The sequence below is a fragment of the Mucilaginibacter sp. cycad4 genome, assembly GCF_034263275.1.
In the GTDB taxonomy this organism is placed as follows: Bacteria; Bacteroidota; Bacteroidia; order Sphingobacteriales; family Sphingobacteriaceae; genus Mucilaginibacter.
Genome location: NZ_CP139559.1, coordinates 5,016,250 through 5,131,592, shown reverse-complemented (window position 1 = coordinate 5,131,592; position 115,343 = coordinate 5,016,250). Strand labels below are relative to the sequence as shown.

Below are 115,343 nucleotides of genomic sequence, written 5' to 3'. Positions count from 1 at the left end.
GTAGGGAAATACCTGATCTCCTCCTCGTTGCGCCTGAAGTGGAACAGTACCGATGCCGCTTCGGTGGCCAGCTGAAGCTTCCGCTCGCCGGGATAGCCCTCCTTGCTCATCTGGTATACCTGTTTACCACAAAGTAATGACAGTGCTTCGGCTATGCGTTTCTCCAGCTTCGGGCGGATCATATCAAACATCTGCTCGTTGAAGATCTTGGAGAAAAACTCGAACGGACGGATCGGCTTTTTATAGTATCTTTTGATCACATTTCCCTGCTCCATTTCCTCCAGCAATTTAACCAGTTTGATATCGGTATCATCCAGAAACTCGCAGAACTCTTTGGCTGTATTGGAAAATAAGCGCTGGTGAGTTAAGGAAAATTCACCGTTAGGGTTGAGTTGAACAATGTGAGGCTCAATAACATACGACAGGTAGTCATGCTTTGCAATGGCATAAATAATTTGGCATGGTTTGGAACTGTCGACGCGTAACATGTGCTTCAGGTAAAAAATTATTTGAAGCTACATCAAGAAAAAATTCAAACGTAAATAGAATTTACTGTAATTGAAAGTGTTTTATATTAAAAAATTGTTAACGTGCTGAAATTGACACGGTTTTGATAACATAAAATGTTTTTTGTCGGATAATTGGGGGGATAAACGGAAAAGGTAAAGAATAAACCGTCATTGCGAGGTACGAAGCAATCCCCGACTTTACAGAGAGGATTTGCATAGCCGCTCTGCTTCTTGGGGATTGCTTCGTACCTTATAATGACGTGATTGTAAGTCATTGACTATCAATAGTAATTTTTCAACACGTCATCACATTTTTTTCAGGGTTTCCCTGATAGTTACTCGCAATGACGATCTGTTTATTCGTTTTTAAACGTATTCGCTTACTTCGGTTTGCTCAGCAAGTTAATAAACAACCTGTAAGCCCCCGGGACGCCGGCAGGCAGCTCCCTGAAAAATGCCAGCGAAGTATAGACAAACCTGCCCTTGCCATAATCGCCAACTATGAGCGATCCGTTAAGAGGCTCTTCGCCTTTGTCATGCATTTGAAAGATGGGTTTGTATTGCGGATCGATATTGGTTACAAAATACAGCCCGCGTTCCTGGATCCAGCCGCTGAAATCATCGTTAGTTATTTTATTGGGATAGTTTAACACGGGGTTTTGGGGATCTAAAACTGTTACTTCGGCGTTTTCATCAGTAACCCTCCTGTTCACTACGGTAAACGGATACGGGCCTATTTGTTTTACTACGATGCCGTTGTTGTTATTGTATTGTACAACCAGGTTGCCGCCGTTTTTTACATATGCCATTAATTTGGATTGCTGATAAGCAAGGCGATCATTCACATTGTAGGCGCGTACCCCTGTTACTATTGCGTCATAACCTGAAAGATCCCCGTTGGTAACCCCATTTTCACTTAGCATGTGCACCTCATAGCCTACCTGACGCAGGGCTTCGGGCATCTGGTCGCCGGCACCGGCAATGTAACCAATTCTTTTGCCATTGTTTTTCAGGTCGAGGTAAACGAGTTTTGTTTGTGCGGGAGGGAATAAGGTAATAGCCGGCACGTGGTCGTACCTGATACGGAGCAGGCTCAGAGAAAACGGTTTGCCATTGGCGTTAACTACTACTTCCAGATCGCTCGCCTTGGTTTTGGTATCGGTTGGGCTAACTGTAAATGCTACCGACCATTCATCGTTTTTGTCCTTATCTGTAAAGTCAATTTTTTCGGGACTTATTTTCCAGCCTGCAATGGGTTTAAGGCTGATGGTACCGCTGGCTTTTGTAAAGCTTTTCAGTTTTACCAGTACCGTTTGTGCTTGCTGCGTACTAAAAATATAATCCTTGTTTTCAATGTTGGCTGTTACCGGCGGCGTTATTTCAATGGGCTGATAAACCTCGCCCCTAACCGGATCAACATATTTATATACAATGCGGCGATCAATATTTATGGGTTTACCCTCAATAATAAACTGGAAAGTAACTTTGGGCAGATCGGGATTTTCGGGGTTGCCGGCCAGCGTATTATCGGCCAAGGTGTAAACACCTGTTGGATGCGGTGCTGCCAACCAGTACGGCTGAGTTAATGCGGATGCTGCGGCCGTGGTTTCAAAAGTTTGCAGCTGGTTAAAAGGTATTTCTTTGCTTTGAAGGGCCAGCGCGCTATCATTAGCATCAATGCTGTTTATTTTAACACGATAATTAAAGCGGTTAATTACCTGTGCACGCAGGCTCATTTTATCGCCCAAAGCATAGGTAGGTTCTGTTGCATAAGCTTCAAACCATAAACCTGCACACGCGGCAATCAGGTTGTTTAACTCTTTGATTTTTTGTTCACGCCAATAGGTATCTGATACTTTCTCTACCTTCATCAGTAATTGTACTAAGGCAGGCAGCGATTTTTCAGGAGCTTCACTGATGAAATTTCGCCTGATCACGCCTGTAAGGGCAGCAATAGCGTCTCCGTCTTTAACCCGTTTCCATGAAGTATTAACGCCATCCATCAGGTCATTCTGGGGAGCATCGCCTAAAATGGTTTTAAAAAATTCGTATGATTCGCCGCGTTGTTTGGCCGAACCAAAGCCCTGGGTTTTGTGGTTGCTGCGGCTTTCGGCAGCTATTTCACCATAGCTTTTGCCCAGGATGGTGTTATAAACGCCTACATCAATCTTAAACTGATCGGCCGCGGTAGTGTTGACGCTGCCAAAGCTAAAAGTGTTCCACAAGAGGCGTTTGGCCTGCCATGGCTTTACGTATTTTAACTGCTCGGGGTAGCGGTTGGGATCGGCAGCAGCTGTAAAAGCCTCCTGCGCTAATATGGCCGAGGAGGTGTGATGGCCGTGACCGCCCTCGCCGGTTGTGGGGAAACGGCAAATAATTACATCCGGCCTGAACTTGCGGATCACCCAGACTACATCGCCTAATACTTTTTCCTTATCCCAGATCTTCAGCGTTTCCTCCGGCCCTTTTGAGAAGCCGAAATCATTGGCACGGGTAAAAAACTGCTCGGCGCCATCAACCCTTCGGGCTGCCAGCAGTTCCTGCGTGCGGATCAAACCTAAAAGTTCGCTTTGCTCATTGCCAATCAGGTTTTGCCCGCCATCGCCGCGCGTGAGCGACAAATAGCCTGTACGATAATGTTTTTCCTGGGCCAGGTAGGCAAGCAGGCGGGTATTTTCATCATCGGGATGGGCTGCTACGTATAATACGCTACCCAGCACATCAAGCTTTTTCAGGTTTTGCTGAATAGTGCCAAGATCGGTAGGCGGATTGGTTTGAGCTTTTGAAAATGCGGTTGTAAGCAGGAATACTACAATGAGGTGGATACGCTTCATAGCAACAAATATATTGAAAGATAGATATTCTGTATTTCCTGTATCAACAATATAACAAAACGATTACTGTGGCCATCAATCTGTTAAGATTTTTGACGGTTAATATTAAATGTTTCAACAAATAGTTTTAATTTTTACAATTTTCTTAAGTGCTGTCAAACAAATCTGTCATTCGATGGTAATCTTAATCAACCGATTAACTTTTTCTGCTTCAATCCGATGCGCTTAATCAATCGTTTGATTAATTTTGTGCCGTTAAAACAATGGAAAAAGATAAAATAGATAAAAAAGACCACATCCTCGACGTAGCCGAAAAGGTGTTCGCGGATCTGGGCTATGACGGTGCCTCCACCCGTACTATATCGGGCGAAGCCGGTGTAAACATGGCTATGCTCAATTACTATTTTGGATCAAAAGAGGGACTTTTCCTGGCAGTATTTGAACGCAAGATCAATTCGTTCCGCACGTTGCTGCAAAACATTGGCAGCGATGGCACCATGACGGCCTGGGATAAACTGGACAAATGTATCGACAATTACGTTGAGCGTATTATTGCCAACAACTGTTTTCAAAAGCTTATTAACAGGGAAGTATCCATGAACAAGCGTGGTGACCTTACCGATAAGATCATCGAGATACTGATGGTAAATGTGTACGAGGTAAAAAGAATTATGGAAGAGGGCGTAAACAACGGCCTGTTTCATGCTGATGCTGATATACCACTGGTAATAGCCACCCTCTTTGGTACAAAAAATTATATAGTTAACATGCCTCAGCTATCATCATTAATACTGGGACATGATATTCGTGATGAAAAGTTTATGGAAGCTGAACTGAAACCACGGGTAAAAACATACATGAAAAGACTTTTAAAAGCTTATTTAGTTAAATGAACATGACAACTCCAAATAACAAAACCGACCACCTTAAACTATTAAAACAGGTGTTACGGCCCGTTTTACGCGGCAGTATCGCCCTCATAGTTTTAGGCCTGCCTTTTGCCGTAAACGCACAAGACAGGACTATCACGCTTGATGAAGCCATTAAACTCGGCCTCGACAACAGCAAAACTTTAAAACTATCAAACTCGAAAGTTGAGCAGGCTGTTTCTCAATACAACCAGGCAAAAGATGAAGCATTGCCAACAGGTAAAGTAAGCTACGGTTACAATCGCGCCCAGATCCCTGCCAACAGGCTGGCCCTTGGTTCTGAAAGCTTTAACCTGCCATCGCATGCCGATGCGTATTTAGGGATCCTGAGCTTAAATCAAACCATATTTGGCGGTAATAAATTGAAATACGCCCGTCAATCTACCGAAATGCTTACCCAGGTAGCCCGGTTGGATGTGGAAAACGATAAAGACGAGGTAGTTTATGACATCGTTAGCTCGTACTATAACCTTTACAAGGTACTGCAAAGCAAAAAGGTAGTGACTCAAAACTTAACTACTGTTGATGCGCAAATTAAACAGGCACAGCGCTTTTTTGATCAGGGCCTGGTAACCAAGAACGACGTGCTGCGCTTTCAGTTGCAGCGTTCAAACATCGAGGTTAATGGTGTTGACCTGGAAACTAACCGCCGGATCATCAATTACAACCTTAACGTGTTGTTAGGTTTGCCAGAAGGTACGCAGCTAAACATCGATCAGATTACCGAGGCCGACAGGCAGGTTAACCCATTAACGGCTTACCTTGATACTGCTATGGCCAGCCGCCCTGAATTTAAACAGTTTGCTTTGCGCAGCCGTGTGGCCGAAACCAACACCAAAAGCATTAAAGCAAATGAACTGCCAACCGTAGGCGCATCGGCTGCTGCTTATTATGTTGATGTAAGCGCCAACCCGATACCTAAAAGCGGTAATTTTATTACCCCTATATCGGTGGGGTTAACCGTGTCATGGAACTTTAGCTCACTTTGGACCAACAAAAATAAAGTTACCGAGGCTAAGATCCAGGAGCAGCAGGTTGAGATCAACAAAGGCATCACTGCCGATAGAATAAAGGACGAGGTAAATCAAAGCTACCAAAGCTATACCCAGGCGCTTGAAAAAGTGAAACTTTTACAAACTTCTATCGACCAGGCTGGCGAAAACAACAAGATCCTCGAATCAAAATACAAAAGTAATATAGCGTCTGCAACAGACAGGGCCGATGCAGAAACATTGCTTTACCAGGCACAGATCAACTTAGAATTGGCTAAAGCCGATGCTGGTCTGGCTTACTATACGCTATTAAAATCAACTGGAAAAATCAACAAATAATAATACCAAACCTTTTAAATAAAATGGCAAAGGAACAAGAAACACCGGAACAACCGAAAAAGAAAAACAAAGTTATCCCCATCATATTAGGCATTGTACTTATTGGCGGCGTAATTTTCGGTATAAAAGAATACATCTACTTTAGTAAACACATTGATACTGACGACGCCCAGATCGACGGCGATATCAGCCCTGTAGTTGCCCGCGTTGGCGGATATGTTGACTCAATTTATTTTGAAGAAAACACCCACGTAAATGTTGGCCAGCCGCTGGTTAAAATAGACGACGCCGATTATAAAGTAAAATTAGAGCAGGCTCAGGCTGCACAGGTAGGTGCAAGCGCAGGTATTGGTGTAAACCAATCACAGATCTTTGCTAACCAGGCAAACTCTGCAAGTGCCAGGGCAACGGTAACATCAAACCTGGCCCGTTTAGAGAAAGTTCAGAAAGATTATGACCGCTATGCCAACCTGGTAAAAGACGGATCAGTAACACAACAACAATTTGACCAGGCTAAAGCTGATCTTGATGTTGCAAAAGCTAATTACAAAGCATCTCAAGACCAATACAAAGCTGCTGTTGAGCAGGTTGGTACTACCCGCAGCCAGTTGGCCGTTACCCATACAGGTGTATCACAAAGGCAGGTTGATATTGATTATGCAAAGCTGCAGTTAAGTTATACCGTTGTTAAATCGCCGGCAAGTGGTTTGGCTTCTAAAAAGAATGTACAGTTAGGTCAGCTGGTTCAGGCTGGTCAAACTTTATTCTCAATTGTTAATGACAACAGCCTTTACATTACCGCCAACTACAAAGAAACCCAGCTTACCAATATTAAAAATGGTTTAAAAGTAGAGATTGAAGTTGACGCTTATCCTGATATGAAACTGGAAGGCCAGGTTTACAATTTTTCGCCTGCTACAGGTGCTAAATTCTCCCTGCTTCCTCCGGATAATGCTACCGGTAACTTCGTGAAAGTTGTACAGCGTGTGCCCGTAAAAATTAAAATTAACGGCACCAAAGAAGAGCTTGCAAAACTACGCCCGGGTATGAGCGTAAACGTATCAGTAATTAAAGAATAATATTATGGCTGAAACTGGCTTTAAAAAGTGGATCATCACTATTACAGTGATTACAGCTTCATTACTGGAGCTGATTGATACCACTATCGTTAACGTAGCGTTGCCTCACATACAGGGTAACCTTGGCGCAACCCTTGAGGATGTGGCCTGGGTAGTAACCGGCTATGCGGTAGCAAACGTGATCATATTGCCCATGTCGGGATGGCTGGGCGGCCGTTTTGGTCGTAAAAACTATTTCATGGCGTCTATCATTGTATTTACCATCGTATCGTTTTTATGTGGTAACGCACACAGTATGGATGAACTGGTATTGTTCAGGATATTACAGGGTATTGCCGGAGGTGGTTTGATCTCAACCGCGCAGGCTATCCTGCTTGAAACCTGGCCACGCGAACAAATTGGTACTGCTACAGCCTTGTTTGGTTTGGGCGCGGTTGTTGGCCCAACTGTTGGCCCTACCATTGGCGGCTGGATAGTTGAAAATTACTCATGGCCATGGATCTTTTATGTAAACATCCCGGTAGGAGCGCTGGCGGCATTTTGTACCTATACCTTTGTGCGCGAAACGCCCAAGGATGCCAAAGGTAAACCGGTTGACTGGTGGGGTATTATCCTGCTGGCTATTGCCGTTGGCAGCTTACAAACTGTACTTGAAAAAGGCGAAAGCGAAGACTGGTTCGCTAAACCGTATATTTTGATATTAACCATATCGGCTGTATTAGGTACTATATTGTTCATCTGGCGCGAAATGAGCACGGAGCACCCGATCGTAAATTTCAGCATTCTACGGCATCGAAGTTTTGCTGTTGGGATGTTCACATCCTTTATACTTGGGTTTGGTTTGTATGGCTCGGTGTTCGTGTTCCCGGTATTTTGTCAAAACCTGCTTGGTTTTAATGCCCAGCAAACAGGAGAGCTGTTGTTTCCTGGTGGTTTATGTACCATTGTGATGATGCCGTTTATAGGTAAGATGCTAAATAAAGGTATACCAGCTCAATTTATGGCTACAGCGGGTATGTTCCTGTTTTATGTATTTACACATATGCTGAGCAATTCAACGCTGGCTACGGGCGAGAAGGACGTGTTAGTGCCGTTATTGATCCGCGGTGTAGGTATGGCGTTATTATTCGTACCGCTTACCACGCTGGCTATGGCCGATTTGAAAGGTCCTGAACTGGGCCAGGGATCAGGGTTGAACAACATGATGCGCCAGTTGGGCGGTTCGTTCGGGATTGCAACGCTAACCACACTCATCCACATACGGCAGGGGGTGCACCGCAATAACCTGCTGGTAAACATCAACCCATACAATAACCCGTTCAATGATCGTTTGCACATGCTTACGCAAGGCTTCATGGCTAAAGGTAAGTCGATGATTGATGCTACGCATATGGCTTACCAGGCCATTGAGGGCATGGTTGCCAGGCAAACATTGCTGCTAACTTATGACGATGCCTACTGGATTTCGGGATTGGTGATGTTATTTTCGATACCGCTGCTTTATTTGCAGCCGTTCAAAAAACTCAAAGCCGTTGCTGATTCGCATTAAAAATGATAAAAGCCGTTCCACTATTACCGGAACGGCTTTCCCCAAAAAAAATTAACAATTAAAATTTAAGTTACTCCCCCTGCATAAACAACATATTTAAATATCGCGACCAGGGTTTGTTTAATCTTAAGGTATAAATTTACTGGATTTTAATTAATAAACGCAAATTTTATTGGGCAATAAAATACTATTTATGAAAAAGGCATGAAATTTTATGGTTTCATGCCTTTTTCATTGTTAAAGTTAGGAGAACATGTATAAACGTTAAAGGGGCATCCCTTCCGGACATTCTTTCTGCTTGTTTTTTAGCAAAGATTGCCAGCCCTGATGCTCGGGGAATGATCTGTTATTGCTTGTTGAAAGTAGCAGTTGCCCCCGATGAAGTTAACTTTAAAATTTTCTTTGATTGATCTATAGTTCCGGAATAGTTCTTTACACTATGATCATCCTCAAAAACAAGATCAAAAGTAACCAGATACTTGTCAATTTTACTATTGGTGACCGCACCGCTTCTACCCCCAACAGTTCCTGTTCCGCCAAGCTGGCCACCCTGTCCATCAAATGTAAATGAATCGTTACCGCTCTGCCAGAAACCTATAAGGTCGCCTAAAAGAACAATAACGCCGCCACCACCGCCACCATCACTACTTTTACCACAGTTTGTGGTACAAAAAGTTGTAATAACGATCAAAATAACATACAGGGGAGAAATTAACTTTTTCATGATAAAATGCTTTAGTATTAGTTATTAATGACTATTAATTTTTTAACAGACTTAGAAATTGTTTCACACGTTGTTCCATAGCGATAAGCTGATCAGTAATGGGTGGAACCTGCGCTTCTATTTGTGATTGGATTTCCTTTTTCAGCTTATCTTTATCCTTATCAGGGATCTGATTCTGAAAATATTGATTGATCTGGTTTTTAAGATCATTTAAAGGGACTATTTTATTTTTGCCGATACCATAGATCAGTGTATCTGCAATACCCTCAAATGTTTTGGAAAGTGACGGGTCGTCCCAGTAATCGGCCATTTTTTTTGAGTAGGTGGGATAGTTGACATATAATTTTTCAAATGCCTGGTTGAACCCGTTTTGGGTTTGCGCATATTGGGTAAGCGCATTAACATTTACAAAGGCATATACACCTATAAATTTAAAGGCGATCATTAAAGTTTGTGCCTGCAGTATATAGTTTTGCAGGGCTCCGCTGATCTCGGGATAAAACAGATCAATACCATCCTGTTTTTCCCGGGCAATTCTCAGATCATCATTAGAATAACCTAATTTTTTAAGGTTGGCAGCAATAGAATCAATTTTGGCCTGTAATGCCTTTGTTTCGGATTGGCCTCTCTTGGCTGCGTCTTTTAATTGCGACAATGATGCCATATAGCTCTTGATCTGCCCGCTCGATTGAAAACTTTCCAGTACTATCTGCGTTAGCAGCGATGGGTTTTTAGGTATCAGCACCCTCCCCCCAATTGGGTATAAGATGATATAACTTTTGTCGGAAGTTTTAATTTCTACCTGGGTGGTGCTGCTGCTGATGGCCGCGGTAAATACGCCGGATTCGTTTGTTGTTGCCGGGTTTCCGTCGATAATTATCGTATAATTTTTAACTAAGGAATTGTTGCTTAATAACTCACCTTTAAAAACGATAGTTTGCCCATAACCAATAAGCCATGTCATGCATATAATTATTATGCAAATGGCCGCTTTCATAATTTATTCAGCTGAAGGGTAAGCGGTACTTTAGACGAAAGAATCTGAGTACTGTTAAAACGCAGCTTTTTTCCCCTGTAAATCCTCACCGGAAGTTCAGTTCCATCTTTTATTGGTAATATTAAGCTGAAATTGCCTAATTCATCAGCATTGGTTTTATAAAGCCCATTGGCCAGTACAATCAATACACCGGGGACAGGCTGGCCCTGCATATCCACAACCAAGCCGTTTACGATTAAGGAATCAGCTTGTTTTTTAAGATGCAACTCGATAGACGTACGCCCATCAACGGGGATAGTTACCTGCTGGCTTTGCCGGTAGTAGCCGGGCACGGCAGGAGTAACAGTAATACTTTTGCCTAATAAATTGGCGGGCAACTCGTTAAAAGTTACAATGCCGTTTTCGATCCTTGCCGAGTCGGGTTTGTTGAACAATATCTTAAGTAATCCGCCATTTACCAGCTCATTTTTGCTTTCGTCACCAAACACAATGAATTTGATATCAAATGAATCAGCTACGGGCGAAAGTTTCAAGCCGAAATAGATGATGAGGCAAAAGATCACGGCAGGCCCGCCAAGTGCTAAGGTGCCATTATACAATTTGCCGCTATATTTTGCATGTGCTTTTAATGCCCCAAATAAAAACCCCGATGCAATTAAGGCAACAAAAACTAACAGAAAAAAATAAACCTGCGGACTTAAATTTGCAGCTTTATTGCTAAAGATCATGAGTATTACAGCCGCCGCTACAAACAATACAAAACCTAATCCGGTTATAATAACCCAACTTAAAGGCGAAACAGCTTTATTGGCTTCTGCTGACATGGCGGTAACTGGCTGTGTATTATAAAGTTAATACAATTTAATTTATAATACACAAGTTTTTAACTTTTAAGAATTATGGCCAGATAAAGTCAAAAAGCAACGAAAATCAAAACCTTTCTGATATCCAAAAGCACTGGTTCAATGGTACCTGATATACTTTAGCAAAACGGGCGCAAGATTAAACGTTCGCGACTGGCTCTCCAGCCATCGGCAAGAAGCTATTAACCAACTGCGTCTTTTCCGGAGCGTTATAGACTTATTTTGTTACCCACCACATTAGTCCGAAAAGGACCCCATTAGCACATCCTGGAAAACAAAAAAGCCGGCAAATTATATATTTACAGGCTTTTTATTGTTTTTTAAGCTTATTAGAATATGACTTTACCTGTAGCGGTAATTAGTGATGCTATACGTACCGCATCAAAAATTCGCTCTTCGGTAGTGCCTAATTTTATAAGCGAATCCTCATGTGCATTTACACACATTTCACATCCGTTAATTGCTGATACGGCTAAACTGGCCAGTTCAAAAAACTCTTTACCGGTAACAGGTTTCATCATGAGCTGCATCCGGATACGCGCAGGGATTTGGGTATACTTTTCCTTTTGGGTAAAATGCCTGAAACGGTAAAATATGTTATTTGATGCCAGTAATGAAGCACAGCCAACAGCTTCACCAATTTCGGCATCGGTGGCCTCGTTTTCTTTAGCGTATTTGGTAAAGTAGTTGGTTAGCGGGACGTTATTGTTGTTAGCCGCAGTAGCTAAACCCAACAAGGCGCATTCTTTGTTGGTTAAATGTGCTGAAGTAAGGGTGCTGGTAAAGTTCAGCTTCAGATCGCGCAGGTAACGTGATTCGCCTGTTTCTAAAAGGGTAAGGCTCACGGTGCGGTAGCTTTTATCTAATCCGATACTTTCAAGTATTTCCTGGATCACTTCGGTACTTTCGTTCATTTTTTTCGGGATTGTTTTTTATTTTCCTGTAGAGACGCATAATTGCGTCGCCCGCATGCAAGTTACGGAGACGAATATCGCAAGCGGCTTGTCCTACGAGAAACGCAATTATGCGTCTCTACATAATAAAACACTTAAAAAAGGGTGTAAAAAATCCCCGCACCGAAATACAGTACGGGGACAATTATCTGTTGTATAATTATACAGTTAAAGTTTCCTGACCTTTTTCCCAGTTGCAAGGGCAAAGTTCATCAGTTTGTAAACCGTCAAGTACACGTAATACTTCTTTCACGTTACGGCCAACGCTCAGGTCGTTAACTGATACCCAACGGATGATCCCTTGTGGGTCAACGATGAAAGTAGCACGGTAAGCAATTTTTTCAGTTGGTTCTAAAATACCCAGGTCTTCAGCTAATGATTTTGAAGTATCAGCAAGCATAGGGAATTTCAAATCGCGCAGATCGTCATGATCTCTTCTCCAGGCAGCGTGAACAAATTCAGAGTCGGTAGAAGCACCGATTAAACGGGTTTCGCGGTCACGGAATTCGCCAAAGTTTTTGTTAAACTCAGCAATTTCAGTAGGGCAAACAAAAGTGAAGTCTTTTGGCCACCAGAACATTACAGTCCAAACGTTATCATCGTTGGTTAAATACTCAGAAGTAAGGGTTTCAAACTCTTTACCTTTTTCAAGGCTTACTACTGCTGTTTTAGAAAATTCGGGGAATTTTTGTCCTATGGTTAACATATTTTGATATTTCTTTTAATGTTTATGCAAATATAGAAATTTTAAACCACCTCCAGAATACTTATAATTGATATGTTATAGATTTTAACTATAGTAGCTTATGTATAATATAGGATGTGTTTATCCGGATTTTAGGCTGCTTTTGTCATTTCAATGGCGTAGATATGTGATTGCGTGTGGATGGAGTTACTTGCAATAAAGGCACAAGTAGCCTTTACACACAGTTCCTTCCCTTCATACTTGCGCCAGTAAAGAGCGGTTACCCTGCGTTTTTATATCTGGCTATTTACAGTTTTAGGTAATGGCGTAAATTTTCATAATAACTACCTCATTATCGCTTTTTTAAGCTGGGCGCCTAATTTGATTTTGGCCGAGGTTATAAACAGGTATGGGAAGAGGCCGGTTGTGGTTGGGTGAGAACGCATCTACCTTTTATTATTGTCATCCTGAGCGATAGCGAAGGATTTTCTTCGCATGCTTAGCGGACGGGCAAGGCGACAATACAGGGCGAAGAAGATGCTTCACTACGTTCAGCATGACAAAAAGGCTATAACATTAAACCGTCATTGCGAGGTACGAAGCAATCCCCGATAGGCAGAGCGGCTTTGTAGATTCGCCCTGTATAGTTTGGGATTGCTTCGTACCTCGCAATGACGGTTATCTATAATCTTGCAAGCCTCTTAGCTCACACTTGTTACCGTCTTCTTAAGCTCTGTTTCCAGGTTTTGAAGTTCGATGTTAAGCGTACGGCGATTGGCAGTACCTTCGTCATGAATGCGTTTTACTTCGGTAAGGGTTTCAATGAGCGATGATGTGGTCTTTTTCAGTGTGTCTAACGATACTACCGTTTTCTCATTTTCGCGGGCTACGTCAATGCTGTTTTGTTTTAGCATTTCGGCATTCTTTTGTAAAATGGTGTTAGTAGTGTCCGAGATCTTTTTCTGCATCTCCACGTTCTCTTTTTGGCGGTTAAGCGCTACAGCTATGGTAAGCTGGTTTTTCCAAACCGGGATAGTGGTTGATACGATAGATTGCGCTTTTTCGGCAATGGTAGTATTGTTATTCTGTACCACGCGGATCTGCGCCAGCGATTGCATCATGATAAAACGCACCACTTTTAAATCGGCCAGGCGTTTATCGAGTCGGTTCACAAAATCGCGCAGGTCGGCAATTTCATAGTCCTGGTAGGCCGTTGGGTTTCCATCCATTACAGCCAGCTTTTCGTTAAGCTCATTGTACTTAAGCTGACCGGCAATGATCAGGTCTTCCATTTGTTTAATGTAGGTAACATTACTGTCAAACATGGTTTGCAGCGAGCTGTTATCCTTCAATGAGTTAACACGGCCAGCCTTGATCTTATTGGTGATCTTATCAATATTGTTAACCACAGTATCATATTTCTGAAAAAGCTTTTTGGTATCAACTACCAGCTTTTTCATAAACGGGATATGTGATATGAACGAGGTAAACGCATTTTGGTTCAGCTCATCAACATCAATATAGTTAAGTTCGGTAAGCAGGTCGTTGATCAGCACGCCAACCTCGCCCGAGTTGTAGGTACGCACCGAAGTAAGGAAGTTGTTGCTGTATTTCTCCATGGAGTTTTGTACCTCAACACCATAGTTCAGTATCGAGTTAACATCACCCGGATTGAGGTCCTTTCCCATCTCGCCGTATTTTTTTACATCCTCAGCCGGAATAACATCAAGATTTACGTTGCCCTGCTTATCCAGCCTCATAGGCACAGCACTGCTTTGCTGCCCGGTCGCCGGAATATCCAGATTGGTTGGAGTAATCAGCGGTGGTATATTTAGTTCATCATTATTATTTGGTGCACTTTCCATAATCTTATTTTTAATTATTTAGTGGTCAGGGCTGCTAAGTTTAATTAGCTTCTGTTTAAGTATCTATGAGCAATTTACGTTAAAAGTCACCCCGACTTAATACTTTACAACTTTAAATTTTTATAAATAAGTTGCAGTAACGGTTTTCACGGTTTCTTCCAGCTTACGGTCGCGGGTTGGTTCACCGATGGCGTTAAATTTCCACTCACCGTTCTTTTTGTAAAACACGCCCATTACCATGGATACATGGCCCGCAAAATCTTTGCTGTGCGCAATATCATAAGTAGCAAAAATTTCATTAACACGGGTTGGCGTGCCTTCGTAAATGCGGATGGATGCAAATGGAATGGTACCAAAATCCTGGCCGCGGAAGCTGTTCAATACAAAGGCCACGTAGTTAACGGTTGGGCTCAGTGTGCCAAAATCAACGGTGATCACTTCGTTATCCAGCCCGTCGTTACCTGCCATATCACCGGTAAGGTCATCACCACTGTGTTTAACCGAGTGATCTTTTGAACGAAGGTTGCCAAAATAGATCACATCAACCAGGCGTTTGCTTTCGTCATATAAAATACAACTGGCATCAAGGTCTACTGCCTCTTTAGTGGTACCCAGGCCAAACAGGCCTTTCTTTTCAATGGCCCCCCAGTTTATCCCAACGCATACATTTTGCAATTTGCTGCCGTTACTTTTTTCAAGGCTGATCCGCTGCCCTTTTTGAAGATTGATAGCCATATTTTTAGTTGTATTTGTTTAAATAATCCTGCAAACCGCCTTTCATGCCGGCACCCACAGCTTCAAATTTCCAGTTGTTATCTTTTTTGTAGATGCGGCCAAACTCAACGGCAGTCTCAATTGAAAAATCCTCTTCCAGCTCGTATTTCAAAATATCGGTATTGGTAGCCGAATCAAAAATGCGAACGAAAGAGTTGCGTACCTGTCCGAAATTCTGGCGGCGGCTTTCGGCCTCATGAATGGTTACTACTATGCAGATCTCGGTAGCACGCGGATCGATTTTTGACAGGTCGACAATGATCTGCTCGTCATCGCCATCACCGGCGCCGGTAAGGTTATCGCCGGTATGTTCAACCGCGCCATCAGGCGATTTTGGATTGTTGTAGAAAACGAAAAACTCGTCGCTCAATATTTTCTTATTATCGCTCATAATGAACACCGAAGCGTCAAGGTCAAAGGCCGAGCCTGTTGATGAGCTGTTTGTATCCCAACCAAGGCCTACTGTAAATTTGGGGGCACCAATAGTTTCCCGCTGACCTTTTTGCAAGTTAATTGCCATGCTGAATTAGTTTATTATTGTTTATTAATAGGTTTTGTTTAATAAAGTTTAAGTTAGGTGCATAGGCTTCAATGGTGTGATATCCATTACCCAAAGCCATATCATACAGCAAGTTTATGAAATTGCTGCCTTGATCTTGTATAAAGATGCAAAAACTTTCGTGATCGTAATTTAAAATATATTTTACTATGCGGGTGTTGATACAAAAGTCGTTGCCTTTAACGATATCATTTAAATGATAGATGTTTTTAACATGATGATAATTGAGGTAGTTTTCAATATTGGGGTGGATATTTTTGTTCACCAGTTCGGCAAAGTACAGCATATAAATGTCATTCTGTAAGCCATATTCATCTACCATTTTCATGATCATACGCTCATGACTGCCTGTGATCTTGATATCGTCCAGAAATAATAATGTTTTGCCCACAAGGAAATCCTTATCAATATGAAACGAATCGTTACCTATTAAATTGATCCTTTGCTCGGCATCCAGCTCGCCGTAATCTTCCTTATAAGTTATGGTGCGATGAACCTTTGTTTCCTGCACAACCGGATAGCCATTTTCGGCCAGCCAGCGGTTAAGCCGGCATACAAAATGGTTCTTCATGGCAAAGGTAGCTGTTGGGATAAACGAGTAGGGGCTCGATATCACTACTATTTGCTTTTTTATGGGCCGCCTGCTTAAATGTTCCGCAATGAAACCATCTGCCAGATCGGTACCGAAATAGCGGGATACTTCGCCATCGCCAAATTTAAAGCGACTGTAATCATCGGCATCGAAACCAAAATGTGTTGCGCTGTTGATATGGTGTAATGAGTAGGTAGCTTTCATAAACTTAATAAGGTTAAAATGGATAAGTTGTTTGAATTGATGAGCAGGCTATTGAGGCCTGCATCATTAGCCCCTGCTATATCTGCTGCCGGGTTATCGCCTATATGTATAATACCCGATGGGGCTATTTGCTTTGGTTCATTACATTCTTTAACTTTTTGCACCATTAGCTTAAATAAATCCCCGTTTGGTTTCGACATCCCCTCCTCGTCCGAATAGATCTGAAAGTTAAAAAAAGTATCCAACCCTAATTTAACCACCACCTTGCGGAGCGTTTGTCCTTTTATAAAGCCTGTATTACTTAAAATACTCAATGAGCAATCACCTTTTTGCTTTAGATGCTGCAGCACCTCAATTGTTACAGGCGAGTAAACCACCGGCAGGTAATAGAACAGTAACTTTTCCATATCGGCATAAAGCCTATCGATATCAATATCGGCAAGCGGATACTGGTTATCATTGATCATACCGATCACCATCAGGTACATTTCGTCGGCATCAATGTTTTTACCGGTACGCTCGTTCACGGCATTACACATCAGGTCAACCTGCCGGAAAGCCCTTGCCACCTCATCAATACTTTTAGCTGTCGGATTAAAATCCCGGTGAAAGATCTTGGTACGTTCTATCTTAAAGTACGGGTTTGACTTGATCAGCGTAAGCCAAAGATCAAATGAATAGTGCTGGTAGATTTGCATTTAAATAGGAGATGTATTTTCGAAGCAGTATTAAAAAGCGTCATTGCGAGGAACGAAGCAATCCCAAACTATACAGAGCAGACTTGCTAATCGGGGATTGCTTCGTTCCTCGCAATGACGTGGTTTATTTTTCTTCTTAATAGCCTTTTAGCATTTCCGAAAGGCTATCAGTTGTACCCGGATCGCCGATGGCGCGGAATTTCCAGGTACCGTCTTTGCGGTATACTTCGGCAAAGGTCATGGAACACATACCGTTATAGGTTGAATCACCGGAGAGGCTGAATTTAGCGATCTCTTTTCCATGACTATCAACTGCGCGGATGAAAGCGTTCTCAACCATGCCAAAGTGCTGGTTGTTTTTGCGGCCCTGGTATATGGCCACAAGGAAAAGGATGCGGTCATATTTTGGGTCGAGCGAATCAAGTTTTACGATGATCTGCTCGTCATCGCCCTCGCCTGCCCCGGTACGGTTATCGCCGGTAAGCCAGATGTGTCCGGATGGATGATGCATAGAGTTAAAGTAGATCACATCGCCCTCAAACATATTGATGGTACGGCCATTGGCGGTTTGTTTGGCGTAACCGCGATTAGCAACCTTACCGTTCTTATCCAGCAAAAACGCTATCGCATCCAAATCATATTCGGCCTCTTCGGCGCCTCCAAACAGCTTGCCTAAAAAGCCGCCGCCATGTGTTTTCCTAACATCCCAGCCTAAACCAATAGTTACTGACGACAGGTCGAAACTTTCGCCTTTATCATTTTTGCGCAGGTCAATTGTTTGACCTTTTACCAAATTTATAGCCATTGCCTTATTTGATTATTTGCCCTTTGAAATATTTACTTAAAAAGAAAGCCAGGTCTTCTTTATAACCTACGCCCGATGCTTCAAACTTCCATGCCCCGTTGCGTTTATAAAGCCTGCCAAACTCGATAGCTGTTTCGATAGAAAAATCCTCGCCCAGCTCGTATTTGCAAACTTCGGCGCCTGTTTGATTATCCAGTATGCGGATGTACGAATCGCGCACCTGCCCAAAATTCTGGCGGCGGGCCTGTGCTTCGTGAATAGTTACCACAAACAAAATTTCCTGGATGCGGGCATCCACTTTAGTTAAATCGACAGTGATAGATTCATCATCGCCGCCATCGCTGTTACCACCTGTTGGGTCGTCACCAGTGTGGTGGACCGATTGCTCGGGCGAATCGACATTATTATAGAATACAAAAAATTCATCCTGAGGTACCAGTCGGTTAGCATCGATCATGATGGCCGATACGTCGAGATCGAAATCATAACCTGTACCTTCATTCGGGTTCCAGCCCAAACCAACTGTCATTCTTGAAAGGCCGATATCTATTTTCTGCCCTTTTTGTAAGTTAATAGCCATTTTAGTATATGTTATTTTTGGTAAAAACCTGTATTGCCTATTGGGTTTTGCGCGGCATTGCAGGTATTGGCCGGTGACAACCGACAATTAAACATTTAATCTAAGGTAGATGTTTTATTGAGGTGGTATTGTAAAATTGTCTACACAAAAATAAGACGATAACAGGGGAGGGTTGTTACAGTAAGAGAGATGATATTTTATTGATTAGGGACTAATTTGCTTTTTTGTTTAATAGCACCTCGGATAACCCCGTCTTTCACTAAAGAATGTTTGCATCGATAGCCTTACCTAATATTAAACGGAATTAGATATTTGGCTGCGCTTTTGTTTTCCATGCCCATATTGCAAATTGGCATTAGGGCGCACTATACCCATCGACTTATGTGTTTTGCGCTTGATGAGGAAAAGGATTTTATAAAAATCCTAAAGGTTGCCCCAGGCATATGATTTGGGGTTGATTTATTTGAGTAATAACATTTAGGTGCTTAATACATAATTATTTAGCAAGAGCTGTTGCATCCGTTTTAGCCCATTCGTAATAGTACATACGGTACTGCAGTTGTTTTTTATGTAACACGATTAATACACTTGCTTTGGCTTATTAGAAGGGTGGCGTTTGGTAATTAATTGAAAGTCATGTAAATTTCATTTTTATAAAAACCTAAATGGTAAAAAAATCACTCCTGGCCTTAGTTATCACATGGGGCATAATTGCAAATAGTCATGTTTCTGCACAAACGGGCATTGATAGCACAGGTTTAGGCCTCGTAATTGCTAATTATCATACTGCCATAGATCAACAATCACACCTGTATAACGGGCCCGAATATGAATTTTATGATCCCCTGATAAAAGGCAACGCATATGTTTTTGACAATAAGATTTTTACACCGGGGGCGGTAAAATACGGAGCAGCGGTTTATCGCGACGTCCCGATGTTATATGATCTGAATAAAGATTTGGTAGTTATACTGCTTTATAATCACTTTACAAAAATTTCATTACTAAGCGAGCGCGTATCGGAATTTTGGTTGCTTAACCATCATTTTATACGCATTACTACCGATTCGACTGGCAAGGCCGGCCTTGCTACCGGTTTTTATGATCAATTATACCAGGGTAAAAGGATCGGCATCATTGTAAAAAGGGCCAAGAGCATCCAAACCAGTACCGGGAACAATACCATTGAATCTTTTTTTAGCGAGACAAAAAACTATTACCTGAAACAGGGAAATAGCTATTCCAATTTTAGCGGGAAAGGAGCACTGTTAGCTATACTTAAGGATAAAAAGAAAGAGCTTAGGCAATATATAAAAGCGAACAATATTGATTTTCGCGAAAATCTGGAACAGGCTATAGTGGATGTAGCTACTTATTATGATCATTTAACTAACTAATGTATTGTGCCTTATTGTTTAACGGGGCAAAGTAATATTGCATTGACTATATCGGCAGGAAAATAAAATAACCGGATGAAAAAAATTTACTTTCTAAGTTTCTGTTTTTTGATTTTAATTAAAGTATGCTATGCTCAGCGGGGGGCGGTAAAATCAATCAGCGTAAACTTTCAGCAAGCTACCATTGAGCAGTTTGTAACAGAACTGGAAGCAAAATCAGGTTATAGTTTCTTTTACGACCCAATGCAGTTTGACAGTTTGAAGGTAACCCTGCAGGTAACCAATAAACCTGTTGAAACCATATTGAGCCAGGCTTTTAAAAACACCGGTTTTAGTTTCGCCATTACCAAACAGCAACAGGTATTTTTAACTAAAGGGCGCGAAATACAGACGGGATTAGCTGTCGGGTATTTTGGCATCACAGCTGCCAATGCTACTGCAGCCAATATGAGTGTTTCACCGGTTAATGCTGATCTTGACAAAGATAAAAAGATACCCGAAGCGACAACAGAAAACAAGCTGTATGAAATAGGGGTCAAAACCAACACGATTGAGGCGGGTACGGCAACACTTTCCGGCTATGTGAAAGAAGCCAAATCGGGCGAATCGGTAACCGGGGCCAGTATTTATGTTACCAATACCAAAACAGGAGTGGCTACCGATCAGTTTGGCTATTTTACTATCAAATTACCCAAAGGCAGGCAGGTTTTAAGTGTTAGGGGCATTGGTATGCGCGACACCCGCAGGCAAATCATCCTTTACTCGGATGGGAAGATCATTATTGAAATGCAGGAGCAGGTAACCAGTCTTAAAGAAGTAAAAATATCTGCCGAAAAAGTAGCTAACGTACGCAATGTTCAGTTAGGGGTAAACCGGCTCGATATTAAAAGTATAAAACAAGTACCTACTGTATTTGGCGAGGCCGATATATTAAGGGTGGTGCTTACCCTGCCCGGCGTTCAATCGGTAGGAGAGGCCACAACAGGTTTTAACGTACGCGGAGGCTCGGCCGATCAGAACCTGATATTGATGAATGATGCCACCATTTATAACCCTTCGCATTTCTTCGGCTTCTTTTCGTCGTTTAACCCCGATATAGTTAAGGATATCGAATTATACAAAAGCAGTATCCCCGAAAGGTTTGGCGGGCGTTTGTCTTCGGTATTAGATGTAACCAATCGAGAAGGTAATAAAAAGAAGTTTACCGGTTCGGCAGGCATTGGTTTAATCACCAGCAGGCTTAATGTTGAGGGACCTATTATTAAGGATAAAACCTCGTTTTCATTCGGTGGCCGCACCACTTATTCCGACTGGCTCCTTAAGCTCCTCCCGGATGCCTATAAGCATAGTTCGGCCTCATTTTATGATCTCAACCTCGATATAAGCCATCAGATAGATGATAAAAATAACCTGTATTTAACCAGTTATATAAGCAGGGACAAATTTAGGCTCAACAGTGATACGGCTTACAGTTACAGCAACAGGAACATCAACCTGAAATGGAAGCATAATTTTAACAACAAACTGTTTAGTGTTATTACAGCCGGGATAGACAAGTACCAATATGATGTTTTAAGTGCCGACAACCCGGTAAACGCCTACAAGCTAAACTTTGATATTAACCAAAGTAATTTCAAAACAGATTTCACTTATTATCTTAACCGTAAAAACACTGTCGACTTCGGGCTAAGCTCTATTTATTATAAACTCCATCCCGGAAGCTTTCAGCCCCTTGGCGCGCAATCATTAGCAGCCCCCGATGTTGTCGCCGCACAACAGGCCCTGGAAAGCGCCTTATACCTGGGCGATAAGTTTGACGTTACCGACGACTTGTCGATAAGTGGTGGTGTAAGGTATTCGATCTATAATTTCCTTGGGCCGCAAACGGTGTATAACTATGCGCCAAACCTGCCTAAAACAAGTGCCAACCTGCTGGATAGTACCAATTACGCAAGCGGTAAGTTTATTAAAACGTATTCGGGGCCCGAAATCAGGGTTTCGGCCAGGTACCAGCTGGGCGATAACCTATCCATAAAAGGCGGCTATAATACGCTTAGGCAATATATTCACCTGTTATCAAACACAACAGCCATATCCCCAACTGATGTTTGGCAACTAAGCGATCCTAATATCAAACCTCAATATGGCGATCAGGTATCGTTAGGTCTTTATCATAATTTAAAATCAAATACTATTGAAACATCAGTTGAGGTTTATTACAAACGGTTAAGAGATTACCTTGACTACAAAAGCGGGGCCAACCTGGTATTAAACCATCATATTGAAACAGATGTGGTAGGTACACAGGGTAAAGCATATGGAATTGAGTTTTTAGTAAAAAAAGCCACCGGGAAAGCCAACGGATGGATCAGCTATACTTATTCACGCACATTTTTAAGGCAAAATGACCCTAATGCCGGTGATTTGATCAATGGAGGGGCTTATTATCCTGCAAATTTTGATAAACCACATGCTTTTAATTTTATTGGCAACTACAGGTTTTCACACAGGTTTAGCGTGTCTTTAAATCTTACTTACAGTACAGGCAGACCTATCACACTGCCTATTGCCAAGTACGAGTATGGTGGTTCGGAACGGGTGTTTTATTCAGACAGGAACCAATACCGAATTCCGGACTATTTCAGGTCGGATTTTTCAATGAACATTGAAGGCAATCATAAAGTGCACCAGTTAACTCATAACTCATTTACAATAGGGGTGTATAACTTAACCGGCAGGCAAAACGCGTATTCAACATTCTTTACCGAACAGGGCGGGGTTATTAACGGGTATAAGCTATCCATATTTGCCAAACCCATTCCATTTATTAATTATAATATCAGGTTTTAATTGAAAGTGATGAAAGGAAAACGATACATATTGATTTTATTGTTGCTGGGAGGTATATATAATGCCTGTAAAAAGCCTTATAACCCTAAAATTGTTGACTCTCCCAATCATTACCTCGTTGTTGAAGGGGTGATAAACAATGGCAGCGATTCAACAATAATAAAACTAAGCAGAACGGTTAATATTTCGGGTAGCGTAAGTACAAGCGGGGTTGATAACTGCGCTGTATCCGTTGAGGCTGAAGGGGGAACAGTATATTCACTTACACCACAGGGAAATGGAGCCTACATTACAGCCGGGCTTAACCTGGATGCGTCAAAAAAATACCGGTTGCACATTATTACTAATGATAGCAAGGAATATGCATCTGATTATGTAGAGGTGAAAAAAACGCAGCCCATTGACAGTATTGGGTTTTATATTAAAAACAACAATGTACAGATCTATGTAAATACGCATGATGCTGCAAATAACACCCGATATTACCGTTGGAGTTATGATGAAACCTGGCGGTTCCACTCCAAATACCAATCGGCATATATGGTTGATCCTGTGGCTAAAGCAGTTGTTTTTCGGCCACCCAGCGAAAGCAGTTATTATTGTTTTACGGGAGACAGATCAAGTACCATAGTGATAGGGTCATCAGCTAAACTATCGCAGGATGTGATATTTCAGCAACCTGTAACAACCATAGCTTCAACATCTGAAAAAATTGAAATGCGTTATTCCATTTTTCTGAAACAGTATGCTTTAACAAAAGAAGCTTACCAGTTTTGGGAAAACATGAAAAAAAACACGGAACAATTAGGCAGTATATTCGATGCACAGCCATCACAGCTAACAGGCAATATCCACAACCTTAAAGATCCGGCCGAGCCCGTTATTGGTTATATAAGTGTAACCAATATTCAATCCAAAAGGGTATTTATTGATAATGCCGATCTCCCCCGCGAATGGGTGACAGCATATCCGTATGATTGCGGCCCGCCTGATACTGCACTTATTTTTAACCCTAAAACCAAACAAAATGATGTACTGGGCATAATAATCAATGGTGGAGCCATACCAGTTCTTGATATAACCGAGAAAATGGCTGTAATAGGGTATACTTATTCATCGATTGAATGTACTGATTGCAGGATCAGGGGGTGGGTGCAAACGCCCTCATTTTGGAAAGAGAGATAGAAAATAAAAAATATAAATAATGCCATGAAAACAAATCAATAAGATTTTGGCTATGAAAGAAATTAAAAAACTTGCTATCGTTCCATTGCTTTCAGGTATGCTGCTGTTATCATTAAGCGGGGTGGCGCAAACAATAGGTCAGATTTCCGATAGCTTTAATAAGTACGGCCAAACTATTGTGCAGGAAAAGATATTTGTGCATACTGATAAAAGCGCATATATCACCGGCGAAATTTTGTGGTTTAAAGTATATAACGTTGATGCTACTTATCACAAGCCGCTTGGCCTTAGTAAAGTTGTATATGTTGATGTATTGGACAGCAAGCAAAATGCCATAATACAAACTAAAATAGAAATGAAAAACGGCCTTGGAAATGGGTCTGTTTATATACCGGTATCGGCAAGTAATGGCAATTATAAGTTAAGGGCCTATACCAACTGGATGAAAAATTTTAGCCCTGATTATTATTTTGAAAAGGCTATAACCATTGTCAACCCGTTAAAATCTCCCGAAACACAGGTTAAGGCGTTGCCATCAGACTATGACGTTCAGTTTTTCCCGGAAGGAGGGAACCTCGTTGCGGGTATTAACAGTAAAGTTGCCTTTAAAGTTACAGCACCGGATGGTAGAGGATTAAGTGAATACAGAGGCTTTATTATTGATCAGAAACACGATACGGTGGCGCGCTTCCGGCCGCTGAAATTTGGTATCGGCAGCTTTTTATTTACCCCGACGGGCGGGAATATTTATACAGCTGTTATTAAATCGAGCGGTACCCCGCCTGTTACCAAAGATTTGCCCGCAGTTAATAGCCGGGGTTATGTAATGGCGGTAAAAGATTTAGGTAGCACACAGGTAGAGATCACAGTAAAGGGGGCCGGTTTTGAAGCCGGCGAATTATACCTGTTTGCTCATACAAAGCAATCAGTTAAATTGGCTATGACGGCATCTTTTAATAGCGGCACAGCCAGCTTTATACTTGATAAAGCTAAATTGGGCGAAGGAATATCGCACTTAACAATTTTCAATAGCGCCAGGCAACCTGTATGCGAAAGGCTTTATTTTAAACGGCCCAAACAAAACCTCATTATCGAGGCCACTGCTGATCAGGCTTCATATGCACACCGTAGAAAAGTAAGTGTAGATATTGTTGCTAAAGATTTTTTGGGGCAGGTGAAATCGGCCAACCTGTCGATGTCTGTTTATAAGATTGATTCATTACAAAATATTGATGCCGGCGAAATATTCAGTTATCTGTGGCTCAAGTCAGATTTGCGGGGAAATATAGAATCTCCTGGTTACTATTTAAAAGATGCCGATGCTGAAGCCGACACTGCCCTTGATAACCTCATGCTTACACAAGGCTGGCGAAGGTTTCAGTGGGATAATGTGCTTAGTAGTAAGACGGCGGCATTCAGCTTTTTTCCAGAGTATGACGGGCACCTGGTTACCGGTAAAATAACTAATACGCGAACCGGCGGTGTTGCCAAAGATATAGTTGCCTATTTAAGTGTTCCGGGAAAACGCGTACAGCTTTATGCCGCAAAAAGCGATTCGGCAGGCAGGTTAGTTTTTAATACAAGGCAACTTTATGGCCCCGGCGAAATAGTGGTTCAAACCAATTCAGAACGGGATACGGCCTATCATATTGATATTTTAAGCCCCTTTTCTGAACAATACTCGAAATACCCTGTGTCCGAATTTAACCTTACCGGGGGCATGCAAAATGCCATTGAGGAAGGAAGCCTGGGCATGCAAGTTCAAAATATTTATTTAAGCAATAAGATCAAGCACTTTTATGAGCCGCAGGTTGATAGCTCGGGCTTTTATGTAAGCCCCTATAAAACCTACCTTTTAGATAACTATACCCGTTTTACTACAATGGAAGAAGTGCTGAGGGAGTATGTAAGAGAGGTTTGGGTTAACAGATCACAAAAACGCTATCACATTAAGGTACTTAATGATAATGGGTTTTTAGATGGCGACCCGTTAGTAATGCTTGACGACGTCCCCGTTTTTAATATAGACAAGGTTATGGCTATTGACCCGTTGAAAGTCCGTAAGCTCGAAGATGTTCCGTACCGGTATTATTGGGGCCCGTCGGTATACGAGGGTATATTAAGCTTTACAACCTATAAGGGCGATCTTGGTGGTGTTGAAATAGACCCAAGGGCAGTGGTGCTCGATTATGAAGGCCTGCAATTGCAACGTGAGTTTTATTCGCCGGTATATGACACGGAACAGACTGCTAAAAGCAGGGTCCCCGATTTCAGGAACCTGCTTTTTTGGGCACCCGATATCAATACTTCGGCCCCGGGCAAAAAACAGTTGTCGTTCTATACGTCTGATCAAACAGGTAAATACATAGGAATTGTACAGGGAATTACGGCACAAGGCGACGCCGCAAGCCAATATTTTAACTTTAAAGTGCGATAGAATATTTTTTTCAAAAAAAAATTGCGGAGCAACCTGCTTTGATATTTTGCTATTTAAATCTGAAAACCAATGGTTTACTATCTGTGCAAAAGAGTCTGCCAATCAAAAAATACTGCTGAATTTGGATTAAACCAACTTTTTTGAAAAAACAATTTGTGTAAATTAAAATGGTTTGTATATTTGCACACCCAAACGGAGGAGTGGTAGTTCAGCTGGTTAGAATACATGCCTGTCACGCATGGGGTCGCGGGTTCGAGTCCCGTCCATTCCGCTAAAAGAGCCGCAAGGCACATCAAAAGCGCTTAGATTACTGGTCTAAGCGCTTTTTTTATACCCAAAAAACCGCAAAATATCTCAGCATTTATGACCCATCCAGCGGCCTATTCGGTGACTGGTTCAGAACACCTAATTTAGTCACCAAATCAATGATTAACTGATTGTAAATCAATTATTTGTATTCATAATTTCAGGGCGTAAAACACCTCAAATTATCGCAAATTTTAGGACTTATAATTGGCCCGGATTAAGACTTGGATCAGGTCATTTAAAATGAGCTCGGTCCCGTTTGGACCGAGGGTTCGGGTCCCACCAAAAATGATGCAAATCTTCGTTTTGGTGACTATAGCGGTGACCTGTTTTATCTACCTGAAAAAGGTCACCGAATAGTGGGTTAATTGATTGATTTTGAAGCACTTGAATAAGTGGAAATTGGTCATGAAAAGCGAGTTTTCGTGACCTGATTAATTATCAGGTATTTAAAATTTTATTCAAATGAAAAATGCACAAAAGTTTTCAGTCCTGATCTGGGCTGACAAAAGGAAAACAGATGCACAAGGTATGGTGCCGTTGTACGCGCGGATCACTTACCTAAGCAAACGCGCAGAGATCTCACTCGGCCGAAAAGTCGATCCCCCAAAATGGGATGCAGAAACCGGTTATGTAAGAGGGAATGGTTCGGAGGTAAGAGACATCAATACCCAGATCATAGAGGCGATCAACGAGATACGGCGCGCTTTTGACGACCTTAAACGTACGGAAGATTTCATCACTGCTGAAAAGATCAAGCAGAAATACACCGGGGAGGGTGCGAATCATCGCATGTTGCTGGAAGTTTTCGATGAGCATAATAACCAACTGGAGAAATTGCTCGACAAAGATTTTGTCCGGGCTACGCTCACTAAGTACAAGACGGTCCGCAAAAAAACTGCAGCATATATTCAATGGCGCTACAAAAAGCCGGACATCTACCTCGAATCAATCGACTACGGATTTGTGACCGGGTTAGAAATGTACCTTAAAACGGAGGATAAGATCGAGCATAACACGGCCATGCGTTATATCAAGAACCTCAAAAAGATCATCAACCTTGCGGTAAACAATCAATGGATGAGTCACAATCCATTCAACCTTTTTAAATGTACTTATAATAAGGTCAATCGTCTTGAATTAGAATGGGAGGAGATCAATGCCCTGGCCGCCTACAATTTCAAAGTGAAGCGTCTGGCAGAAGTAAGGGACACCTTCCTGTTCTGCTGCTATACCGGTTATGCTTTTGTCGACGTAGATAAGTTAACCCCTCAGCATGTGATCACCGGCGCGGATGGTGTCACCGGGGTTAAAACTACACGTACCAAAACCGCCATTGAATCCAACGTTCCATTGATCCCGCAAGCCATTGAGATCATCGAGCGGTATGCTGAACATGATGCCAGAATCATCGAGAATCGCTTGTTACCGGTTAAGAGCAATCAAAAAATGAATGCCTATTTAAAGGAAATAGGCGATCTGGCGGGTATTGAAAAGGTATTAACCACGCATATTGCGCGGCACACTTTCGCGACTACGGTGACCCTGGAGAATGATGTGCCGTTGGAAACTGTCAGCAAGATGCTTGGTCATGCCAAATTTGCCACGACTCAAATTTATGCAAAGATGAAGGATAAGAAGGTCAACCGGGATATGCAGGCCTTAAAGGAGCGCCTTGAAGCAAATCGAGCAGGACAAAAATTGAAGGAGGAATTGGTATGAAATCAGATGCGATCATCATCGACGAGATAAAAAGCATAATTAACAATGCTCAGACAGCTGCCATTCGGGCCGTCGACCATCAAAGGGTACTGATGTACTGGAGCATTGGAAAAAGAATTTTTGAAGAGGAACAACATAGTCGAGAGCGAGCGGTATACGGAGAGCGGTTAATAGGGTATCTCGCCGACCAGTTAAAACCTCAGTTTGGCGAAGGGTTTGCGGTAAGGAACCTTAACCGTATCCGACAGTTCTATAGGAAATTTCCAATTGTGTCCACACTGTGGACACAATTGAGTTGGTCTCATTTCAGGTTCATACTTACGATTAACAACGACGAAAAAATTCAATTTTATTTGCAGGAATCAGTGAAGAACAATTGGACAGCCAGACAATTGGATCGACAAATCAGCAGTCAGCTTTACGAAAGGCTTTTACTAAGCACAGATAAAGAAAAAGTCTTGTCAGTAGCGAGAAATGAAAAGCAGCCGGCAGATGCGAAGGAGATCATCAAGGACCCCATGGTGCTTGAATTTTTAGGGCTTAAGCCAGAAGCGGCCTATTATGAAAAGGATTTAGAAAATGCCCTTATTACCCATCTCCAGGAATTCATGCTGGAGTTGGGCAACGGCTTTTCCTTTGTAGCCCGGCAAAAGCGTATACACCTCGATGGTGACGACTTTTTTGTTGATCTAGTATTCTATAATCGCTTACTTCAATGCTTTGTTATTATTGAATTGAAAACGCATAAGATCACGCATCAGGATTTAGGGCAATTGCAGATGTATGTCAATTATTATGACCGAATAGAAAAGCTGGCACATGAAACTCCGACTATCGGGATTTTGCTCTGTCTTGAGAAAAACGACACGGTAGTCAAATTTACCTTGCCGGAAAAGAGCAATGTTTTCGCTTCTAAATACCAGCTTTACTTACCGACAGCAGAACAGCTTTCTGAGGAAATTCAGAACGAGGTCATTAAACAACAACAGAAAGAAATAGAATAGCCGGAAAGCATTTATTTAAATTGTGCAGGCAGTGTCTGCACAATTTGATATCACAATTTGTGATGTCAAATTATTAATCAAAACAAGAACCAAACTATAGTTATGAAAAAGACAAGATTCCCACGGGTAGCTTTGGAAAATTTCCGTTCCATGGCCCCAGGTAAGTTAAAGGCGGAGATCGAGAGTTCAAAGGCAAGGTTAGCGATTTTGACGCCCCGCAACCATAAAGAAGAATTGCTGATTGCCGGTAACTGGAAGCGGATTGGGGTTTTACAAGTAATCCTTGAACATCAACAAGATCCTGAACTTGAAAAACTGCTGGGACCAATCGCAGTACTGGTTGATTAATTTTCCATATCGCAAAAGGCTAATTAGCGCCATACACTATACCGACCGCCTATACAATTTTATATAAATGCTAGTTGAGCATTTTTTACGTGGACGAATTGTGCCTGCACTGCGGGCACAATTCATTTTCAATGTTCAACTCAATTTTAATGTATAAACGGACCGCATTCGTAAATCGCCCAATGCACCACCTTTAGCCAAACTGAATTATGCACGCACTGCGTGCATAATTCAGTTTGTTTCTTTACAAGTTTTTGATGCTGAAGTTGAATTGCGTCCGCACTGTGGACGCAATTGATACGATAACATCTCCTTCTTAAAAAACCTGCTGTCCGACTCGGACAAGCTCGGATTAAATCGGGGCACTTTTCAGCCAAATTTGCTGTAAGTTTCGGTATTTGCCACAGCGAAGCCGGAAGATGTATGAATTTAAACGCATATTTTATGGCAGCAGAAATTATCACTAAAGAAGACTTGCAGGAGTTCGGCAACATCTTACTGAACCAGATCAAAAGCCTTTTGGGGCACGCGGTAGAAGAGCCTAAGAAATGGCTGAAAAGCTACCAGGTTAAAAATTTGCTCAAGATCTCGGACAATACATTGCAAACCCTTCGCGACAATGGCACGATCCCGTTCACTAAAATAGGCGGCATATTGTATTACAGCATTGATGATATTAACCGGGTATTGTCCGGCGAGGTAAAGAGCAAGCGAATTCGGATAGGTAAAGGAGCGAACGCGGCCTGATTAAACAGGAAAGCCCGACAATCGCTGCCGGTACTTTTCAAACCTTAACCTTATTGCAATTCGCCAAAAAGTTTTGACGACGTTATGCGCCAGTCATTAGACGATCAGGGCAAGGTTCGTGAAATAAGGTTGCTCCACTACTATCTCATTGCCATCAGGCATTTTTAAGGCAAACTTAGGTATTACGAATTTCCGACCCAGCAAATGTTGCAGGTTATGGAGAGTAAGTGTAGGAAATTTAGCATCGTACATATACAAGGTCGGCGCGTTAATCAGGAAGATTCCGTTGACAATATAGTCTGCTTTATCCTCAATGGTCACCTCGTTCACCACTTCCAAATGAACCAATACCCGTTCTGTTTCAGCTTTAGCAAACGTAATCTTGTTATTAAGCTGGGTTTCATACTTGCTCTTGAAGGTGGTGTAGTCCCGCTTCCAGTTAAAATAATCGAAGCGGGATTTATTGTGTTTGCATTCTACAATGTAAAGTATCTTTTGCGTTGTGTCGGCAAATATAAGATCGATCTCACCAATGCCTTTAATATTACCGATAGGAAAGTTATTGCCTTTATGCTGCCGCAGGCTCTTAACACTTTTATCAAAGGGAATTTGCGCCGCCTTTAATAACACTACAGCTGCATCTTCCAAGATATCATCATGAGTGCTTTCCAAATGCCGAACAAAATCTTTGATTGGCTTATGTTGCCTCCATTCATCGGCAACATGGCCCCAGGGCAAAGCATTTGTCGTTAAAGTACTTAAACATTCCAGCCAACGGTTAAATCCGGCTATCAAATAGACCTCGTTGTCAATGGTCACCTCGACTAACGGGCGGTACATGATGCGGTTAATATCCTGGCTTCGCAATATACAATCCTCAAAGCTTAAAACATTCCTGCGGCTAACAGTTAGCCCATCATAAAAACTGATGGCCGCATTCCTATTGGCAGGAAACGCTTGCCTCACCTCTTCATACAATTTTTCTTTTGGTAATACGGCAAACCTGAAATTGGGATTTTCGATCTGTTGAGCAAGAAAGCCGGTCATCTCGCCATATTCTACTCCCAGGTTTTTCCAAACTTCAATGAGGTCTGTAATTGTATGATATAAGGTGATGCTGTGGTCATGCTTGGGAATATCTCTTTCCAGATAATCAAGGATCGGCTTATAAGCAGGTTCGGTGCCGACCCCTAATAGCCCCTGCTCGTCTATATCAAAATTAACTGATCGCGGGAATAACTGGCTCTGGGCAATCTGCTGACTGATGATAAAGGCCTGGTAACCGAGGTAAAGCAATTTATCAAGTGTCTGAATATAACTCTGGCGGTTTTGCGCAATTTCCCGCATAAAATTACGGTTGCCTTTGAGATCAATGGTAGAAGCTTGTTCCAGCACGATCCGAAGTGTTCGCCTGATATTGGCGAAGTCACTTTTATTCACCGGAAACTCTGCTCCACCCAACATTTCTTTGAAAACATCTATCGTATTCTCTAAAAGGTGTTGGATATACAGGTAAAAAGAGGCTCTCGTTTCACTGGCAAGAACTGCCATAAATAAATCACTGCATTTAACAAATGCCAGCTTAAGGGCATCCTGAACAGTGTCCGCATTTTTTATTTCGCCTGGGCCGTATTTTTCATTGACCGGGGCACTGATCTGCGTCCAGTATTCATCACTAAGATCAAAATTAAGCGTTGGTATTTCTAAGTGCTTTATATTCTGGATCGGCATATATTGGGGTTTTGAATTATCGTAAAGTTCTAAAATTTTTAATTCAATGGGTAATGAGAACAATCCTAAATCTAATAGGTTTCCACAAATGGTATAAATAAATATCATAATTGACTTTTATTTAACGACATTATGACGTATTATTGTCTCCATAAACGGATTGACTTATGGACATAACCGAAGATTTAGGATGTTTTACCGCTCAGTTCGAGGAACTTGGACTAACACCTCTTGAGCTTGCCAGCCGTTTAAAGACCTGGGGAGATCACCGTACGCATGATGCGATCATCCGTAGTATTCAGCGAATGCTCTCAGGCGATACAGGGGTATCAGGTGAAATGAAAGTGCTTGTTAATATGCTGACCTATTTGCAGCATTTGGAAGATGAGCAAAATACAGGGCTACAATGGATGAAAATGCCATCAGGAGGCTATATCGGAAAGGCGGGCGATTTTATGCTCAATCTATCACCGCAGTCCAAAGGCCGCTGGCATATCAGTATTGTTCATCAGCCGAGTGGTTATAGTCACCCATGGCCTTCCTGGCAAAATGATTTGGAATCCGCGAAGCGTAAAGCTTTGTTCTGCCTGGGGGATGCACGCAGGCATATCTTTGAATGGCAACGTGATGAAAGACTGAACTCAGCTTTGTAACAGTCAAAAAAATGCAGCGCCCCGTGGTTTCACCGATCCTCCAAAATCAATGCGAAAGCACGGGGCGAAATCGGGGCGGGCATACGCCCGCCCGCCGAGATTCCGGCAGGTGGCCTAATGATTATTTAAGCTACTTTCAGCGGTTGTGTCCTGAAATCAGCCAGGTTAAGGAAAAACCCACGATTAAATAGGATGCCCTCACGGAACATCTGCCAAAGCAAGGAAGCCCCGCAGTTGGCCAATGCCGAATTGATGAATAAATCCTGCTTGGTCAGGGCTTCGGCCAATGAACAGCTTGGCGTGTTGTCGCCCTGTTCCGAGGCCGCCAGTAGTTCCTTAAATTCATCCGTTACCATCGGCAGGCTTTCCACGGGGCGGTACAGTTCCGAAGCGGGCTGTTTGATTTTATCAAGGGTGGATAATATGACCTGACCGCTTGAACGGCTGTTGCCGAAATCGAGCCAGTACTTTACCCGGTTGCGGCCGCCGTAATTGTCGGTCAGGTGGGCTAATATTTCGGCAATCTCGTAACGTGCGGCTACCGTATCCACGCAGGAAACCGTAATCGTGGCACTTCCTACTTCTTTGTTTTTCAGCGACTGCTTATCATAGCGGATGGTTTCGGCTTTCCAGCTCGTTCCAAAAAAACGGTTGATGCGGTTAATCAGGGCAACGGATTTGTAATGCCCTAATTCGGCGGTGGTAAATAACTGCCTGCCCAAATTGGCCGTGTCCACCTTATCATCATCAAAAACCCGGACAAATACGCCGGCATGTCCCAAAGCGGTGAGCGCATGGTTCATTCTTGCAAGTGCGGTCAATACCTGACTGCCGGTACCGCCTGCACCAATCAAATTAACGGTTACGGGGTTATAGGGCTGTAACAGCTCCTTTTGGACGATATGTACAGCGGGTTTATTGATTTTTTGCTTTTTCATCGGATGAGTTGTTTAAGGGTCAAATGATTAGTTAATAGCTCCTCCTGGGGGAACGGTTCGGTTGAGCCTGTGAGGGAACGCCACAAATCGGTGGTATTGGTTTTGGTGCTGTTGTTCCCGCTAATGGAATGGCTGAAATTGCTGTTAAAGAAATAGCGTTCCCATGTGGCCATAAAATCCTCCAAACAGGTGGATTTGCCGATATTGATCTGCACCGTACCCATGCAGACCTGACCGCTCCCGTAGATGTTGAGGTAGGGGGCATGGCAGAGCTTGGTATTTTCATGGGGTTTGGTTTTTCCTTTGACCGCATAGACACACAAGGTGTCGGCGTTGGCTTTCCAAAGCATGGCGGGAATAGGAAATTTACCCGATGGGATATGCAGGCCATCCACAAAAAATAAGGTCACTTCCTGCGGCGGGGTGTACCAAACCGCAAAGCCGTTGGCCTGCTGATTGACATATAATACCTTGTTCGGCAGCAGTCCTTTACTTTTCAGGCAGGTGTCCTGTAGTTCCGGCGAGGTTTGCAGTAAAGCATGCAAGGCCGTCATTTCCTTTAAGGTCAACGGATGGGCATTGATGGGGCGGCCATCCTTACCAATATCATAGCTTTCGACGTATATCTGCGTTTCCTCCTCATTTCGCTGAAACTGGTTGATTTCCGCTTCCTTTTCATGCTTGTAAATCAGCAAGGCTTTGAACGGTTCAAAGCCCGTGTTAAACTGTTGGGTGATGTTCTTCATGGTCGTATTGGTCTAATAAATCCCTTAATCTTTCCATCAAACCGAACAGGCGGTTCTCAAAATCAAAATCCACCTTCTGCGGGTCGGGGAGCGTATCGAAAAAATGAACGGCGGTGGGTTCGTCCATGACGGGCATTTCCTGAAAACTGCAATTGATCATGTTCATTAATTCGTCCTGAAAACAATCCCGGTCGCTCCAATAGAAACCGGTATACTGGTCAACCCGGATACGTTCTTCCTCGTCGGGGTAAACCAAACCGGGATGGATGCAATCGGGCAGGGAACGTTTGGGGTACTGGCGGTAAAGCTGTAAAAATTCGATAGCCAGTAGTTCCCATTCCAGTTCGTGCGCATCACGGTGACGGTAGTTCCATACGACTTTCTCCATGCGCTTTAACCAAACGGGATTTTTGATGACGGGCATGATATGGCCGCCTGCCCGGCGCATTTCATATAAGGTATCTTCCTGATGCTGACGCCAAGCCTTTTCTTCTTCGTCCGTGTTACCCTCGTCCTCCGCTTCGTTTATCCATTGTTCCAAGGTATCGTATTGATAATCGAGGAAACTGCCGTTTTCGGCGTAGAATGGTATTTCAACGACCTGATGGAGGTAGGCGAAAATGACCGTGACGAGTTCGGTGATGCGCTCCTGTCCGGCGGTCTGCGACCAAATCCAGTAAGCCCTGACCGGGATATAGAACAGGCAGTTGCTCAGATCAAAGGTTTTCACTACCGACAAAACGGCCTTTTTTCCTTTATCCTGCAAAATCTGGCAATGAAAATTGGGGTCGATGGCGCTAACCTGTTTGGCCGCTTCCTGCCAGGTGCTGTAAATATCCTGCGGGAACGGCAGGGTTGTTTGCGGCACAGGAATTTGGTAGTAAGCGCAGAGATTGGCAAGGGAGTGAAAATACTCCCTTGCTATCCTTTCCCTGTTCCCGCTGAATGACCAAAAGGGTAGAAAGCGGTGGTTCAGAAAACCATTTCCGTTAGTCCTGCGGGTGCGCTCCTTAAGGGGTTGCGCCTTACTTCGTCGGCATCGGGCAGGCGGTCTAACCGCCCTGCGAGTTCCCCGAACAATTGCTGTATTTTCCATTGGTCGCCTTTGGTATTGATTTTTATAACCCGGTTAACTGTGCTCTTTTTCATGGCTATCCTTTCGTTCCCATCGTGCTTTCAAAGCGGTACTGCGCTTCGTCGTCTTTGATCTCCGGGCCGATGATCTTCGCATTGGTCAGCACGGGGTACGTGCCTGCATAAAAGTGCTGTACATCAGTTATGGTAAATTGGTCGTTGGGGTCGGTCAGTCGAATCTCCTGCCCGTTTTCCTTATGCAGGAATACCCTCGGTAAAATGAATGTTTTCATGGCGGTTGCTTAATCTTTGAATTGGTTAGCTAACTTGTCGTATATCTCTTTTCCGGCTTCGATTTCCTTGCGCCTGCTTGCTATCAGTTCGGCTTTATCGGCATAGTCGGCGGGGTCGGGTAGTTGCGCCAACGCTTCGGCGTACTTCATTTGTTTAGCCAGTTCCTTTGATTTTTCCATCGCATCGTCGAACAGGCGTTTTTTCTCCGCTTTGGCTTCGGTATAATCGGCCTGTTGGGTAAACAGGTTCTGTTCATCCTCGCTATCGTCTTCGGGTTCGGTAGCTTTGGCGGTTTTGTCCTTATCATTCTTGCCGTTCTTTTTGGCCTTGTCCAGTTCTTTTTGGTAGGCTTCCAAATTATTGATGAGGCCAACGGTCTGTTTTATCGGCTGTGCGAATTGACTAAAAAATCCCTCGTCCAGTTCGGGGGCTGTGCCTTTGAACAACATCGGGGGTAAACTATTCCCGGCGGTTGCGGTGATGTTGCCTTTTTTCAAAACGGTCGAAACGGTAATTACGCCTGTTTCATCGTGGTGGATATTCAAGAGCAGGTTACCATTGATTTGTAAGCCTGCTATCTGTTCAAAAAAGTTCGTCTTCATGGTCATTAAATTTTAGTGGTTTTGAATAAAATATAGTTGCCGTTACGGTTTCGGGCGGTAAAGCCATTGCCTTCAATAATGCCCTTTATCAGGTTTTCGGCTTTTCGGGCTTCCCCGGCATCTGCCGCACTCATGTATAGCAGTGCGGTTTGGTCGAAAAACTTGAGCGTCTGACCTAAAATGGTAAGCGCTTTCCGCCCGGTCTTATTTGCTAAAATGCCCATGGCTTAAAGTTTTAGATGGTTAAAGCCTGCAACGGCCAGTAAAAAAATCCCTGCGCACCCGCACAGGTTAGCAACGAACAGGATTACCCGTTCGATGGTCGTGGTCACCACGAATTTGCGGTAACTGCTGAATTGCTGCAAACCTGCAATCCCCCTGCGGTTGAACCTGCGCCGTCCGATAACATAGCGGATGAACAGGCAAAAAGCGATTAGTAACAACCCGCAGGGTATCGTATAACTGTGTTGTGTTTTCATAATTCAAAGGAATAAAAGCAGGGGAATTGCTCCCCTGCCTGATGGATTAATTCAGGTTCAGCGCAGCCGCACCATTTTTGGCGAATTGTCCGCACAGGTCGAAAGCGATCTGCCCCCGTTGTTTGGCGGTGCCGTCCATGATGGATTTAAATTTGGCATCGCCGTCTTTGAAGTTCCGCACGTTTTGGTAATAGCCGGTGATGGCATTGTAAGCCCCGAACAATGTCCCGGCGGTAGTTTCCATTTGCTGGGTCGGGTTACCCATCGCATAGGCATAGGCATTTTCCACGATGTTGGTGTAGGTGGTGGATAGCTTATCCAGTAAGCCCAGTTCCAAATTGGTAATCACTTCTTTGTTCGGCGCTAAAGCCACCTGTATCAGCTTTTTCACCTGCGCATCGGTGATGCGCACCCGTGTCCAATGATTGAACAGTTCTTCTAATTCTCCGGCCATTACATGCGAAATGCCCATTAAGGTGTGCGCCTGTTTCAGGCGGTCATTAGCGGAAGCGGTATGCCTGATTTTGATACCCCCTGAATGGTTGCGCATAGCAGCATTTAAGGTATTGTTACAAACGATACGGGTCGGTGTAAAAGCGGCGGTGATACTGCCGAAACCATCGTGCGAAGTGGTCAGGAATAAATACTGCTCGATTAAATCCTGTTTACCGACCCTGATATAATCCGGTAGCTTGGCCGTAATGAAAATGCGTTCGCCCTTGCCTAAAGCGCCTGCGGTTTCGTATTTGATACCATCCCCGCCCCCGACGATCGCATCGAAGAACTGGAACGCATCGGCATTTTGTACCACTTCGTAGTCTTTGCCCACTACGCCCAACACGCTGTCGTTATCATTGCGCACGGTAGCGAAGCAGCCGGGTACTTCGATTTTAGAGGTGGCAAAATCCGGGTCAAACCCGGTCAGTTCATTATTCAGGGCATTAGTGAATAAGGGCCGTTTTTCCACTATATAGTCTAAACCTGCGTAGCGTATCGCTTCCGCACTGGTGGGGTAATCCTCCACGATCTGCCCCAGCCCGTGCCAGGCTTTTTCTTTTACACTAAAAAAACTGTGTTTCTCTGTCTGCCCGTTATAAAAAAGATGGTGTGCCATTTGTTTAATTTTTAAAGTTTTTAAATCTGTTACTTAGTGTCAGGTTAGGCCGATTTAGTCAGCAGGTTGATTTCTTCGGTGCGAAAGCGCAGGCTTGCCATCGGCTCACCGTCACGGCTTACCCATGGTTCAGCGGTCATAAAACCCGAAAGCTGTACGACCATGCCTTTTTTCAAATAGGGTGCGATACCCGCCCCGCGCCAGTAGGTGCAATCCACAAAGGCGGTTTCCTCTTTTCGCTCGCCCTGTGATCTGTAGCGGCGGTTAACCGCTACCCTGAACCCTGTTACTTTTTTGTCCTCATTGACTGCTCTCACGGTAGCGTCTGCTACCAATCTCCCGGTGATTTCCATGATTTTTTTAATTAATGCGTTAATAAATTCTGTTATGACCCATTCGGCGGAAAACCTCATTTGGCCTTTGATAGAGGCAGAAAATTTGCGCGGGGGGCTGGCTTGCAAGGCTGCCATAGAAATAAAATACGACCCGGAGCGTAAGCGGAGGTGTGGAGATTTTTTTCGGGCACGAAGCCTGGCCTTGCAAGCCGAAGAGGTATAAATTTGCCTCTGCAAAGGCTAAATGAAGACACCTGGAAACATCCGGACCGCCATCCCTGGAACCGGTCAGTCGGCAAAGCGGGAGGGGCACGGACTTCGAAAGGTCAAAAGGCGGCTGCCGATCCGGCTACCGTTGCCGGACGGGGCATCCGAAGGACATGGCCGGCTTTTGACCTACTGTTGAATGAGGACATCACGGTCGATGCTGAGAAGCCCGAACGGAGAAAGGATCTAAAAGGCAAGGCCACCTTAGGGCTACCCGACGTTGCGAATTAGCCCATACAGATTCCTTGCGTTTACCAAGACAAAACAGCGTTTACAGCAAAGCGGGAACGAAGTTCCTCCTGGCCAACGACTGCAACGGGATGATGAAAAGGTCACATTTTAACCGGTGCGTTATTTGAGCACCCCCCGGGAAACCACCCGGGGGGCAATTTAGCGGATGGTATCACCGTCTTTTAAATCATCGCCTGCATTCAAGACAATCCGGTCGCCAGCCTTCACGTTTCCGAACACTTCGGTAGCGTCTTTTCCGGTTAGGCCCTCCTTTATATCCGTTAACACAGCTTTGTCATTCCTGGCAACGATCACATATTTCCTTTCTGTAGATCGAACGATAGCAGAGTTCGGAACCAATAATGATTTGGCTCCGGAGCGCATCGGTATTTTTACTTCGGCATACATGCCCGGTTTTAGCTGGCCATCTTTGTTTAACACATCAATCTCGATGGCTTCTGAGCGCATAATACCTAAAGCATTGGCCGAACGGCTGATCTTGGCACTATGAGAAATGCCGGGTATTGCATTAAAGGTAAAAGTAACGGCCTGTTTTAAATTCACCTTGTCAACATAATCTTCAGGGATAGCCACTTCAAGCCGCAGTTTCCGGGTATCCTGTAAAACGAGCATCGGCTGATCGGTCGCTTTGCCGGGTGCAACCAGTGCACCTGGAGATACATTGCGCTGTACGATAGTACCGTCAAAAGGTGCATATATGCGAAGATATCCCTGCATGGTTCCAACAGAACCCACGTTTGCTTTTTCAGAATTAGCAATAGCCAGGTCTGACTTCATACGTGATAGTGCATTATCCAATTCAAGCGGGGAAACAGAACCGGGTTCTGTGGCAGCTTGTTTTAGACGGCTGTATTTTTCCTTACTTGCATTAGCCGATTCCTGCGCCTGCAGGTAACGGGAATTAGCGGCCTGCAACTGCGATTCCATTTCAGGAGCTTCCAGCGTTAATAGTAGCTGACCTTTGCGTACCTGGGTTCCGCGATCAACCAATACCGTTTTAACAAAGCCGTTAACCTTAGGAAACAGATTTACTTCGTTGAATGGATTTAACTGGCCGGGCAAGCGAGCATAACTGGATAACGCCTTTTCAGTGATGGTGCCGATCTCGTATTTTTTATTACTGATAGTTTTTTGTTCGGTCAGATCAACCGGTTTTTGATTACCAGAGCAGGCTGCGAAAAATAGTGCTGCAGAAGCTATAATGATGAATTTGGTTTTCATGTTCTTATAATGTTGAAGTTTTGATAGCCATGTTTTCTTCAGGCATCAGTGATGGTGAATCGTAAGTGGTTTTATCCTGTACCCAGGCAAATACCAAAGGCAGGATGAATAAGGCAGCTAAAGTCGACGCAAATAAGCCGCCGATAACTGCGCGCCCTAAAGGTGCAGTTTGTTCACCAGCTTCCCCTAAGCCGGATGCCATCGGAATCATGCCCGCCATCATGGCCAGGCTGGTCATCAGGATAGGTCGTAAACGAATGGCAGCACTGGTTATGGATGCGCGTGTGGCATCCTTGAATTCCATTCTTAATTTTTCACCGTTGGTAACAATTAAGATCGCGTTAGCCACCGATACGCCGGTAGACATGATCATACCCATATAGGATTGTAAATTCAGTGTTGAGCCTGTTAGCAACAGGGCGGTGAGTGACCCCAAAATAACTGCCGGTACTGTTGAAAGTACGGTAAGAGAAAGCTTGAACGACTGATAATTGGCGGCCAGCAAAAGGAAGATCACCAATACGGCGAAACCTAAACCACTTTGTAAGCTGCTCATGGTTTCTGTCAGGAGGTTGGTCATCCCTTTCAGTTCGGCTACCAATCCTTTTGGTGGCTTACCGATTGACTTCAATACTTTTTGAACGTCGGCGGTTGCCGTACCCAAGTCCATTTTGTTAATGTTAGCGCTGACAGTAAGGAAACGTCGCGGACCTGCACGGTCATATTCGCCCGGCGCATAGGTCATTTTAAAGTCTGCTACGTCGGCCAATGTCGGGGTGCTTTGTCCCTTAAGTAACGGTATTTCCTTCAACTCGTCCATGGTATTCATGGTATACTCCGGGATCTGTACCTGCACCTGGTAGGTGTATTGTTTGTCCTCGTCCAACCATTGATTCTTCTCTGTAAAGCGGCTCGAGGAAGTGCTGGCAGTTACTGAGCGGGCAATGTCGGTTACGGTTAAACCGAATTGGGATACTTTTTGCCGGTCGAGCGTAATCGCAATCACCGGGATTTTTAACGGCTGCACGATCTGTACATCTCTTAAATAGTTGATTTTTTTCAATTTGGCTACCGCCTTGTTGGCATAATTTTCAATCTGCGCCATATCCTTTCCTGCCACCCGAATCTCAATCGGTGTGGCGGCGCCCTGGCTCATGATCTTTTCGGTCATATCAATTGGCTCAAAGGTGATGCGTAAATCCGGCAAATCATGGCTGATATTTTTGCGCAGCGCATCTTTCAATTCGTCCATGCTTACCTTATAACTTTCATCCAGTTTTACCTGCAACACGGCTTCATGGGTGCCTGTATTGAAAATGTAAAGGTTACTGCTGCCGTAACTGCTGGGAATAATCCCCACATAACCCGAACTGATCTCCACATGATGATTAACAGTTTTATCAATGATACTCAATACCTGTTTAAATTTATCTTCTGTACGTTCCAGGCGTGTTCCGTCCGGTGCTTTGATGCGGATCAGGAATTGACCGTTGTTCAGCTTGGGCATCATATCTTTCCCGATGATCACAAAACCAATGCCCGCCAAAACCACCACCGCTACCAGATACACCGGAACTATCCATTTTTTATTGGGCATCCAGTGGGTAATAATGGCCATGAAACGCAACTTTACACGTTCAAAAAGATCATTTTTTTTCGGTTCTTCCTGTTCATGCTTTAAGTGATCGTTTACCTGGTCTTCCTCTTGGTTATTCATTGCCTCGCCGGCATGGGCATGCAGTTTCCCATGTTCGTAGTGCTGGTATTGTTCTGCTTTGATCAGCCAATTGCTCAAAATCGGTACCAGCGTTTGTGCTAAAATGTAAGACACGATCATCGTTAAACCGATCGACATCGAGAGCGGTAAAAACATAGCTTTTGGTACTCCATTCATCAGGAATGAGGGAGCGAAAACCGCAAGAATACATAGTAGTATTAGCAACAGCGGAAACGAAATTTCCTCGCAGGCATCATAGATAGCCAGTTTCTTAGACTTGCCCATTTCCAAATGCTGGTGGATGTTTTCTATGGTCACCGTTGCCTGATCGACCAGGATACCGATAGCCAGTGCCAGGCCGCTCAAGGTCATGATATTAATGGTTTGCCCAAAGGCACCCAATAGCATCACTCCTAATAAAATCGAAACAGGAATGGTGATCACTACAATCAAACTGCTGCGCCAATCACGTAGAAATAATAATACCATTAAGCCCGTTAGTAAAGCGCCTAAGCCGCCCTCAGTTATCAAGCTTTTAACAGCATTGATCACAAACACAGATTGGTCAAACTCATATGATACCTTAATATCATCAGGCAATAAACTCTGCATCTCGGGAAGTTTGCTTTTGAGCCCCTGTACCACCGACCAGGTTGAGGCATCAGCAGTCTTAACAACAGGGATGTAAACCGACCGTTTGCCGTTGATAAGTGCATAATCAACTGTAATGTCAGATGCATCGGCCACTCGGGCAACGTCTTTTACCAGCACGGATACACCATTCTTGGTCTTGATCGGGATATCGCCGAACTCTTCAGATTTTTTTACCAGGGAATTGATAGTTGTGGTAAACATGGTATTATCGATCCGCAAGTTACCGGATGGCGACATGGCATTGAATTTTGCCAGCGCTTGTACCACCTCGTCCGGCGTCAGTTCATAACTGCGCATCTTAGCGGGGTCAACACTTACGGTTATAGAGCGAGAATTTGCACCAAATGGGGGCGGTGCCGACAAACCGGGAACTGAGGCAAACATCGGCCGGATGCGAGTAGCGGCCATATCATAAATTTCTTTCAGACTGCGGCCAGGAGCCGATAATACCAATTGGCCGACCGGCAGAGATGACGCATCGTAACGGATCACTTGCGGAGGTAAAGCGCCGGGTGGAAAGAACTTCATGGCACGGTTTACCTGTAGAGCCACTTGCGCCTGCGCTTCGGCCATGTTGGTGCTTTCATAAAAGCTGATCTTGAGCATCGTAAGGCCCTGGATATTTTTGGTAGAAATATTTTTGATCCCGTTTACGTACAGGAACTGGTCCTGCAAACGGGTACTAAAGAATCCTTCCATTTGTTGCGGAGACATGCCGCCGTAAGATTCGATCACATAGATAGTTGGCAGATTGAGCTGCGGAAAAATATCTATGGGTATATGGAGCGCGCTGAGCACGGCAAAGATCATCAAACTGAGGGTAATGACTACCACGGTGATGGGCCGTTTCAGTGCTGAGGTGACCATTGACATAATAGTTTAATTTAAAAGGTTTAAAACAGAACTTAGGTTATTGACCGTAACCGCCTTTTGAAATAAAGCACTAGTGTACGCGAAGCGGGCCTGTGCATAATCGGTCTCAGCACGGTATAATATATTTAGAGCGGTATTCAGTTCAATGATATCAGTTAGGCCGCTCTTGTATAAGGATAGCTTTTGGCGGTATCCAGCAGTCGCTGCTTTCAATTGATTAGGAATCTCGGTCAGGCGCTGCCGCGCGGTGTTTAGTTCCACATCCGCCTGATTTACGCTTAACTCCAGCAGATTTTTTTGTTCTTCCAATCTGCGCAGCGCATAGTCAGTAGCAGATTTCTGCGTGCGCAGCTTTAACTGTTTCCGGCGCAGATCGAAAAGGTTATAAGAGATACCAACGCCCACCAGATAATTGTTACGATCAAAGCCCCAGCCGCTGGACAGGCTGTTATAATGGTCGTTGCCATCAATACTTGCGCCGCGACCCCAGGCAGCAGCCTCTAACAATATCTTTGGGTTATATTGTCTTTTTACCAGCTCTTCTCTTTCGCGGCTATTTTGCACAACCGACTGATAGTAATTGATGATGGGATGATTAGCGGTATCTGCAACGAGGATATTGGGGATGTCTGTTCGCGAGATCAAGCGAGTTTCTGCTAAGGTGTCGGCCAGGATAGCCTGATAAGGCATGCCACTTAGCGCAGCTAACTGCAATTGAGTTTGTTTAAGCTGGTTATCCAGTTCAATATAGGTTAGCCTTGCTTTTGAAAGTTCGGCTTCAGCTATGCTGGTATCTACGCCGGGCCTGACGCCGCTTTTAGCCAACGACTGGATAGATCGCCTGATTTGTTGATTGCGTTCGATGTTTCGGGCTTGTATATTCAGGTAATCCTGCAAACGCAGCAGCTGTAGATAATCACCAATGGTATAAGCCTGCAAGCGGTATTTAGATTGCTGAAACTGGTTTTGTTCAACAGTGATATCTAAGTTAGCCACCTTATTTTGAGCGGCATAGGCTCCAAAATTATAAATCTCCCAATCAAGCGCGGCAATACCTAAGTTAGTCAATATCCCACTGGTATTGCTTTCGGCTCTAACGCCGCGCGAATTGCCCGGTACGATCCCAAAGCCAAAGTATGGTCCGGCGGTGTTGTTGTTTGTGCCGATATCGGCCTGATAATTAAGTTTAAAATTAGGCAGCCAGTTACTGCGCGTTTCAGCGGCCTGGGCTTGCCGAATGTCGATGGCGGCAGAATCGGCCAGCAATGCCGGCGCTTTTTCATTAACTCGGTTAAGCAGATCGGCAAGGCGGATAGGCTGTTTAGATTGCTGGCCGAGACTGTTGCTGGCCAAGCTAAGACAGAGCAGCACCAATAATGGTGCTTTGATATTTTGCATAGAAATCCGAATAAAGTTAATAGGCCTGTCACGGTGGTGCAGGCGGTATGATCAATTAAAACATGGTGTTAATACCAGTTTCAGATCCGGATAATTTGCAGGGATAAAAATGTGTGATGCGGTAAGCGGGCTTCATCTAACGAACGGGTAGGAAACGAGATTTTCAACAGCCAGGCCGACGGGAGAAAGAAAAGCAGTATAAAAAAGCCGGCCGCTGAGTTAAGTACATCAGTGACGATGTTTTTTTCTTCAAAGGTTGACTTGTCCGGCCGTTTAATCAGTACTTGATCAGCTGCGTTGCTGGTAGCCATTTCGGTTTTCCGCTTAAAGATTGAGTTACCGGTCATCTGTATTTTAGAGACCTGACCGTGCTGCTGCGTAATAAAAAAGATATGTGTAGTTGCAACAAGAAAATAAAGCATCATTACCATTAATACGGTAACGTCCATTGTACGGGTATGGCGCAGTTTATTCATGCAAGTGCTAAAACACAAACATCAATAAAAAACAACTTACTTTTTGCAAAAGTTTTGTTGCAATAAGTACAAAGTGGGAGAAGGCTGTGTGATTCAATAAATATTAGCAGATTGACTTTTGAAACGTGACCTAAGTCACCGGCGCATGATCGTCACGTAATGATATTTGCATAAAAATTCCACTATGCACCTGTTAGCTCATTCCGCATTTCTATTCATCGGTATTTCGCTTGGCCTTATTGGCGGCGGCGGCTCCATTTTGACCGTGCCGGTTTTGGTTTCGTTGCGGTTATCTGGTTTGAAATTTTCAAATGGAAGAAACGGAAGTAACATGTATGGTTATGTTTCAATTTACGCGAAAAGTTACCATTCTAAAAATGGCTAGGGAACAGACCAACGGACGGAAGTTGAGGGCTTGGGGATGACGGAAAAAGCGATGGAGTCGCTGCCGTTAAAGTAGCCCCAACGAAAAAATTGATTTGACCGAGCAGTATATTAAGCAGCGTCCGGCGCTTGTATATGAGTTTTACACTATCAATGATGCACCCGCGGAGCTTAAATGTTATACCCTGTCAACTTATGCACTTAACAAGAACCATAATCTGCGATATGCGGTAAATATAGATGACCAGAAATGAAAGAAGAGGGTTGGGGTTTTGTAATTACCCCGTTTTTGCTTATAATTGATTTGCTTTTCGAGGCATTAAACCAATTATGCAGGGCAATTCTGAGGTAGAAATAAAATTATTGCTGCACCAATTACGTAGTGGAAACCAGCGCGCATTCGAACAGTTGTACCGGATGTACAGCCGTTATTTGCTTTCCAACATTCGTATGCTCGTTAAGGACAAAGAGATTGCCGACGAAATTTTGCAGGATGCCTTTTTGAAAATTTGGGAATGCCGGGAAGCTGTTGACCCCGAAAAATCCTTCAAGAATTACCTGTTTACAATTACTCGGAATTTAGTATACGATCATTTGCGAAAAGTTGCCCTGGATGTCAGAAAACGTTGCGATCTGATGCAAAAGGCTCTCGAAATCTATACCCATGTCGAAGAGGAATTAATCAATAAGGAAAACGATGCATTACTTTCAGATGCCGTTGATCATCTCCCGTTTCAATGTCGTAAAGTATACACTTTAAGTAAATTAGATGGTAAAAGCCACCAGGAGATTAGCGAACTGTTAAATATTTCACTAGCTACCGTGAACAATCACATGGTTAAAGCAAACCGGCAAATACGCTCTTTCCTTTTAAGAAATGGCGAACTCTCTTTGGTTATTGCCCTCATGCTCTGCAACTATATTCGTAAGTAATTACCCATCCCGATCTAAAGAATTTGAGCTATTTCAAAAAAAAATGAATTTGGAGTAGTTATCAGTTATCTCTCATTCGTAAACTATACAAATAACCAAATTATGAACCGTTTCGATCAGCTTCTTACGAAGTATAAGAATGATCTATGTACACCTGAAGAGTTAGCGGAGCTATTAGACTATTTTACTTCCGATGATGTTGAGAGTGAATTAAAGCTTGCTTTACACAGACACCTTTCGCTTTACGGCGGTGCGGCAGATGTAACCGAAGAAGAAACGGAGACTGTTCTTGACAATATAAGAACGGAGATAGCTGCTCAAAGAGAAAAAAAATCACCTGCCTGGTATTGGTGGGCTTCAGCAGCAGTTGTGTTAATATTTGGTGCAACGGTTTTATTTCGTACGCCTGAAAAACCACAAGGAGTTGCACGGGTTGTTCGTCCTGCAAAATCACACATTACGCCCGGAAGTAACAAAGCTATTCTGACATTAAGTAATGGTCAGACAGTGCAATTAACAGGTGCCCCTAATGGTAAGATTGCCCAGCAAGGTGGCGTGAGCGTTCAAAAGCTTCAAAACGGCAAAATAATTTATTCTGCTGATAGTAGTTCGCAACAACAGCTGAACGCCTGGAATCAGATCGAAACCCCTCGCGGGGGCACCTACGATATTGTGCTATCAGACGGAACGCACATCTGGTTAAACGCCGGTTCCACATTAAGTTATCCAGTTGCTTTCACAAAGTCTGAACGTACGGTGAAGTTGACTGGTGAAGGATATTTTGAAGTTGCACATAACGGTAAGCCGTTCAAAGTATTGAGTAACGGCCAAACAGTGCAGGTTTTAGGCACCCATTTTAATGTTGAAGCTTATTCAGATGAAAGATCAATAAAAACCACATTGCTCGAAGGGTCCGTTCGTGTGAATTATAACGGTGCTCAGGCATTGATCGTTCCCGGCCAAATGGCTGTTAATGATTTAAGCGGCCAGTTAAAAGTCCGCAAAGCAGACACCGAAAAAATCATAGCCTGGAAGAATGGGCTTTTCATATTTGACGATGAAAGTGTAGCAGAAGTAATGCGAAAAGCCGCACGATGGTACGATATCGAGGTTGACTATCAGGGTATTACCACTCGGAAAAAATTATGGGGCACTGTATCACGGTATAAAACAATCAACGAGTTGATGGATAATATTGCCATTGCAGGCAAGTTAACGTATAAAATTGACGGAAGGAGGGTGATTTTGATGCGATAAGCTTTTACAAAAAATCGCCCAAAAAAGACCAGAAGCCCGCCAGCTTCTGGTCATCGATCAGCGGTTAGGCTGAGAAAGGGCTTCAGATGATCATATTCCAATATAACCAATTACTAAAAACCTCATTCAAATGTATGTAAATACTACTACACTTCGACACGTCGTGCCTTTTTGTTTTAAATCTAAATTATGGAGATTTATGAAACTCACATTTTTCCTTGTCTTGGTTGCGTTTATTCACGTTAATGCAGCGTCACTCGCACAAGGGATAACCTTAAATAAAACTAACGCAACTTTAAGGGAAACCTTAGATGATATCCGCAAGCAAAGCGGTATGAGCCTGCTTTGCGACGCCGAACTCATAAATAATAGCGAATATGTTAATGTTAAAATTAAAAATGCTACGCTTGATCAGGCATTGCAAAAAACATTAACCGGCCAGCCTTTTTCTTATCGCATCAAGAATAACACCATTATAATCTTTGTAAAAGACGAGCCCGCTGAGGAAAAAAAGATTATAAAAGTTTCCGGTAAAGTTACCGATATTCACAATCAGCCACTACCTGGTGTTACAGTTAAATTAAAGGGAGCCCAGCAAGCCGTTGCAACCGATATCAACGGTGTTTATTCCATTAACGTACCGGACGAAAATGCGGTTTTGGTTTTCAGCTTTGTAGGATTTTCGACCCAGGAAGTGGCGGTCCAAAATAAAACGATCTTGAATGTTACCCTCATAGAAGAGAACAGCAAGTTGAATGAAGTTGTTGTAGTAGGCTATGGTACCCAAAAGAAAGTTGATGTTACCACGGCTATCTCGTCAGTCAATTCTACCCAAATCGCCCGTGCAGCAACTGGTGACCCTACCGGAGCCCTTCAGGGTACCGTGCCGGGCGCGAATGTTGAAAAAACCGTCGGCAAACCCGGTTCCGGCTATAGTGTAACCATACGTGGCGTCCACTCCATTGGTTCGTCAAACGAACCCTTATATGTAATCGACGGAATACCCACAACCGGTGGTCTGAATGATCTGAACCCAGCAGATATAGAAAAAATCGACATTCTGAAAGATGCGTCTGCGGCCTCAATCTATGGTTCGCGCGGTGCAAAAGGGGTGGTGATCGTTACGACCAAGCATGGTAAAGCCGGAAGAACAACACTCACCTTCGACTCATATGTAGGCGAAAAGCGTCCTGTGCATCTACCTGATATGATGAACAGCCAGCAATATGTTGATTACCGGATTGCACAAGCTCAGGGCTCAGGTAAGAGTACCGAGCTTGCCGATATTTTAAGTTCCGATCTCATCGCAAATTATAATAGCGGGATAAATACCGACTGGCCAGATCTTGTTTTGAAAAATGCAGTCCAAATGAACCACAATATTACTGCCAGTGGAGGTGATGAAAAAACGCGTTTTTCGATGAGCGCAGGTTATTTGTTTGAAGATGGTAACGTAACACCCGAAAATTACAAAAAATACAATTTACGCGGCAATGTTGACCGCCAAATTACCGATCAATGGAAAGCGGGTATCAATCTTTACCTGGTACAGGACCTAACCAATTTAGGCAGTTACGAAACGCTGCGCTCTTCATATCGTTTACCGCCTATTACCAATCCTTACGATGCCAGTGGTGCTCCGCAGTTTCGTGTTTTCAACAACGACGCAGTAACCAATCCTTTATTTGACGAAACTAATGACTTGCGTCAGAACCGGAGTCTAAGGTCTTTTGGCAATCTGTATGTCCAATTCCAACCAATAAAAGACTTCATTATCAAATCAACTATTTCGCCGAGTTATGTTGGCGGCAGAAGTGGTACGTATTATGGCCCACAGAGCAAGCAATCTGTTGGCGGTTCACAGCCAACAACCGGTTCGTATAGTACCAGCGACAATTTCACCTGGGTTTGGGATAATCAAGCTATCTACGACAGGCAGTTTGGCGCTCATCATTTAACCGCCACGGTAATTCAAAGCATGCAGAAAGACCGCAGTGAAACAAGTACGCTTACCGTGGCTGGTCTGCCGTATGCTTCCTTATGGTATAATCTTGGAACTGGTGGTACCGTGCAGGGCTATGGTACTAACTATACATTATACAGTTTAGCATCCTTTACCGGACGTGTGAATTACAATTTTAAAGATAAATACCTGCTAACCGCAACCGGCCGTTACGATGGTTCATCTCACCTTGCTGAAGGTCATCAATGGGGCTTTTTCCCTTCTGCATCGGCTGCCTGGCGTATTTCGCAGGAGGATTTCATGAAAAAATTGACTTCGGTTAACGATTTGAAACTTCGGTTGAGTTATGGTTCTACCGGTAACGACCGCATTAGCGCCTATTCTACCCAGGCTACGCTTGGCCAAACGTTCTATGATTTCGGCGGAACGTTGGCAAACGGTTATGCGCCAAATCAATTGGCTAATCAAAACTTAACCTGGGAGACCACAAAAGAGCTTAACCTTGGTGTCGATTACAGTCTTTTCAATAACCGTGTGTCAGGTTCAGTGGACATTTATACCCGCAAAATCTTGAATATCCTTCAAAATCGCCAGCTGCCTCCCGAAACAGGTTTCAATTCGGTTGCGTCAAACGTAGGTCAAATGAAGAATCAAGGTATCGAGGTTGCGCTGAACACTATCAACATACAAGCAAAAAGATTTCAGTGGAAAACCGAGTTCACGTTTGAAGCAAGCAAAAATGAGATCACACAGTTATACGGTGGTACAAAAAACGACGTAGGTAACGTTCTATTCATCGGCCAGCCAGTTTCTGTCAACTATGATTACGTATTCGACGGCATCTGGCAAACCGACCAAGCAGCCCAAGCAGCAAAATACAATCAGAAACCCGGTCAGATCCGCGTGAAAGATCTGGATGGTAATGGAGCCATTAACGCAAGTGATAAGGCGATTTTAGGTCAAAGAACACCAAAATGGACCGGTTCAATTGCCAATACCTTCCGCTATGGCCCGTTAGATCTTTACGTTTTGGTTTATACACGTCAGGGCGAGCAATTCAACAGCAGCTTTGATGCTACGTTTATGAACTATAACCAAGTTTATAATCAAATCAACGAACCTTATTGGACACCCGCCAATCCATCAAGCAAATGGTGGCAGCCCGGCAATCCCGGCCCTTATACTACAGCGCCACTTTATCGGTCGACAAATTTTGTAAGGATTAATAACATCACGTTAGGATATACATTCCCGTCCTCTATCCTTCAAAAGATTAAAGTCAACAGTCTGAGAGTATATGCTACGGCGACAAATCCAGTGTTGTTTACGAAATATAATGGCTTCGACCCAGAATGGGCCGCGCAAAACACATTTGGTACGGCAATCAGTACAGCAGTGTACTTAGTAGGTGTCAACCTTAGCTTTTAACTGTTAATTCAACTTGAGATGAAAAAGATATTTTATATATTAATTCTGATTTTGGTTCTTGGAAACTTTTCATGCAAAAAGTATCTGCAAGAAGAAAATTTGAGCGGTATAACAAGTACAAACTATTATACCAACACAGCGGGTTATGAATCGCTGGTTAACTCTTGTTATGGTTCTCTGCGCAGCACTTACAATGCCGATCCTTTCCTGTTTGAATACGGTACCGATGTGACAACCAGAGGCGATCAGGAGGCAGTGAGCGGTACATTAGGCGACCGTCAGACAAGGGCTATAGCTTTAGATGAATACAATACGCTGGCCGCCGATAATTCCGGCGTAAGTGCCACTTTCAATTCCTGTTATTCAGGTATTCAACGCTGTAACACCGCTATCAATCGTGGCCCGTCTGTTCCAGGGATAGACCTTGCACTAGCCAAAAAGCGGGTTGGCGAAGCCAGCTTCATCAGAGCTTATTACTATTATTTATTGGTTGAAAATTGGGGCAGGGTTCCTATTGTAACTGAGGAGATCAGCAGTCCCATTACCCATTTTACGCCGAGCGAAGAAAAGGATGTCTACAACTTAATAATATCTGACTTAAATACAGCACTAAGCAACGTTGACGAAACGACAACTGACTTTGGGCGTGTTACTAAGGGAGCAGCAAGACATTTCCTTGCCTTGATCTATCTGACCAGAGGCTATAAAAGTTATGGAAGTTCCGCTGATTTTACCCAAGCTGCGCAGCTCGCAGATCAGGTGATTAATAGCGGGACCTACACTTTGCTGCCCAACTTTGCGGACGTGTTTAAGCCTGCCAATCAGCAAAATAAGGAAATTATCTGGTCTGTTCAATACGATGCCAAAAGCCTTGGTTTGTACAATGGTGCCAAGACGCTCGGCAATGGTCAAAACATTTTTTTCGGATGGCGCATTTGGCAACAGCCAGGTTTTTATGAAGGTGACCCCGTATATAACCGCCGGATAGCTGATTTCATGCCAACCCAATACGTATATACGCTTTTTAACACTACTAAAGACGCTCGTTATGATGGGACCTTTCTAAGCCAGTTCTATGCGTCGCAAGCTGCTACCTTAAACGGCAAACCGGTGGCAAAGGGTGATTTACGCTTTTATTTCCCTAAATGGGACCAAACCTTCAGCGCTGCCGATGAAGCTGCGTTGAAACTTGCAAATCCAAATGTTCAGGTTATCCGTTTTGATCAGTGGAAGCAGAATTTTAGCAATATTGGCGGTGCAGAAATGTTCCCAATGGTCAATAAATTTTACGACCCTTCAGCCGTTCTTCCGGGTGCGCAATCGAACAGCTACACCAGTACACGGGATGTATTTATCTTCCGCCTGGCTGAAACTTATCTTATCGCTGCTGAGGCATATTTCAAATTAGGCCAGAATAACATTGCAGCTGATCGAATAAATGTTATCCGTACACGTGCGACACTTCCAGGCCAGAACATGCAAATCACAGCATCCGATATTAACGTCGATTTCATTCTTGATGAACGCGCCCGCGAATTGGAGGGCGAGTTTAAACGCTGGCTGGATTTGAAACGCACACATAAGCTTGATCGCGCTTTCACCAATAACCTGCTTACCAAGCAAGCAAATCCTGGCGGAGTAATCGATAAATATTATTTGCGACCTATTCCCCAATCTGCTATTGATCTTGATTCCGGAGGTTATCCGCAAAATCCCGGTTATTAACAGGACAGGCAGCAGCAAGTATTGCTTGCTGCTGCCTGTAATTTAAGGCTTACTTTTCGACATAAAACATGAAGCTGAAGTATTAGTATTGTCTAAAAGCCGCAGGCAGGATATTACTGACCTAGCAAACGGTAGTGACTTTTCTTAACATACCAGCCGTAGCTCAGAAAGTGCAACAATAAAGGTCAGCAATCTGAGCAACGTCTATTATGATAAAAGAAATCGATGGATCGATCTGGGAACTGTCGCCTTTTCAAACAATCAAATCAAGGCAAAAGCTGGCAGTACGTTGCGTTTGGCCGGTAAATAACTTTAATCTCGTAAAACATCGGCTAACTAATTGCCTATATATCTATGAAACTTTATATAAAGATCACCCTCTATTCGGCCCTGGCATTCGCTGCCATTACGGTTAATGCTCAAAAAAAAGGCGATCAGGGCAATGGCACCTACTTAAATCCTGTAATGAGTGGTGATTTTCCCGATCCCAGCATCATGCGGGACGGCAAAGATTATTACATGGTGCATTCTGCTTTTGATTACCTTCCGGGATTAACGGTTTACCATTCAACCGATCTGGTGAATTGGGAACCTGTCAGTTATGCGCTGTCAACTTATCTCGGCCCCTGTTGGGCCCCCGACATCACCAAATACAAGGATAAATATTTTATTTATTTCACCATCGCCAACAAGGGAAACTTCGTGGTTTACGCGGATAGCCCCAATGGGCCGTGGAGTCATCCGATCGATCTCAAAATCGGTTCTATCGATCCTTATCATGTGGCCGATGAGACTGGCCAACGCTGGTTATTTCTTAGCGGCGGTATGCGTGCTAAACTGGCTTCCGACGGTTTATCCGTTATTTCCGGTAGCTCGGAAAGAGTTTATAGCGGTTGGAAGTTTCCGGACGAATGGATAACCGAGGGTATGGCATTAGAAGGCCCCAAAGTCCAGAAGATAGGTAATTACTATTATTATATCAACGCCGAGGGTGGCACGGCAGGTCCGGCTACTGCCCACATGGTCGTTGTCGCAAGGTCTAAATCGATCAATGGTCCCTGGGAAAATGCACCGAATAACCCTTTGATTCATACTTATAACGAAGATGAAAAGTGGTGGAATAAAGGGCATGGCACTTTGGTCGACGCTCCGGACGGCAAATGGTGGATGGTCTATCATGGATACGAAAAAAACTTTTTGAATTTGGGAAGGCAAACGCTGCTGGAACCCATTCAAATCACACTTGAGGGCTGGCTGAAAGCACCTACAGGTACGGGAATCGAAAAACCTTTAGCAAAGCCGGTCAAAGGCCCCGCTAAGGATCGTTTGGCAAACTTGAATGACTTCAGAATCGGCCTCGACTGGAAATATTATAAAAAATATGATCCTGATCGGGCAATGGTTCAAGATCATGCCTTGACATTAAAGGCACAAGGCGATAATCCGCAGGATTCGGCACCTCTACTATTCGTGGCCGGCGCAGAGCGTTATGAAATCAGCGTTAAAGTGGACAGGGCCCCCGGTACAACTGCAGGCATTCTATTGTTTTACAATGCCGATTACTATGTAGGTACAGGGCTAAACGACAAAGATCGGCTCAGATTTCGCAAAGGGGCTATAAAAAATAGAAATGCCTACGATGGAAATTCCTTATGGCTAAAACTGCGCAATTACAATAATACGGTCACTGGTTATTGGAGTAAAGATGGCAAAGTTTGGCATAAGGAAGCGTGGGGCATGGACATTACCGGCTACAATCACAATACACTATATGATTTCCAAAGTATGCTTCCCGGCCTGTTTGCTTACGGCGAAGGTAAAATAATATTTAGCGACCTCAAGTTTACTTTGCTTGATTAAACTTTTAAGCTTGACGAAAATATGATTGTCCACGATATGCAAATGATTATAAATTTTTTTGCCGCAAAAAGGCATAAGCCATCTTTATATAAATTGTCTTCGCTCTCTCATCATAATGGTTTAATAATTGGTTACAAGCTGTTCGCCGGTGCCTTTTTTTTTATAATTTTTTCCAGTAAGCGATTTATTATGGCAATCATGAGGCTTAGAGCAGGACATGAAAATTTACAGCGATCAATGAAAAAATTTATTGGCATCACATTCCTTCTGCTTTTGATAACACTGCTGCCAGGCATTGTAATAGCCCAGCAATTTCAGATTTCAGGCAACGCACAATCATTAACTATACTTTACGATAAAACCGGTCCAAAATTAGATTCGGTATGTGCGGGTCTATTGGCAGATGATATTCAACGGGTAACAGATGAGCGACCCGCAATTCGCACGTCGGCAAATGATGTTTATGGGCAGGTGATCGTCATTGGTAATATTGCATCCCGACTTGTCAAAGCGTTTTTGCCCCACCAATCAATTCTAAATAGGAAATTGCAAGGCAGCTGGGAAACCTTTGCTCTAAAGGTTGTTGATCATCCAAATAAGCATATTTCCCAAGCATTGGTTATTTCTGGGAGTGATACCAGGGGAACAGCTTATGGTGTTTTTACGATTTCCGATAAAATCGGCGTATCGCCATGGTATTGGTGGGCCGATGTCGCCGTAAACAAAACCCGGCATTTAATCCTCTCCCAGCCAGAGTATATATCTGCGCCACCTTCCATTAAATACCGGGGCATATTCATCAACGATGAGGACTGGGGCTTGCGTCCATGGGCGTCCCATACATTTGAGCCCGAAGTTAAAAATATCGGTCCTAAAACTTATGCTAAGGTGTTTGAACTGCTCTTAAGGTTGAAAGCCAACTTTATCTGGCCAGCCATGCATCCGGGGACGAGCGCCTTTTACTCAGTGCCTGGCAATAAGGAAACAGCAGCGCTTTATAATATTGTAATAGGTTCTTCACATGCCGAACCATTATTGCGTAATAATGTGGGCGAATGGAACGAAAAAACAATGGGTAACTTCAATTATCTGACTAACAAAACGAAGGTAGACCAATATTGGGAAGAACGGGTAAAAGAAAGCAGCGGTAATGACGTGGTATACACGACGGGGATGCGCGGCGTGCATGATGGCCAGATGGAAGGAGTTAAAACCGCACGGGAGGCTGTGCCGCTTTTGCAGCAAATAATTGAAGATCAGCGCGATTTGTTGCTCAAATATAATCATAAGGATATTACGACTATTCCCCAGGTCTTCACTCCTTATAAAGAAGTATTGGATTTTTATGACAACGGTTTACAGGTGCCCAGCGATATTACCCTCGTCTGGCCTGACGATAATTACGGTTACATTCAACGCCTGAGCGATAGCGTCGAGCGAAAGCGTTCTGGAAGCTCGGGAGTTTATTATCATATTTCCTACTGGGGCCGTCCTCACGATTACCTGTGGTTAAGCACAACTCATCCTTCGCTTATTCGTGAGGAGATGATGAAAGCTTATAATACAGGTGCAAATCGGCTGTGGGTAGTTAACGTTGGAGATATTAAACCGATGGAATACAATATTCAATTTTTCATGGATATGGCCTACAACGTTTTGCCGTTTAGGCGAAGCAGTTATACACACGAGCATTTATCCCACTGGTACACCCGATTATTTCCCGGCATTGGGTCACAAGTCAGTAAATTAATGTGGTTATATTACAATCTCGCTTTTGAAAGACGGCCTGAATTTATGGGGTGGAGTCAGACTGAGCCCAATACTTCAACCAGTTTTACAGCTTACAACCACTTTAATTATGGCGATGAGGGGCAGCGTCGCATAGACGACTACAACAACATAGAAAAACAAGTGCAAAATTTGTGGAGTAACATTGGATCAACTATAAAGTCGCCATTTTATCAATTGGTTTATTATCCTATAGTAGGTTCGGCCGAAATGAATAAAAAATTTCTCTACCGCGATAAAGCGTGGCTATATTCAAAACAGAACCGTATCAGTAGTATCGATTACCTGCAAATGTCAATTGCCGCTTACGAACAAATTGTAAAAGCAACTGATTATTACAACGACACTTTAAGCGGCGGTAAGTGGAAAAACATGATGAGCATGAAGCCAAGAGGATTAGCGGTATTTGACCCTCCCGAAACGATAAAGTTGAATCTTTCTAAAACTGCACGATGGGCCGTAGCCGCTGAAGGATCAGACACCGCAATCAGGCAAAAATCAGTTTTACCAGAGTTTGTGCGAGGTGTGGAGCGTTCTCACTTCATAGATGTATTTTTGACTGATTCTGCCAAAATATCCTGGAACGCTCAGACCTCCGGCAGCTGGATAAAAATATCGTTGAAAAATGGCCGTTTGGAAAGTAAAAACGGTAAAAAGCAAACCAGAATATGGGTTACTGTCGACTGGACGAAAACGCCCCGGTCGGCTCACTGTGAAGGATATATCGATGTTAGTGGAGCCGGTGATGCTTACAGGATCAAAGTAGAGGCTTACAATACGCCCATCAATGCAGCGAAGAACATAAATGATTTTTTGGAAGAGAGTAGATACTTATCAATTTATGCTCAGCATTATTCCGAAATTCGTAATCAGCATGACCAGTATTGGCAAAAAGTCGATGGACTGGGTCACACTGGCAAATCGGTTATTGCGGAATCTAAAAGGCCAATGGGCAGTAAGGATACCTTGAAAATCAAGACATCGGCCGCGTACGTTACTTATCATTTTTATACTCAACACGATAGCCAACCTGACATTTATATTTATACATTACCTACGCTTCCATTAAATAAAAGCTACCAGGTACGTTGCGCATTTTCTATCGATAACGGCCCCTTGCACTTGTTGAATTTTAAATCTAACAGTACAGCACGAACTCAGGAATGGAAACAAAATGTTTTAAGCAACCAAGCCGTGCGAACAGTGCCTATTCGGGCACTTAAAAAAGGTGCTCATTATCTTAAGATCTATGCCGTCGATCCTGGCGTTATACTTGATCGTATAATTATTGACTTGGGGGGCTATAAGCCTAACTACGGCGTTGTACCCGAAACGAGGCTCGAATTTTGATTTTTTTTTCAGATGACACTTACAACAATCCCGGCAAATCATATTTCTTTCCTCTGTAATTACTCTTATTTGGATCAAACTGAAAACTATGAAATTAAATCTCTTAACTCAATAATTTTCGATGTTATCTTATTTTAAATGGACAAACTGATGATCAATGGCTTCGGAATCTCCCCAGTAAATCTGGCGTTTTCCAATTGTTGCCAGCTATGCTTTTGTGTTAGTAAACTTTTTTAAACTTTCCTGTAATTTAGAGGATATGTAAGCGAATTTCAACGAGAGTAATATTTTTTTCATCATGATTATTGTTAAGATAGAGTGCCGTCATTTAAATTTACAATCGCTATAAACCAATTATTTAAATCACATGAGGATTACATACCCAGGGGCTGTTATGCTCCTTCTTCTTACCTCGCGAAGGTTTGCGGAGGACTTTCAAATAACCCGACTGGCGATAAAAGAAAATGCCCGGTTCATGGACATTGAAGTTCGTTTTTTTTATTCTTCCATTGGCAGAATAATTAAATCACCGGAAGGATCTTTTTTGAAGAAGCAAGGCCTTTCTGTGATCGAGAAGCCCGAATGGAAAAATCTCACCGTAAATGAGGAAAGCAATACTGTGCATTTAAAAAGTACTTCCAAAGAGGTCGGTTTAAACCTAAACACCGAAAAAATTTCATTTGTAGACTTACATCACAAGCCTCTTTTTATAGAAAAGGAATATAGCACTCAAATTCAAAGGGAGCGCCTTTGTCTGTAAAAATGTGATTTAACGAGGAAACGATGATCTATGTATATAAATGCGCGGTACCTCATTTCCATATTTGTATGCAGTTCAATATAGCTTCGGTGCAAATGAAAAGTTGTATATTTAAACCCATTTCGAACATTCGGTTTAACCAACTCCTGTCAGGAAGCGTATATTTAAATAAAAAAAACGGCAAAGTAACCCAATACTACGCGGCTGCCGATAAATTTTTTAGTTCCCCTTAGTACTGAACATGAGACAAGAGATCAATCGAAATTAAAGACACTGTTGTGAGAGTATTTTTCTACATTATAGCGATGCTGATTGGAAATGGCGTATTTGCCCAGCAGTTTCACGTCTTTACCCCAATCGAAAGCAGTAATGGGCTTTCAGACAATGAGGTCCGAGCCATAAACCAGTTGCCCGACGGAAGAATGGCTATTGTTACGGAGGGAATGGTCAATCTTTATAATGGTACATCCTTTCAATACATCCATATTGACGATGAACACTCCTATCAACTACCAGGCTATACAGGCTATCACCGTGTATATGTTGAAAATGAGAAACGCCTTTGGGTCAAGGCAGGCAGAAAATTAATACTTATCGACCTAAGCGCGGAACATTACGAAGAACATCCCGAAAAAGTACTGGCATCGCTCGGCGTCAATGAACCACTGTCTGATTTTTTTGTAGACGCCAGCAAGAACCTATGGATGGTAACGTTATCAGGCAAATTACTTTTTCGCGACCGCGTTCTGCAGAAAACGGTAACATTTTTATCAAAAACAGAATTGCCGGCAAACTCCCCCGACCCGGTTTTTGATATTGAGGTGCTGGATCAAAGTTTGTATGTTTTTTATCGCTCCGGACAGGTTATCATTTATAACACTGCCACTCGAAAAGAGACCGGCCGGCAAAATACACTGGAAAACCAGGAGCCTAATGCTTATCTGAATACCTTATACGTTGTTCCCGGCAATAATACCTTTTACCTGTTAAGAAACGGCAAACGCGGTATTATGCTTGTACTAAACAAAACAAACAATAAATGGGAAAAAGTAATTGAAACAGATTACTGGCTTAACTCCTTGTCTGTTGGTCCTTTCGGAAAAATCGTCGTGGGCTGCAGGAAAGGGCTTTGGATGATGGATCATGATCTGACCAATATTAAATTCACCCCTACGCTACACCTGGTTGATGGCAGACTGATCGATATCGAAGTCAGTAACTCTGTTTTTGACCGCCAGGGTGGCTTATGGCTGGGGACGCTGAATAAAGGGCTGCTGTATTTTCACCCGGATCGCTTCCGATTCAGAAACGTCGGCAAATCCCTTTTCCCTTTGCCCGAAAACCAAGAGTTGTATGTTACTGGCTTCGCAGAAAATAATAAAACCGGTGACTTGCTGGTTGGCACTGACAAGGGAGTTTTTAGCTATTCTGATAAAACTGAAAAACTTAAACTTTACGGTGATCCTCTGAGAGGTGTGAACTGTAAGGCTATGTTGACGGATCGGAGCGGAAACATATGGATCGTGGCAAACAAAGGCTTATTTGTTTTATCAGGTAAAAACATCAGGCGCTACCCGATAGACAATTTGAACAATATTTTCGAGACCGAAAAAGGCCATTATCACCTATGCTCCGACACCTCGGGTCTCCTTGAATTCGACCCAGTCACTGGTAAATTACAAAGTATTCGCATTGAAAATAAGGTACGAGACTATTTATATGCCATACAACAAGTCATTTCCTATAAAGGTGCCCTAATCGGCACTTCATACGGAAGACTAATTATGTCTGACACGGGCAGGAAGGAGCTCAAATTAGTTGACCATCGCTTGGATAACCCTATGCTCCGCCATAATAATCGCCAATATCACTGCCTGCTGAAAGATAGCCGGCAGCTACTATGGTTCGGAACTCAGGATGGTTTAAACATTTGGGATGAGGAAAAAAAGAAACTATTCAGTTTTCATACCGAGGATGGTCTTGTCAATAATTCAATCCAATCAATAACAGAAGATAGCGGGGGATCAATCTGGGTTTCTACATCAAATGGAGTTTCGAATATTCAGTTATATAAAACCAAATACGGAAGGCAATTTAATTTTACAAACTTCAACCGTTACGACGGGGTGATCAGCAATGAGTTTCTCCCACGATCATCCTATTTAACCATAGACGGCCGGTTGTTGCTGGGTGGCATCGATGGCTTTAATCAAGTAAATCTCAGGAAGCTTTTTGTAAGCAAGAGAGTTTTTGATCCCATTTTTGTCGATTTTCAAATTTTTGACAAGCACATTAAGCCAGGAGATTTGTATAATGGAGATGAAATTCTTAAGAAATCAATCTCCGCCTCCACATCGGTCACCTTAAAACATAATCAGAATTTTATTAGTGTAAGTTTTTCCGCGCTTAACTATGTAAACCCTTCTCAATCTTTTTATCAATACTTTCTCGAAGGTGTTGATGATAGCTGGCACGATGTGGCAGCACCGGATGGAATAGGCCGGGCAACCTATACCAACCTCGCTCCGGGGTCATACGTACTAAAAGTCAGAGCCTCAGACGACAGCCGATGCTGGGCCGGAAAAACCGCGATATTAAAAATCACGGTGCTCGCACCCTGGTGGAAAACCTCCTTTATGATCGGGCTGTACCTGGTGACAGTTTTGGGATTAATTTATCTTGTTGTATCCAGGTATGTAAAAAAAAATAATGTAAAACAATTGAAGCTACAGCAACAAAGACTGGATGAGCTGAAATTCAGCTTTTTTACTAATATGAGCCATGAGTTAAAGACTCCCCTTACATTGATCCTGACGCCGCTTGATGTAATTATAAAAAATGTCGAAGATAAAACGCTTAAAGGCCAGCTGAGCAGCATTTATCGTAGCGCGCAATCGTTATTGAACCTGGTCAACCAGATGCTTAACTTCCGTCGATTAGAATTCAACGCAGAAGTTCTTCATTTAAATTGCTGCGACATCAATGAATTTACTGAAGCACTTTCTTATCCTTTCCGTAACCTTGCAAGCAGCAGGCAGATCCTTTTTCAAAGATTTTGCCCTCCTAACCTTTGGCTTTATATTGATAAGGATAAATTCGGTATGATGCTAAATAACCTGCTATCGAATGCGTTTAAGTTTACGCCTGATCAGGGCAGTATTAGCATCCGTGTGGAAAGATCAATAATGCCTGAAACGGAAACGCCGGCGATATTGATAAGCGTCACAGACTCCGGTTCAGGCATATCACCTGCTGACCTCCCCCAGGTCTTTAACCGTTTCTTCCAGGCAGCCAACCAATCGGAGAGCAACACGGGAAGCGGAATCGGCCTTCACCTCGTCCAGGAATATGCGAGGCTGCATGGTGGCTTTGCCGATGTCAAAAGCGTTGAGGGAGAAGGAAGTACTTTTACTTTATATATTCCCGGTGACCTTAAACCAAAAACAATTGATAAACGCAATCCTGCCCCACATGAAAACGGTAATACCAAAACAATCAGTATATTAATTACAGAAGATAACGACGAGCTTCGTTATTTTCTGGAAGAGCAACTGGGGGCTTTGTACGATGTTAAAGTTGCACAAAATGGTAAACTAGCTCTGGAAATAGTTTTTACGCAATTGCCGGACCTGGTTATCAGCGACATTATGATGCCTGAAATGAGTGGGATTGAATTATGTGATACATTGAAAAAAGATATCAGAACCTCCCATATTCCGATAGTGTTACTGACGGCGCGCTCATCAGATGAATCGCAGTTTGAAGGTTACGAGGCGAGGGCCGACGCCTACATTACCAAGCCTTTTAATATTGATATTCTCATTGTCCGCATCCGAAATCTGATCGAGCAGCAGGAACAGCGGAAGCAACTATTCAAAAAAGCTATTGTTATCCAACCGGGGATGGTTACAACTTCCGGAATCGACGAAAAGCTGATAAAAAAGGCGATGGTATGCGTTGAAAAAAATCTCCATAATTCTTCCTACTCGGTCGAGGATTTCAGCAGCGATATGAATATGGAGCGCTCCGGATTATACCGGAAATTAGTCTCCATCATCGGACAAACTCCTTCTGAATTCATCCGTTCAGTTAGGCTCAAAAAAGCAGCTCAGCTATTATGTCAGCGGGAGTTATCAGTGGCCGAAATCTCTGACCGGGTTGGTTTCAGCAACGCGGCATATTTCAGCAAATGTTTTCAGGAAGAATTTAAAGTAAAACCTTCGCATTATGCGGAATATGCAATTGGCACTCAAGGCCATTCTGAGTCTACGTAATGCTGCCCGGAGCACTATTTTTGTACTTATCTGATTTGCCTCAAAACAAAGGCATTGTTCCATTTTACTCCTGATTTTCATCACCAGTCTTATTTATTTCAACTTGAGCGTTGTCTTCGCAATGGTTTTTGGGTCTAATTTTAGCCTCAGAAAGCCAGATCATAACAGCTAACAACTGGTTTATTTAACAGAGATTAAATCCGGTTAAATGGATACGCTCATTTAAAAAGAAAATGTCCGTTTCCATACAATCGATTGTGAAATTACCACAATCTGACGGACATTTTTTCTAAGGATACAGACTATACCGGACATCTTCGGATAAGCGTTACTGTTTTGGAATTTGACTGCTTCTTCCAATAAAAATGCAACAGAAATATACATATCTATTATTATTCGCGATGACCTTTCGGCTAATTACAGATGGCCGGCCTCATCCTTTACTGTCCAAGCCCTCTTTTGGGGCTTATTTATTTGTTTATTTTACTGGAAACAGCAGAAACGAAGAGGCCATCAGGTTTGCTATCAGTATGGATGGTTACCACTTTAAAGTGCTTAATAAAAATAAGGCGGTGATTAACAGTTCGGCTATAAGCGAAACTGGCGGTGTTCGTGATCCGCACATTCAACGCGGAGCTGACGGGAAGACGTTTTATATGGTGGCGGCCGATATGGTATCGGCAAAGGGTTGGAATTCAAACCGCGGGTTAGTTATGCTCAAATCGACCGACCTAATTCACTGGTCTTCCGCTACCGTCAATTTTCAAAAGCAATATGCCGGGCAAGACAGTTTGCTAAGGGTATGGGCATCACAAACTGTTTATGACAGTACAGTTGGAAAATATATGGTTTACTTTTCCTTAAAGTATGGTAAAGATCCGGACAAGCTTTACTATGCGTACGCTAATCCGGATTTTACCAAGCTCGAAGGAAAACCGAAACAGCTGTTCTACAGCCCTGATAATGCAGCTTGTATAGACGGCGACATACTTGCGAAAGACGGAAAATATTACCTGCTCTTTAAAACGGAAGACCGTTTGCCCGGTATCAAAATCGCGGTTTCCGATCGTCTTGCCGGTCGGTATACCCTTCAAAGCCCTACTAATGTCCAGCAAACGTCCAGCCCCGTCGAGGGACCAGGTACGTTTAAGTTAAATAACGGCAAAGGGTATATCCTGATGTATGATATGTATGCAAGCGGCGTCTGTCAGTTCACGCGCACTACTGACATTAAAAATTTTAAGACGGTAGATAACGAAGTGGAAATGGATTTCCACCCGCGCCATGGTATCATAATGCCCATAACTAAAAGTGAAGCCGGGAGGCTGATCAAAAAATGGATGACGCCTGATGATATAGTCCAGACGGTCAAAGCTGAAGGGTTAAAGGAGAACAACATTAAACTGGATACAGTGTTGAACACGCTTTACCTGCCCTTTAAGCCGGGTACGGATTTAAGGAGGGTTCATCTGAAGTTCATGCAACTTCCTGATGTCACGATCTCGCCGGAAACGGCAATAGACTTTACTCACGGACCGGTGAACATACGCGTTGCAATTGCTTCTGGAAAAACGGCTACCTATAAGGTGATTTCACTTGAAGACCATAATCCTGTTTTGGAAGGTTATTACGCCGATCCTGAGATTCTTTATGCTGAGAAGACAAGCAAATTTTATATTTACCCGACATCTGATGGTTTCCCGGACTGGGGCAGTACTTATTTTAAGGTTTTCTCTTCTCCAGATCTGGTAAACTGGCAGGATCATGGTACCATTCTCGATTTAACTAAAGATGTTAACTGGGCGAAGAGAAATGCGTGGGCGCCCTGCATTCTTGAAAGAAAAATTAACGGAGCGTACAAATACTTTTACTATTTCTGCGCAGCGCAAAAAATTGGCGTGGCCGTAGCTGATGATCCGCTCGGCCCGTTTGTTGACTCGGGTAAGCCCTTAATCGATCAGCCGCCACCGGAAGTAAAAGGAGGCCAGCAGATTGATCCCGATATTTTTACCGACCCTCAGTCGGGTAAAAGTTACCTTTACTGGGGTAATGGTTACATGGCGGGGGCAGAGTTGAATAACGATATGATTTCACTAAAACCTGGTACCACCGTCATGCTTACGCCTGATAGCACTTTTCGGGAAGGTTCGTATGTGTTTTACAGAAAAGGGAAATATTATTTTATGTGGTCGGAAGATGATACGCGGAGTGAAAACTACAGGGTCCGTTATGGAGTAGCATTAAGTCCGCTCGGGAAGATCAAAGTGCCAGCTCAAAACGTCGTTATCGCTAAGGATCCGGCTAAAGGTATTTATGGTACCGGCCACAATTCTGTATTGCAGCTGCCAGGAAAGGATGAATGGTATCTGGTTTACCACCGTTTTAATTACCCCAAAGGTATCAAAATGGGAGCTTCAGCTGGTTGGTATCGTGAAGTGTGTATCGATAAGCTTGAGTTTGATGGGGACGGAAGCATCAGGCAAGTTGTTCCAACCCATAACGGTGTTAGGATGGTACACATTAAAAAATAGCAGGATGCCGGATGATTATATCAATTTAGCGTTTGTTTACACAAGATTTCACGAAGGAGACAGTTTTTTCAGACAGCAACTGCAGGTCTTAAAAACTGTCTCCTTATTTGTCTTTCAATAAAACCGGTCGGTTGAGGTGCACATGCCGTGATATCAGGTTAATCCGGTTTGACATCAACTTTACTCATGTAGCTTCGGCTTTTTAGTAATACTCAAGCCATTTTAGGCTAAGCAAGGGTTAGCACCTATATTCAGGTATCATATTCTTGTACTTACTCACCTGATGCAGCTGAAAATCAGTTATTATCGCATTTTGCTCCTTACTTTTCATCACCAGTATTATTTATTTCAACGTCAGTGTTGTCTTCAAAGGTGGTCTTCGGTCTAATTTTACCCTTAGATAGCCAAGATCAGACTATTAACAACCAATTTATAACAAGATGAGACTAAGCCGGGTAAATTAAAAATCCCGTTCTTCTAAAAACAACGTCCCGTTTCCCTACAATCGATTGTAGAGATCCCAAGATCTGAATGGGCTTTTTAGAAAGACGCCAATTTTATCGGCTGCAAAGCCTACGTCCTGTTAACTGGAGTTCTCCCTGGCTAAAACAGAAAACCAATAACCGAGTAAACCAACATTAACCCCTTAAATTAAAGCGTATGTAAAAACCCGATTACTCCATTTTGCCTCAGCCGATAATTGTTGTTTTCACAATTATTATCGACGGTATCGCCAATTAATAAATGTAAACATAAACTATAAAAGAGAGGGCTGCCCCTCCGGTATATGTGCTGCTATGCTGATGCCAGTAAGACGTTCCCATTCGACAACCTGCAGGTGGTTCTAAAGGAATGTCTCGCTACAAAATGCTGAACCTGCTATCAATTGCCGGGAACAATGCGCTCTCTGCATTTAGTCAGCTAACAAGCAGCAAATAAATTACCGACGAAAAAAAGTAAGGCTAAAATTTAACATCTAATCCAGTTTTATGAACCAATTATTTACTAATCTAAATTTATCAAGAAAATGAAAAGAAAATCAAAATTGCGACCGGCCGTCCGTTGGTGGCTCTTTCTTAGCGCCCTGTTTTTTTCTTTGACAGGCTACGCGCAAAGCATCAAAATCACCGGTAAAATAACGAGCGCAGAAAACTCTCTTCCCCTTCCCGGCGTAACCATTAAAGTGAAGGGTGCGCCTACAGGTGCGATATCCGGTACGGATGGCAATTATACGATCAATGCAAGAACCGGGGATATCCTCATCTTTAGCTTTATGAGCTATACCACTCAGCAAATATACGTAGGCTCATCTACAGTTATCAACGTTGCGCTCAAACCGTCAACCAATGATTTGAATGAGGTTGTAGTTATTGGATATGGTACCAGAAAACGGAGGGACCTAACCGGCTCTATCTCTTCTGTAACAGGAACGGATTTGTTAAAGACCCAGCCAACAACGTTCGATCAGGCTCTACAGGGGAGAGTGGCAGGTGTAGTTGTACAACAGGTATCAGGCCAGCCGGGAGGTGACGTAAACGTGCAAATCCGTGGTTTAGGTGGCTTTGCTGGTTCACCTCCCTTATACGTTATTGACGGAGTACAGATACCCCCTAACGGACAGTCTGCCATTTCAGGCAATGGCACCAATCCGTTGTCCAGTATCAACCCATCTGACATCGCTTCAATTGATGTATTAAAAGATGCCTCGGCTACGGCTATTTATGGTTCGCAAGCATCCAATGGTGTAATTATTATAACTACAAAAAAAGGAAGCGCAGGTTCGCCGCTCATTAGTTATGATGGCTACATCGGCGGGCAAAAATTACCCAAGTATTATGACGTAATGGATTTAAGGCAGTACGCCACTTTCATGAACGAAAAAAGTGCAATAATCGGCTATGATATGCGGCCCCAGTTCGCGAATCCGCAATACCTGGGTGAAGGTACCAACTGGCAAAAAGCACTATTCAGAACAGCTCCTATGCAAAACCATAGTGTGTCCATCAGCGGCGGCGATTCCAGAACAAGGTATTATTTGTCGGGGACCTATTTCTCTCAACAAGGGATTGCTGTCGGTTCAGATTTTAAAAGGACGTCGGTAAAAGCAAATATTGACAATAAAACTACCGATTGGTTGAAAGTTGGTATAAACCTGAATATGGCACATGTGGGAGAAAACGTGACCACTTCCAACGCGGGCGTTATCTGGCAGGCGCTTAATCAAACGCCCGACGTAGCTGTGATAAACCCTGATGGCACCTGGGGTGGCAATGACCCTAACATCTATGGCGCGGTAGGCGCCAATCCATTTGCACTAGCCAAGATTGTGAAAGATTTTAGAAGCCGCTACCAGTTATTTAGCAATGCTTATGCCGAAATTCAATTTACCAGGGATTTAACCCTGCGCAATGAAGTAGCCGGAAATTTTGACTTTGCTACCGAGGATTATTTCAATCCAAGCTATGTTATGGGAGCTTACACTAAAGCAAATAACAGCGGTACCGCGTCAAACGCGCAAAATTTTTATAACTCAATCTCCAATTATTTAACCTATCAACATACGTTCGCAAAAAAATACGAACTAAACGTAGTAGCCGGGCATGAAGCCCAATTGCTCAAAAGCAATGGTGTATCAGCTACCAGAACCAATTTTGCGAGCAACAACGTACAAACAATCAGCTCCGGCGACGCGACAACTGCTACTAATTCTGGTGTTAAAGGGCAGGGAGCTTTAGAAGCCTATTTTGGCAGGGCTAACTTTACCTATGACGACCGTTATTTGCTAACGGCTACTGTACGTCATGACGGCTCATCAAAATTTGCCGAAGCACACCGTTGGAATACCACATACTCGGGTGCCCTTGCCTGGAAGATAAACCACGAAAGCTTCCTTAAAGGTGTAAAAGCTATCAACGATCTGAAGCTAAGGCTTAGTTATGGACTTGTAAATAATCAAAACATCGCGGAGTATGCTTACGGTTCCACTTTAAATACAATTTCCACCGGCTTGTCAGGTAATTCGCAAATAACTACCACAACCGGGAATCCTGACATCAAGTGGGAAACTACAAAGTCATACAACGTTGGCCTGGATGTCACTGTTTTAAACGGAAGGATCAGTTTTTCTGCTGATGCATATGACCGCAAGACAAACAACCTGTTGTTGAGCCTTACTATGCCGTATTATTCAGGGACATTCCCTTCCGGCGGGTATTCCCCAGGCGCTATACAAGCCCCTTACGTAAATATAGGTGCAGTGGGCAATAAAGGCTTTGAGTTCTCGCTATCGACACAAAACATCAAATCAAGGAACTTTAACTGGAACAGCAACATCACATTTTCCAGGAATATCAACAAAGTGATTCAATTGGTTGAGGGCACCCCGGCAATCTACGGTTCTGTAACCAAAACTGTGGTGGGGCGTTCAATAGGCGAATTTTACGGGTACCAGGTACTTGGGATTTATAAAAATGCTGCCGACTTTGCAAAATATCCCGCGTTATCCCAAATCGGAGGCAGCTCTATACCTATAACCCCTGGTACAGGGGGCGTTTGGGTAGGGGACGTTATTTTTAAAGACATTAATGGCGATGGTAAAATTGATGCCAGCGACCAAACATTTTTAGGTTCCCCATTACCCAAGTTTCAGTATGGCATCGGCAACAGTTTCAATTTTAAAAACTTCGACCTGAATATCTTTATGACAGGCAATTACGGGAACAAAATTTATAACCAGTTAAAGGTAAACCGCGATAATCCGAACCAGAATTTTGGCTATTTCCCATCTGTTTTGGATTTCGCGAAAATAGGACTGATTAATCCGGCTGGTTCATCGTCGGATATCAACAACGTATTCATTACGAACCCGTCAACCAATGTGGTCAGGATCAGCCAGGGCAGCGGTAACGATAACCAGCGTTTTTCTGATAAATATATCGAAAGTGGCTCATTTTTGAAGTGTAAGAGCATTGCTTTGGGATATAACTTTTCAAATAGTATATTAAATAAAATCAAGTTGAGGTCACTACGGGTGTATGTAAACGTTACCAACGTTTTCACCATTACCAAGTACACCGGCTATGATCCGGAAATCGGTTCATGGAACCCTTTAGCGGCAGGTATCGATAATGGATATTATGCCCAACCGCGGGTTTACACAGTTGGCCTTAACGTATCGCTAAATAATTAACTCAATATCATGAAACGCATTAAAATAAATATAACCTTACTGGTTATCAGTATTGTTGTGATAAGCAGCTGCAAAAAAGATTATCTTAAACGACCTCCTTTAACGGGTATCACAACCGATAATTTTTATAAAAGTGGGTCAGATTTAAGATTGGCTACAGCTGCGCTTTATGCCCTACCCTGGGCCGGCTGGAACAATTTCCCGTTACTGGGTATTGGAGATATTATGAGCGGCAATATGCTTCAGCCGTATAACTCTGATTTGGTTCAGTTCACTTCCTTTACCATTACGCCACAAAACAGCTATTTAGCCCAGTCATGGAGAAGTTTTTATAATGTAATAGCCCATTGTAACACTAACATTAAAGCTATTAACACCAAAATGCCCGATAGCGTGGCTATAAAAAGTAAAACAGGCGCGCTTGGCGAAATAAGGTTTATTCGGGCTGCATCCTACTTTCACCTGGCCCAGTTATGGGGCGCAGTACCGATTATTGAAGATAACGACAAGCTGATAGCTAACCCGCTGGTGCCACGTCATAAGCTTGAAGATGTTTACAGGTTTATTATCAATGATTTAAGATATGCTGCGGCTAATTTACCAAAAACGGATCAGCCGGGCCGTGTTACCACATGGTCTGCCCAGGGTATGCTGGCAAAGGTTTATTTAACCAGGGCCGGTTTGAACCAGAAGGGATCACGCAACCAGTCTGACCTGGATAGTGCTGCTTACTATGCCGGTAACGTGTGCAATACCAGCGGTTTAACACTTTTGCCGAGCTACTACAACCTCTTCCGGACCCAATTTAATGACAATTCCGAATCATTATTTGCTTTCCAGTGGGCACCGGGCGTACCGTACGGACAAGGCAATTCCATACAAGCTCAATTCGCGCCAAGCGGCAGCCTTGTTACAGGCGGAGGCGGCTGGGGTCAGGCCATTGGTCCTACTACAGATCTTGCAAACCTCTACACACCACAGGATTCGGTACGCCGCAAAGCGACTTTTATGCTCACCGGTGATAAATATCGTGAGCTGAACGCAGCAGGCGGCGGATATACGGCTACCGGTGTAAATGTTAAAAAACACGTGGTGGGTACCGCTGCTGATAATAATTCACCAACCATGGATCTTGGGTCGTCAATTGAACACAATACAATATTGCGCCTGGCAGATGTATATTTAATATACGCCGAAGCTTTATTAGGTAATAATGCCTCTACAACCAATGCCCTCGCTTTACAATACTTTAATGCGGTACGTACAAGGGCAGGGGTTGATAAAGTTACTGTTCTTACACCCGATATTATCATGAAGGAAAGAAGGATTGAGCTGGCCTTTGAAGGCCAGTATTGGTTTGATCTGGTGCGCCTTTCTTACTACGATCCTCAAAAAGCGGTTTTTGTACTTCAAGTTCAGACAACCCTCACCAATGATCCGGATCCCAATAACAGGTATGTGCCACGGTCGTTGTTTACTTATGATCCGGCCACAGGAATTAAAAAACCTCAGCCTACCGGCCCTATCACCCCGCCAACCATTAATACATTTACCCTGCCTATACCGGCAAATGATCAGACAGCCGATCCTAAGTTGCTGGAGCCTCCTGTACCTTATTATAAGTAGAATTCAAGTCATTAGATAATTCTTAAAATCATGAAAAAACTAAAAAATATCAAAAGCTGTTTGCTGCTTGCGTTGCTTGCTGCAGCCGCATTTACCCAATACGGCTGTAAAAAGGATGCATCATCAGCATCAAAAGGGGCTCCGGTAATTACCGCCATACGTAATTACGTAGCCCATCCCGGTGATTCGCTTTTAAGCAGTGTGGGGACAGGTCAGTGGATCGTTATATCGGGTAAAAATCTAAAAGGCGCTCTTTCAATTAATTTCGATGGCGTTAAAGGCTCTTTTAATGATGCCTGGTTTTCAGATACCAGTGCGATCGTACTGATACCGGCAGTTATCGCGTTTCCTTCAGTACCTTCAGATAAACTGAATACCATACAATACATTACGAATCACGGGCAAACTACGTTTTCATTTCCTATAGTTGCCCCTGCGCCAACCATTTCGGGTATTTCTAACGAAGACGCCAATCCCGGCGACTCGGTTAAAATTAAAGGGTTTAGCTTCTTCTTTATTAAGAGCGTCACCTATGCCGGGATTAATGTTAACAACTATAAAGCGTCAAATGATGGTACCAGCCTCAGCTTTGTAGTACCAGGGAGCGTTACTCAAACCGGCGGCATTGTGAGTGTTGAAACAAAATCGGGTAAGGCCTCGACAGTTTATCCGGTACACAATTTTATAACCGGTGTATTGAATAATTATGATAACATTAATAATTTTTCGTGGGGTTCTGGTACATCCAACAGTTCTTCTGATTACCCTGGTAACACCGGTTATTACGGTGTAATGCAAGCATTAAATCTTTCACAGTACGATTACTCCTGGTGGAACTATGGCCGGTCAATTAATACCAACGCAGCGCAATGGGTGCCTCAGGCCAACTTGAATGATACTGTAAGCCATTATGCTTTAAAGTTCGAAATATCGGTTAGCAAGCCATGGTCAACCGGCTCGTTCAAGATTTTAAAAGATTACTCATATACCTATACAGCCCTTTATCACCCATGGAAAACGGCTACAGGGGCAATTGCTCCGTTTGTTACAAAGGGTTGGCAAACAGTTATTATCCCATTGTCAAATTTTGTAGATGATAAAGGTTTTCCTGCACCAAAGCTTACAGATTTGCTTGGTTCAACAGGGGCCGGCGCCATCAACATAACATTTATTAATGACGGGGCAAATACGGTTCAAAATTTCGAGGCAGCTGTTGACAATATCAGGATAGTAAGAATTAAATAAGAGAGAGTTAGTTGATTAATAAGTAAATGCCTGGGGCCTTAACATATGGTCCCGGCATTTTTCACAGGCATCAATAAACAGCTAACCTATTTAGTATACACACGAAAGACTTGAACAGCAATGATAAAGTGATAAAATTCTATAAATATAAAAGTCGGATAAGAATTTCTCGGCAAAAATAGGCCGGTAAGATTAACCCATTTTAACGTAATAAAATGAAAAAAATGTATTTTTTAAAATTATTAATATTGTCTGCGATAATATCGCTTTTGTCCTGCAAAAAGACAAACAACGCGCCGGCGGAACTAACAGTAAGCCAAACGGCCTTAACTTTTACAGCTGAAGGCGGGACACAGGATTTTTCTGTTAGCTGTAATGCTAAATGGAATATCGTTAATCCGGGTTCTTCCTGGTTGCAATTAGATAACACATCCGGCAGCCACGGTAATACTGTTATTCATTTAACAACATTATCACAAAACGTGAACGGATCAACACGTTCAAGTACAATAACCATAAACTCTTCCAATGGCCAGGCGAGGACTTTAAAAGTATTGCAAACTTCTAACATCTATCCCAGTTATAACACATCGCCCAAGGCCGCCGACGCGAGCGGAATGAGCAGAAATGCCGTTCAGCTTGCAGCTAAGATAAAGCTGGGGTGGAATATCGGTAATACACTGGAAGCTCCGGGCGGAGAAACAGCCTGGGGTAACCCTGCTATTACTGAAGACTATATCAAATTTGTAAAACAACAGGGGTTTAATGCCATACGTCTTCCATGCGCATGGAATTGGGGACATCTAAGTAACCCAGCTACTGCACAGATAGATCCGAACTGGTTAAAACGGGTAAAAGAAATAGTAGGGTATTGTGTAAACAATGACATGTACGTATTACTAAACATCCATTGGGACGGTGGCTGGTTGGAGAATAACGTAACGGCGGCAAAGCAGGATTCTGTGAACGCTAAACAAAAGGCACTATGGGAACAAATTGCAACGACTATGCGCGATTTTGATGAACACTTGATGTTTGCCAGTGCCAATGAACCAAATGTAGATGATGCAGCAAAAATGACAATACTTAATAGCTATCATCAAACTTTTATCAATGCAGTGCGAGCCACAGGTGGCAGGAACAGTTACCGCACATTAGTTGTTCAGGGACCCTCAACCGATATTGGTGAAACCAATGATCTGATGACATCCCTTCCTCAGGACAAGGTAGCATCCCGAATGATGGTCGAGGTACATTACTACACCCCTTACCAGTTCTGTCTCATGGATGGGGATGCAAGCTGGGGTAAGATGTTTTATTACTGGGGAGCAGGCCATCATTCTACCATAGAACCTGACCGGAATGCTACATGGGGCGAAGAAAGCGATGTAAATTCCGCCTTTAATAAAATGAAGACAAAATTTGCAGATAAGGGTATTCCGGTGTTGTTGGGCGAATACGGAGCCTATAGGCGCGGCAATACATCGCATGTTCCTTTGGATCTGGCAACGCATAATGATGCCATCGATTATTGGCTCACTTACATCACTAAACAGGCAAAAGCCAGCGGGATGCTGCCATTTTACTGGGACACCGGCGGCGCTTTAGACCGGGTAAATTATACAGTAAAGGATCAGCGTACGATCACGGCACTCAATAAAGGCGAAAACTAAAGAAATGCCGGATACATTGATCAATGTATCCGGCATTTCTTTAGTATAAATGTTAATCCGGAAGGTTTAGGCCCAGATCATGAATTACGAATGTGAGCGCGTTCATCGACGGAACCAGCGCAGGAGGTTGTCCAATCTGCCATTGACGCGGTTGATAGGGTACGTCGCAGTCCTCATTCCTTAAGGTGTGCCTTGCAGATCGTGGTTACCATTGTCTTTCTTTTGTTCGTGTTTGGCAGCAGCGCTATCGCGCGGAATACCAGCTGTGACATCATCGCCTTGCTGCTCAACAGCCGAGTTTACCTGTTTCCGCTTTCCAGATCTTTTACGGATGATGACCGGGTCTTTCTGCCGCGGGCAAAACCTTCGCTGGCCTTTTTATCCGTTTCTGGCGAAAACAGCCGGCAAATCCGCGGTAACCGTCTTTAGAGCGCTTCAGGATACAAAGGCAGGAATGACATGATGCTTTTGCCGGCAATCCGCCTGCAGGACATTGCTGGCACTGCGGCCTATTATCTCCCAATTTGGAAAAGCGTCTTCCCCATCCCTGCAACGATGTTCCCGGGAAATTAAATTTAATACGGGACATCAAAACAGGTATTAATTGTCTGTATGACATTTAATATTTTATACGTGATTTAAATGTTGCTTATGAGATATAATTTTGCCCGGGATTTACTGCTGAGGATGCCAAGGCGGAACAGCTCCGATTATACCACGGACCTGGCGGCGATCGTTGCCGACCCTCTTTTTCGAACGGCGGTCTTGCTGGCATCGCCCGTTTTTTATGGCAGGCTTGAGCAATCCGGCTTTCGTCCGGATCTTTTGTCTGACAAACAGCAATTAACCCTGCTGAAGTATTACAACCGTTTCTGTTTCCGGCCGACACCGTTTGGCCTTTTTTCTTCGGTTACGCTTGCGCAATGGGACGATGATCCTGTTTCCGGCGAAGCTGAGGTCCGTTATTACCCTGTTATTCGCGCTGACCAGCATTATCAGGCAGCACTTGCAGCAGGGACAACAAAGGAAAATGCAACTGCGGAGGCGATCTTTGATCCGAATCCCAGTGTGTACCGGGTTCTGCATGAATTCCGGTTCCTGAGAAGCGGGCTTAATGAAAACTTCAGCATCCGGAATTACAGCCTGCAATCTATAGCTTTTTCGAAACTGCTTGGCGACCTGTTAAGTTTTTGCCACGGCGGTAAGAGCGGGAACGAACTTATTGACTTTATCGGTATGGAAGCCGGATGCTCACCTGATGAAGCCGATGCCTATCTGGAGTTCCTCATTGACGCCCAAATCTTGCTGGACAGGAGCCGTTGCAATATCACGGGCGCGGATTTTTTCGAACAGCACGCCAATGAACGGATGCAAGCTGTTTCCGGAAAACTTTTCAGGGAGCACATCGTTGAAGAGCAATACATCAGGCAATTAAAATCAGACTTACGGGCTTATCTTCCACAGCCTGCCCGGGAGCATGTGAAGGAAGAATTGAGTGTCATTCTTCACCGTTTTTCAACCGGGGAAGTCCTGAGCAGCTCGATTCAATCCCAGATTGCGTCCGGTATTGATGCGCTTTCCGTTCTTGTCCCGGATGTGAAAAACACCGCGATGCAGGCTTTCGCCAGGCAGTTCAACACCTATTTCGAAGGGCAATGTATTCCCTTGCTTACCGCCCTCGATCCTGAAGCCGGCATTGGCTATCATGTCCCTGAATCCGACCAGCATCATCCTTTGCTGGAAACTTTACACATTCCGCTCAATACCCCTGTTGAAGATTCGATGGTATGGACGGCCGGACACAGCCTGCTGCTGGAGCGCTGGCATGGCGACCAATTCCGGCAAACCCATGTCATTCACCTGCAAGCGGATGATCTTACAGGGTTGCAAAGCGGGCAAAAACCACCTGCAGTGCTTGGGATGTCAGTGCTTTTCAGGCTGGCGGGTCAGCAGGTGGTGATCGAAAGTGCGGGCGGAAACAACGCACCTGCACTTTTGGGCCGTTTTACGGTCGGCGACCCGGCCATCACCGAGGCAGCAAAGGCGATGGCCAAAAACCAGGAAGCGCAAAACCCGGGTGTGATCTTCGCGGAACTCCTCCATCTTTCTGATCCGCATACGGATAACATCAACAGGCGGGAGCAGATCTGGCAATATGAATTACCGGTAAGCGCTGTTTCGCTGCTGCCGGTTGAGCGGCAACTAGAATTGTCCGACCTGTGCGTCGCAGTTCATACCCATCAGGTTTTTCTATACTCCAAAAAGCATCAAAAGGTGGTGGTGCCCCGGCTGACTTCGGCCTATAATCACAGCCTTAACAAGTTACCCTTATTTCGTTTTCTGGCGGATATTCCTTACCAGTATGGGAGAAATAGCTTAGTTCTCGATCTACGCCAATTTTTCCCCGGACTCGGATTTTACCCGAGAGTCGAATTTGGAGAAACGATCCTGTTCGCAGCGACCTGGGTGATCAGGGAAGCGCAGCTCAATAAGCTCGGTACAGCTTCGATGGAGAAAAACCTGCAGCAACTGCAAATCTTGTGCGAAGAACTCCGCATACCTGATGTAATCGCGATTGCAGAAGGAGATCAGCACCTTCATTTCGGTTTGCGGAACCCGCCGGAAGCGATCTTCTTCCTGCATTGTATCCGAAATAAAAGTGAGGTCGTTTTAAAGGAGGTAATCACTGGTGAGCAGGTCCGGCAATATAATGCGTACCTGCTGCCCGATGAAGTGTTCAAACTTCCGCCATCAGCAATTTTTAAACATCATTCGGGAGAACGGCGCGGATCCCGCCGTAAATATATTCCGGGTTCCGAATGGCTTTATCTTAAGATTTACGCCCCTAAAATCAGCGCTTCGCGGCTACTTTTGAAATTGCGGCCGATCCTCCGCAAAAGGTTCAGCCATGGAAAGATCCGGCGATGGTTCTTTGTTCGCTATGAAGACCATGCACCGCATCTCCGGGTACGCATGCTGGTCGATCGCAGGGATATCAATGAAGTTTTAGGCGCATTTAAAGTGAAACTGGAAGACCGGATCAGGCAGCATGTGGTACGGGAGTACCAGGTCGATGTTTACAGCAGGGAGCTGGAACGCTATCATTACGCCGGTATTGAAAAAACAGAGATATTTTTCTGGGCAAGCAGCGAACTGGTGCTGCAGGCGATCAGTTCGATTACCGGCCCAAGCGTTCTATTTCTATTCGCATTGAGATCTACCCTCGAAATACTGCGTAATTTCATCCAGGAGGATGAGGACCTGGTATTTTTTTGTTATCAAAGCTATGCTCGTTTTTTAACCGAGTTTAAGGTTACGAAGCTCCATGTGGAGCTTGACCGTAAATACCGTAAGCTTCAAAAGGAAATCGAAGCGGCATTAGTGGAAAGCAATGAAAAGTATTTAAGCGCTAAATGGAAATCGACCAGGCATTTTCTCCGGACCATCCGCGATCTGGCACAAAACCGTGCCGGTGACACTCCGGAAAAAAATCAATTTTTAAGCAGTATCGTGCATATGCATGTCAACCGGATATTTACGGACGAGCCGAGGAAGCAGGAAATGGTCACGTATTACTTCCTTTATAAATTTCTGCTGGCTAAGAAAGGAAGAGCGAAGCATCATGGTAGAATACCGCCCCCTTAGCGGTTGGAGGTGCCGGTTCAGCATTTCATTCTGCAGCAAAAATCTGATGCGCAGCGAAGTTCAGGACGCCCGGCCGGTTTTGATCAGTCTGGCATCCATCATATCCAAAAAAGATTCCTTGTAATTATTCCCCATGACCAGCGCCCGGCCATTTTCCAGTCTGACCTGCGCTCTTTCTATAATCCTGATGTAATTGATATTGACGATAAATGAGCGATGTATCCTGGCAAAATGGGACGGTAGGCGAGGCATTATTTCTTTAATCGTCAGGTAGGTGATGTGTTTCGTATCACGGGTATGAATCGTAATATAATTCCCGGCCCCTTCGATGTAGACAACCTCCTCCATTTTAATTCTCACCATTCTACCCTTGATCTCACTTTTGATATTAAAAAAATCCTGAAGACCGGCAGGAGAAGCCTTTAAACGCTTCGTTATCTTGCGTTTTGCACGATGGACGCAATCAGCGAAACGGTCATAACTTATCGGTTTAAGCATATAATCGAATGCTTCTTTCGAAAATGCCTGTAGGGCGTACTGGGGAAAAGCTGTGGTGAAAACTACCATGGTGTAGAGATTGACCATGCCCGCCAGTTCAAGCCCGGAAAGCAGTCTCATGTCGATGTCGATGAATGTAATATCGGGCGCATGTTCCCCGGTGATCTGGTCCAATGCCGTCATGGGATCCTGGGAAGCTCCGGTCAGTTCTAACCCGGGCATGAGCGCAATATATTCTTTCAGCAGATCGATGGCCCCGGATTCGTCGTCGACGATGTAGCATGTCAGGTTCATAGGCTAATATTTAATGTTATCGTAAAATGTTCATTTTCATCCCTGATCAGCATCGAATAGCGCTCACGGTAATGATTTTGCAGCCGCTTTTCAATGTTTTTCAACCCGAGCCCGCCACTCGGGTAAAGGCTTACCGGCCGCTTTTTATTCGATGCTTCAAAAACAAGGCGGTTTTCAGTCAATTCCAGGCGGATACGTGCCGGATTCTTTTTATCGCCTAAATCGCCGTGTTTCAGCATGTTTTCTACCAGCGTGATCAGGGCGAGCGGAATGATCTCCCTGCCTTTCAGGCGCCCTTTTTTATGGACCCGCACGAAGAATTCGCCCGGGAACCTCATCGCACAAAGGGCGATCAGGTTTTCCATCTGTTCAATTTCCCTGGGCAGCGGTATTGTTCCGTTGCCGTTGGCGCTGAGCAGTGAATAGCGCATGAGTTCGGCCAGGCGCATGATGCCTTTGCCGGCCGCGTCTGAAAGTTTATATACGGCACTGTGTATAAAGCTCAGGGAGTTGAACAGCAGGTGAGGACTTATCTGATTCTGGAGGTAGGCGTTTTCGACCGAAATGATTTGATTTTCCAGCTCCAGGTTCCGCGTAATTGCCCTGAGCTTCCCGGTTTCTTCCTGATAAGCTTTCTCGCGGAACCGTGACATATAACGTGTCGAGAAGTAGGCGATGCTCAAACCTGTAAAACTTCCGCCCCGATACAAATTTTCATAAATATAAAGATGTGATACAGGCAGACGCCCTGACACGATCAGATAATGGCCGGTCAGCACGTTATCCAGTACATATTTGATAGCAAGGTATACCGCCAGCTCCAATATGATCAGGCAGGCAGCATTCAAATACCGTCTTCGTGTCTTTAAAAACGCAAAGCTGAGCAGTACGTGCGCATTGAAATAAAAAAGGGAAATGTTGAGCGCATAATAGATCAGCAGCGGCGCGGGCGTAATGTGGATACGACTTGTTATCGCCACAAAACCCAGTTCGTAGCTGATATAAACCAGCCAGGCAAAGGTATGAACCAGTAATTTCTTTTTTAACGTCATAGTTTCACGATGCTTGATTGAATATTTTGAAGCAAAGGCTTTTCTGCATGGCGCAAATGCCCCCTGGCGTAATAAAGTTACCACCGCAGCCCTGCGCGGATACCTTTGCCTGAAAACTAAAATCGATGAAAACGCAAAGAACAAAAAGACTGATCAAAAGGGTCAGTACGGTATGCGACTACCAGGCACCTTTCCCCAAAAATCACTTTGGCGAGACCGATCCGCCCACGGGAACGGATCCTACTAATACAACAGTTACCAGTATAACTACGATTAGTACGCATATTGTTTTGAAAGTATGAATAATTATAAATAATTCAATAATAAGTGATTTTATGCTTGTTTTTTGATTATTTATTAACGCATATATGATTATTCCGCTTTAAAGTATTTTATGTTGCTGAAGTCTGAATTGTTAGATATCGAGGATTTAATACTTTTAGTCCTGCAGGATGCCGGCGGGATCGCAGGGCCAACCATGCCTCCGGATCTTTTTCGTTTAAGAAAATTATGTGAAAGGGCCAGAAACAACTGGACGACAAGGATTTTCAGTGCAGCCAAAGATCACGTGGTCAGCCGGTACGTTCTGTTTCACCAGGCCGGTATCACGGAGCTCTCCGACCGGGTTGACGGGGCCGGCCCTGAAAGACCTGGCGCCGGCAAACCTTTGTTCGTTCAGGAGATCCTCACGGAACTGGAGCAACTGCTCCGATTCCTGCGGCAGCGTTGCTACCGTTTTTTCGACATTGATTATCATGTTTCCGCGTATACGGTCAGGCAGGAAAAGCTGGTTATCGCTGCATATCTTGATCAAATAGCCGTTTCGGCCACGCGGGTTGCAGCGCCTGAACTTTTAAGGCTCCTGTGCGCGGATGTTGAAGAATACCTGGCAGACGTACAGGTCTCAGGTCTGAGTTATCGGAGGTTAGCGAAGATCAATGGTCTGCTTACGCTGGTCCTTGATGAACTTAACGGCGGAGATGCGGTTACGACAGGACGGCTGGCCGGTATCTTATTTAAGCGAAACCTGAATTCTTACCGGTTCGCCAACTGGCTTAGGGGGCACTACCAATCCCGGGCCGGCGATCCTGAAAACAGGATCGCGCAGGAAACCGATGCGCTATTCGATATTTATGTAAACCCCGACGACCGTTTCATCAAGGAGCTTCCGCCGATCGACCAGCAGATATTGCCCTGGCTGCGGTTGCAGATAACGGATGGTGCGACGGATCCATCGGTAGAACACCCCGGAACGGACGAACAGATGAGGCTGGTACTTTCCGTACCGCAGTTCGCGATGTTTATCCGTGTTTTTCACAAGAACGGATGCTTTCCGGAGCAAAACGCGGCGACGATCATGCGTTTTTTCATCCGGCACTTTACTTCAAAAAAACAAGGGCATATTTCGATCAAGAGTTTCAACCATGCCTTTTACAGCAAGGATCAGCTTACTGCAGCTATCGTGCTGGACTACCTTCAGCGAATGGTCGCCTATGTCAATAAAGTTTATTTCCATAAATAACATGCCTATGAAGAATTGATACCCGCAGGAATTGCTAGGTTCACCTGTTTCGTTTGACAGGTGGCAAACCTGTTCATTTTAGCATTGTGAATTATGATTTTAAAATTTAGTGAACGGTTATATGCAGATCTGAATAAAGACCTGAACACCTTACTGCTGGAAGAGGACCATTTGGTCAGAAGGCTTGAACAATCGGTCCATTTATGCCTCAAGAGTCTCCGGAAGCTGAAAGATTTCTGTAAAGCGCATGAACCGGGCTCAGCCGGGGACGAGATCCGGTTTTTCAAGCAGATCAAACCCAAATTCAAATGCCAGCTCATCTTTCACCAGTCACTTTTGAACATCGAACTCCGTAAGCCCATTGGCGACAGTAAAGTGATCAGCGATTATTATGGCCAGGAGATCAATATCCTTAATCATTTTTTTGAGAGCAACCGGTCGTTTTTTCAATACGTCCGCACACAGGCCACATACCTCGACCAGCATTACTTTATGCGGGGCCAATATGATGTCCAGCTCGATCCGGACCTGTGCATCATTGACTTTGATCCCGCATTCAGTACCAGTCATGACAATAAGCTGGCCCAGGTCCTGGCGAGTGCCCTTTTACAGGAACATTTGGAACAGGCCATCGCCTGCCTCAGCCGGAAGGAGACCATTGCCGGCGCGGACCTGGAATTAAGGGATTTCGACTGGAAGCAGACCAAGGTCGCATTGATCGAACTTATTTACAGCTGGCATGCGACAGAAGCTTTCGGCAAGAAGAACCTGAAAAGCATCGTGAAATTTATCGAGCGGGCTTTCAATATCTCCCTGGGTAATTTTTATGACACCTACGACTGGTTATGCGGGAGGCCGAGCCCGACGCTCTACATCGACGAAATGAAGGAAGCGTTCATGACGCGACTCCAGAAAAAACTCAAATACTAAATCCATCAGAAGCGGCCCCGGCCGCTTTTTTTATTGAAAAAATAATGAAAAAAGTCGTGCTCCGAGTCGGACTACCTCGGAGTAAACCGTGGAGCCGTCTGGCCAACTTTGTACCGTACCCGGCGGCAATGGAGCCCCGGAAAATCCACCCAGTATGCTCAGTCAAATTTCCTGGCCAGCATTTATCTCCGGTATGGCGATCCTGCTCAGCCTTTATTACGCTTACGTGGCGGTCTTCTTTTACAAAAAGGAAATCATTGCCTTCCTCTACCTGCTTTCCGGTCGCCAGCCGGTGACCGATCCGGCGAAAACGGGGTTTGTTCCCGAGCCGGCCTATACGGTTATGGGATCTGCCCGAGCTCATCGGGAAGCAGCGGAAGAAGAACTTCAGTTCGGACCGTCTGACAATCCTGACGAAGACGGGAATGACGGGACATTCAATAACGGAATAGCGGAGGCAAGCGCCGAAGTGGCCGCATTATTTTCCGGAATGATGTCCGAGTGCAGAACGCTGATCCGGGTGATCAACGAATCCGGAGAAAGCAAAGAAAATTTCGAAATGCTGTTCAAGATCCTGGTAGAAAAGTACCCGGAGCTCGGGGAGCCTCCTTATCGTCAGCAGGTGACCGAAATGCTGCTGGAAGAAAGCGAAGGCCAGTTCCCGTTCGAGCTCAGCGCGGATGAACTGGAAAGTTACTGGACGAATCATTAACCCTTAAACATATCCATATGAAAATCTCAGTTTTAAAACATGCAAAAGGCAGGATCAATGCCATGGTTAAGATCGTGTTCCTGTTGATTTCTGTTATCGCTCTTTCCATACAGGACCTGTGGGCGGCTGACGGCAACGCGGGTATTTCCGAAGCGACCAACCAGGTCAAAGGCTATTTCGATACTGGCACCAACCTGATGTATGCGATCGGGGCTGTCAGCGGACTGGTGGGAGCCATCAAGGTTTATAAAAAATGGAACGATGGTGAACACGATACCGGAAAGATGGCTTCCGCCTGGTTCGGCAGCTGTATTTTCCTTGTGGTGGTGGCCACTGTCCTCAAATCATTCTTCGGGATTTAAAAAACGAAAGGAGGACAGCAAAATGGCGATCTATCAAATCAATAAAGGCATCAATAAATCAATTGAGTTCAAAGGGCTTAAGGCCCAGTATATCGGCTACCTCGGAGGTGGCCTGGTGGCCCTGCTGGTCCTGTTCGCGATACTTTACATAACGGGCGTTCCGGCTTATCTCTGCATCCTGGTGCTTGCTGCCGCCGGCGGAGGGCTGTTTTACCAGGTCTTTCAGCTCAGTAACCGGTATGGTGAGCACGGCCTGATGAAAAAGACGGCGAAACGCTATATCCCCGGCTACCTGAAGTTCAGTTCCCGCAAATTATTCCTTCACTTAAAACAATAAGTCATGGCGACATCTCAATATGCAGCGCGGATATTCCCGGTTTATAAAGTGGAACATAACTGCCTCGTTTCCGCGCAGGGTGACATCACGATAGCCTACCAGCTGATGCTGCCCGAAATATTTACGTTAGCGGATAACGATTACGAGGTTTATCACCAGGCCTGGATACGCGCCATTAAAGTATTACCAAAACACAGTGTCATCCACAAACAGGACCGGTTCATTAAGCAGCAGTATCAGGGTAACGGGCTAGCGGAAAGCAGCTTTCTTAACCGTGCCGCTGACAGGCACTTCAGGGGCCGGCCCTATCTCGAGCATGACTGTTACCTGATGCTGACCAAAAAAGCCGGCGACCGCAAGCAGGCCAGCAGCGCATTTTCCGGACTATTCCGAAAGCACCTCGTTCCGCGCCAGACGACCGATGAGCGGGAATTCCTGGAATTTGAAGAGAAAGCCGGGCAATTTACGCGGATCCTCGGCGATTGCGGTTTATTATCGCTTCGCCGGCTCAATGATGATGAACTGGCCGGGACGATGGAACAGGCAGGACTGCTGGAGCAGTATTGCTTTTTGCTTGGTGGCGGGGAGCGGCCTGTGCTGAAAGATGTACACCTGAAAGACGGCATCAAGGTCGGTGATGAACATGTGCGTATCTATACCCTGGGGGATGCCGAGGACATGCCGTCGATGTGCGGCAGCAGGATCACCTTTGAAAAGTACAGTACGGACCAGACCAAATTCCCGATAGGATTTGCCAGCCAGCTTAACCTTTTGCTCGACTGTAACCATATCTACAACCAGTTCCTCTTCATCGATGATACGCCCAAAGTGCTGAAGCAACTGGAAGCGAAGAAGCTGCGGCTGCAATCGCTGTCGGCGTACAGCCGGGAAAACACGATCAGCATGGATGCGACCAATGATTTCCTGAACGAGGCGATCAGCCAGCAAAGGCTGCCGGTGAAGGCGCATTTCAATGTCATGATCTGGAGTGATCAGCAGGAACAACTGCAGGAGATCAAGAACCAGGTAGGTTCCGCGATGGCGCAGCTCGGGGCCAGCGCCAAGCTGGAATCGGACGGCGCCGCGCAGATCTGGTGGGCCGGTATCCCGGGAAACGCGGCGGACTTCCCGCTGAATGATACCTTCGATACTTTTCTCGAACAGGGCACCTGTTTTCTGAACCTGGAAAGCAATTACCGGAGTGACCCGCCATCCCAGGGGATCCGGTTCTGTGACCGCCTGTCCGGCAGGCCGGTTTACATCGACCTGTTCGATGCGCCGAGAAAGAAAGGTATCACATCGAACATGGGCATGCTGGTCTGCGGGACGTCCGGCGGCGGAAAGAGCATAACGGTCAACCATATCCTGCGTACGCTGTATGACCAGGGCGCGCATTGTGTAACGGTTGATATCGGCGGCAGTTACAAGGGGCTTTGCGAGCTGGTCGGCGGCTATTATTTCACCTATGAAGAAGCTAAGCCTATCCGGTTCAACCCTTTCTATATCCCGGAGGGGCAAACATTGGACACGGAAAAAAAGGAGAGCCTGAAAGCACTGCTCGTGACCTTATGGAAACAGGAGAACGAAAGTTTTATCCGGAGCGAGTATGTCGCCTTATCCAATGCTTTGCAGGGCTATTATAACCATCTCCGCAAGCACCCAGGTATATTTCCGTCGTTCAATACTTTCTACGATTATCTGTCCGGAACCTATGCCAGGGTGCTGAAAACCCATAAAGTCAAGGACAAAGATTTCGACCTGGACAGTTTCCTGTACGTGCTGCAACCTTTTTACTGCGGCGGTGAATTCGATTACCTGCTGAATGCTTCCGACAATATTGACCTGCTGGAACAGCGCTTTGTGGTTATCGAGCTGGATAACATCAAAGACCACCCGATCCTGTTCCCGGTGGTGACACTGATCATTATGGAGATGTTCCTTTCCAAGATGCGGAAACTGAAGGGCATTCGTAAGGTGTTAACGATTGACGAGGCCTGGAAAGCTATCGCGAACTCCGGGATGGCGGGTTTCATTCAGTATGCCTTCAAGACCATCCGGAAATTCAACGGCGTTCCGAACGTGGTCACCCAGGAACTTGACGACCTGATCAGTTCACCTATTGTGAAGGATGCGATCATTAACAACGCGGCGATCAAGATCCTGATGGATATGCGCAGCTATCTGAACAAGTTCGATAAACTCCAGGCCACATTGGGGATGTCTGATAAGGGGAAAGCACAGGTCTTATCGGTGAACAAGGAAAACCGGGACATTTATATCGATCTCGGCGGGCAGGTGATGAAGGTGGTGAAAAATGAACTCAGCTCCGAGGAATACTTTGCATACACGACGGAAGGTACCGAACGGGTCAAAATCCAGGAACTGGCTTCTATACATGGCGGTATGGAGCAGGGGATCACCGCCATGGTTAAAGAACAAAAAAATCAAAAATAAAGTAAGGCCTATGAAAACGCTGAAAGTTCAATTAATGATCATGATTACGTTATGCGTAGCCGGCTGTGAAAGTGCTAAGGAAAAATCAATAGCCGGAATTTATACAACGGCCTTCAAACAAGAATTCAGTGTCGTGAACGATACGCTTATTATTCAGGATTTCAATCGGCAAAGCAAGTCTTACCAGGTAGAAAGAAGGACCGGATTTCGAAGAATCGATCATGGCAACGTTGGCCCGATGGAATACAAACGAACCCGCTGGATGGCTACATTCAACACAGACGGTTTTATCCTGCAGGAAACTGCGTTTGGCAGACAGATATATTTTAAGCCGGATTTCAAAAGCCTTTCGTTCGGGGCTACCTACCAAAAAGTACAATGATTTGATGGCTAATTGATTTAAAGCCCGGCATTGTCGGGAGAAGGGAGGATTATGAAAATTTTTAAGGTTACGCTGCCGATCAGTCTTGCTTTTGTGCTGGTATCGGTATCGGCTGAAAATGCCAGGGCACAGTTCGTCATTACGGACGTTATCAAAGCCGCGGCCACGAAAGTGATCAAGGCGATCGATCTCAAAGTGCAGCGCATGCAAAATCAAACGATCTGGCTGCAAAACGCGCAGAAGGCTTTGGAGAATCAGCTTTCCAAACTCAGGCTGGACGAAATTACCGGTTGGACAGATCGGCAGCGCCAACTCTACAGCAATTACTATGATGAGCTGTGGCAGATCAAATCCGTGATCACTTATTACCAGCGGATCAAGGATATGACGACAAAGCAATTGGCAATGGTCAGGGAATACCGGCAAGCCTGGGCGGTGGTCAATCATAATGGCCGTTTCAGCCCGGCGGAATTGAGCTATATGGAAGAGGTGTATGCCGGAATGCTGGATGCAAGCCTGAAGAACCTGGATCAGATCATGATGGTCATTAACGGGTTCAAAACCCAGATGACCGATGAGCAGCGGCTCGTTCTCATCAATAAAGCGGGCGATCAGCTTGATGAAAACTATGATGATCTGCATCGCTTCAACGAGCAGAATATATTACTCAGCCAGCAGCGTGGCAAGGAAACAGGTGAAATAAAAACCATCAAAAAGCTTTATGGAATCTCTCAATAAGACCAACAAACGAAAATGCAGCAAACGGGTTTTCATGCTGTTTTTTTATACTTCCTGGGTACTGGCTGTTCCGGCCATGGGCACAAAAGCCCATGCACAAACTTTCGCGGAGTGGTTCCGGCAGAACAGCACTCAGAAGAAATACCTGCTTCAGCAGATTGCCGCGCTCCAGGTTCTTGGCGGCTACGTCAGGGATGGCTATCAGATCGCCGGCAAAGGACTCGGTTCCATATCCGGTTATCTCAGTTCTGAATACACGCTGCATACCGGATTTTATACCAGGCTCGAAACCGCTGATCCTGCGATCAGGAAAAATCCGCAGATCGACGAGATCCTGAACTGGCGGAGCGAAATAGGCCGGGCATTTGGAAAGGTGAATGAGCATACCGGATTGAGGCCTCAGGAAGTGCAATACGTAGCAACGGTGGGTAACGCCGTTAACAGGGACTGCGATTTACAGATCGCTCAACTTCAGCAGGTTATTACGGATGGCCGGCTGAAAGTGAATGATTCGGAGCGACTGCGGCTGATCAGTGAGATCCATGAAGCGATGAAGGATAACTACCGGTTTATGATGTCTTTCCTGGATGGTGTTAAAATACTCATCGTTCAGCGGCAGCTGGAAAACAGCTCCTTACAGGCGAGCAGGGCTTTATACTTCACTCATTAACCATTTCGCTATGAAGCATCTTTTGAAATATATGTTACCGCTGGTTTTGCAGCTATTGTCCTTCATCATTCCAGGGAAAGCATCGGCTCAAAGCCAGGAACTCCAGCAACTGATACTCGATGTGAAGAAGCTAACACAGTTCAAGAATATCCTAAACGATATGAAGACCGGCTACCAGATCTATAGCAAAGGCTATGGCCTGGTCTCGAACTTATCCAAAGGTAATTTTAACCTGCACGATCTCTATCTGGGAAGCTTGATGGCCATCAACCCTTCTATCAGGAACTACGGGCGTGTAGGTGAAATCATCAGTATGCAGGTCAGATTAGTAGGTGAGTATAAGGCGGCCATCTCGGGATTCCGGAGCAGCGATGTTTTCAACGTCACTGAGCTTGCTTACATGGAAAATGTGTATTCCAGGCTACTCGCCGAAAGTCTGGATGACCTGACGGAACTCACGCATTTGATTACGGCGAATGAGCTTCGGATGTCAGACGCGGAGCGCATCGAAAGCATTGACCGGCTTTATGCAACAGGGGCTGATAAGCTACAGTTCCTTCGATCCTTTAACCGGCAGGGAGCATTGCTCGCTATCCAGCGCTCCAAAGATCTGGCGGACATCCGGACAATGAAACAGGTATTTACTATTAAAAACTGATCATAATGAAAAAGAAACTATTATTTGCCGGCATCGTCGCCATGGCCATGATACTATTGCCATTTAAGTCACATGCAGCGGGGATTGCCGATGACATCCATGGATTACAGACGACCCTTGACAGCGTATATAATGATATGCTGCCACTGTGCGGCGAACTCATCGGAGTCGGTCGCGCCATAGCAGGTTTTGGCGCACTATTGTATATTAGCTACCGGGTGTGGCGGCAGATCGCCAATGCCGAGCCTATCGATTTTTATCCCCTGATGCGTCCCTTCGCCCTGGGTATCGCGCTGATCATTTTCCCGGGTGTGATCGCTGTTATTAACGGCATCATGCAACCGACCGTCACTGCTACTTCGGGGATGGTACAAAATTCGGACGCCGCTATCGAAAAGCTGTTGCAGGCCAAAGAAGCGGCAGTAAAACAGACGGAAACCTGGCAAATGTATGTCGGTGATCAGGGGGACGGGGACCGGGAAAAATGGTATAAGTACACGCATCCCGATGATAAGTCCGGTAGCAGTGAGGGGGTGTTCGAAAGTGTTGGCAATGATGTCAAATTTGCAATGGCCAAGGCCTCCTATAATTTCAGGAATACGGTAAAGCAATGGATGTCGGAGGTTTTACAGGTACTTTATGAAGCCGCTGCACTTTGTATCAATACGATCAGGACGTTTTACCTGATCGTGCTGGCCATTCTCGGACCGATCGTTTTTGGGTTGGCGGTATTTGACGGATTTCAGCAAACGCTTTCCGTCTGGTTAGCCAAGTATATCAACGTATTCCTATGGCTGCCGGTTGCCAATATCTTCGGAGCCATTATCGGCAAGGTGCAGGAAAATATGCTCAAGCTGGATATCTCGCAGGTCGAAAACACCGGTGATACATTCTTCAGTGCCACTGATACCGCATACCTGATCTTCCTGATCATTGGCATCCTCGGTTATTTCACGGTGCCCAACATTGCCGGATATATAGTGAATGCAGGCGGTGCAAACGGTTTATTGCAAAAAGTAAATACGCTGATCAGCCAGTCTTCCCGTACGATTACCCAAGCGGGTACGGCCGGCGGGCAGCGGGTCTTAAACGGTGTTTTTAATCTTGCTTCAGCGCCCGGTGATCTTGCAGCGGGATACCGGTCCGGCGGCAGGGAGAATCACGGCGACAATTACCAGGCCGGGCGCTTAACCGGTGATCAAAAAAAACCTTAACCAAATACGATTGCCATGTTTACACATCTCAAAAATATCGACACCGCCTTTAAGCACATCAAAGTTTTCAGCATCGTGCTGATCGCCGCAAATATTTTCGTTACCTGTTTTGTTTGTTACATCAATGGTAAAACCGTTGCCAGGGCACAACAAACCGTCCATATCCTCTATAACGGGAAAGTGCTGGAGGCGATCGCTTCTGACCGGAAGAGCAACCTGCCGGTAGAGCTGCGGGATCATATCAAGACTTTCCACGAGGATTTTTTTAATCTCAGCCCGGATGACCAGGCTATACGGGCCAATATCTCCAAGGCGCTTTACCTGGCCGACGAATCCGCCAAACACCAGTATGATAACCTCAAAGAGTCCGGTTATTTCAATAACCTGATCTCTGCGAATATCTCGCAGCAGATCAAGGTAGACAGTACGAGTTTGGAGGGAAACCAGTTTCCATACTCCTTCACGTGTTACGCGACCGAAAAGCTCATCCGGGCGAGCAGTACGGTTACACGGAAGCTGGTGACCCGCGGCGAGGTCCGGGATATGCAGCAACAGACAGACAATAATCCACACGGGTTCCTGATCCAGCACTGGCAGGTGCTGACCAACCGCGATACAACCATTAAAAATTAATCCTATGAACCTATTCAGCAGACAACCGAAAATTATTGATGCGGCAAACGATCCGTTGGCGGTCGGGATCGCCATAAAAATTCTTAGGTGGCAGGCACAGGCCAGTAAGCGCATGAACAGGCTGGCTGGTAATTATTCCCTCCGCCGGCAAGCGTGGATACTGGCCCTGATCCTCGTGGTACTTGCGGGGGCGATGGTGACCAGCTTGATCCTGCAACCCAGCAAGTCCGCGCCGGGTACCAGTGTAAGCTACATTTCCCATCATATCGGTGAAGCGTCGAATGGTAAGCCGCCAGGGGAGGATACCGTAGTAAAAACAGATTCATTAACCCATCGAAAATAGATCTTATGAAAAAGCAAGAACAGATGGCTGCGAAGCCGCAGCATACCAACGAATTTTTAAAGAAAAGAAGATTCCTGATGATATTACCCTTGCTGGTACTTCCATTTACCACTATGGCGTTCTGGGCACTTGGCGGCGGTAAAGCAGGAAGATCAGCTTTGGAATGTTTAATAATTTATCAACCAAGTATTTTAAGAATTGAATTCCTGTTAATTTGGCGGAAGATGGGGTATTCTGATTACAAAAGCTCTTAAAACCGAACCCAATGAACGGGGAGCCACAGTTGTTTTTTTGAAATTTGATGATAATAATCTTGCAGGATGTAAAATGCTTTTTTCTTATTTCCCTTATCGTCCAACGATCCTTTGCGATTCCATTTGTCTTGAAACAGAGGATTATTGACAAGATACACAGGAGCGTAAATGATTTTACAATGTCAATATACGAACAGCTTCGTGGTTTTTAAAGGGAAAATGTTTTTTTACCCGCTGATAACTGCCGGTAGCAGATATCTGAGAATGATGTCATTACAGGTCGGTTTCCTGCGTAATTAAAACACCTGCAAGTCTGGAGAATGCGCTACCATTAGAGTTGTGTTTTCTGCCATGTAAGTTTATATGTTTATTACAGATTAATGCGTGAAACGATTTAACCGGGCACTTAAATTCACTGATTTCGATTATTGCTTTCCTTGATTAAAATAACTACAATCTCGCCCTGCAGATGAATCGGCGATTGATTTATACGATGCTGGGCGTGTCAGTTTAGTTGAAACAATTGTTTACCCGCCAGGTTGAATTAATATAATCAACGGCCAATGCCCATGAGACGGCACCAGATTCCTCAAAAGCAAATTAACATTATGCGGAGACAGTTCATCCGCGGCGATGAGACGGGCTACCGGATCGCAAAAAAACTGAGCATATCGACTGTTACTTCCTGGCGATATATGACTGAGTTTAAGCGTATCAAAGCAGCCTACCCGGAAAAACTAAACGACATGAACTTTTTCATGCCCGAAGAACCTAAGCAACATAGAATGACCCCTTTGTATGTCCAGTTCCTCAGCGTTTTGCCACGTTTGTTAGCTGACGAAAAACCAGGCGTGAAAGCAAAACCTGTTTGGCGAAAATATCGAAAGCTATATCCCCAGGGCTACGCCTATCTACCGTTCACTGAATTATTCTACATATGGATTAAAGAAAATGATGTGCCGGAAAAACCCCCAATAATTCAATCTATACCGGAGAAAGACCTGAAAGTTTTAAAAAAATGGAAACGTTCGGTAAATCGAAGGAAATGGCAAATCGCTACTACACTTCTCATGGCGCTGGAAACCTCCTGTTATAAGGTCATAACTGATAAAACAGAGGCAACATTTGAAACTATAAAAAGCTGGATCAATACCTATCAGAGCAAAGGCTTGAGTGCGTTTGAATTGCCTAAGCACAAAGTCTTTCCTACGGTAATAAAGCGGATGAAAGCACGGGCGGACAATCTCATCAAATTGCTACATGAATCTCCGAAAATGCACGGATTAAACCGCACCAGTTGGACAATCACTGCCTTGGCAGACACTTACGAAAAGATCTACGCTGAAAAAGTCTCCTGGGCGCAAACTTCTTACACACTCCAACAAAATGGGTACCGTTTTAAAAAGTCGCGGGACATGCTTACCAGTCAAGACCCTAAGTTCCGTGAAAAAATCAATAGATTACAAAATATTTTAAGACGGTTGAAGAAAGATGAAAAATTCTTTTCTATCGATGAATACGGGCCGGTTGGAGTTAAAATCAAAGGTGGAAGAATGTTAAAAAAAGGCAACGAGGACTATCAAATACCGAATAAACAGAAGCACAAGGGCGTGGTGATATGCACCGCTGCTCTCGAATTATCTACTAATCAGGTTACCCACTTTTATTCCATTAAGAAAAACACATTCGAGACTATGAAGCTCATCGAGATACTTATAGCTAAATATTCGGATCAAAAACGTATTTTTCTTTGTTGGGACAATGTAAGTTGGCACCGGTCAAATATCTTGCTCAACTTTATCAAAGATCATAATGAGGAAAGTCGACCGCTGGTAGTGCCAATGCCCTTACCGTCTTGTACACAGTTCCTGAACGTGATCGAATCAGTTTTTTCCGGCCTGGCAAGAACAGTTATACATAACAGCAACTATGACAGCCTTGAAGATTGCCAGGCTGCCATTGACAGGCATTTTTCAGAACGAAACGAACATTTTAAAAACCACCCGAGGCGTGCTGGCAATAAAATATGGGGTAAAGAGCCTGTGGCCCCGAAATTCTGTGAGACACATAAATGCCGTAATCGAAGAGCAATGCGCGGCGCTGACCAAAAGTAATAAGGTCGTGAAAATTATAATCTTAACTCACCGGCACTGTCTATTTACAACCAGGTATCGTTCTAAGAAACTGTTTAAAAACAAATCAACATAATTCTTATAGCGGATAAATAAACAACAGTAATGCTTGTAGAATTCAACCGCTCATAATTTGGGGCTACTCTTCGTGGTGTCAATTCAGGCAAATGTGCGTTCTACAATCCACCAGCTAGGAAGTACTTAAAGATGTGTAATTCGCTTCTTTTAATTAACTGCGCAGGCTGTAATCCCAGTCCTGCTAAAAAAGTTCTTTAATGTTAATCTTGAGGCTGTTATGGTTTAATAAGTTAAATGATTGAAATTTAGTATCTGCCTGCACAAGACTTTTTGCCTGCAACTGCAGAGCAGAAATTGAAGGTAATATATTTTATCGCTATACAAAGAGCTGTATTGCTGGTTACGGATATTAGCTCAAAGGCGAAAGTTCCGTTTTTTTACCCTTTTCACGACAAACGTAAATCTGGATTTTGGCGATAAAAACGCGGTTTTGGGGTGATTAATGTTCTGGGTAATATTTGAGGTGCTTCAATCATTCAGATCTCCTTCAGGATAAGTATCTAATGGGTTTCTGGTTATGACGTATTGGCCATGAGTTGCCGATACTTTGTGTAGAAAGCCGCATAATGATGACGAATAATTTCCGGATCCCCTGTCGGGGAAAAATGTTAAATTTCGGCACAAAGGCATTTAGTTGAACAAATTGCAGTGTTGGGTAGTGCATTGGTTCGGGAAATTCGATTGGAGGGGGAGTGCATTTGAACAGTCTTAATAGGGTAGCCAAACTGCCGGCCTGTCAATCTGTTGAAATAAACTTTTTAAGAAGTCCCGGATGGATAGTAATGATTTGTATATATTGTTGAGCTCATCAAAGAAAAATGGCTTATTTATCCAGTAAGTTCTTTGACTTTAGTACTCTCATGATTTCTGTAAGGTCCGCTTCCAGATTATTCACGCGTTTGTACATGTCTGTCGGGTGCCGGAATTTATTATTGATATGTCCTACAGCAAACCAGATCTCCAGTACCTCTTCCGGATAGATCTCTTGGTTGGGGTATAGGTTGCGGTTATCCAGCGCGTCGGATTTGGCAACTATAAAACCATATTTCTGGATCCTGTTCAGTAACCGTTTAATCAGTATACCCCGATCCTTGGTCACGATAATATGCACGTGGTCTTCTACGATATCTTCAAATTTTTCCACAAAGCGTCCAACTACGATCTCTTTGTTTTCAAGTGTGGGGAACATACTGTCGCCGTCTACCTCGAATGCCCGGTGGGTGCCATTTTTCAGGAATGGCAAACTGAAAGAAGTAAGCTTATCCATATATTCCCTGTCCGCATACCCCTTGGGGTAACCGGCCGAGGCCCTGAGCGGCACATATAAGATAGTTTCGTTTCCATCGTTGTCCACGGTAATAACCTGTAGCGGGGAAACCGGGGTTGAACCTGATTGAAGTTGGATAAAGCTGCCGGGACGTTTGCCTGTACCAGTCGCGGTGCCGGGTATCTCTTTGCGATGAGCCGCGGAATCTCCTTTCTGTTCATCAAACAGCATCGCGCCGTCCCCCGTGATAAGCCACGTTAGACTAATGTCTAAGTATGCCCTGCATATTTTTTCCAAAATTGCACTTCCGATGCCCCCATCCCGCTGCTGGGACTTTTTTATATAGCCGTTTCCAAGCTCCAATTGCTTTTCAGCCTTAAATGGGGCAATGTTTTTATAGGCTAAATAAGTTAAAAACCTGTCTATGGGGCGATTAGGTATCATCTGCTAATTTTATTAGATTTTTGTCTAATATTATTTGCAAATATTAGACAAAAGTCTAATATTTGTATTCGCAAAGAAACATTATTATGAGCAGAAAAAAAAATATTAAATCCATTAATGTTGAGAAAAGCAATACCGGTATGCTCATTCACAAGTATCAAGCCGGGATAACAGTGAACATGAGCGGGCTTTGCTTCGACAGATTACCGGCGCTGATTTTTACATAGCATTAACTTACTAAACATCCATATATGACCTTAAAATTAACCATCCGGCAGGCGGAGGCGCTATACAACGTTTTTCGGGACATCGTGAACCAGGATCCTGCACCTGATGTCACAGAAAGTCTGTTAAAAGACCTGCTAAAACAGGTGTTCAGAAAACTCGAATCGAAACTGGAGGCGAGGCTCAAAGGCGGTGGCTATAGCATATCGCTGACAGACATGGAAGCCAAAGCATATTACCTTTATTTTAACCAGCGTTACCTGGGGGAAGGATGGAGGTATGAACAGACGTTCATCAATGACCAGGTCAGGCTTTTAAATAAACTTTACGCATGAATAATCTGCAATTCCTTGGAGAATGTTGCAGGACAGCGGCATCCCCGAACGGCAGTTATGGAGCGCACAAGGAGGCCGCCATATTAAAAACGGCGGCATTTTAAATATCCCTTGCTGTGCAGCGGAGACAATACCAACAATAATTTTGCTGTAACTATTACAGGATCAGCTGAATGACCAGGGCCGGCATTATAGCTGATAAATTCGCTTTTACTTTTATTTTATATCTAAACCACTATGGCACTCGGTAAACAACTTATTTCCAATATCCTTTCAGAACCTTTAAAAAAAGAAGGCGTTAAGCACGTAAAAGGTGTTTTCAAAGCCCGCCGTGATCATGATATTGTATGCCGCCTGTATTTTCACTACAAGATCAAGGGACTGCAATATGAACGTGCGGTTGAAAAACTGAACACTGAATTTTACCTGGGCGAAACAACAATTTCCCAGATTATCATGCAGGAACGCGATGTACTCGAAAAACTGAAATCAGAAGAAGCAGACAGTAAATATCTTCAGAAGCTTTTGCCCCATTTCAACTGGTCATAAATCAGCTTTGAGTAGCTGTGTGCTGCCTTGGAGAAATCAGCGGACTTCAGGAGGGACAGATTTAAGAAATCTTAAGACAAGTCTGCGGCTGCTCCCACCGAACATTTAACTGTAATCGAAAATAAAAGTATAAAATGATAACGACATATATCCCCCATTACGACGAGGCTTTAGAGTTTATCAATTATTCCGTTGTGGAAGCCCTGGGTTTTAAACAGTTCGGCGTGTCTGGCGTATTAAAACCCTGCAAAGAAATATACCGGCTTGGAAACGTAAAAGTCGTGTTTTCCGGATCTGAGGAAGTTATTGTAACGGAGAGCGATGAGGTGAGAAATATCAGGAGAACTACCGAACTGGTAGCGTTACTATATAAAAAAGCCGCTGTTTAAAGCGGCTTTTTTGTTTTCAACGCATAGCGATTGCCATTTCCGGCCGTGGCCCGGTTTGTCCAACCTGCATGGCGGTATCATCGACAAATCCAAATCCGAAACGCAACGCCCGGATCCTGACATCAGTCCGCTTTCTGCGCTTGTTCTTGGCCCGGATTCTGCTCATGGGATTAAAATACTGCTGGTCACACCAACCGTGTAAGGCTTGATTAATCTTGTGCTCAAGGTTGAAATAATCAGTTACCGTGGATTCAACTTCGCTACTTTGACCGGGCCCGGGTGTGGCCATGGCAAGTAATAATTCAAGTTCCGCGTCCCCTTGCTGGATGGATTTCTTGTTGTCGGTATAGTTAATATTAATGTGTCCAAGCAATACGCATGGGAACAGGATCGGGCTCGCATTTTCTTCCCCCCATTCCAATTGCCCGGTATCCATACCGATAAATTGTAAATCAGGGATCGCTGCAAGCCGGTCCCGGACACTCAAAAATACATTGGCCAAAATGGCATCTGTTTGTGTTGTGCTCATTTATTTATTCATTTATTGTTAATATGCTGTTTGCAGCCAGCCTTTCAGTAGCCGGGAAAAGCCATAAAAAATGGTTTATCCCTCGTGGTAAGGCTTTTTCTCCAAAGATGCCTGGTTTGCAGGCATTCTAATAACCGGATATTCCTATGATTAAAGCACTTTGCATCATGGCCGGAAACAACATTGATCATCCTGAAAATAAACCTGCGGGAAACACGCCTACCAATCTCTTCTGCCTGCTTATTCTGAAAAAATGCTTATAACTTCCCCGGAAAAAACATTGCAGCGTTATATCCGCAGGCGCTGGTCACTTTTATTTCGGCGGACAGGGGCCTCCCCCTTCATCGGGATAATTTCATCATCGACCGGTCTCCGGCCATTTTCGATCCTCCTTATTAACCCTATTTAATGGCTGCAAGACGGACCAGTTGCCCGCCGGCATTTTCCGTTTCCTGTCATCTGTAACGGCGGTAGCCGGAAAATGCTGATTCCGGAATATCTGCGCCTGCACCTTTGCATGGGAGACGGCGATTCATCAGGCTTAACCTCATACTGCGGGGATGGCAAATTGTTGCAAGAGTTACAAAATGCTAAAAATATTAGTAATTGCCTCTTGCTGAGCCAGGTACATTTTCTAATGGCATGATCGGAAAAATAGATGATTAATATAACCTTAATCACTGTGAAAAGTGCTGTCAATCAACTATAAATGCGGTTTTTTATCTCCGAAATACCGCCGTACGTTTGTCATGAAGTCGCTTGGAAAGGCGGTCAAAAAAAGAAAAATAATAAAATATAGCGACCACTGTGTAACTCCTGAAAAGAAGGTAAAAGCAGATGCAGCTTTAACAAATGGCGCCCCGCACAGGGCAGGAGATGAAGACAGGCGGTGAAGCGCCCGCGCCTTAATAGTCCCCGGATATGGTCCGGGGCGGCGCGTTTAAAGGGAAAGAAAATGAAAATCTATTTAATAAAAATATGCACTATGATAAGTTCTCTGCTAACAAGGATGCTCCTGACTTTTGACTATGAGGACCTGCGGGCTCTTTTTCAAAGTATCGCCCCTTCGTATAAATACAGCCTGACAAGGCCGCTGCTCCTGGTAAGTCTGACGTTCCCGGGGCTTTCAGGTCTGGCTTCTCTCGTTCCGGATATCCCGCTGGCGCTTGGTATCCAAGCCACCGCCCTGGTCATGATGCTAATGGCCTTTGTAGTGGAGTTGTTAAGCGGTATAGCTGCATCGAGGATAAAAAAGGAACGCTTCAGCAGTTTCCGTCTCTCCCGGTTCTCCTTCAAGGTCTTTATATACCTGGTACTGATTGCGGTTCCCTATCACTGGTCGCAGAATTATGCAGCAAAAGGAGAGGCGGTCATGGCGGAATGCTTTGACTGGTTGCAAAACTTCCTGATCATTCACATTGCGCAGGAAAACATGGTTTCTATACTGGAAAACCTGGCGGTAATTGAAGGCAAAGAGAAATCGGCCTGGATAGAATCAATCAAAACTAAAATAACATCATTATGGCGATAAATAAACATACGCTAAGTGAACGAGGATTAAATATGATCAGGTCGTTCGAGGGTTTGAAGCTAACTGCTTACGAGGATATAGCGGGTAAATGGACGATCGGTTACGGATGCACTTACTATGCGAACGGCAAAGGCATCCAGCCAGCTGACCGGTTGCCCAACAAGGAATGCGCTGCCGACCTGCTTTCAGCGGTTTTAAAAGATTTCGAACGGACAGTTAACAGGGTTGTAAGCGCCCCGATCAATCAAAATCAGTATGACGCGTTGGTTTGCTTTCATTACAATACCGGGAGTTTGCCATCGAGTAACTTGCTGAAGAAGCTGAATAGCGAGGATTATACAGCTGCTGCGGCGCAATTCCTGGTCTGGAATAAGGTAACTGACCCCGGAACAGGAAAAAAGAAGATTAGCGATGTGCTGGTCAGAAGGCGGGAAAAGGAAATGAAACTGTTTAATACTCCTGTTTAAAAGTATGAATAATATTTTAGGAGTTATAGGCGGCCTGTTTGCCGGCCTTTTAAAAAAATTGACCGGACTGGCAGCGTCCCCGGTCCGCTTGCCCGAAGGGATAGCTATCAGCAATTTACAGATCGACTATTGCATTACCGTCGTCAACAATATCAAGGGCGCTGTAACTGGCGGGTTGACTGGCGGACCGGCTGCGCTCCTTAACGGCGCTGCCGATGACAGGATGAGAAAGCTGACAGAGGATGCGTTGCCGGTCATATTATCAGGGCTCACTTTTTCAACCAATAAGCAGTCCGCCGGCAACGGGGAGGACCTGCTCAGCGGGTTGTTTGAAAAAATCAAGACTGTGAATGACGCGGATGAGGACCCTCTGTATCATGCACTGGCCGCCAGGTTGATGGTAGTCGTCAGCGAGGGCCGGGTAAGCTGGAGTGAGGCCGTGAGTATCCTCGAGATCTATTTTAAGCAAATATTCAATAAACAATAAATTATATCAAATGAAAATCGAAAAGAACCCAGTGTTCGTCAAGGCCCTCAGTGATGCAGGAGGTACGCAAGCTTCGCTTGAAGCGCTGTTTGCAACCCACCCGGCTCAGGAAAGCGTCTTCATGGCCTCAGATGGATTGGCCTTTTTCTGTGAAGGCGCCGCCGGGAGCCATTCGCAAAGGCTTGCCTGCACTGATTTTATTGAAGTCAGCCGCGGAGAAAACCTGTTCGGAGAGGCGGGAGAAAAAGCGCTTACCGGCGGAGTGGCAACGGAAAACACATTAGCGGAAGCTTTTGCTACCGCGGAAACTGAGCGAACACCATTTCAAAACAGCCTGATAACAAAGGCAACCCAATCAATTAAAGGAGATAAAAACTAATGATTCCTTCTGTAAATGTACAACTGGCCAAGGGCCAGTTCGGCGGCTCTGCCGCAACCAATGACAATGTAACCGGTGTTGTGCTTACCGGATCTGGAACAGGATTACTGCCGCTGCTGACACCTGTTAAGGTGGTAAGTTTGGAAGATGCTGAATCCAAAGGTATAACCGTGGATGCAGAGCCGGAAGCGCACCAGTTCGTCCGCGAGTTCTATAGCATCGACGGCACCAGAGGATGCCCGGTCTACCTGATGCTCGCGGCGGCTGCTACAAGCCTGACAGCGCTCTGCGATGTTTCTGCGGCAACAGGCCTGAAAAAACTGATCGATTTCGGCGGTGGCGACATTCGTATAGCCGCTGTCGCACGTACACCGGTAGCCGGGTATACACCTACGGCATCCAAATTTATCGACAGTGATGTGATCGCTGCGGTGCCGAACGCGAAGGCATTCGCACAGGCTATGTTCGCTGCCCACAAGCCATTGCGTATCCTGCTGGCCGCCCGCGTTAACGATGTGACAAGCAGCATGATCGACAGCCCGAACGAGTTAACCGCCGATAATGTAGGCCTGGTGATCGGCGGAACCGAAGCGAACGGTGTTACATCTCTTGGTCTCGTGTTGGGCCGTATCGCCGCCACCGCGCCCCATGTGAATATCGGCCGTGTAAAAGACGGAGACCTTCCGATCAGCAACTATTTCATCGGTATGCAGAGTATTCTGCCAGACCTGGATAACCCTTCGCAGGCTTATTTCAGGCAACTCGATCAGTTGATCGATGCCGGTTATATCACGGTTAAAAAGTATGATCAAAAGGGTGGTTTATTCATCGGTAACGATCCGATGGCTTGTCCTGAAACAGACGATTACAACAGCCTGGCATATGGCCGTGTCATCGACAAGGCGGCAATTGTTGCCTATCAGACCTATGTCAACGAGATCAATGATGATATAGATCTTGATGATAACGGACAAATAGAACCAGTAGTACTGAAGGCACTTGAAGCTTCCATGGTAAACGCACTTAACCTTAATATGGCTGAGAGCATGAGCGGAGATCCTGTTGTTTATATAGACGATACCCAGCAGCTCACGCAGACATCGACCCTGCAGGTTGAAATAGGCATTCGCCGCAAAGGATACAGCAAATTAATCAATATTAAACTGGGTTTCAATAACCCCCAAAACAACAACTAAAGATGGCAAACTATGTAAACAGCCAGGAACTGGAATGGAAACACGCAGACCTCAGTTTTCTTGGCACGACGATTCGTGGACTTCGTGGCTTTAAATACAAAAAATCTATAGAGAGCGAACACCTGTACGCTGCAGGTGACCAGCCGGTCGGTATCCAGAGCGGTAATAAAAAGATCGAAGGCAGTATCAAATTGCTGAAGTCAGAGTTGGACCGCCTCAACAAAGCAGCAAGGACTGCCGGCTATGCCGACTTCAGCGAAGTGCCCTACCAGGCGATCGTTGCGACCTTCCATTATAAAGAAGCTTTCGGCCGCGATAAGCAGACCGATATTATTTCCGGTATCAAATTCACGGAATGGGAGAAAGGAATGGAACAGGGTGCCAAAATGATGGAGATCGACTGCCCGTTCATTGCACTGAGCTTAAAGTCTGAATAACAATTTTTAATACAGTAAATCATAAAAATCGGATCGTGAAAACAAAAGATATAATGCCTCGCAATGCAGATAATGTTACGCCGGAACTACTTGCGGCCTGGAAAAAAGATTACCCAGGCGGCATTTTTGAACTCGTAGTTCATAGCGGCGAATTTGAAACTATTCACAGTGAAGACAGTAAAGCACCCGTCAGGGTGCCCGTTGTCCGCTACAAAGGTTATATGCGCAAGCCAACCAGGGATGAAATGCGTGAACTGACCTCCAAGCAGACCGACCCGGTTACTTATACAGAGATCGTGCTGGATACGCTGTGGCTGGGCGGTGACGAGCAGATCAAAACCGAAGATGAGGCTTTTTACAGTGTAATGCCTACCGTTCAGAGCGTCCTGGACATTAAATCATCGGAATTAAAAAAATTATAGAGGCCGCCCGTGGCGATGTGAGCAGCAACTATCTCGGTTTTATTGATACAACGATAGCCTACTACACCACCTATGACCCCTCAACATTATCCGATGAGCGTTGGGCGGAAGTATATAAACAAATAGAACAAATACGAAAAGAAGAAGCGAAATAACATGATTACTTTAATTCAATACAGTTTCGTCATGCATGATGCGGCTTCCGCCCAAATGCGTTTACTTGCAGGGAATGCAAACGCTGTGTTTCACACCATTGGTTCCAGGCTGGGCCGCATCCAGGGGCAGGTACGTCGCCTGGATGAGTCTATCGAAGCGCTGACCAAGCCAAGACAGATATCCATCGACAGCAGTGAGATCAGGATGGCCGGTAAGGAACTTGCTGAACTCGAAAATCATCGGGCCAGTCTTGCCACAGAGATCAGGATGGCCGGTAAAGAGCTCGCGGAGATCGAAAGCAAGCAGGCCTCCATACCGCCCGCCAGTGAAAAAAAAGAGGAGGGGGATGGTGAAAAAAAAGGGTCGAAGTTAAAGGAACTGGCCGACAAGGGGCTTGATAGTCTCGTAGACCTTGGTAAGGGCCTCTTTAAAAAGGCAATGGCGAAGGAAACCACAGGCGACGAGATAGCGATCATCGCGGGAAAAAAGAATGGTGGAAACCTAAAACGGGGCCTTAATGATTTTGCGGAGAGCAGCGGACTTGGGGACGATGTTTTAGCTGAGGGCAAGAAGATGCTCACCTCGGGGATCGCCCCCGAAAACGTCCTGCCGGGTATGAAAATGCTTGGAGATATTGCCCTGGGAGATTCGGAGCGGATGAAGGCGCTTTCCGATGTGTTTGCCGCTACGGCCAACTCCGGTAAATTGTCCGCTGACGATCTGCCGAAACTGATCGATGCCGGTTTTAATCCTTTGCTGGAAATGAGCAGGAAGACGGGTAAGAGTACAGCGGAACTCCGCGAGGACCTGGACAACGGGAAGATCAGTTTCCAGGCGCTGGTTGGTTCCATGCAGGCCGCTACAGGTCCTATGGGGGATTTCCATGATGGCTTGCAGCGTATGGGCGAAAGCCCGACAGGCAAAATAGCGGCACTAAAAGGGACGCTGGAGTCCATGGGAGTTTCCATGGCGACATCGCTGTTACCGGTACTGGGCGGCGCGGCTGACGTGATCGGTGGCCTCGCCGCCAATCAGTCCCTGATGTACGGGATAGCCGCGGGGATAGGAGCAATGGCAGCTGCCTGGTCCTTGTACACTTCCTGGACCCAACTGGCGACTACCTGGCAGGCCATACTGGATGCGGCAATGCTTTGGCCTATTGTTATCATAGGAGTGCTTGTCGGAGCGGTCGTTTGGCTGTGCAGCAGTTTTGACGGTGTGGGGAAAAGCCTGATGTCCATGTGGCAGATCATCAAAAGCGTCTTTGGCATGGGCAAGGTACTTTTTATGGAGTTTGTTGATGATTATATATTTCCTTTTAATCTGCTGTATCTCACTGTCAAAAACATATTTCTATACATCGGTCAGTTAGCCGTCAATGCTGCAAAGGCGATAAAGATGGCGCTCAAAGGTGATTTTTCCGGAGCCAAAGATATGCTTACGGCTCATATCACTACCGACGCCGGTAAGGAGCTCAATGAGGCGATTCATACTCGGATCAGACGAGCCAACGAGCACCGGAAGGAAATTATAGGATATGCTCAAACGATAGCCGACAGTTCTAAAGGGATAGGGCTGACCCGCCATAAGTCTGAAAAGGGGAGTTCCATCCCGGGGATAATGAGTATGGCCGGATTAGGGTCCAACGCAATACCGGGAACGGGAGCACCGGCGGCAGGATCAGCAACGCATGTTCCTGAGGTGGTCACCGATACATCCAAAGGTATTGCGGGGGGCGGCCAGCGCAATCAGGTAATTAATATCTCCAAGCTCGGCGTGGATCAGATCAGCCTGCATGCCGCAAGTGTACCGGAGGGCGCCGCAGAAATCCGGGCCATATTCATTGAAATGTTCAACCAGGTTATCAACAGCGGTAATGCCGCGGTAAATCCCAACTAATGTCAACAATAAATCATTCTGATACCATATTTGATATCGAAGCTATTTTCAAACAGCTATACGGTTATAAACCAGGCCTCATCCCGGATTTACCACCTTCTCCCGGAGAACGGCCCTTTAGCATCAGTCCTGCGGCTGATAACAGTTACAGAGCGCAGAAAAATCACTATGGCAACGCACTTTACGGAGGGCAGGACACGATCGGGCATGAGGTCTTTTGCCCGCTGACCATTCAGGCCGGGGACAAGGAATATTTCCTGCCTTACACGGTTATCGGCTTTGAACGCGAAAAAAATATTAAGGAAACTGAAATGTCCGAGGCCGGGGGAACCGCCAAAGAGATCATTAGTATGAAGGATTGGAATATCTCGGTAAAGGGTTTCGTGATCGGAGATCTGGAAAGGTTTCCTGGCAAAGAGCTCGATGATCTCAAGACGCTATTTGAGGCCAGGGGGATAGTTCGGCTAAAATCAGCTTATTCTGACATTTTTCTTGCAGGCAATGACAGCGTGCTGATTTATAAGTTGTCTATTCCGGAAAAGCCAAAGGTGGTTGGGGTACGTGATTTCGCCATGCAGCTGAAAAGTGACAGTATTTTTAAATTAACTATTGGTAATAAGTAATGGCTTTTGTATTGAACAGTTTTATCCGGATAGGCAGATATAGCTTCGAGGGAGGTGTCAGTGATCTGGTGATTAGGAAGAACATTCACACGATCGTTGATCGTGCGGTTCTTAAAATACCAGGTGTGGTCCGGATAGCGGCAGAAGTGGCGCTTGCCGCAAGGAATGCGTTGGATTTCATTGAACTGGCAGATGGCGGCTCCGCACCGGATCACCGGAAAGAAAGCATTGACATTGCAAAACTATTCAAAGAGGGGGACCCGGTAAGTATTGATCTAGGCTACAACGGAATCCTGAGGAGCGAATTTCGCGGTTTTGTCCGCAGGGTCAATATGACCACACCGGTCAGTATAGAAATGGAAGGCTACGCATGGCAGCTCCGTAATAAGAACATCTTGGCTCACTGGAAAAAAACCTCACTCCGGGAAGTGCTCGAACGGGTCATAACAGGTACGGATATTACGTTGAGCCCGGACATTCCGGATATGCCGCTGACGAATTACAGGATACCGAACAGGAACGGGCTCCAGGTGTTGGAATCCCTGAAGGACCAGATGTTCCTGACGGTATGTTTTGACGACAATGTTTTATATGCGGGCATTTCAGAAGCAAGATCAACGGCTGCTGAAGGCGATGGGCATAATGATACCAATCTGGCCAAGGTTGCTTACGCCATAGGTTATAACTGCAGCTCGGATCAGCCGGACCTTAAAATCAGGTATGCCAAAAACACCAAGGTGCTGGTCAGGATAAAACAGCGCAGCCGTACAGGAGTTGTTACCACCTATGAGGCCGGAGACCCGGGCGGGGCTGTCGAAGAACGTAATATTCCGTTCACCGGACATCAGGAGAGCCTGATCGCCCTGGCGAAGAACGGTTTGATGCAACTGAAGTATGATGGATATGAAGGGGCTCTTGCAGGTCTCCTGGAACCCTATTGTAAACCGGGCTGGAAAGCGGTGGTCTCCGACAAAAGATATAACGGGGGCAGGGCCGGCACCTACTTTATTGAAGGCACCGAAGTTTCTTTCGGGGTTAACGGAGGAGTACGAAAGGCCCAGCTCACCTATCGGCTGGCCGAAGAATCAACTAACACACAGGTCAAATGAATGAATTAAATAAACTAAGGCGGTCGTTTGTCAAGCTGGCTCATGCCGGCGGCCCGCTGAGTTTTTATGATGCCGTTGTTCTTGCCGTTGACGACGAGACCTTTACCTGCGACGTCCTGCTGGATGAGGCAGAGGTCTATGGGGTCAGGTTACGGGCAGTGCTGAGCGACAGTAAAAGCATTGATGTCTTGCCGGTCCGGGGGGCTCTGGTAGTGATCGGAAAACTTGCAGATGACGATTATATCGTGATCGCCTGCGATCAGATCGCCATGTACAGGATAACTACCGGGAGCACAATGCTACGGGTCGATCCCGGAGGAGTACTGGTTAGTAAAGATGGAGAGACGCTGGGGAAGATCTTAAATGACCTTGTTCGCGGTGTGCTGAGCATCGCGGCCCCGAAAGACGTTCCGGCAATAGCCGGTTTGATTGAACGCATAAATAATTTTTTGCTATGAGTTTGAATACATCAGGTTTTAAAGCGGACCTGAAAGAGGTCTATACCCGGACCTATGAGGCTTCGGGAGACAAGGATGCGGCATTGGATGCTTTTATCGATGCTTTCGCAGATAAGCTGGAAGCCTATATCAGGACGGCCGACATCCTTTATAACAATGGTTTAACGGCCGGGAGTGCCCCGGTAACAGGGACTTTTAACGGGCATTTACAATGATAGATTATTTAATGGATGACAACGACGATCTATTGATCGTAAACGGCGACTTCGTTCGCGGAGAGGGCAACCGGCAGCAGCAGCGGAAATTGCTGCTGGCTGAAAAGGGGGAATATAAGCAGGCGCCTTTGGCTACTGTAGGTACTTTCCAGTTTCTGAATGACGAAGGAGATGTGGCCGGTGAGGACTTGCTTCGCGAGATCAGGCTGCGCTTTATTCAGGACGGGATTGATATCAAAGGAATGGGATTTGAAAACGGTTTTTTAAATATCAGCGGAGATTATGCCAAATAATAAAATAATTAAGACAGGCCAGGCATTGACTGACATCGCTACCCAGTATACAGGTACGGCAGAGAACGTGTTTGCGCTTGCCGCACTGAATAGGATCGGGATAACCGATCCGCTGAGACCGGGGGCAGCAATAGATGCCGGCGTGGTTAGCGTATTCGAAGTGACTGATTACTTCGCGAGTACCGGTATTAACCCCGCTTCATCTGTAACTGATGTACAAGCGCTTGCCCCCGGTGGGATAGAGTATTGGATAATTGAATACGATTTTATAGTAAGTTAATATGGCACAAACAATAGATTACTGGAATGGCCAGATCATCAGCAAGGTAAACAGCGATGAAACACTGGCAGCGCTGGACCACTCCAGTGCAGTGGCTGATTTTAAATTATGGGCTTATATCGTAGCCTTCGTGGCATGGACGGTCGATGTACTTTTTGACCTGCGCGCTGCAGAGATCACGGAAACCCTGTCTACCAAAAAGCCGCATACACTGAACTGGTACCGGGACCTGGCCCTGCGCTTTCAATACGGCCAGGCGCTGATACCCGACACTGATCAATACTTGAACACGGGGCTGAGCGATGCGCAGATTGCGGCTCAGAAGGTTATCAGTCAGGCGGCGGTTACAGAAAATACGGATGGCTCGATCCGCATGAAGGTTGTTAAACAAACCGGTGGAGACTACGGGCAGCTTTCCGATGAGGAAAAGCTGGCATTCAGCGCATATGTTTTTGACAACAAGGATGCCGGGGTGCGCGTCCATGTGGACAGCCTTCCGCCGGATGATCTTAAACTGGTACTGGATATCTACTATGATCCGCTGGTATTGGATGGTATCGGGGCCCGTATCGACGGTAACGGGGACATCCCGGTCATCGATGCGGTCAATACTTACCTGCAAAACCTCCGTTTCAACGGAGAATTCGCCAAAACAAGGCTGATGGACCAGTTACAGGCTGTGGAAGGCGTAGCACTGGTGGGGATTTTAAGCGCGCAATCACGATATGGGATTCGGCCATTCACCGAGATTGAAGAGCGGCTCATACCGGATGCGGGGTACCTGAGAGTCATCGAAGATGGTTTTACTATAAATTATTATCCGTATGCCTGATTATGATAAGCTTTTCAATATCAGCTATGACAGGCTGATTATGGAATCCATACCGGGGTTCAAGCGGAAACCAGTGACCTTTGCCTGGTTGCGCGCACTTTGTAGTCCCTTTGTCCTGCTGTATAACCGCTTGCTGGTACGTCGTGCGGCAGACCTTTATAATCTTGTGCATGACGGGAGGGTATTTAGTCTCCGGGCGGTGCTCAATGACCGTTTTGATCCAACTGAACGGCGGATCTCCCTAGCTGATGCTTTCGCTTTTGACCGGACGTTTATTTTCAGGACTGACGAAAACAAACCTTTGTATACCGGTACCATAGCACTTCATAACCCCGGCGATTACGGCGACACGGGCGTTGACTTTATCGTCAACATACCCTCATCGGTTCCCCTCGGAGAACAGGACCTGGTAGAGATGAACGCGCTGGTGAAATACTATAAACTGGCAGGAAAACGATTTTTAATATACAGAACGATATGAACAGATATGATTTTACACAACCTGGCGGCTTTCCATTTGACCAGGGTGTCCTGCAATTTATGCAGGATTGCATCAATACCGCGGCCTCGGCCGCAAATCTTTCGGGACCGCTGTCGATCCTGTCCGGCTGCGTGGTCAGCGGCGGGTCGGTCAGCAACGGCTTAGTGGTCATTAACGGTGAGATCCTGCCTTTTACGGGCGGTGTGGCACAGGCTAAAGTGATCATCACGGAAGAAGCTACCGCGCTGACTTTCGACGATAATGTCTCCCGGACCGTGAAGTATGTCCGTACCGCTAAATTCGGCGATAACGGGGTTAGCAGCTATTCGTGGGCTGATTTTAAAAGGAATACGCCTGAAGGTGTGCTGGCCAGGCTCGACCGGATCGAAAAATTGACAGCGCCTTTTAAGACTGGTGGCGGTGCCTGGTGGTGGACGGGAGGAGTCAGCAATATCCCGGCTGGCTGGCGGGAGGTCCCCGGTTGGCGCGGACGGTTCCCCGTACATTTTAACCCTGACGATCCTGATTTTGCAGAAGGAACGACCGGTGGTGCAAAAAAAGTGACCATGACGAGCGGCAACCTGATCGAACACGACCACGAGCAGTATGTTTCTGTGACAGACACCACCGGTATCCAGGTCGAAGCGAACCATCTCGATGGCGGAAGCGGCAGGGGATTGTGGGCAAAACTATTTGGCAGAACGAAAACAACAGGGAGCGCTACTCCAGATCCGATGAATATTTTAAACCCTTATAAGACAGGGTGCTGGATTGAACCGATCCCAGGGACTTTTTAAATTAAAATTTACTATCCCTGAATCATTACAGAACGATGGCGACCAGAGCGGCGTTAAAAAAGGGAGCCGGGCTGAATGTTTACCTGGACCATCCTAATTTCCTACAATTTAAAAATACATTACAATGGCATCAAGGCTATCATTAAAATCATTTTTCACCAAAGGCGCGAAACCTACAGCAGGTCAGTTTGCGTCCTGGATAGATTCGTTCTGGCATAAGGATGAAGATACAATCCCTGCCGGCAAAATAGCCGGACTTTCCTCTGCATTGGCAGGCAAAGCATCTATTAACGATGTGGACAACGAAGCGGCTACCCGTTCGGCTATTGACAGTGCATTACAGGGACAGATCGACGAACTTGCGGCAAAAGGGAATGGGATTCCCACCGGGGGGACAACTGGCCAGCTACTGACAAAAGCAGGGGAAGGAGAGGGGGACGTCGCCTGGAGCAATATCAAAGACGTCGGCGCTTTAACCGAATACTGGCCGAACATGCCTGTCAATAATATCAAATTCGCCCAATCTTATGGCTCTGATATAACTGCATACTTGAGCGGCGGCGTTTATTATGAAAGCTATAGCTCGCTATTCTTCAGCAAAGCTACAAATACCTTGGATTTTTTCAATTTCGCCGAAAATAATGCCAATAGTTTTCAGACGCTCAAGCGTTTTTACGCTAATTCGCCCTTAATGGCTAACCGTAACACCGGTTTCCTGGTTGAGGTCGGCTTTAACGATTTTAAAGGTGGCGATTTGGAGAAAAGTACCAATAAAGTGCGGGGCACACTGGGTTCTTTGCTGGCAAGCGCTTTTATGGAAGAAGTGTATCCCGCAAATAATTTCAATGCGGGCTCGAAAACAGGCGTCTGGATAGATGAAAACATGAGCGGAAGGGGAAGTAAGGCCGCTACACTCGCGTCTTTTACGAACGCGTCCGCTATTTCTTCCAGTGTCAGTGGAAGTTCAATAGTGATCTCGCAGCGCCCCGGCCGTTGCACGATGGTCATCGGGACTTACGGTTGTGCCAATTCCGGGGAACTCGGCGGTTTCACGGTTTCCTACCGGGGCAATGTCATTTATACCTATGACCCGGTTGGTAAGACGAACGGGATAACTGATAACACCTTTGCCGATAATTCGCTGACACCGCAGGTGGTCCTGATCACGGATTTTTACGTAAATGATGTGGCAGCACTGGAAATAACGACCACCAGCAATGCTAAAACAATCATTGATTATATCGGCTGGCTGGGTGCTGCCAGTGTTTATCCGCCTGTGTTCGTACTGACCTGCCCGGAAGTCTCAGATGCGCAATACCAGGCAGACCCTGCCAACAGAAGCCGTGCCAACACCGCGGCTATGACGGCGGCGATCAAAGAAACCGTGTTGCAGTTTCCGGGTTACCCGGTTACAGTTGTTGATTTCAACGAGCTGTACGATCCGAATAATCCCGCAGATTCCAATGACGGAATACATCCCAGCAGGGAAGGGCATATCAAGGTTTCGGAAAGCGTCCTTAAAAAATCCGCAACCGGGCAGATCGGTTACGCTGTTCCTGTAGTCCCTACCGGCGAAAAAGTGGTGTCGGTTACCAATCAGGGACCTGAAGCGCATTATGATCTTGTGGAGATCATGGTTGCCAGCGGGCCGCTTACCTCAGCCGATTTTTCCTCGGGCATTGCCAGTGTGCCCGGTAAACCGGGGCAGCAAAGTGCAGACGGCCAGTATGTTTATTATTGCGTGGGGATCAACCAGTGGCGCAGGACTGCGCAGGTGGCGGCGACTGTTCAGGATTATTATCTGGCGACCGGGGTCGACGATGGTGCCGGTGCCCTGACATCGGTTCAGCTCAATTCAGCTTATCCTTCGGCGACGATATTTCAGCATGTGCGCGGCATTAATTATGTCTATGAAAAAATAGACGCATCGAACTGGATCAAATATCCCATAAGCATCGCCTGATATGAGCCATTTATTAAAAAATGATTCCGCTGTTTTTTTGAGCAACGGGTCAGCCCTGCACCTCAGGGACAGGATGAACTGGGATATCGTAACGTTACCGGTGCCTGGCGGCGTCCCGATATATACTACGGGAATGCTTTTGGACAGGGAAAGGAGACGCCTTTTTGTAGGGACCTATCCGACAGGAAAAATAATTGTCTATAATGCAGATACACTGGAAATCGACACGGTCATTGATCTCAATGGCCGGGGCTTTACCGATATCAGGCTGGACGAGGCAAGCAACCGCTACCTGATGTTTTCCACATTCAGCGGCTTTTATCCTATAGACCGGGATACGCTGGGGATCGGGGAACTGATACCAGGCGGCGGAAGCCGATCGTTCGAGCTTGACAGGGACAGAAACCAGGTAATAACAGCTGATTTTACCGGCGCTTTATGTATCCTGGGACTACCCGACTTTAATATGAAATACAGGTTCTACAGCAGCCTTACTACCGTAGTGCGGAAGATAAAGGCCGATCCGATGAATCCGGAAGAGTTCTATATTATTACTACGAACGGGCCGTTGATAAAGTTGAATGCGGCTACTCTGGCCCTGCGGACGATTAATCTTCCTTATGGTATTTATGATATTGCTTTCGATCCGTCGCCGGAATCCAACAGGATCTATGCGTCCGGTTATAGTGACGGCGGGGGATTAAGTGCCTTCGATGCCAATACATGGGCGCTTTTAAGCAATAACCTGGGAGCGCAGGACACTTTTATCGCCTTTGATAATTCACCGGACCGGGTACGTTATTTTATCGCTGGAGGATACCTGCCGAAGGCACTCACCAAAATAAAGATTTAATATGTTGAAAGAGATTCAAATTAACGGGGCCAGAATCAGAACCGGCCTGTCCGGGGCTATGGGAGCAAGGACCTCTACCTGCTATGTCGGTACCATTCCGTCATTTGCGGGGTTGTCGGCGCCATTTATAGGGCCCACGTCTATCTTTAATGATGTACAGGCGAATAATCGCTTGTTAATGCATACATACCCGTTTGGCAGGATTGTAATTTTTAACACCCTATTGGACTCGTTTTCGGGAGAAATAACTGTACCGAATGGTTCCGATGCCTCAGACCTGAAATGGGACGGGATTGGTAATAACCGGATCCTGTGCTATTCAAGGGGGGCAAATGGGGTCTATCCGTTGTCTTATCCCGAACTCGTGTTTGGACCGTTGATTCCCGTTCCATCTGCTGGTTATGGCATGGAGGTCGACGCTGTAAGGAGCCGCTGGATATTGATCAACCAGAATAAAAACTTACAGATCATCGATGTCCCATCGCAAAATACTGTTGAAATCCTTTCCGACAGCGTATGTACAAATATCAGCATGATCAGACTGGACCCATTTAATCCGGACAGGCTTTATATACTCAAAAATAGCACTACACTCGGGGTCGTAAACCTGTCTGATCTCAGCACCAGCACCATTGAATTGCGTAATTCAGCTATCGATATCGGGAGGAACCCGGATCCGGCCCGGCGTGAGCTGTATACCACAGGAGATGTGCTGACTTTTTACGACGGCGATACCTTGGAATTTATCAGGTCTACCAATCCGTTGGAGATCCCATCTGATTATATGGTTGTCATGAATCCGGATCCGCTGTCGGAACGATACTGGACAGCAGGAGGATGGCCGTTTATGGTTCAGCGGTTAATGAGGATCTAAGTTAATGGGACATACGTGAAAATGGTTGTCATTTATGCGCCTGGTTCCGGGAACGCGCCTGCCTGCCATATTCCTTTTGCTGAAAAGATATCCGGTTCATGTATTTTTTGGGTTTTCGTAGACGAATGGAATTAGAGGCGACAGGCACAGCCGTTTATCGCGGGCGTTAGCAAAATGTGCTGATCAATCCATATTTTTTTAGGCCTAAAGTACGCGTGGGGTGTTCTTAATAAATAGGTTTAAATTTTCCAGGCAATAGCACTGGCTATCTTTAAGAATAAAACTTGATATCGCAATTTGCGATATCAAGTTTGGGTTTTCGGCTTTCCGTTCATATACTTGTGATTGTTCTATATATACATTACCGGATATTATTTCTAAATTGGGTAAAGCACTGCTTGTATTATTTTGTTTAATTTTGAACGAACTCTACATACTGATTTATGAATACTACAACTGACATGCCGAAAAACATCCATCAGGGTCGCAATATTAAACGATTTCGCGAAATGCTTGGATTAAAGCAAGATGCGTTGGCTATCGCACTTGGAGAAGAATGGAGTCAGAAAAGGGTATCATTGCTTGAACAAAAAGAAGTCATTGAAGATGGTCTTTTGAATCAAATAGCTGAGATTCTGAAAGTACCGGTTGAAGCCATCAAAAACTTAGATGATAGCAAAGCGGTAAACATCATAGCTAATACATTCAATGACGAAGCTGTTGCTTATAGCCAATATTATAAATGTACTTTCAACCCGATGGAAAAATGGCTGGAATCGTTGGTAGAAATAAAACAGCTTCATAGTGAAATGAAGAGGCTATATGAACGCTTATTAGAAAAATAGCGACTGCCTCACACTACTTTCCTACTTTGCCGCATATTAAGTCTTTCACCACTTAAAAAAACAGGAGCTTTTAGAATGAAAACTGTCAAGGGCCGGCGATAGCCGGTTTATAAATACTTGACAGTTTTTATGCGTAGCTAATTTGTGACCGCGGTGCTGTGATCAGCCAATAAGGGCCGCGGGAAAGGCAGGTGCGTATGAGAAACGAATACACTCCTGCACGCGCAGGGTGGGATTCGAGGCGTAATGGAGCCCGGGGAGCGCGTGGTGGGATTGAAGGTGCCTGCCCAAGCCGCATGGCCTGATCGTCCTTTAGCGGGGCATCCGTTGCCCCCGCTCATAATCCTGACCTGGGTCTCCTTTTTTCTGCTCCTATTACAATTAATACCCAACAAGAAGTTGAAGCTGAACGCGATAAGTAAAACAACATATCGCATTAGCGTTAAAAACTATTTCCAGTGTGTTAAGCGTAGTGGACGCAAATTAAAAACATTCTTTTCGTAGTTTTTGGTAATAAAATAGTTGTCATATACTAAATGCGACTTGATGTTTCCCTGTAAAGTTCTGCTGTTTTTTGTCTGTTGTTTAATAAGGTAGGTTTGTGATTACTCATGTCAACAAATAATATGCGCTCTTTGCTGTACGGTTGTAGTTTAAACATAACAGGTCACTCGAGTCATGGCTTAAGTCAAAGCTTCGAATAAAGGATAGTTCACCTGCTATGTTTAATACTGTTATCATCTATCTTTTTACATTCTTTGGTCCGGTAGGTTACTGATGTTCGGAAACTGCAGATACGTCCTCTTTTTCCGCGATGACCTCATCGTGTTAATAATCTTTAAAAGCCGGTCTTGCTTCGGAGACTCAGATAACTTTAAAACAAGCTTGATCGCATCGTGTCGGTAATCTATGCTTATGCTTCTCCACTGCTTCGTTTCCATTAAAATACCCTTTTAGTTCCGGATCGGGTGGAACGACCTGATACAGGGGTATACGCTAATGTTTTATATTCGCTATCAGACCGATGTCCGCAACGCTTCTGATGTCGATGGCGTTGGACCAAAAAAGCGAAGAGGATTTATTCTGGTGATAAGTCCTAACTTGTGCCAAGAAATAATTCGCCCCTTCGCTTGTGAATCTTTAAATATGCAGGCGTTTTGCGTCATTGTTTGGGATGAAACGCCGGATAAAGGATATTGCAGTTATTATATCATAATTATTTTCTATTATAGTACCATTTAACCCGCTAACTATCGATGCCCGGAAAGAAAAAAGCGAAGAGGATTTATTCTGGTGATAAGTCCTAACTTGTGAGAGAAAATAATTCGCCCCTTCGCTGAGATTCTTTAAATATACCGGTGCCTCGCGCTGATAGCCTGGGGATAAAATTCCGGATAAAGCATAGTGCACCCCTTTACCAAAATTATATTTATTCCTTTTATGATACCATTTAACCAGCTTGGCTGTCGATTCGGAAAGCTTCGTGCGGAAGAACGTCCTCCTTTTTCACTGTTGCTTCAGGGTGCTGATAATCTTTAGTGAAAAGCCGGTCCTGTTTCAGGCATGCGAATACCCTTAATACCAGTTTGTATCGTATTGCATTGATAATTGATCTTTTATGTTTTCCCTCTGCAACTTTTCGGCTGTAGTAAATTTTAAGTTCTTCGTTGCGGGTGCCGGCGCCCACCGCGCAGAGATGCAATAATGATTTCATTTTTTTATTAGCCATCGGAGATACCCGTTTACGTCTGGTCATCATACCTG

At 44.8% G+C, this 115,343-nt stretch carries 106 protein-coding genes and 1 tRNA gene (2 of these 107 only partly in view); 73 read left to right on the top strand and 34 right to left on the bottom strand.

The window, feature by feature from the left end; all coding sequences use genetic code 11:
- Positions 1-488, bottom strand: the beginning of a protein-coding gene (locus SNE26_RS20815) for a DEAD/DEAH box helicase (protein ID WP_321555823.1). It extends 2,407 nt beyond the left edge of the window; the window shows 488 of its 2,895 coding nt (coding positions 1-488); its start codon is at positions 486-488; the stop codon falls past the left edge of the window.
- A 401-nt stretch (positions 489-889) separates the two neighbouring features.
- Positions 890-3,343, bottom strand: a complete 2,454-nt coding sequence (locus SNE26_RS20810; protein WP_321555822.1) for a PIG-L family deacetylase — start codon at positions 3,341-3,343, stop codon at positions 890-892.
- A gap of 263 nt (positions 3,344-3,606) precedes the next feature.
- Here SNE26_RS20810 and SNE26_RS20805 point away from each other — a divergent pair, with 263 nt between their 5' ends.
- From SNE26_RS20805 to SNE26_RS20790, 4 genes are read left to right on the top strand one after another with little or no spacing between them, the layout of a single operon-like run.
- On the top strand, positions 3,607-4,236 hold the full coding sequence (locus SNE26_RS20805) for a TetR/AcrR family transcriptional regulator (RefSeq protein WP_321555821.1): 630 nt from the start codon (positions 3,607-3,609) through the stop codon (positions 4,234-4,236).
- 2 nt (positions 4,237-4,238) lie between these two features.
- Positions 4,239-5,603: a TolC family protein gene (locus SNE26_RS20800; RefSeq protein ID WP_321555820.1), complete on the top strand. Its 1,365-nt coding sequence runs from the start codon at positions 4,239-4,241 to the stop codon at positions 5,601-5,603.
- A gap of 23 nt (positions 5,604-5,626) precedes the next feature.
- Positions 5,627-6,682 carry an HlyD family secretion protein gene (locus tag SNE26_RS20795; RefSeq protein ID WP_321555819.1) on the top strand — a complete coding sequence of 352 codons (1,056 nt, stop codon included), beginning with the start codon at positions 5,627-5,629 and terminating at the stop codon, positions 6,680-6,682.
- A gap of 4 nt (positions 6,683-6,686) precedes the next feature.
- On the top strand, positions 6,687-8,231 hold the full coding sequence (locus SNE26_RS20790; protein WP_321555818.1) for a DHA2 family efflux MFS transporter permease subunit: 1,545 nt from the start codon (positions 6,687-6,689) through the stop codon (positions 8,229-8,231).
- A gap of 346 nt (positions 8,232-8,577) precedes the next feature.
- Here the strand turns inward: SNE26_RS20790 and SNE26_RS20785 are convergent, their stop codons facing one another.
- From SNE26_RS20785 to SNE26_RS20730, 12 genes are all read right to left on the bottom strand, one after another.
- On the bottom strand, positions 8,578-8,955 hold the full coding sequence (locus SNE26_RS20785; RefSeq protein WP_321555817.1) for a hypothetical protein: 378 nt from the start codon (positions 8,953-8,955) through the stop codon (positions 8,578-8,580).
- Positions 8,956-8,989: 34 nt separating this feature from the next.
- Positions 8,990-9,919, bottom strand: coding sequence for a hypothetical protein (locus SNE26_RS20780; protein WP_321555816.1), 930 nt, complete (start codon positions 9,917-9,919; stop codon positions 8,990-8,992).
- Positions 9,920-9,948: 29 nt separating this feature from the next.
- Positions 9,949-10,776, bottom strand: a complete 828-nt coding sequence (locus SNE26_RS20775; protein ID WP_321555815.1) for a carboxypeptidase-like regulatory domain-containing protein — start codon at positions 10,774-10,776, stop codon at positions 9,949-9,951.
- 368 nt (positions 10,777-11,144) lie between these two features.
- A complete protein-coding gene (locus tag SNE26_RS20770; protein WP_321555814.1) occupies positions 11,145-11,729 on the bottom strand; it encodes a carboxymuconolactone decarboxylase family protein in 585 nt (194 codons plus the stop codon).
- Positions 11,730-11,928: 199 nt separating this feature from the next.
- A complete protein-coding gene (locus tag SNE26_RS20765) occupies positions 11,929-12,474 on the bottom strand; it encodes a peroxiredoxin (RefSeq protein WP_091172945.1) in 546 nt (181 codons plus the stop codon).
- Between the two features lie 680 nt (positions 12,475-13,154).
- Positions 13,155-14,318: a toxic anion resistance protein gene (locus SNE26_RS20760; RefSeq protein WP_321555813.1), complete on the bottom strand. Its 1,164-nt coding sequence runs from the start codon at positions 14,316-14,318 to the stop codon at positions 13,155-13,157.
- A 120-nt stretch (positions 14,319-14,438) separates the two neighbouring features.
- Complete coding sequence (locus SNE26_RS20755; protein WP_321555812.1) at positions 14,439-15,053, bottom strand: TerD family protein; 615 nt, start codon at positions 15,051-15,053, stop codon at positions 14,439-14,441.
- 4 nt (positions 15,054-15,057) lie between these two features.
- Positions 15,058-15,612 (bottom strand): TerD family protein, encoded by a 555-nt coding sequence (locus SNE26_RS20750; protein ID WP_321555811.1) that lies wholly within the window; start codon positions 15,610-15,612, stop codon positions 15,058-15,060.
- Complete coding sequence (locus tag SNE26_RS20745) at positions 15,602-16,447, bottom strand: phosphoribosyltransferase family protein (protein ID WP_321555810.1); 846 nt, start codon at positions 16,445-16,447, stop codon at positions 15,602-15,604. Before SNE26_RS20745 ends, SNE26_RS20750 begins: the two co-directional genes overlap by 11 nt.
- Positions 16,444-17,145, bottom strand: a complete 702-nt coding sequence (locus SNE26_RS20740) for an HAD family hydrolase (RefSeq protein WP_321555809.1) — start codon at positions 17,143-17,145, stop codon at positions 16,444-16,446. Before SNE26_RS20740 ends, SNE26_RS20745 begins: the two co-directional genes overlap by 4 nt.
- Before the next feature lie 136 nt (positions 17,146-17,281).
- Complete coding sequence (locus SNE26_RS20735) at positions 17,282-17,950, bottom strand: TerD family protein (protein ID WP_321555808.1); 669 nt, start codon at positions 17,948-17,950, stop codon at positions 17,282-17,284.
- Between the two features lie 4 nt (positions 17,951-17,954).
- Positions 17,955-18,530 (bottom strand): TerD family protein, encoded by a 576-nt coding sequence (locus SNE26_RS20730; RefSeq protein ID WP_321555807.1) that lies wholly within the window; start codon positions 18,528-18,530, stop codon positions 17,955-17,957.
- Between the two features lie 665 nt (positions 18,531-19,195).
- Here SNE26_RS20730 and SNE26_RS20725 point away from each other — a divergent pair.
- The 9 genes from SNE26_RS20725 (at position 19,196) to SNE26_RS20685 (ending at position 30,526) form a co-directional block, all read left to right on the top strand.
- Complete coding sequence (locus tag SNE26_RS20725) at positions 19,196-19,927, top strand: hypothetical protein (protein WP_321555806.1); 732 nt, start codon at positions 19,196-19,198, stop codon at positions 19,925-19,927.
- 75 nt (positions 19,928-20,002) lie between these two features.
- Complete coding sequence (locus tag SNE26_RS20720) at positions 20,003-22,777, top strand: TonB-dependent receptor (protein WP_321555805.1); 2,775 nt, start codon at positions 20,003-20,005, stop codon at positions 22,775-22,777.
- Between the two features lie 9 nt (positions 22,778-22,786).
- Positions 22,787-23,962 carry a DUF4249 domain-containing protein gene (locus SNE26_RS20715; RefSeq protein ID WP_321555804.1) on the top strand — a complete coding sequence of 392 codons (1,176 nt, stop codon included), beginning with the start codon at positions 22,787-22,789 and terminating at the stop codon, positions 23,960-23,962.
- A 52-nt stretch (positions 23,963-24,014) separates the two neighbouring features.
- On the top strand, positions 24,015-26,399 hold the full coding sequence (locus SNE26_RS20710; protein ID WP_321555803.1) for a hypothetical protein: 2,385 nt from the start codon (positions 24,015-24,017) through the stop codon (positions 26,397-26,399).
- A 197-nt stretch (positions 26,400-26,596) separates the two neighbouring features.
- Positions 26,597-26,670, top strand: a tRNA-Asp gene (locus SNE26_RS20705).
- Between the two features lie 500 nt (positions 26,671-27,170).
- Positions 27,171-28,427, top strand: a complete 1,257-nt coding sequence (locus tag SNE26_RS20700; RefSeq protein ID WP_321555802.1) for a site-specific integrase — start codon at positions 27,171-27,173, stop codon at positions 28,425-28,427.
- The gene (locus tag SNE26_RS20695) at positions 28,424-29,431 is read left to right on the top strand and encodes a PDDEXK nuclease domain-containing protein (protein WP_321555801.1); all 1,008 of its coding nucleotides are present in this window, start codon (positions 28,424-28,426) and stop codon (positions 29,429-29,431) included. The genes SNE26_RS20700 and SNE26_RS20695 overlap by 4 nt, the downstream gene beginning before the upstream one ends.
- Before the next feature lie 102 nt (positions 29,432-29,533).
- Positions 29,534-29,779 carry a hypothetical protein gene (locus SNE26_RS20690; protein ID WP_321555800.1) on the top strand — a complete coding sequence of 82 codons (246 nt, stop codon included), beginning with the start codon at positions 29,534-29,536 and terminating at the stop codon, positions 29,777-29,779.
- Positions 29,780-30,223: 444 nt separating this feature from the next.
- On the top strand, positions 30,224-30,526 hold the full coding sequence (locus tag SNE26_RS20685; RefSeq protein ID WP_321555799.1) for a helix-turn-helix domain-containing protein: 303 nt from the start codon (positions 30,224-30,226) through the stop codon (positions 30,524-30,526).
- 96 nt (positions 30,527-30,622) lie between these two features.
- On the opposite strand, the gene SNE26_RS20680 is transcribed toward SNE26_RS20685, so the two are convergent.
- On the bottom strand, positions 30,623-32,257 hold the full coding sequence (locus SNE26_RS20680; RefSeq protein ID WP_321555798.1) for a hypothetical protein: 1,635 nt from the start codon (positions 32,255-32,257) through the stop codon (positions 30,623-30,625).
- Between the two features lie 167 nt (positions 32,258-32,424).
- Here SNE26_RS20680 and SNE26_RS20675 point away from each other — a divergent pair, with 167 nt between their 5' ends.
- The gene (locus SNE26_RS20675) at positions 32,425-32,910 is read left to right on the top strand and encodes a hypothetical protein (protein ID WP_321555797.1); all 486 of its coding nucleotides are present in this window, start codon (positions 32,425-32,427) and stop codon (positions 32,908-32,910) included.
- Positions 32,911-33,035: 125 nt separating this feature from the next.
- Here SNE26_RS20675 and SNE26_RS20670 read toward each other — a convergent pair whose 3' ends face one another.
- The 14 genes from SNE26_RS20670 to SNE26_RS20605 all read right to left on the bottom strand — a co-directional run bounded on the left by SNE26_RS20670 (position 33,036) and on the right by SNE26_RS20605 (position 45,350).
- Complete coding sequence (locus SNE26_RS20670) at positions 33,036-33,848, bottom strand: PRTRC system ThiF family protein (protein ID WP_321555796.1); 813 nt, start codon at positions 33,846-33,848, stop codon at positions 33,036-33,038.
- Complete coding sequence (locus tag SNE26_RS20665) at positions 33,845-34,594, bottom strand: PRTRC system protein B (RefSeq protein WP_321555795.1); 750 nt, start codon at positions 34,592-34,594, stop codon at positions 33,845-33,847. Before SNE26_RS20665 ends, SNE26_RS20670 begins: the two co-directional genes overlap by 4 nt.
- Positions 34,569-35,462: a hypothetical protein gene (locus tag SNE26_RS20660; RefSeq protein WP_321555794.1), complete on the bottom strand. Its 894-nt coding sequence runs from the start codon at positions 35,460-35,462 to the stop codon at positions 34,569-34,571. The genes SNE26_RS20665 and SNE26_RS20660 overlap by 26 nt, the downstream gene beginning before the upstream one ends.
- Positions 35,463-35,566: 104 nt before the next feature.
- Positions 35,567-35,743 carry a hypothetical protein gene (locus tag SNE26_RS20655; protein WP_321555793.1) on the bottom strand — a complete coding sequence of 59 codons (177 nt, stop codon included), beginning with the start codon at positions 35,741-35,743 and terminating at the stop codon, positions 35,567-35,569.
- 2 nt (positions 35,744-35,745) lie between these two features.
- Positions 35,746-35,961, bottom strand: a complete 216-nt coding sequence (locus SNE26_RS20650) for a PRTRC system protein C (RefSeq protein WP_321555792.1) — start codon at positions 35,959-35,961, stop codon at positions 35,746-35,748.
- A 9-nt stretch (positions 35,962-35,970) separates the two neighbouring features.
- On the bottom strand, positions 35,971-36,564 hold the full coding sequence (locus tag SNE26_RS20645) for a PRTRC system protein E (RefSeq protein ID WP_321555791.1): 594 nt from the start codon (positions 36,562-36,564) through the stop codon (positions 35,971-35,973).
- A gap of 5 nt (positions 36,565-36,569) precedes the next feature.
- Positions 36,570-36,788: a hypothetical protein gene (locus SNE26_RS20640; RefSeq protein ID WP_321555790.1), complete on the bottom strand. Its 219-nt coding sequence runs from the start codon at positions 36,786-36,788 to the stop codon at positions 36,570-36,572.
- A gap of 3 nt (positions 36,789-36,791) precedes the next feature.
- On the bottom strand, positions 36,792-37,043 hold the full coding sequence (locus tag SNE26_RS20635) for a hypothetical protein (RefSeq protein ID WP_321555789.1): 252 nt from the start codon (positions 37,041-37,043) through the stop codon (positions 36,792-36,794).
- A 46-nt stretch (positions 37,044-37,089) separates the two neighbouring features.
- On the bottom strand, positions 37,090-38,157 hold the full coding sequence (locus SNE26_RS20630; protein WP_321555788.1) for a DUF932 domain-containing protein: 1,068 nt from the start codon (positions 38,155-38,157) through the stop codon (positions 37,090-37,092).
- 44 nt (positions 38,158-38,201) lie between these two features.
- Positions 38,202-38,627 carry a single-stranded DNA-binding protein gene (locus tag SNE26_RS20625; RefSeq protein WP_321555787.1) on the bottom strand — a complete coding sequence of 142 codons (426 nt, stop codon included), beginning with the start codon at positions 38,625-38,627 and terminating at the stop codon, positions 38,202-38,204.
- Positions 38,628-39,149: 522 nt separating this feature from the next.
- The gene (locus SNE26_RS20620) at positions 39,150-40,232 is read right to left on the bottom strand and encodes an efflux RND transporter periplasmic adaptor subunit (protein ID WP_321555786.1); all 1,083 of its coding nucleotides are present in this window, start codon (positions 40,230-40,232) and stop codon (positions 39,150-39,152) included.
- Positions 40,233-40,236: 4 nt separating this feature from the next.
- Positions 40,237-43,470, bottom strand: a complete 3,234-nt coding sequence (locus tag SNE26_RS20615) for an efflux RND transporter permease subunit (protein WP_321555785.1) — start codon at positions 43,468-43,470, stop codon at positions 40,237-40,239.
- Positions 43,471-43,482: 12 nt separating this feature from the next.
- Positions 43,483-44,874, bottom strand: coding sequence for a TolC family protein (locus SNE26_RS20610; RefSeq protein WP_321555784.1), 1,392 nt, complete (start codon positions 44,872-44,874; stop codon positions 43,483-43,485).
- Between the two features lie 80 nt (positions 44,875-44,954).
- A complete protein-coding gene (locus SNE26_RS20605) occupies positions 44,955-45,350 on the bottom strand; it encodes a hypothetical protein (protein WP_321555783.1) in 396 nt (131 codons plus the stop codon).
- 184 nt (positions 45,351-45,534) lie between these two features.
- Here SNE26_RS20605 and SNE26_RS20600 point away from each other — a divergent pair, with 184 nt between their 5' ends.
- The 17 genes from SNE26_RS20600 to SNE26_RS20525 all read left to right on the top strand — a co-directional run bounded on the left by SNE26_RS20600 (position 45,535) and on the right by SNE26_RS20525 (position 77,981).
- Positions 45,535-45,735 carry a hypothetical protein gene (locus SNE26_RS20600; protein ID WP_321555782.1) on the top strand — a complete coding sequence of 67 codons (201 nt, stop codon included), beginning with the start codon at positions 45,535-45,537 and terminating at the stop codon, positions 45,733-45,735.
- A 94-nt stretch (positions 45,736-45,829) separates the two neighbouring features.
- On the top strand, positions 45,830-45,988 hold the full coding sequence (locus SNE26_RS29570) for a hypothetical protein (protein WP_373695584.1): 159 nt from the start codon (positions 45,830-45,832) through the stop codon (positions 45,986-45,988).
- Positions 45,989-46,064: 76 nt separating this feature from the next.
- On the top strand, positions 46,065-46,667 hold the full coding sequence (locus tag SNE26_RS20595) for an RNA polymerase sigma-70 factor (protein WP_321555781.1): 603 nt from the start codon (positions 46,065-46,067) through the stop codon (positions 46,665-46,667).
- A 102-nt stretch (positions 46,668-46,769) separates the two neighbouring features.
- Complete coding sequence (locus SNE26_RS20590) at positions 46,770-47,924, top strand: FecR domain-containing protein (RefSeq protein ID WP_321555780.1); 1,155 nt, start codon at positions 46,770-46,772, stop codon at positions 47,922-47,924.
- Between the two features lie 199 nt (positions 47,925-48,123).
- A complete protein-coding gene (locus SNE26_RS20585) occupies positions 48,124-51,315 on the top strand; it encodes a TonB-dependent receptor (protein ID WP_321555779.1) in 3,192 nt (1,063 codons plus the stop codon).
- Between the two features lie 18 nt (positions 51,316-51,333).
- Positions 51,334-53,040, top strand: a complete 1,707-nt coding sequence (locus SNE26_RS20580) for a RagB/SusD family nutrient uptake outer membrane protein (RefSeq protein WP_321555778.1) — start codon at positions 51,334-51,336, stop codon at positions 53,038-53,040.
- Positions 53,041-53,394: 354 nt separating this feature from the next.
- The gene (locus SNE26_RS20575) at positions 53,395-54,900 is read left to right on the top strand and encodes a family 43 glycosylhydrolase (RefSeq protein WP_321555777.1); all 1,506 of its coding nucleotides are present in this window, start codon (positions 53,395-53,397) and stop codon (positions 54,898-54,900) included.
- A gap of 21 nt (positions 54,901-54,921) precedes the next feature.
- Positions 54,922-58,038 (top strand): glycosyl hydrolase 115 family protein, encoded by a 3,117-nt coding sequence (locus SNE26_RS20570; RefSeq protein ID WP_321555776.1) that lies wholly within the window; start codon positions 54,922-54,924, stop codon positions 58,036-58,038.
- A gap of 367 nt (positions 58,039-58,405) precedes the next feature.
- On the top strand, positions 58,406-58,798 hold the full coding sequence (locus SNE26_RS20565; RefSeq protein WP_321555775.1) for an alpha-glucosidase domain-containing protein: 393 nt from the start codon (positions 58,406-58,408) through the stop codon (positions 58,796-58,798).
- 821 nt (positions 58,799-59,619) lie between these two features.
- Positions 59,620-63,072 carry an ATP-binding protein gene (locus tag SNE26_RS20560; protein ID WP_321555774.1) on the top strand — a complete coding sequence of 1,151 codons (3,453 nt, stop codon included), beginning with the start codon at positions 59,620-59,622 and terminating at the stop codon, positions 63,070-63,072.
- Between the two features lie 401 nt (positions 63,073-63,473).
- Complete coding sequence (locus SNE26_RS20555; RefSeq protein ID WP_321555773.1) at positions 63,474-65,603, top strand: family 43 glycosylhydrolase; 2,130 nt, start codon at positions 63,474-63,476, stop codon at positions 65,601-65,603.
- A gap of 1,027 nt (positions 65,604-66,630) precedes the next feature.
- Positions 66,631-69,792, top strand: a complete 3,162-nt coding sequence (locus tag SNE26_RS20550) for a TonB-dependent receptor (protein WP_321555772.1) — start codon at positions 66,631-66,633, stop codon at positions 69,790-69,792.
- 9 nt (positions 69,793-69,801) lie between these two features.
- Positions 69,802-71,418, top strand: a complete 1,617-nt coding sequence (locus SNE26_RS20545; protein ID WP_321555771.1) for a RagB/SusD family nutrient uptake outer membrane protein — start codon at positions 69,802-69,804, stop codon at positions 71,416-71,418.
- Positions 71,419-71,448: 30 nt separating this feature from the next.
- Complete coding sequence (locus SNE26_RS20540; RefSeq protein WP_321555770.1) at positions 71,449-72,663, top strand: glycan-binding surface protein; 1,215 nt, start codon at positions 71,449-71,451, stop codon at positions 72,661-72,663.
- A 215-nt stretch (positions 72,664-72,878) separates the two neighbouring features.
- On the top strand, positions 72,879-74,336 hold the full coding sequence (locus SNE26_RS20535) for a cellulase family glycosylhydrolase (protein WP_321555769.1): 1,458 nt from the start codon (positions 72,879-72,881) through the stop codon (positions 74,334-74,336).
- A gap of 192 nt (positions 74,337-74,528) precedes the next feature.
- Positions 74,529-74,765 carry a hypothetical protein gene (locus tag SNE26_RS20530; RefSeq protein WP_321555768.1) on the top strand — a complete coding sequence of 79 codons (237 nt, stop codon included), beginning with the start codon at positions 74,529-74,531 and terminating at the stop codon, positions 74,763-74,765.
- A gap of 222 nt (positions 74,766-74,987) precedes the next feature.
- Positions 74,988-77,981: a lantibiotic dehydratase gene (locus SNE26_RS20525; RefSeq protein ID WP_321555767.1), complete on the top strand. Its 2,994-nt coding sequence runs from the start codon at positions 74,988-74,990 to the stop codon at positions 77,979-77,981.
- A gap of 60 nt (positions 77,982-78,041) precedes the next feature.
- Here the strand turns inward: SNE26_RS20525 and SNE26_RS20520 are convergent, their stop codons facing one another.
- A complete protein-coding gene (locus tag SNE26_RS20520; RefSeq protein WP_321555766.1) occupies positions 78,042-78,773 on the bottom strand; it encodes a LytTR family DNA-binding domain-containing protein in 732 nt (243 codons plus the stop codon).
- Positions 78,770-79,825, bottom strand: coding sequence for a histidine kinase (locus SNE26_RS20515; protein ID WP_321555765.1), 1,056 nt, complete (start codon positions 79,823-79,825; stop codon positions 78,770-78,772). The genes SNE26_RS20520 and SNE26_RS20515 overlap by 4 nt, the downstream gene beginning before the upstream one ends.
- A gap of 125 nt (positions 79,826-79,950) precedes the next feature.
- Between SNE26_RS20515 and SNE26_RS20510 the strand changes: the two genes are divergently transcribed.
- From SNE26_RS20510 to SNE26_RS20435, 16 genes are all read left to right on the top strand, one after another.
- The gene (locus SNE26_RS20510; protein ID WP_321555764.1) at positions 79,951-80,127 is read left to right on the top strand and encodes a hypothetical protein; all 177 of its coding nucleotides are present in this window, start codon (positions 79,951-79,953) and stop codon (positions 80,125-80,127) included.
- A gap of 92 nt (positions 80,128-80,219) precedes the next feature.
- The gene (locus SNE26_RS20505; protein ID WP_321555763.1) at positions 80,220-81,347 is read left to right on the top strand and encodes a hypothetical protein; all 1,128 of its coding nucleotides are present in this window, start codon (positions 80,220-80,222) and stop codon (positions 81,345-81,347) included.
- 93 nt (positions 81,348-81,440) lie between these two features.
- Positions 81,441-82,277, top strand: a complete 837-nt coding sequence (locus SNE26_RS20500) for an RteC domain-containing protein (RefSeq protein WP_321555762.1) — start codon at positions 81,441-81,443, stop codon at positions 82,275-82,277.
- A 154-nt stretch (positions 82,278-82,431) separates the two neighbouring features.
- On the top strand, positions 82,432-82,989 hold the full coding sequence (locus SNE26_RS20495) for a hypothetical protein (protein WP_321555761.1): 558 nt from the start codon (positions 82,432-82,434) through the stop codon (positions 82,987-82,989).
- A 62-nt stretch (positions 82,990-83,051) separates the two neighbouring features.
- A complete protein-coding gene (locus tag SNE26_RS20490) occupies positions 83,052-83,351 on the top strand; it encodes a DUF4134 domain-containing protein (protein ID WP_321560047.1) in 300 nt (99 codons plus the stop codon).
- Between the two features lie 22 nt (positions 83,352-83,373).
- Entirely contained in the window at positions 83,374-83,688 is a 315-nt protein-coding gene (locus SNE26_RS20485; protein WP_321555760.1) for a DUF4133 domain-containing protein, read from the top strand.
- A gap of 3 nt (positions 83,689-83,691) precedes the next feature.
- Positions 83,692-86,142, top strand: a complete 2,451-nt coding sequence (locus tag SNE26_RS20480; RefSeq protein ID WP_321555759.1) for a TraG family conjugative transposon ATPase — start codon at positions 83,692-83,694, stop codon at positions 86,140-86,142.
- 10 nt (positions 86,143-86,152) lie between these two features.
- Positions 86,153-86,524 carry a hypothetical protein gene (locus SNE26_RS20475; RefSeq protein WP_321555758.1) on the top strand — a complete coding sequence of 124 codons (372 nt, stop codon included), beginning with the start codon at positions 86,153-86,155 and terminating at the stop codon, positions 86,522-86,524.
- A 51-nt stretch (positions 86,525-86,575) separates the two neighbouring features.
- On the top strand, positions 86,576-87,262 hold the full coding sequence (locus SNE26_RS20470; RefSeq protein ID WP_321555757.1) for a conjugal transfer protein TraI: 687 nt from the start codon (positions 86,576-86,578) through the stop codon (positions 87,260-87,262).
- Positions 87,246-87,932, top strand: coding sequence for a hypothetical protein (locus SNE26_RS20465; RefSeq protein WP_321555756.1), 687 nt, complete (start codon positions 87,246-87,248; stop codon positions 87,930-87,932). The genes SNE26_RS20470 and SNE26_RS20465 overlap by 17 nt, the downstream gene beginning before the upstream one ends.
- A gap of 10 nt (positions 87,933-87,942) precedes the next feature.
- Positions 87,943-88,590 (top strand): TerB family tellurite resistance protein, encoded by a 648-nt coding sequence (locus tag SNE26_RS20460; RefSeq protein WP_321555755.1) that lies wholly within the window; start codon positions 87,943-87,945, stop codon positions 88,588-88,590.
- A 5-nt stretch (positions 88,591-88,595) separates the two neighbouring features.
- Complete coding sequence (gene traJ, locus SNE26_RS20455) at positions 88,596-89,804, top strand: conjugative transposon protein TraJ (protein ID WP_321555754.1); 1,209 nt, start codon at positions 88,596-88,598, stop codon at positions 89,802-89,804.
- 15 nt (positions 89,805-89,819) lie between these two features.
- Entirely contained in the window at positions 89,820-90,437 is a 618-nt protein-coding gene (gene traK, locus SNE26_RS20450; RefSeq protein WP_321555753.1) for a conjugative transposon protein TraK, read from the top strand.
- A 4-nt stretch (positions 90,438-90,441) separates the two neighbouring features.
- On the top strand, positions 90,442-90,780 hold the full coding sequence (locus SNE26_RS20445) for a hypothetical protein (protein WP_321555752.1): 339 nt from the start codon (positions 90,442-90,444) through the stop codon (positions 90,778-90,780).
- A 5-nt stretch (positions 90,781-90,785) separates the two neighbouring features.
- Positions 90,786-91,034 (top strand): hypothetical protein, encoded by a 249-nt coding sequence (locus tag SNE26_RS20440; RefSeq protein WP_321555751.1) that lies wholly within the window; start codon positions 90,786-90,788, stop codon positions 91,032-91,034.
- Between the two features lie 608 nt (positions 91,035-91,642).
- Positions 91,643-93,148: an IS630 family transposase gene (locus SNE26_RS20435; RefSeq protein WP_321555750.1), complete on the top strand. Its 1,506-nt coding sequence runs from the start codon at positions 91,643-91,645 to the stop codon at positions 93,146-93,148.
- Between the two features lie 919 nt (positions 93,149-94,067).
- Here the strand turns inward: SNE26_RS20435 and SNE26_RS20430 are convergent.
- Positions 94,068-94,955: a S24 family peptidase gene (locus SNE26_RS20430; protein WP_321555749.1), complete on the bottom strand. Its 888-nt coding sequence runs from the start codon at positions 94,953-94,955 to the stop codon at positions 94,068-94,070.
- A gap of 86 nt (positions 94,956-95,041) precedes the next feature.
- On the opposite strand from SNE26_RS20430, the gene SNE26_RS20425 reads away from it, so the two are divergent.
- The 4 genes from SNE26_RS20425 to SNE26_RS20410 all read left to right on the top strand — a co-directional run bounded on the left by SNE26_RS20425 (position 95,042) and on the right by SNE26_RS20410 (position 96,453).
- A complete protein-coding gene (locus SNE26_RS20425) occupies positions 95,042-95,182 on the top strand; it encodes a hypothetical protein (RefSeq protein ID WP_321555748.1) in 141 nt (46 codons plus the stop codon).
- A gap of 24 nt (positions 95,183-95,206) precedes the next feature.
- On the top strand, positions 95,207-95,515 hold the full coding sequence (locus SNE26_RS20420) for a hypothetical protein (RefSeq protein WP_321555747.1): 309 nt from the start codon (positions 95,207-95,209) through the stop codon (positions 95,513-95,515).
- Between the two features lie 237 nt (positions 95,516-95,752).
- A complete protein-coding gene (locus SNE26_RS20415) occupies positions 95,753-96,064 on the top strand; it encodes a hypothetical protein (protein ID WP_147446054.1) in 312 nt (103 codons plus the stop codon).
- 134 nt (positions 96,065-96,198) lie between these two features.
- Positions 96,199-96,453, top strand: coding sequence for a hypothetical protein (locus tag SNE26_RS20410; RefSeq protein WP_321555746.1), 255 nt, complete (start codon positions 96,199-96,201; stop codon positions 96,451-96,453).
- Positions 96,454-96,469: 16 nt separating this feature from the next.
- On the opposite strand, the gene SNE26_RS20405 is transcribed toward SNE26_RS20410, so the two are convergent.
- Positions 96,470-96,982, bottom strand: a complete 513-nt coding sequence (locus SNE26_RS20405) for a hypothetical protein (RefSeq protein WP_321555745.1) — start codon at positions 96,980-96,982, stop codon at positions 96,470-96,472.
- Positions 96,983-97,731: 749 nt separating this feature from the next.
- On the opposite strand from SNE26_RS20405, the gene SNE26_RS20400 reads away from it, so the two are divergent.
- From SNE26_RS20400 to SNE26_RS20295, 22 genes are all read left to right on the top strand, one after another.
- Complete coding sequence (locus SNE26_RS20400) at positions 97,732-97,875, top strand: hypothetical protein (RefSeq protein WP_321555744.1); 144 nt, start codon at positions 97,732-97,734, stop codon at positions 97,873-97,875.
- Positions 97,876-97,967: 92 nt separating this feature from the next.
- Positions 97,968-98,513 carry a phage holin family protein gene (locus tag SNE26_RS20395; RefSeq protein ID WP_321555743.1) on the top strand — a complete coding sequence of 182 codons (546 nt, stop codon included), beginning with the start codon at positions 97,968-97,970 and terminating at the stop codon, positions 98,511-98,513.
- The gene (locus tag SNE26_RS20390; RefSeq protein ID WP_321555742.1) at positions 98,504-98,980 is read left to right on the top strand and encodes a lysozyme; all 477 of its coding nucleotides are present in this window, start codon (positions 98,504-98,506) and stop codon (positions 98,978-98,980) included. The genes SNE26_RS20395 and SNE26_RS20390 overlap by 10 nt, the downstream gene beginning before the upstream one ends.
- Positions 98,981-98,984: 4 nt before the next feature.
- Entirely contained in the window at positions 98,985-99,467 is a 483-nt protein-coding gene (locus tag SNE26_RS20385) for a hypothetical protein (RefSeq protein ID WP_321555741.1), read from the top strand.
- Between the two features lie 10 nt (positions 99,468-99,477).
- Complete coding sequence (locus SNE26_RS20380; protein WP_321555740.1) at positions 99,478-99,846, top strand: hypothetical protein; 369 nt, start codon at positions 99,478-99,480, stop codon at positions 99,844-99,846.
- The gene (locus SNE26_RS20375) at positions 99,846-101,042 is read left to right on the top strand and encodes a DUF2586 family protein (protein ID WP_321555739.1); all 1,197 of its coding nucleotides are present in this window, start codon (positions 99,846-99,848) and stop codon (positions 101,040-101,042) included. The genes SNE26_RS20380 and SNE26_RS20375 overlap by 1 nt, the downstream gene beginning before the upstream one ends.
- A 2-nt stretch (positions 101,043-101,044) precedes the next feature.
- A complete protein-coding gene (locus tag SNE26_RS20370; RefSeq protein ID WP_321555738.1) occupies positions 101,045-101,479 on the top strand; it encodes a hypothetical protein in 435 nt (144 codons plus the stop codon).
- Between the two features lie 35 nt (positions 101,480-101,514).
- A complete protein-coding gene (locus SNE26_RS20365) occupies positions 101,515-101,901 on the top strand; it encodes a hypothetical protein (RefSeq protein ID WP_321555737.1) in 387 nt (128 codons plus the stop codon).
- Between the two features lie 156 nt (positions 101,902-102,057).
- A complete protein-coding gene (locus tag SNE26_RS20360) occupies positions 102,058-103,956 on the top strand; it encodes a tape measure protein (RefSeq protein ID WP_321555736.1) in 1,899 nt (632 codons plus the stop codon).
- On the top strand, positions 103,956-104,579 hold the full coding sequence (locus tag SNE26_RS20355) for a DUF6046 domain-containing protein (protein WP_321555735.1): 624 nt from the start codon (positions 103,956-103,958) through the stop codon (positions 104,577-104,579). The genes SNE26_RS20360 and SNE26_RS20355 overlap by 1 nt, the downstream gene beginning before the upstream one ends.
- Entirely contained in the window at positions 104,579-105,688 is a 1,110-nt protein-coding gene (locus SNE26_RS20350; protein WP_321555734.1) for a hypothetical protein, read from the top strand. The genes SNE26_RS20355 and SNE26_RS20350 overlap by 1 nt, the downstream gene beginning before the upstream one ends.
- A complete protein-coding gene (locus tag SNE26_RS20345) occupies positions 105,685-106,146 on the top strand; it encodes a hypothetical protein (protein WP_321555733.1) in 462 nt (153 codons plus the stop codon). Before SNE26_RS20350 ends, SNE26_RS20345 begins: the two co-directional genes overlap by 4 nt.
- Positions 106,143-106,361, top strand: a complete 219-nt coding sequence (locus tag SNE26_RS20340) for a hypothetical protein (RefSeq protein ID WP_321555732.1) — start codon at positions 106,143-106,145, stop codon at positions 106,359-106,361. The genes SNE26_RS20345 and SNE26_RS20340 overlap by 4 nt, the downstream gene beginning before the upstream one ends.
- Positions 106,358-106,654, top strand: coding sequence for a hypothetical protein (locus SNE26_RS20335; protein ID WP_321555731.1), 297 nt, complete (start codon positions 106,358-106,360; stop codon positions 106,652-106,654). Before SNE26_RS20340 ends, SNE26_RS20335 begins: the two co-directional genes overlap by 4 nt.
- Positions 106,644-106,934: a hypothetical protein gene (locus SNE26_RS20330; RefSeq protein WP_321555730.1), complete on the top strand. Its 291-nt coding sequence runs from the start codon at positions 106,644-106,646 to the stop codon at positions 106,932-106,934. The genes SNE26_RS20335 and SNE26_RS20330 overlap by 11 nt, the downstream gene beginning before the upstream one ends.
- A 1-nt stretch (position 106,935) precedes the next feature.
- Complete coding sequence (locus tag SNE26_RS20325) at positions 106,936-107,766, top strand: hypothetical protein (protein WP_321555729.1); 831 nt, start codon at positions 106,936-106,938, stop codon at positions 107,764-107,766.
- Entirely contained in the window at positions 107,759-108,247 is a 489-nt protein-coding gene (locus SNE26_RS20320) for a hypothetical protein (RefSeq protein ID WP_321555728.1), read from the top strand. The genes SNE26_RS20325 and SNE26_RS20320 overlap by 8 nt, the downstream gene beginning before the upstream one ends.
- Positions 108,244-109,044 carry a hypothetical protein gene (locus SNE26_RS20315; protein WP_321555727.1) on the top strand — a complete coding sequence of 267 codons (801 nt, stop codon included), beginning with the start codon at positions 108,244-108,246 and terminating at the stop codon, positions 109,042-109,044. The genes SNE26_RS20320 and SNE26_RS20315 overlap by 4 nt, the downstream gene beginning before the upstream one ends.
- Before the next feature lie 124 nt (positions 109,045-109,168).
- The gene (locus SNE26_RS20310) at positions 109,169-111,007 is read left to right on the top strand and encodes an SGNH/GDSL hydrolase family protein (RefSeq protein WP_321555726.1); all 1,839 of its coding nucleotides are present in this window, start codon (positions 109,169-109,171) and stop codon (positions 111,005-111,007) included.
- Position 111,008: 1 nt separating this feature from the next.
- Positions 111,009-111,860: a hypothetical protein gene (locus tag SNE26_RS20305; RefSeq protein WP_321555725.1), complete on the top strand. Its 852-nt coding sequence runs from the start codon at positions 111,009-111,011 to the stop codon at positions 111,858-111,860.
- 178 nt (positions 111,861-112,038) lie between these two features.
- Entirely contained in the window at positions 112,039-112,734 is a 696-nt protein-coding gene (locus SNE26_RS20300; protein ID WP_321555724.1) for a hypothetical protein, read from the top strand.
- 443 nt (positions 112,735-113,177) lie between these two features.
- Complete coding sequence (locus SNE26_RS20295) at positions 113,178-113,579, top strand: helix-turn-helix transcriptional regulator (protein WP_321555723.1); 402 nt, start codon at positions 113,178-113,180, stop codon at positions 113,577-113,579.
- A gap of 1,450 nt (positions 113,580-115,029) precedes the next feature.
- On the opposite strand, the gene SNE26_RS20290 is transcribed toward SNE26_RS20295, so the two are convergent.
- On the bottom strand, positions 115,030-115,343 hold the end of the coding sequence (locus tag SNE26_RS20290; protein WP_321555722.1) for a transposase. The gene runs 787 nt beyond the window's last position; the window shows 314 of its 1,101 coding nt (coding positions 788-1,101); its start codon lies off the right edge, out of view — the gene reads right to left on this strand; it ends in the stop codon at positions 115,030-115,032.

Excerpts from the sequence above, each read along its gene's own strand:
- SNE26_RS20810 (WP_321555822.1), bottom strand. The coding sequence starts at position 3,343 with ATGAAGCGTATCCACCTCATTGTAGTATTCCTGCTTACAACCGCATTT.
- SNE26_RS20805 (WP_321555821.1), top strand. The coding sequence starts at position 3,607 with ATGGAAAAAGATAAAATAGATAAAAAAGACCACATCCTCGACGTAGCC.
- SNE26_RS20800 (WP_321555820.1), top strand. The coding sequence starts at position 4,239 with ATGACAACTCCAAATAACAAAACCGACCACCTTAAACTATTAAAACAG.
- SNE26_RS20795 (WP_321555819.1), top strand. The coding sequence starts at position 5,627 with ATGGCAAAGGAACAAGAAACACCGGAACAACCGAAAAAGAAAAACAAA.
- SNE26_RS20790 (WP_321555818.1), top strand. The coding sequence starts at position 6,687 with ATGGCTGAAACTGGCTTTAAAAAGTGGATCATCACTATTACAGTGATT.
- SNE26_RS20785 (WP_321555817.1), bottom strand. The coding sequence starts at position 8,955 with ATGAAAAAGTTAATTTCTCCCCTGTATGTTATTTTGATCGTTATTACA.
- SNE26_RS20780 (WP_321555816.1), bottom strand. The coding sequence starts at position 9,919 with ATGACATGGCTTATTGGTTATGGGCAAACTATCGTTTTTAAAGGTGAG.
- SNE26_RS20775 (WP_321555815.1), bottom strand. The coding sequence starts at position 10,776 with ATGTCAGCAGAAGCCAATAAAGCTGTTTCGCCTTTAAGTTGGGTTATT.
- SNE26_RS20770 (WP_321555814.1), bottom strand. The coding sequence starts at position 11,729 with ATGAACGAAAGTACCGAAGTGATCCAGGAAATACTTGAAAGTATCGGA.
- SNE26_RS20765 (WP_091172945.1), bottom strand. The coding sequence starts at position 12,474 with ATGTTAACCATAGGACAAAAATTCCCCGAATTTTCTAAAACAGCAGTA.
- SNE26_RS20760 (WP_321555813.1), bottom strand. The coding sequence starts at position 14,318 with ATGGAAAGTGCACCAAATAATAATGATGAACTAAATATACCACCGCTG.
- SNE26_RS20755 (WP_321555812.1), bottom strand. The coding sequence starts at position 15,053 with ATGGCTATCAATCTTCAAAAAGGGCAGCGGATCAGCCTTGAAAAAAGT.
- SNE26_RS20750 (WP_321555811.1), bottom strand. The coding sequence starts at position 15,612 with ATGGCAATTAACTTGCAAAAAGGTCAGCGGGAAACTATTGGTGCCCCC.
- SNE26_RS20745 (WP_321555810.1), bottom strand. The coding sequence starts at position 16,447 with ATGAAAGCTACCTACTCATTACACCATATCAACAGCGCAACACATTTT.
- SNE26_RS20740 (WP_321555809.1), bottom strand. The coding sequence starts at position 17,145 with ATGCAAATCTACCAGCACTATTCATTTGATCTTTGGCTTACGCTGATC.
- SNE26_RS20735 (WP_321555808.1), bottom strand. The coding sequence starts at position 17,950 with ATGGCTATAAATTTGGTAAAAGGTCAAACAATTGACCTGCGCAAAAAT.
- SNE26_RS20730 (WP_321555807.1), bottom strand. The coding sequence starts at position 18,530 with ATGGCTATTAACTTACAAAAAGGGCAGAAAATAGATATCGGCCTTTCA.
- SNE26_RS20725 (WP_321555806.1), top strand. The coding sequence starts at position 19,196 with ATGGTAAAAAAATCACTCCTGGCCTTAGTTATCACATGGGGCATAATT.
- SNE26_RS20720 (WP_321555805.1), top strand. The coding sequence starts at position 20,003 with ATGAAAAAAATTTACTTTCTAAGTTTCTGTTTTTTGATTTTAATTAAA.
- SNE26_RS20715 (WP_321555804.1), top strand. The coding sequence starts at position 22,787 with ATGAAAGGAAAACGATACATATTGATTTTATTGTTGCTGGGAGGTATA.
- SNE26_RS20710 (WP_321555803.1), top strand. The coding sequence starts at position 24,015 with ATGAAAGAAATTAAAAAACTTGCTATCGTTCCATTGCTTTCAGGTATG.
- SNE26_RS20700 (WP_321555802.1), top strand. The coding sequence starts at position 27,171 with ATGAAAAATGCACAAAAGTTTTCAGTCCTGATCTGGGCTGACAAAAGG.
- SNE26_RS20695 (WP_321555801.1), top strand. The coding sequence starts at position 28,424 with ATGAAATCAGATGCGATCATCATCGACGAGATAAAAAGCATAATTAAC.
- SNE26_RS20690 (WP_321555800.1), top strand. The coding sequence starts at position 29,534 with ATGAAAAAGACAAGATTCCCACGGGTAGCTTTGGAAAATTTCCGTTCC.
- SNE26_RS20685 (WP_321555799.1), top strand. The coding sequence starts at position 30,224 with ATGGCAGCAGAAATTATCACTAAAGAAGACTTGCAGGAGTTCGGCAAC.
- SNE26_RS20680 (WP_321555798.1), bottom strand. The coding sequence starts at position 32,257 with ATGCCGATCCAGAATATAAAGCACTTAGAAATACCAACGCTTAATTTT.
- SNE26_RS20675 (WP_321555797.1), top strand. The coding sequence starts at position 32,425 with ATGGACATAACCGAAGATTTAGGATGTTTTACCGCTCAGTTCGAGGAA.
- SNE26_RS20670 (WP_321555796.1), bottom strand. The coding sequence starts at position 33,848 with ATGAAAAAGCAAAAAATCAATAAACCCGCTGTACATATCGTCCAAAAG.
- SNE26_RS20665 (WP_321555795.1), bottom strand. The coding sequence starts at position 34,594 with ATGAAGAACATCACCCAACAGTTTAACACGGGCTTTGAACCGTTCAAA.
- SNE26_RS20655 (WP_321555793.1), bottom strand. The coding sequence starts at position 35,743 with ATGAAAAAGAGCACAGTTAACCGGGTTATAAAAATCAATACCAAAGGC.
- SNE26_RS20650 (WP_321555792.1), bottom strand. The coding sequence starts at position 35,961 with ATGAAAACATTCATTTTACCGAGGGTATTCCTGCATAAGGAAAACGGG.
- SNE26_RS20645 (WP_321555791.1), bottom strand. The coding sequence starts at position 36,564 with ATGAAGACGAACTTTTTTGAACAGATAGCAGGCTTACAAATCAATGGT.
- SNE26_RS20640 (WP_321555790.1), bottom strand. The coding sequence starts at position 36,788 with ATGGGCATTTTAGCAAATAAGACCGGGCGGAAAGCGCTTACCATTTTA.
- SNE26_RS20635 (WP_321555789.1), bottom strand. The coding sequence starts at position 37,043 with ATGAAAACACAACACAGTTATACGATACCCTGCGGGTTGTTACTAATC.
- SNE26_RS20630 (WP_321555788.1), bottom strand. The coding sequence starts at position 38,157 with ATGGCACACCATCTTTTTTATAACGGGCAGACAGAGAAACACAGTTTT.
- SNE26_RS20625 (WP_321555787.1), bottom strand. The coding sequence starts at position 38,627 with ATGGCAGCCTTGCAAGCCAGCCCCCCGCGCAAATTTTCTGCCTCTATC.
- SNE26_RS20620 (WP_321555786.1), bottom strand. The coding sequence starts at position 40,232 with ATGAAAACCAAATTCATCATTATAGCTTCTGCAGCACTATTTTTCGCA.
- SNE26_RS20615 (WP_321555785.1), bottom strand. The coding sequence starts at position 43,470 with ATGGTCACCTCAGCACTGAAACGGCCCATCACCGTGGTAGTCATTACC.
- SNE26_RS20610 (WP_321555784.1), bottom strand. The coding sequence starts at position 44,874 with ATGCAAAATATCAAAGCACCATTATTGGTGCTGCTCTGTCTTAGCTTG.
- SNE26_RS20605 (WP_321555783.1), bottom strand. The coding sequence starts at position 45,350 with ATGAATAAACTGCGCCATACCCGTACAATGGACGTTACCGTATTAATG.
- SNE26_RS20600 (WP_321555782.1), top strand. The coding sequence starts at position 45,535 with ATGCACCTGTTAGCTCATTCCGCATTTCTATTCATCGGTATTTCGCTT.
- SNE26_RS20595 (WP_321555781.1), top strand. The coding sequence starts at position 46,065 with ATGCAGGGCAATTCTGAGGTAGAAATAAAATTATTGCTGCACCAATTA.
- SNE26_RS20590 (WP_321555780.1), top strand. The coding sequence starts at position 46,770 with ATGAACCGTTTCGATCAGCTTCTTACGAAGTATAAGAATGATCTATGT.
- SNE26_RS20585 (WP_321555779.1), top strand. The coding sequence starts at position 48,124 with ATGAAACTCACATTTTTCCTTGTCTTGGTTGCGTTTATTCACGTTAAT.
- SNE26_RS20580 (WP_321555778.1), top strand. The coding sequence starts at position 51,334 with ATGAAAAAGATATTTTATATATTAATTCTGATTTTGGTTCTTGGAAAC.
- SNE26_RS20575 (WP_321555777.1), top strand. The coding sequence starts at position 53,395 with ATGAAACTTTATATAAAGATCACCCTCTATTCGGCCCTGGCATTCGCT.
- SNE26_RS20570 (WP_321555776.1), top strand. The coding sequence starts at position 54,922 with ATGATTGTCCACGATATGCAAATGATTATAAATTTTTTTGCCGCAAAA.
- SNE26_RS20565 (WP_321555775.1), top strand. The coding sequence starts at position 58,406 with ATGAGGATTACATACCCAGGGGCTGTTATGCTCCTTCTTCTTACCTCG.
- SNE26_RS20555 (WP_321555773.1), top strand. The coding sequence starts at position 63,474 with ATGACCTTTCGGCTAATTACAGATGGCCGGCCTCATCCTTTACTGTCC.
- SNE26_RS20550 (WP_321555772.1), top strand. The coding sequence starts at position 66,631 with ATGAAAAGAAAATCAAAATTGCGACCGGCCGTCCGTTGGTGGCTCTTT.
- SNE26_RS20545 (WP_321555771.1), top strand. The coding sequence starts at position 69,802 with ATGAAACGCATTAAAATAAATATAACCTTACTGGTTATCAGTATTGTT.
- SNE26_RS20540 (WP_321555770.1), top strand. The coding sequence starts at position 71,449 with ATGAAAAAACTAAAAAATATCAAAAGCTGTTTGCTGCTTGCGTTGCTT.
- SNE26_RS20535 (WP_321555769.1), top strand. The coding sequence starts at position 72,879 with ATGAAAAAAATGTATTTTTTAAAATTATTAATATTGTCTGCGATAATA.
- SNE26_RS20525 (WP_321555767.1), top strand. The coding sequence starts at position 74,988 with ATGAGATATAATTTTGCCCGGGATTTACTGCTGAGGATGCCAAGGCGG.
- SNE26_RS20520 (WP_321555766.1), bottom strand. The coding sequence starts at position 78,773 with ATGAACCTGACATGCTACATCGTCGACGACGAATCCGGGGCCATCGAT.
- SNE26_RS20515 (WP_321555765.1), bottom strand. The coding sequence starts at position 79,825 with ATGACGTTAAAAAAGAAATTACTGGTTCATACCTTTGCCTGGCTGGTT.
- SNE26_RS20510 (WP_321555764.1), top strand. The coding sequence starts at position 79,951 with ATGAAAACGCAAAGAACAAAAAGACTGATCAAAAGGGTCAGTACGGTA.
- SNE26_RS20505 (WP_321555763.1), top strand. The coding sequence starts at position 80,220 with ATGTTGCTGAAGTCTGAATTGTTAGATATCGAGGATTTAATACTTTTA.
- SNE26_RS20500 (WP_321555762.1), top strand. The coding sequence starts at position 81,441 with ATGATTTTAAAATTTAGTGAACGGTTATATGCAGATCTGAATAAAGAC.
- SNE26_RS20495 (WP_321555761.1), top strand. The coding sequence starts at position 82,432 with ATGCTCAGTCAAATTTCCTGGCCAGCATTTATCTCCGGTATGGCGATC.
- SNE26_RS20490 (WP_321560047.1), top strand. The coding sequence starts at position 83,052 with ATGGTTAAGATCGTGTTCCTGTTGATTTCTGTTATCGCTCTTTCCATA.
- SNE26_RS20485 (WP_321555760.1), top strand. The coding sequence starts at position 83,374 with ATGGCGATCTATCAAATCAATAAAGGCATCAATAAATCAATTGAGTTC.
- SNE26_RS20480 (WP_321555759.1), top strand. The coding sequence starts at position 83,692 with ATGGCGACATCTCAATATGCAGCGCGGATATTCCCGGTTTATAAAGTG.
- SNE26_RS20475 (WP_321555758.1), top strand. The coding sequence starts at position 86,153 with ATGAAAACGCTGAAAGTTCAATTAATGATCATGATTACGTTATGCGTA.
- SNE26_RS20470 (WP_321555757.1), top strand. The coding sequence starts at position 86,576 with ATGAAAATTTTTAAGGTTACGCTGCCGATCAGTCTTGCTTTTGTGCTG.
- SNE26_RS20465 (WP_321555756.1), top strand. The coding sequence starts at position 87,246 with ATGGAATCTCTCAATAAGACCAACAAACGAAAATGCAGCAAACGGGTT.
- SNE26_RS20460 (WP_321555755.1), top strand. The coding sequence starts at position 87,943 with ATGAAGCATCTTTTGAAATATATGTTACCGCTGGTTTTGCAGCTATTG.
- traJ (WP_321555754.1), top strand. The coding sequence starts at position 88,596 with ATGAAAAAGAAACTATTATTTGCCGGCATCGTCGCCATGGCCATGATA.
- traK (WP_321555753.1), top strand. The coding sequence starts at position 89,820 with ATGTTTACACATCTCAAAAATATCGACACCGCCTTTAAGCACATCAAA.
- SNE26_RS20445 (WP_321555752.1), top strand. The coding sequence starts at position 90,442 with ATGAACCTATTCAGCAGACAACCGAAAATTATTGATGCGGCAAACGAT.
- SNE26_RS20440 (WP_321555751.1), top strand. The coding sequence starts at position 90,786 with ATGAAAAAGCAAGAACAGATGGCTGCGAAGCCGCAGCATACCAACGAA.
- SNE26_RS20435 (WP_321555750.1), top strand. The coding sequence starts at position 91,643 with ATGCGGAGACAGTTCATCCGCGGCGATGAGACGGGCTACCGGATCGCA.
- SNE26_RS20430 (WP_321555749.1), bottom strand. The coding sequence starts at position 94,955 with ATGATACCTAATCGCCCCATAGACAGGTTTTTAACTTATTTAGCCTAT.
- SNE26_RS20425 (WP_321555748.1), top strand. The coding sequence starts at position 95,042 with ATGAGCAGAAAAAAAAATATTAAATCCATTAATGTTGAGAAAAGCAAT.
- SNE26_RS20420 (WP_321555747.1), top strand. The coding sequence starts at position 95,207 with ATGACCTTAAAATTAACCATCCGGCAGGCGGAGGCGCTATACAACGTT.
- SNE26_RS20415 (WP_147446054.1), top strand. The coding sequence starts at position 95,753 with ATGGCACTCGGTAAACAACTTATTTCCAATATCCTTTCAGAACCTTTA.
- SNE26_RS20410 (WP_321555746.1), top strand. The coding sequence starts at position 96,199 with ATGATAACGACATATATCCCCCATTACGACGAGGCTTTAGAGTTTATC.
- SNE26_RS20405 (WP_321555745.1), bottom strand. The coding sequence starts at position 96,982 with ATGAGCACAACACAAACAGATGCCATTTTGGCCAATGTATTTTTGAGT.
- SNE26_RS20400 (WP_321555744.1), top strand. The coding sequence starts at position 97,732 with ATGAAGTCGCTTGGAAAGGCGGTCAAAAAAAGAAAAATAATAAAATAT.
- SNE26_RS20395 (WP_321555743.1), top strand. The coding sequence starts at position 97,968 with ATGATAAGTTCTCTGCTAACAAGGATGCTCCTGACTTTTGACTATGAG.
- SNE26_RS20390 (WP_321555742.1), top strand. The coding sequence starts at position 98,504 with ATGGCGATAAATAAACATACGCTAAGTGAACGAGGATTAAATATGATC.
- SNE26_RS20385 (WP_321555741.1), top strand. The coding sequence starts at position 98,985 with ATGAATAATATTTTAGGAGTTATAGGCGGCCTGTTTGCCGGCCTTTTA.
- SNE26_RS20380 (WP_321555740.1), top strand. The coding sequence starts at position 99,478 with ATGAAAATCGAAAAGAACCCAGTGTTCGTCAAGGCCCTCAGTGATGCA.
- SNE26_RS20375 (WP_321555739.1), top strand. The coding sequence starts at position 99,846 with ATGATTCCTTCTGTAAATGTACAACTGGCCAAGGGCCAGTTCGGCGGC.
- SNE26_RS20370 (WP_321555738.1), top strand. The coding sequence starts at position 101,045 with ATGGCAAACTATGTAAACAGCCAGGAACTGGAATGGAAACACGCAGAC.
- SNE26_RS20360 (WP_321555736.1), top strand. The coding sequence starts at position 102,058 with ATGATTACTTTAATTCAATACAGTTTCGTCATGCATGATGCGGCTTCC.
- SNE26_RS20355 (WP_321555735.1), top strand. The coding sequence starts at position 103,956 with ATGTCAACAATAAATCATTCTGATACCATATTTGATATCGAAGCTATT.
- SNE26_RS20350 (WP_321555734.1), top strand. The coding sequence starts at position 104,579 with ATGGCTTTTGTATTGAACAGTTTTATCCGGATAGGCAGATATAGCTTC.
- SNE26_RS20345 (WP_321555733.1), top strand. The coding sequence starts at position 105,685 with ATGAATGAATTAAATAAACTAAGGCGGTCGTTTGTCAAGCTGGCTCAT.
- SNE26_RS20340 (WP_321555732.1), top strand. The coding sequence starts at position 106,143 with ATGAGTTTGAATACATCAGGTTTTAAAGCGGACCTGAAAGAGGTCTAT.
- SNE26_RS20335 (WP_321555731.1), top strand. The coding sequence starts at position 106,358 with ATGATAGATTATTTAATGGATGACAACGACGATCTATTGATCGTAAAC.
- SNE26_RS20330 (WP_321555730.1), top strand. The coding sequence starts at position 106,644 with ATGCCAAATAATAAAATAATTAAGACAGGCCAGGCATTGACTGACATC.
- SNE26_RS20325 (WP_321555729.1), top strand. The coding sequence starts at position 106,936 with ATGGCACAAACAATAGATTACTGGAATGGCCAGATCATCAGCAAGGTA.
- SNE26_RS20320 (WP_321555728.1), top strand. The coding sequence starts at position 107,759 with ATGCCTGATTATGATAAGCTTTTCAATATCAGCTATGACAGGCTGATT.
- SNE26_RS20315 (WP_321555727.1), top strand. The coding sequence starts at position 108,244 with ATGAACAGATATGATTTTACACAACCTGGCGGCTTTCCATTTGACCAG.
- SNE26_RS20310 (WP_321555726.1), top strand. The coding sequence starts at position 109,169 with ATGGCATCAAGGCTATCATTAAAATCATTTTTCACCAAAGGCGCGAAA.
- SNE26_RS20305 (WP_321555725.1), top strand. The coding sequence starts at position 111,009 with ATGAGCCATTTATTAAAAAATGATTCCGCTGTTTTTTTGAGCAACGGG.
- SNE26_RS20300 (WP_321555724.1), top strand. The coding sequence starts at position 112,039 with ATGCATACATACCCGTTTGGCAGGATTGTAATTTTTAACACCCTATTG.
- SNE26_RS20295 (WP_321555723.1), top strand. The coding sequence starts at position 113,178 with ATGAATACTACAACTGACATGCCGAAAAACATCCATCAGGGTCGCAAT.